The following is a 115,343-nucleotide window of genomic DNA, read 5'->3' on the forward strand; positions in this document are numbered from 1 at the left end:
CTGCAAAACTTGGGGATGAATCCGGTAATGCGGGATCAAAATGCGGCACTTACAACCGGTCTGCAGCGCTTCCTTGCTCTCACTTCGCTAAAGTCTCTATTTATGCCATTTGTTCAGAGGTTCCTTAAGAGTATCGCCCTGTAAGATTTTAATTAAATTCTCATATTTCCTATTTTATGTTCGCAAAAAGAACCATGCGTTAGAATCCTGTCAGAATCCTTTGGTATAATTTAACATGAAGATAAAAGTCAATCTGCAGCTTGATTCTACGGAGGGAATTGAATATGTATCATGTGCGAAAAAAGATGATTGCGTTGGCGCTGACCATAGCAATGATTTTCCAGGCGGTCATCCCGGCGAATGCGGACATCGCGTCAACTTTACATAATACACCTGGGCAGAACCAAACGATTCTGAGCCGGCTCCAATCCATGTACGGCGGCAACCTGACGCAGGAGGATGTGGAGAAAGAACTGAAAAACATGGGCCTTCTCGATGCCGACGGAACTCTGTCCGTCAGTCAGAATATCATGGTGGACGGTACGCCGATGACGCTGGAGCAGGTGAAGGCGCTCATGAAAAAGCCCGGAACAGACCTGACCAAGACCGTCAGTGTAGACGGCACAAAAGTCACGCTGGAAAATCTTAATACCATGATTCAGATTGAAGACGAGCTGAAAAGGCTGAAAAAGACCTACCTTTCGGACGCGGTTCCGTTCGACGCGCAGCGCGAGCAATCCTATGCTTCCCTGCAGGCGCAGCTGCAAAGCACGGGGTTAAACCTGAAGGCGCTGTCCGCCGAGTCCGCTTTGAATCAGAACATCCGGATTAAGGTCATATGGGACGGAGCGAATCTGAGTGCCCAACTGGCGGATCAAAACGGCAACCCTGTATACACACCGCTTTCCTATGACGTATCTTTTACCTACCGCTGCCTTGCGGGTTCTCTGCGTTCGGCAGGCGGCACGCCTCAGACCATGACGATTTCTGCGGGGCAAACAAAATGTAACAGCGTACATATTGTTTATAACGATACGGAAACCCACTGCAACGGCGACCAGACCTGGTTCCTGCAGGTTTATTCCCCGGTCCACTCTCTTTTTTACCAGGATGCGGACCATCCGGATTCGTACGCCGAGACGTTCAAAATTACCTCGAAATACAATTACAGCTGGACGATGCAGAGCGACAAGTATACGTTAACCTATGCCAGTTCCCCGACTTGCATCGGTACTAAAAGTGAACCCGCGGTAAGTATAAATTCAGTCGTAGCAAACACAGCACAGCTTAAAAATTCGGCGCTAGAAATTTTCGGGGACCTGTCAAAGGCATGGTTCACTCTGGAAACGACCCAGACGCTGAATTCCTCTGACACTCTCACCTCCACGGTTATGACCGCAAAGCCCTTGCTGAAAACGAAGGTAAACGGCGTTGAAACCAAAATCGACAACGCTCAATATCAGGATACGGATAACTCCTTTCAGGATTACGACAACCTTCCCCCGCAAAAGTATCCGGTTGGGGTTTACAGCAGCACGCCGGGGCAAAGCTTTACTTTGACCGCCCGCGTTCCCGGCGCGATTCCGGATCTGCTGGTTTTTACCCCGCCTTCCGGTCAGACTTCCGTGACCTACAGCAACAACCTCGGGGACAATATTCCCGGCAGTACCAGCCAGACGACGCAGTTTTTCATTTATGATAAGCAGCCGCCGGCCGTTGCGGGTGTAACTGCCCCGGACGGCACCTATACTTCCGGCATGCAGATCCCGATTACCGTGGAATTTTCGGAACCGGTCACCGGTTCGCCCACACTGAAGATGAAAGACGGCACCGTTTTGAGCCCGCAGGAAGGCTCCGGCACAACCTGTAAATACCGTTCGTACCTGTATCCGGTACCGGCGAGTCCGAACGCGGAACTTCAGCTCCGCGGCGTGTACAGCATTACGGATCTGTCAGGGAATACTACCGCCGCCTGCGAGCCGACGGGCGGTTTCAGCATTGACAATGTTAGCATGAAGCAAAACCGTCTTTTGGCGTTTCAAAGCCTTTCGGTGGCCAATGCGCCGAGCGGCGGCGTTTTTCCGTACGACGGAACCATTCAGATTCGTCTGACGCCCGACACCGCCTACTCCAAATGGATGGACGATGAGGCGGGGCTGAACAACAAAACACTGAAAAGCGTCTGCGTCATGGCGAACGGAAAAGCCTATCCGCTCAGCACCGCTGACGAAGGCAAGACCTACACCGCCGAAATCGATGCGAAAAACTACCTGTCGCAAAGCCAGACTTCCCTTTCCATTGCTTTATATGACGGAACGGCTTACAGCGGCGGCGTTTTTTCCGGCGGAACAGCTGTTTTCGGCATGCAGGCCGAAGCAAACATCGCGTCGATTGTGCCTGTGACGGAGATCAGTATTACCGAGCCGTCCGACCATGTGATTTATACGACCGGCAGCGAAGCGGTCCAGTTGAAAGCAGCCGTGTCGCCGGACAACACGACATTCCCCGCCGTCGCTTGGAGCAGCAGCGACTCAAGCATTGCCGACATCGACGCGAATACGGGGGTTGTTACGCCGCACAAGGCCGGAAAGGTCACTTTTACCGCTACCGCCCATAACAACGGCGTTGCGGCGGCGGTTTCCCAGCAGTCGTCGGAGTACACGATTTCCAATGACGGCATTCCCGCGGTTGTCTTCCCGAAAGGAAGCAATGCGTTCTATACCAGAAAAAACGAGAGCGTGAAGCTCTTTTGGGAACAAAACCTGATTGACCGGAAGGGCGCCGCCTCCCAGCCTGTTTTCCATGTGGGCGTTTATCAGGGACAATTCAGCGACCCCGGCGAACTGAAGGGCACGCCGGTTTATTCCAAAGACATCACAAACCAAAGCGAATGTACGGTCCCGGAAAATATTTTGAGCAAAGTTTCCTCTGCGGATGCCGACAAAAATTTAACCCCCGCTTACACGGTTCTGGTCAGCGCCGCAAATCCCGACAAACCGGCGGAGACCCTGAAGGCAATCGGCAGTATTCTTGTTTACCCGCAGCCTGTGAAAGCCGTTTTCAACAAACTTGCGAGTTACAACATTACGGACGACAAAAAGAGCCTTGCAATCGGATGGAATATTACAAATCTGGAAGACAGCGGGGATATCAGCCTGAGCATTCAGAAAAACGGGAAATCCGTGGATGCGTCCGCAGGAATCAAGTCTGCAAAAGGCTCCTATTCTCTCAACATCCAGCCGGTGGCCGACGGGCAGCTGAAGGATGTTTACACGGTTCTGCTGCAAGCCAAAAGTCCGACGGATTCCTCATGGAGCATGGATTCCTTTGTTCTGAACGTCTACAAGCACGATTCCATGAAGCTGATGTTGGACGGAAACGCGGCCGAGGACGGAAGCTCCGTTACAATGGACAACGAGCCGGACATCAAGAGTATTTACCAAAAGGACGGCAGTCAGGGGATTTTGGCCCTGAACCGGAACATCGGCCTGAAAAAGACGCTCAGCATCAATTTTAATCAGTTTCCGTGGGGGAATGTGACGGACCGCATTCTGTGGAAATCGGCCGACAGCAAAACCGCTTCCGTCAATTTCCGGCAGGGCTCGCTGTATCAGAATGTGGAAAAGTTTGATTACATCAGTTACAGTCCGAAGGAACAGTTTATGCTGGTGGGCAACGCGGACGGCACGACCCGGATTACCGCGACGCACGCGCCGACCGGAATGAAGCGGACGCTGAATGTAACGGTGAAAACTCTGAAAGACAAACTCTACCTTCTCAACTGCTACCCAAAGCAGGAAACAACCGTCAGCTATGTAAACGGAAAAGGAGTATCCCGGACCCTGAAAACCGACAGCGACGGCAGGATCGCGATTTATGAGCCGGATGGAATCAAAGGGAATGTTTCCCTCAAATCCGTTTCCGCTCAGGACACCTACCTGGGGACGCTGTTTCACGACGATTTGCTTTCCGCGGAAGGCGACGCGGGCGCATACGACCCTTATCCGGTAAATATCTTTCAGCTCCGCCCGGTCACCACACTGGATCTTTACCTGAAAGGGGACGACGGGAATCCTTACTCCGGTACGGTTACCTACGGCGGGGCCGTGTACAGGAACAACCGGGAATGCACAAGCACGGAGGTAAAAAATCAGAGCATGGCGGTGGGGAGCGACGGGCATTTTCAACTGCACTTCGATTCCACGGCATTTTCAACCGGCAGCGGCAGCCAGCCGCTGACCGGCGCCGACAAAATCAGCTTTATTTATGAAATCCGGTTTGCAAACGACGACTATTACCCGCAGCTTGTAACGGTCGACGGAAGCGTCAGCCCGGAGGAAACCGTAAAATTCGGCGACAGCGTGATTAGCCTGAAGCGCGTTCCCTCCGATTCTGAAAAGAACAAACCGTTTCTCGTGTCCCAAAAGATCGATTACCATCTGCAGAGCGGCCGGCTTCTGGACGTGTCGGATTACACCGGCTCCATCGGCCCGGGCAACCAATACCCCAATGCCGACCTGATCAGCACCGCCGCATGGTGGGGAGAATCCGACCCCGCGGACCCCAAAGATTACGGGATGAAAATTGAGGATGAATACGGCGCTGAAATTGCGGAACAGAAATCCGAAACGCTGAATTACCCATTCGCTTCCATGGCCTATACACGCAATGTCACAACGATGACTCCGATAACGCTGAACCTTGCAGCCGGTCAAAGCAAAGGCGCCGCCGCGGCTCTGTACCGTCCGGACGGTTCGCTTTACAGCAGGTCGCAAAGCCCGTTCAGTTTTTCAAACATGGTGGGCGCGCCGGACGCGGACGATAAGGACAGCGGCATCAATACGGCGTTTTCCGATATGAAAAAGTCCGGCGACATGAGCATGGATCTTAACAGCATTACCGGAAATGCGATGGGGCAGATGTCCGGCTCCGACAAAACACTTGGGAAAGTCATGCAGTTTATGAACGGCGCTTCCGTCGGTTCCGACACCATGAATCTGTTGATTACCGCGACGCAGGACCCGATGGTTTACCGCGGGCTGATTACGGTATCCTCCGGAATTGGAGAAGACACCTCCATTGAGATCGGCGGCGCCGATGAAGAAATGGAGCTGCCCGGCGTTTCCGACGCGCTTACAAGCAAGGAAGACAAAGAGGATATGAAGAAACAGCTGACCGGTGAAAAGGAGCGAGCCGTGAAAGGCGGCTTTGAATACGGCCTGAGCATTACCGGTTACTTTGAGGTGGAAGCCCGGTACGATGCGGACGCGGGCAAATGGAAAATGACTGTGACCGGCGGCGGGGTGGACCTCGGCGCAATGGCCGGCTATTCCAAGGTTTACAATGCGAGTATAGAAGGAATCCCCGTTACGGCGGAATTCGGTCTGGGCGCGCAGATTAATCTGGCGTATCGTGCCGTCAAGCCGTCCGATACGGTTCCGGCGGGCGTCAAAGCGTCGCAGATCAACGATATTTTCTCCCTTCTGCAAATCAACCTTTATGTAAAAGCCTTTGGCGGCTTTGGCTGGGATTATGAAATTATGGCTCTTAAAATCGGAATCTTCGGCCAGATTGATTTCGGCCTGAACAACGAAACCCTGCTGCGCGGGTACAAAACGGACGACCGGGAATTGTCGGATATCAGTGCCAGCTTATACGGTACGGCCGGAATTAAATTTGTCGCGAAGTTTTTGTTCGTGTCCTATTCCACCGTACTGGCGTCGTTCCGATACGGCGGAACCCTGTTTACCAAGGACTTAAAAGGGTCGGGTGCACACAATAAGATTTCGGACTGGAAATCAGACCAGACCATTCCGATGCCGGATGATCCGGAGGAAGGCTTCAGCTACGGCTTCCTGGGCGGGCGCTTCGGCGGATCGGTCTCAGCCTCCGCTCCTTCCGGGATGCGCGGCCTGCTGAAATCTTCCTCCGGGCTTGAGACCGTCAGCCATTCCGTTTCGCTGGAAAGCCGGGATTATCTCGGCAATTACGTCAGAAACTGGGGCGGCGGAAATCTTCTGCGCGCTTCGGTGTCGAACGCACCTTCCAAGATACAGACAAACGCTTACCCTTATGCCAACCCGGTGACGACCCGCGACGGGGCGCTTCTGGGGTACCTGACCGACGGCGGAAGTACCGACGTGAACAAAACCCGTGCGTCATGGGCGTTGAAAAGCGGCTCTTCCTATACGGATCAAGGCGTTTTGCGGGATGACGATACCGCGGGGCCGGACAGTTCACTGACTCTGGACGGGAACGCCTCCTTTGCCGTTGCGGCCTGGACACGGCAGCAGACGAAAGTGAGTGAAAAGCCCGGAGAAACGCTGAGTCAATCGGATGTTTCTTCGATGACAAACAGCACGAAGGTTATGGCTTCCGTTTATAACGGTTCCGATTGGTCCACGGCTGCGCTGACCGACTCGAACGGCGATAATCTGACGGCCGATATGGCCCCCGTGGCCGCGGCAAATTCCGGCCGCGCGATTGTGGCCTGGCGGAGCGTTTCCGGCAGCAGCATGGACCCGAATGCCCTTGATTACTCCGGGGTCAGCGACCGGATTCTTTATAAGACTTACAGCGGCGGGCATTGGAGCGATGCCCGGGTGCTTTACAACGGCTCCGCGGGAGGCGTCAAAGGGCTGCAGGCAGCGATGCTGGACGACGGCACGGCGGGCCTGACCTACACGGTGGACTGCGGCGGTAATGCCGCCGACACCGCCGGATGGGAAACCTTCTGCTCAGTTGTCGATTCGAACGGGTCTTTCAAAAACAGCATTCGGCTGACAAACGACGGCAATACGGATGAAAACCCGCAGATTGCGGCGGTGGATTTCGGAACCGGCGGCAAGAAAGACCAGAAATTTGTCCTCGGCTGGCACACCTCCATTACAGGGAAAGAAGCCGACGGCGGCGAAACGACCTCGTCGGATATCCTTTTGGCCGCCGTGGACGGCGACGGAACACCATATCAGGATTTTCCGGATTCCCTCAGCAGTATCGGGGACAGCACCCGGATTTCCTCCGCCGGAAGTTTCCGGTTTGCCAAAGGAGAGAATCTGAAGCTGGATGATTTATCTCTTGTCTGGGTGGAGCCCGCTGTGTCCGAAGCGCAGAACAACGGGGGGCTGGACGCGCAGGGCAGCAATAAAGACAGCTTGAAAGCCGTCAAGTTCTGCCGGGACGGGAGCGGCTCCGTTTATCTTTCCGGAACGCTCGACCTGGCCGAAATGCAGGACGACACGGTCATCGACCATTTTGACGCTGCCTACAATCCTTCTTCCAAGCAAATTCATACGGTTATGCTGGCAACTTCCTACACCGGCGCGACAGAACAGGTCTATACTACGGATGGGCGGCAAGTCGACACAAAAGCGGCGGTATGCTCCATGCAGCAGGCCGGTTCGTCGTATGTCAATGCGATCGACCTGCAGGATGTCCGAGTCAACTACTCGGAGCTGAAATGCGGATTTACAACCAATATTCCGTTCGTCATTCAAAATACCGGGGCTTTCCCCGTCAATTCCGTCGCCATTACGGTGGACGGAAAAGCCCAGACGTTTGATCATCTGAATCTGCTGCCAAACCAAAAGCAGGCGCTTTCCTTTGTCTATGATGTTCCGGACAAAAACACCGGAATTCACGATGTCGATTACACGGTGACAGCGGAATTCGGCGACAGTACGAGCAGCTCGAAAACCGGAACTTTAAAGCTGAATCTTCCGGACACGGGAATCTCAAAAGTGGAGCTTGTCGGTGACGAACAGGGAAAACGGGTGATTCAGGCCACGCTTCAAAACCTGAGCGATGTTCCTGTCGTCAGCGGCGGCGGCCGACGGGTCTACGTTGCTTTCTACACATCCCCGGACTGCAGCGAAAACGATGAAAACGGCAATCCCAACGGCACTCTGGTGGAAAAACGTGAAATCACGGGCGATGATTTGAACTTGCTGAATCAGAGCGCGCTGACGATGCGTTTTACCTACGACGTACCGGCGGACGGGATTCCAAGCGGAGGACTGCGGCTGTACGGGCGCGTTTGGGTCGAAGAAAAACAGGCCGACGGCTCTTACGGCGAACTGGTAGAGAACGACACCTCCAACAATACGAAAAACATTCTGATCGCAAATCCTGTGGAAGCCAACAACGGCAGTGCGTTCCGCGTAACGGTGCGGCAGGATAACTCCGGCAGCGCGACGGTCGCCAACCTGACCGTAAAGAATCTTTCCATGACTCCGTCCTCCAACGGCAACGTTGCCGCGCAGCTTCTGGATGAGCACGGCAATGTCATGGAAACCCGCCTGCTGGCTGTTACCGACTCCGAACTGCTGAATCTGGACGGAGAAGAAAGCGTGCAGGCACAGATCAAATTCTCCAAATCCGGGCAAAAGGTCGCGGCGGCTTATTTCACAGCCGGGGACGCTTCCGGCGGAATCGCGAATATTACCGCTCAGGGAGTCAATCTTCCCTTTGACAAAAATCAGCACACTTATTCTCTCAGCACGTTCAACCTGTCCTCCACTTCGATTATGGCTGCCGCGGCAAATCCGGAAACTTATGTGACCATTACGGACGCGGCGGGTCAGACCGTGCTTGCGCAGGGAACGGGAGCGGTATCGTATACGCTGCCGCTGGACGGCAGGTCGGCCAAGACGGTTAAGATTTATTCCTCGGCGGGAGCTCCTGCAAAGACGGCAGACTCGTCCTCCGGCTCCGCTTCCTCTGCTCCGTCTGAAAAAACACCTTCGTCGTCCGCGTCGGCGGTATCTTCCGACGCTTCTTCCCGGCCCGGCGCCGGAAGCTCGCAGGCGGCCCTGAAAACATCTGAAACTGTGCTTGCGGCCGCCCCTCCCGCGAATCAGCCGGATGCGGCGCCGGTAAAAGACTCCGGTGCAGGCTTGCTCCCGACCGACGGATACATGCTGACTTTTTCCTCCGGCGGTATCCTGAAAAGCATTATTTCTCCCAAAGATATTACCGGGCTGGCAAACGGCACGGCAAAAACGGCGCAGGCGCTGCGTCTTCCGGAAACTGTGCGGATCAATACTTACTCCGGGACGCAAAGCGTGCCCGTCACCTGGGACGTTCAGGGGTGCAAATACGATCCCGCGGAAAAATCCGGTCAAACCTTTTCCGTAGACGGAACGGTCGCGCTTCCGGCTGCGGTTAAAAATCCGCATTCCGTCTCACTGGGGGTCAGCGTTCAGGTCACGGTCAAAGCAAAAAGAGGCGGCTCCGGAACGCCGTCCGGTGACGACGGCGGTCACCGCGGCAAAGAGACAACGCCCGTCAATCAAACAGGACCGAACTACACCGTCAATGCGTCCGGCGACATGAATCTCAATGATTCCTACGTGTTCCAAGTCACCAGCACGGACGACAGCGTTCCGTCGTTTGTGCTCGGCACGCCCGGTGTATTCAGCGTACGGCTTTTAAGCGTTTCCGGAAACGAATACAGCTACCGGGTGACTCCGATCGGAAATCCCGGCAGCCAAACCGGCGTGTATATCAACGGCGGCGGCAATCTGCTGATTCTGACGGTCGGGCCGGACGTTTACGGCGGCGCTTCCTGCGATACGCACGGAGTGTTTGATGTGCAGGAAGGAAAACAATATCAGTTTAAGATTGTCTCCGACCGAAAGCCGGTTCTTGTTCCGGGCAGCAGCAATTTTCAATGCGTCAGGATCCGGCAAATTGGGGGAGACTGGTACATCAGCTTTGTTGCGGCGGGTAAGACGGGAGAAGGCTGCGGATTCTATCTGAACGGCAGCAGCGCCCCGGTGGCGATTGCAAATATCCGCTGAAGCGGGCAATACGGGAATTAAAAATTCAGGGCGTCCCGCGGCAAAGCCGCCGGGGCGCCCTGAATCGTGATTTGAATCAGACTGTTCCGCCGCTGTCTTAAATAAACCTCTTGACCGGACCCGGGGCATCCGGCAACGGCGCACATGCCAAAAATGGACCTCGGCGCAGCGCAACGGAAGCGATTCAAGCGCGGTTTTCCGTGGGAGGAACCCATTCCGGGGATCACCTCATGGATTCATTTCTGTTCACAAAGCCCTTAAAAACGGTCAAAAGCAGGATTTTGACGTCCAGCAGGAAAGTCCAGTTTTCTATGTAATACATGTCGCATTTAATCCGTTCCTCAATGGAAGTGTCTCCGCGCCACCCGTTTACCTGCGCCCAGCCGGTGATTCCGGGCCTCATGAGGTGCTTTAACATATAGAGCGGGATTTCTTCCTTGAACTTGTCCACAAAGTACGGGCGTTCAGGCCGCGGCCCAACCAGGCTCATGTCCCCTTTTAGAACATTGATCAGCTGAGGCAATTCATCAATACTCAATTTGCGGATCAGAGCGCCGAATTTGGTTCGGCGGCGGTCGTCCCCGGTTCCCCAGGTATTCATGTCGGAATTGTCGTTTTCCACTTTCATGGAACGGAATTTGTACATTTGAAAGGGCCGTTTCTGCCGGCCGATCCTTTCCTGCCTGTAGATTACCGGCCCGGGTGAAGTGAGCTTGATTCCGAGTGCGGTCACGGCCATCAAAGGGGAAAACAGCACCAGAGCGAAAAGGGAAACGACAATGTCGAAAAGGCGCTTGCTGAAGCTGTTCAGGATGTTGTCGATCGGAACCTTGCGGATGTTGATCAGCGGCATGCCTTCCACTTCGTCAATGTATGGCCGGGTCGGCAGGTATTTTGTGTAAAAGGGAAGCAAATTCGATTTCACTCCCGCTTTTTCACAAGCTTCGATCAACCCGCCCAATTCGGAAAAATCATTGTAATCGAGGGAAATAATGACCTGGTCGATTCCTTTGCGGTCCAACAGAGACGGCAAAGAGGAAAATCCGCCCGCATAGGCGATTTTTCTCCCGGCCGTGAAGGCCTTTGTGTGTTCAAGGTACCCGACAAAATCATAGCCCAGGCTGTGATTGGCCAGGACTCTGTCGTAAAATTCCGCCGAAACGTCGTTCCAGCCCACCAGAAGCAAATGCTTTAAATTGTACCCCTTGGCCCGCATGCGCCGGAGCAATTTGCGCAGGGAAAGACGAAACAGAGAGGAAAATACCACATCGAGGATGCCGAACATCAAAATAACAAATCTGGAAACATGGACTTCCTTTAGAAAGAACACCAGAACGAAAATAAGAATGATGCCAATGGTATTGGCCTGCACCACGCTTCCGATTTCCGAAACGAGAGACTTGTGCCGAAAGGAGTCGTGAAGGTCAAAATAATGATACAGAAAAAAGTAAATCGGGATAATATAGAGCTGCAGCTTCACGTAATAGGCGATTTCAATATGGACGCCCTGATAGTTCCAAAAGTGCAGCGCGTACGCAAGCATCATCGACGCAAAACAGATTCCCGCATCGGCCAGAGCTAAAATCGTATTTAATATTTTTTGATTATCCTTAATCATATGCATTCCTCATATAAAAAATATCTGCATCAATTGTAGTGGCTTTTCCGGATGAATACAAGGGAGTTTCCAAAATAAAGAGAACAATCCTTCCATTCTGTTGTATCTTTGGTGTTCCAATGATATAATTTAGCTATTCATCCCGGCTTGACTTGCGGACCGGAAAAGCGGTTTGAGTTTCAAAAGAAGCGGATTCGAGATTCATTTGAATATAGAAGGTGCATATTAAAATGTCTTCAAAGAAAAAAGTAACGGCAGCGAAAAAAAGCACAAAAGGGGCGGAAGCAACGTCAACTCTTGTTTCGCCGGAGCGGAACCGATTATTTTTACCTGTGCTTTTGGCCCTTGCGGTCATCCCTTTGGCTGTACATATGACGATCGTCTCCGTGGACCCGAACGAAGCGAAAATAATCGGTACGGATACTTACGGCGATCTCTTTTCCCAATGCAAGGCGTGGCTTCTTTTTTTGACCGGAATTATTTTGCTGGCCGTAAGCGCTTTCAATTATAAAAAAATATTGAAAAAGCAAAGCCGCATTTATACCGCGTACCTTGCCGCGGGCGGAGTCTTTCTTCTGTTTACGCTCCTTTCCGCCTGTTTTTCGCAGTACTCTTCCATCGCTTTCTGGGGAGCCCACGACCGTGCCGAGGGCGCGCTGATTCTTTGCTGCTATATTTTGCTGCTTTTCTACACCATGTACGTCTATCGCACGGAAAGGGACGGCCGCAATCTTTTGATTGCTTTGGGAATCGTTGTGACCGTGTCTTCTTTTCTGGGCGCCTTTCAATATTTCGGACACGACCTTTTTCCCACGGATTTCGGCAAATTGCTGACGGTTTTCCCCTGGGATTTCGACAGGGTTAAGAAAATAAGTTTGCAGTCCAGTTCCGGAAGACTGTACGGCACATTCTATCACTGGGATTATGCGGGCAGCTTTGCCGCCATTGCCGCGCCCGTATTTCTCGTGCCTGCGCTGTTCGCAAAGAATCTGCGCGCGAGGCTTGCGCTTTGGAGCATGGCGCTGCTTTCCGTCTGGCTCCTGCTGGGCAGCACCTCGCGCGCCGGGATCGTCGGCGTGGTTTTCGCCCTGCTTTTTGGAATCGTCTTTTTCTGGAAGATCCTGACGGAGCATTGGAAAGTTTCGCTGTCCGCTTTCGCTCTTGTCATGATTGCGCTGATCGGGGTGAACACCGTCAGCCACGGAAAAATATTCTCCAGGATTCCCAGCCTGCTCAGCGACGTTTCCGCCGTCTTTCAAAACAGCAGCGGCGACGACTATCTTTCCCAACTCCCAATCAGAGATATTTCTGTGAAAAACGGCGGCACGATTGAAATAGTGACACAGAATCAGGATGTGCTGAATGCCGCGCTGAAGCAGAATTCACTGGATTTAAAGGACGGAAGCGGCCGCAGCGTTTCGATTCAGATGCAGAACGGGCTCAGCGTGATAACGGACCCGCGTTTCCAGCGGATTGGATTTGGCCTGACTTTAATGGGATTTGACCAAGATGAGCATGGAATCGTAGTCGACATTGACGGGCAGCCGCAGTTTTTTTTCCGGATTGACGGCGGAGATAAACTACAGATGACCAATTCCTCCGGCACAGTCGAGATCGATTCCCTGAAAACTCCGCCGACGTTCGGGTTTAAAGGCAAGGAGAAGCTTGGCTCCGCGCGCGGCTACATCTGGTCCCGCGCTTTGCCGATGGTTTCCGGACACCTGCTGCTTGGCGCCGGGCCCGATACTTTTGAGCTGCATTTTCCGCAGAACGATCTGCTGGGCAAATATTGGGCGTACGGCACCGCGAATATGCTGGTTGACAAGCCGCATGACTTATATCTGCAAATTCTTTTCGGTGAAGGAGGCATTGCGCTGGCAGCTTTTCTGGCCATGATGCTTCTCTATTTGATTGACAGTTTCCGTCTGTATGCCATGAAGAGGAAATATCAAAAAAATCAAATTTTGGGAATCGCGCTCTGCCTGGGAATCGTCGGGTATTTGTTCGCCGGCCTGTTCAACGACTCGGTGGTCAGCGTCGCTCCCGTTTTCTGGATTCTTCTGGGGAGCGGGATCGCGGTAAACTTCCAGAACCGCAGGGAGCTTTCCAACGGTCCTGCGGCGGCTGCCGGGAAAGAGACGGTTGAAGCTTGAAGATAGAGAGATTGACCGGTCCATGCTCCGGCAGCAAAAACTGGGGATTGCACGTTTGCAGCTATCGGGTGGCTATTTGGTGAAATATGACAAATTTTCGCTCCGGTCTGATCTGCAGTTCGTTTTTTAAGATTTTTTCATAAATCCCGTACTGTATTTCAAACTTTTCCCGATTTTCCTGCCGCATATAAAACTCCAGCAGAGAACGGTTGCCCGCTTCAGACAATGGGTTGTAATGGATCAGTGTATTCAGCAGCCGTTCAATAGCATCAAATTCGCCTGTGCCGTAATAAAACTCCACCATTTTCAGGATAAGCGTTTCGTATTTCAGCTCCATTTCCGTCCGGATTTCCTCAGCCCAAATATAATTCTCGCTTTGCAGATAGGCACCGGAATACAGATTCGCCATTGCGTTTGCCTGCTGGATATTAGACGCGTCAATATAAGGATTTCTTTTGATAAATTTGCAAAAGTCAATATAATCGCAGACGCCGTCGGCCGCTTCCAGCCTGTAGCTTCCTGAAATTTGAATGGTGTCCCTGCTGATTTGGGCTTCTGCGATTGAACGGCGCAGACGATAGATCGTCACATGAAGAAGGTTTATGGTTTTTTTATCCGTCTTACCGTCAAAAATATTGTGCATCAGCTCATTCCGCGTAACATCCGTTTCAAAATGGCAAATCAGGTAAGCAAACAGTTCTTTCGCATATCTTGTTGAAAATTTGATCGGTATTTTTTGGGTGTTGTCGCTGAAGGTTTCAAAATGATTGAAGCACCGGATTACGGTATGGTATGCTTCCTCTGCAACGAGCGGCCCTTCCTTTTGCCTGAGAATTTGTTCCATGGTTTTGCGCAGGCGTTTTTCATCGGCCGGCTTTAAAATGTAATCCAGAGGATATGCCTGAAACGCCTGAAGCGCGTATTCCGAATACGCCGTGATAAAAACGATAATAATCCCGTAACACAAGTCCTGAATTTTAAGCGCAAGTTCCAGACCGTTCGTCCCCGGCAAATCGATATCGAGGAAAATCAAGTCCGGCCTGATTTCTTCCACTCTTTCCAGCACGGCGCGGGAATCCTGAATCTTTGCCGCAATCGTAACCGTCTTGTATTTTTCCAACTGGTACTCCAGCTCTTCCAGCGCGGGCAGTTCGTCGTCAACCAGGATTGCTTTCAGCATTGTATCGACCTCCATTTAGCGGCAGCTCCATCGATACATCCAAACCGCCGGTATCCCTGTTTTGGATGCAGAGCGAGATATGATAGATCTTTTTGAGCCTTCGCGTAATATTGTAAATACCGACGCCTCTTCCGGATTCTTCCCCGGCGATCAGTTCTTCGATCCGCCCGGGTGGAATGCCGTCCCCGTCGTCCATTACCCCTATTTTCACGCCGTCGCCGGCTCGTTTGACATAAACCAGGATGTTTCCTCCATCCGGTTTAGGCCGTATGCCGTGAATCACCGCATTTTCAACCAGCGGCTGCAAGATAAGCGGCGGTATCCTGACGGATCGGTCGTCAATATCATACCGGACCTGAAGCCGGTCCCCGAAGCGTGCCTGCTCGATCGAAAGATAGGACCGAATAAACTCCAGCTCTTTTTCAATCGGGATCAAATCCTCCGGATTTTTAAAATCGAAGCATCCGCGCAGATAACTGCTGAATTCCACCAGAAGCTCCTGGGAACGCGGAACGTCTTTTCGCGAAATCGACAGGATTGTATTTAACGCGTTGTGAATAAAATGAGGCCGGATTTGGGATTTTAGAAATTTTAATTCCGATTTTTTCTCCCGTTCCAACGAAGCTTGGAGCTTTAGCAGAGTCTCCTCTTTCTTGCGGATGTTCTCGGCAAAGCTCTCAGCCAAGACATGCGCCTGCCCCAGCAGCATGAGGAAAAACCCGACCGGAGTAAGCTCCAGCAAGCCTGCATTCACAATATTATTCTGATACAGGATGTCAAAGACGCAGCACTCCAGAACAATGAGGCCGCCGGTCATAATCAGCGCGGCATGGATTCTGTCATGAGAAACCGCGGCGCACATTCGGGCGAAAAGATAGCCGGAGATGATAAAAATCATTGTTTCTATCCCGTAAATCAGACTGGTAAAAAAAGAAACGGGCGTCAATAGAGTCAAAGCCGTCATAAAAACAGCATAACCCGTGAATATTTTTAAAGCCTTTTGATGGATTTCATCGGGGAACAGTTTCTGAAACAACAGCCCCAATAGGATCGGAATCCAGTACAGCGTCATGTAATCCGTCCGAATAATCGCTGAAAAGCCGAGGAAAGGGAAAAAGGTCTTAAAAAGATAGCTGCCGTGCAATAAGGTCCGCACCGCGACCATGCCGCAAAGAGCCGAGAAAAAGATATGGCTTTTCTCCCGCCTGCGAAAAAAGAAAAGGGAGCCGTATATAAACGCCATTACAAAAAAGCTGCCTAATAAAAACGAATCCCGGAAAAGAAGAAGGCCGCGGCTCGATTCAATGCGCTTCGGAGTACCCAGGTACAGCGTTCCCCACATACCGCCGCGCGCATAGGTATAATTCGAGACTTGAATGATGATGTCAAAGCTGTTGCCGGAGGGGGTAAAGCAAACCTGATTCAGCCGGTATTCCGGTTCCCCATCCTTTTCGTCCGCGGAAACAACGCCGTTGGCCGCCAGCAGTTTCCCATCTATGTAAATTCGGTACGCAGTCGAAAAGGTCGGAATCCAAAGGGCCAGCGGTTCCCCTTCCCGAATGCCGGTAACATGGAGCCGATAGGTTCCAAAGCCGGTTCCGCCCAATTCCTTTCCATTGATCCGATACCGGTTCCAGACTTTAGGCGCCGTCACAAGCAAATCCGGCTTTACGCCCTCCCGCAGCTCCTTGTCGGTCACCAGCCGCTTCCAGTAAAACTCCCATTCGCCCGTCAGGGCTACCGGATTCCGATCTGGCTGCCGTTCCCAATCGGACAAATCAATTCGTCCCCTCTGAACCGAAAGCTTCCCGTCCGTTTCCCAATGAACATAAAAAAGAAGGGCTGTCAATGAAATTCCGATGATAAGCGCAATCAGGCCAAAGGAAATAACTTGTTTTTTGTGTTTCATGATTCTTGTTTTCCCAATAAAATTGACTCTTAATATTTCCATTTTTATTATATTTTTTAACATTTCTTTTCAAATTTTTTAAAAAAGAAACCCACATGATCCTGCGACCATGTGGGCTTTCCTTAAAAACAGAGCAGAACGGGCACGATCATCAATCAAAAAATGCCGTACTGCCTCGCGGAATTGCCGTTCGGCTTCACACCGTTTTGAACCGTCAACTGAACGGAGGCGTGAGTCAGGCGTTTGTTTTTGCTGTCAGAGACGTCGATCATCACATAGGTGAGTCCCGGTTTTACGCCGGTGTCTTTTACGTTTCCGTTTGCCAGAACCGTTACGTTCGCGATTCCCTTTGCGGAGGAATATGCCTTTATCACAGTTCCCGGAGCATTTGTCAGCGTGACAGAAATACAGAGTGTCCCCGGGTTTAAACCCCTACTCCTGTACGGAAATCTGTATGTTTGCCGTGGCCGGAAGAGCCCCGCTGTGGTCAAACGCCAGTAAGACTGCTCCCAACATTGACTGTTTTACTGGCGTTCCCGCTGAGAGTCCCGCGGGTTGCGCCCTGTGTCAGCGGCCTTCAGTGCGTGAATGATGCCACGAGCCTCCTCTGAATCAAAACGCTTGGAATTACGATGTTTTTGACCGGCGTACCCGGATCGTCAATCCGTTGCAGAATCTGAGACCCCGCCCAGCGCCCGAGTTCCTCGCAAGGCTGCTTGATCAGATCCATCCGTTTGTGCTTATAATCAAATGCCGCCTGACTGTATCCCAGCAGGTCGATATCCAGGCCATGTTCATCACAGTATGAAAAAATATCGTCCGTCATAACATGGTTGGAAATGAGAAGCGCCGTGCAGCCTGCCTGAACCGCGACCGGCACCAACTCCGCCGCACTTCGGAAGACATCCTCAACATACTGGACAAAGCCGGTTTCAATCGGGAAATCATGCTCTCGCATGACCTCTTTATAAATCTTCATACGGCTTTTGATTGGGGACAGTCTGGCAAGGCCGGCAATATGGCCGATTTTTTTATGTCCCTTCTGAATCAGCCGTTCCATCCCCTGGTAAATCGCATCATAGTCAGAAGTGACGATCGTATCGCAGGGACAGCTGTTCAAAATCCGGTCGATAAACACCATGGGGAATCCCTTTGGAACCAACTTTTTAATTTGGGAAAAATCCGTTTGCGTGGAGGCAATGATCAGCCCGTCCACAACGCCGGAGGCGACCATCCGGATCCCTTCCTGTTCCCGGTTTTCGGTTTCTTTCGTACTGATGATAATCAGCTTATAACCCTTTGCGGCAATGGTGATTTCAACCGATTCAATTACGGAGGCCCAGTAAAGATTGGCAATATCCGGCACAACGATTCCAATCAGGTTGCGCCGTCCCGTCTTAAAAACCCGCGCCATCTGGTCGGGGAAATAGCCTAATTCCTTAATACTGTCAAGTACCCTTTTTCGCGTATCTTCCGACACAAAACGGGTATTGTTAATTACATGAGATACTGTAGCCGCCGAAACCCCGGCGTGTTTGGCGACGTCGCGAATCCCTATTTTCATGAAAATTTCATTCCTTTTATAGTAACCGTTTTCTTTATTATAATTTTAAACAAAAATACTGTCAAGGTTGAAACCAATCAATTTTAATAATTGTGCATAATTAACAATTTATATCGCTATTTAATATTTATATATGCCAGTTTACAACAGAACATCTCTGTGATATTATAAAGTCACAGTCTGAGTTAACCGGTTACGCAACCGTTTAACTGCCGACGAAATAATGGGAGGAATTTTGTATGAAAAAGCTCATCGCACTGGCCTTAGCCACCGCCATGGCGCTTACAATGGGCGCCTGCGGAAAATCCGCCGCATCTTCCAACAGCAATTCTTCAAGCACAGCGCCGACCGCCAGCACCGGAGGCAACTCCGAAAACAGCTCCAGTTCCGTCATTTACGGCTACACCTGCATGGATATGACCAATCAGTTTCATATCGCTATGCGCGACGCAATCAAAGCCAAAGTACAGGCAAACGGAGGAATGCTGATCGATTTCGACGGAGCCAACGACCAGACCAAACAGAATAACGGAATTGAAGACATGATTACCAAGGGAATTAAAATCCTGTTCTTAAACCCCGTGGACTCCAAGGGCGTCAAACCGGCGCTGGAAGCATGCCAGAAAGCGGGAGTAAAAGTGATTGTGGTCGACTCGGGTGTTGCCGATACCAACCTGACCGAGACCTACATTTCCTCAAACAACTATCAGGCCGGACAGCTTTGCGGAGAAGAAATCAAAAAGCTCTATCCGGAAGGCGCCAAAATCTGCCTGATTGACAACCCGCTTGCGCAGTCCGTCGTTCAGCGTGTGTCCGGTTTGGAGGACGCATTGAAGGGCAGCAAGTCCACCATCGTCGGCCGTAAATCCTATACCTCTATGAACGCGGCGCTGGGCGATATGGAAGATCTTCTGCAAGCACACCCGGACACCAACGTCTTCTGGGGCCTGAACGACGACTTCGGGCTGATGGCGGTGGGAGTTGTGAAATCCGCCAACCTGCAGGATCAGGTCAAGGTCCTCTGTGTCGACGGTTCTCCCGCGGGCAAAAAATCCGTAGCGGCCGGCGATCTGTTCGGCTCCGCTGCCCAGAGCCCGGTCAGCATCGGCAATAAGGCCGTGGAATGTGCCCTTACGCTGTTGGACGGCGGCAAGCTGGAAAAGAGCTACGCAATCGACACGCAACTTGTGACAAAGGACAACGTCGAGCAGGCCGGCACCGATTCCTGGAAATAACCGTTGCCGGTAAAAGACCCGGAGGAGATGTTTTTGTGAGCGATTCGCTATTACTTGAAATGAAGAATATCCATAAAAAATTCCCGGGCGTATATGCGCTCAAAGGCGTAAACCTTGAGCTTCGCTACGGCGAAGTACACGCCCTCCTTGGAGAAAACGGGGCCGGAAAGTCGACGCTGATCAAAGTACTGGGAGGTATTTACAAAAAGGATGGGGGCGAAATCCGGATTGAAGGAAAGCCGGTTGAAATCAGGGGCGTCACCGAGGCGCGCGCAAACGGCATCAGCATCATCCATCAGGAGCTGGTGCTGGTCCCATCCCTCTCCGTCGCAGAAAACATTTTTCTCGGCAGAGAGCCGGTTTTGGCAAACGGGCTGGTGGATTTCGATCGGATGGAAAACGAGACCCAGAGAGTTCTGGACGATTTCGGCCTTTCCCTGCACGCCGCCGACATGATCAACGACCTGACGATTGCTCAGCAGCAAATGGTTGAAATTGTGAAGGCGGTTTCCTTCAACTCAAAAATCATCGTAATGGACGAGCCGACCTCCTCGATTTCAGACAAAGACGTGGATGCACTGTTCAAGTGCATCCGCAGTCTGAAAGAGCAGAAAATCGGAATTATCTACATTTCCCACCGCATGAGCGAGCTGTCCCAGATTGCCGACCGCGTCACCGTCATGCGGGACGGCGAATACGTGGAAACCAAGGTTGTGGCGGAAACCACAAACGATGAACTGATTGCGCTGATGGTCGGCCGATCCATGACGAATTATTACTCAAGGACTTACAGCACGTCGGAGGAAGCGATCCTAAAGGTGGAAAGGCTGTGCAGTGCAAAAGTGCACGATATCAGCTTCGAGTTGAAAAAAGGCGAAATTCTCGGTTTCGCGGGATTGATCGGAGCGGGGAGAAGCGAAGCCATGCAGGCTTTGTTCGGCCTTGATAAAATCACTGCGGGCTCCATTCAATATTGCGGGAAAGAGCTGAAGGTGAAAACGCCGGAGCAAATGATTCAGGCGGGCTTTGCGCTCGTTCCGGAAAACCGGAGGGACGAAGGAATCTTTGCGGCGCACAGCCTGAAATTCAATCTGACCTTAAAGGCTCTGCGGCAGTTCATCCGGGGAGCGTATGTGGATACCAAACGGGAAAACGAAATCACGGACGAATACATGAAAGCGCTTTCCATAAAAGCGGCAAGCGACCAGGTAACGATCGGTTCCCTCTCAGGAGGCAACCAGCAGAAGGTCGTGATTTCCAGCTGGCTTGCAACGCATCCCAGAGTTCTGATTCTGGATGAACCGACCCGCGGAATCGACGTAGGCGCGAAAAGCGAGATTTATACCATTATGAACGAACTTGCGAAGCAGGGCGTTTCCATCATCATGATCTCTTCCGAACTGCCGGAGGTTCTGAATATGAGCGACCGTGTTGTGGTCATGAGCGAAGGTACGATCACGGCGGTTTTCGATCACATGGAAGCAACGCAGGAAAAAATCATGCAGCGCGCCGTGAACAATTAACTTTCAGAGGTGAATAAAACGATATGAAGGAAACTGCCAAAAACAAAACCCTGCCGCAGAAAATGCTGAACGGCTCTCTTACTTATATGAAGCGCAACGCCGGTATTCTCATCGGCTTCGCAATTCTCTGCGTTATCACATCGGTGGCTTCGCCGATTTTTCTCTCCGGACGAAATCTGATGAACGTTCTGCGGCAGACCACCACGAATCTCTACCTTGCCTGCGGAATGACGATGATTCTGATTGCAGGTGGCATCGACCTTTCGGTCGGCTCCGTCATCGCCGTGATTGGCGTACTCGGCGGTACGCTGATTAACTTGAGTCTACCGCTGCCCGTTGTCGTGATCGCCTGTCTTCTAATAGGCGCGCTGTTCGGCCTGATCAACGGGGGAATCATCGCGAACACCACGCTGCCACCCTTCATTGTGACCTTTGCCATGATGAGCATTCTGCGCGGCCTGGCCTATGTGTATACCAACGGCGTGACCGTTCGGATCAACGACCCCGGTTATATCGCGATGGGCACCGGATATCTTGGTATCGTTCCGCTCCCTGTTATTTACCTGCTCATGATCCTGATCATCGTCTATATAATCATGAGTAAAACCAGGCTTGGGCGCCATATGTACGCAACCGGCGGAAATGAAAAGGCCGCCCAGTTCAGCGGGATCAATATAAAAAGGGTCCGTCTGTTTGTCTACATATTCAGCGGAGTGATGGCTGCGGTTGCCGGTCTGATGCTTTCCTCCCGCAGTTACTCGGGGAACCCGATCGAGGGGCAGGGCGCCGAAATGGACGCGATTACGGCCTGCGTGCTCGGCGGCGTCAGTTTCTCCGGAGGCAGCGGCTATATCGGCGGCACCATCATCGGTGCGCTGATCATCGGTTTTTTGAACAACAGCCTGAACCTGATCGGAATCAGCTCGTTCTGGCAGACTACCCTGAAAGGCGTCATCATTCTTGCGGCGGTTTATATCGATTACCTGAAGAACCTGAAAAAGAGTTCCAACGCGTGACCCCGCACCCTGCGGGTTTCGCTGTCGTGGTTCGCCGCCGGAATCAGAGAATTAGGAAAGGAAACAGAAAGAGTTATGGCATTCATTCACACCAATTTTTTTTCAGCCGTTCTCGGGTTTAATACGGACCTCAATGTATTTGTACCGACCCCGAACTCGGACGAAATTTTAAATCATAAGGCATTGGGTTACTTTCATAAAGGATCCCGATTTCAGGTTTTATATCTGCTTCACGGCGCTTACGGGGATTATACGGACTGGATGCGGCTGACCAGTATTGAAAAATACGCGCAAAATCATAAACTTGCAGTCATCATGCCTTCGGCCTCCAACAGCTTTTATCAGGATATGTGTTTTGGAAGCAACTATCTCACCTACCTGACGGAGGAGTTAACAACGTTCGTTAAAGCGACGTTCCCGGTCAGCCGCAAGCGGGAAAATACTTTTACCGCGGGTTTGTCGATGGGCGGATACGGCGCGTTGAAGCTTGCGCTGACAAAGCCGGAGCAGTACTCTTGCTCCGCCAGCCTCTCCGGCGCTCTGGATATTGCCGCGCTTTTTGCGGACGATGCTCCGGCCGGCCGAGAAAGACCGTTTTTGCCGGAAAGCCTGTTTAAGCACCCGGAGCAAATCGAAGGTTCCGACGCAGACCTATTTGCATTGATCCGGAAGCTCCAGTCCAGGAAGGAGGCTCTTCCGCGCATCTTCCAAAGCTGCGGCACAGAGGATTTCATTTATCCAATCAATCAGTCTGCCAAACGAAAGCTGGAGGCGCTCGGTGTCGACCTGACCTACGAGGAACACAGAGGGATTCATGACTGGGACTACTGGGACACAAATATCCAGCGTGTGCTTGACTGGCTTCCGCTTGTTAACGATGCGGTAAATGAATAAGGGGGCGTTTGATTTATGGCACATCTGGACTGCAGCTTTTATTCGCAGACTTTGAAAAAAAACACTCGCGTGATCGTTTTTTTGCCTTCCCTGAGCGCAGATGACTTTCTCTCGGGCCATCATGTGGATTACACCCGGAAGGGGGCAAAATTTCAGACGCTCTATCTGCTTCACGGGAGTTACGGCGACTGTACCGACTGGTCGCACCTGTCCAATATTGAGCGTTATGCACAGGAAAAATGCCTTGCGGTCGTGATGCCTTCGGGCGAGAACAGCAGCTATGTGAATATGGCGCGCGGTGAACATTATCTGGATTACATTGCCTGGGAGCTTCCGGATTTTCTCTCAAAGCTTTTTCCGCTCAGCCGAAAAAAAGAAAACACTTTTATCGCGGGGCTCTCCATGGGCGGATACGGCGCTTTCCGGCTTGCGCTGGAATATCCGGATGCCTATGCTTTCGCTGCCAGTCTGTCGGGTGCTCTGGACCGGGCCGCCCTGCAGGAAAGCAAAGACGCGCATATTGCAAAAATGCCGCTGAATTACAGAAAGGCTGTTTTTGCGGATCTCGGCCGCGTCCACGGCAGCGAAAACGATCTTCATGTGATCTTGGATCGCCGGGTTTCGGAAAAAGCCGCTTTGCCGAAATTCTACATGACCTGCGGAACGGAGGACTTTATCTATCCCTGCAATGTGGAATTTTACGAAGCCCTTGCAAAACATTCGGTCGATGTGACACTCCAAAAGCACCATGGGACCCACTGCTGGGATTTCTGGGATTTACATATTCAAGATGTATTGAACTGGCTGCCTCTGATGCACGACGTTGTGGATTAACGTACTTTATTCATTATGAAACCAGGCCTTTTGTGTGATAAAGGGCCTATGCTTTAAAGCAGAAGAAGGGATGATTTTTGAACCTGAACGGATTTGTTACGGGAATTCAGCATGTTGGGATTTCTGCAAAAGACATTGAAGCAACCATTGCCTTTTATACCGGACTTGGCTTCAAATTAAAGTTGCGTACACAGAATGACCGCTCAAAAGAGAAAGTTGCTTTTCTGCAGCTGAAAAACCTTACCATAGAGGCCTATGAGTGCAGTTCCCCAAAAAGCAATGCCGGCGCGGTCGACCATTTTGCCCTGGACACCGCCGATATAGAAACGGTCTATCAACAGTTGCAGAAGGCCGGTTACCGTTTTGAAAGTCCCGGAATTCTTTCTCTTCCCTTCTGGGAAAAGGGAATCCGTTATTTTATAATCATTGGGCCAAATCAAGAAAAGATCGAATTTTGCCAGATGTTGTAAGGGGGATTCCGAATGTTTGACGTGACCTCTGTTGGGGAACTGCTCGTTGATTTTACACCGGCCGGCTTCAGCCCGGAAGGAGACCTGCTTTTCGCCCGCAAGGCGGGCGGCGCCCCTGCCAACGTACTTTCCGCCAACAGCAAGCTGGGTGGAAAAACCGCTTTCATCGGAAAAGTCGGGGACGATCTGTTCGGAAGATTTTTGAAACAGATACTAAAGAGACAGGGAATCGACACTTCCGGCCTTGCCGTCGATCCGGAGATCCCCACCACGCTTGCTTTTGTTCAGCTGGACCCGAACGGCGACCGCTCGTTCAGCTTTTACCGCAAACCGGGCGCAGACATGCTACTGCGTCCCGGCGATTTCAGTGAAAACCTGATCCGGGAAAGTCATATATTTCATTTTGGATCCGTTTCTCTCACGGAAGAACCCGCACGGAGCACCACGTTCGGCGCAGTCGCGGTTGCCAAAAAGGCCGGTTGTATCATCAGTTTCGACCCCAACTACCGCGCACCCCTGTGGAAAAGCCCGGATGACGCGACACAGCAGATAAAAGCCGGGCTGCGGTTCGCGGATATTGTAAAAGTTTCAGAAGAGGAGATGACTCTGATTACAGGCCGGACCGAGCCGGAGGAAGGCGCCCGCATCCTGGCTAAATACGGTGCCGCGCTGATCTTAGTTTCACTCGGACCGAAAGGCGCGTTTTACTATACCCGGAAACATTCCGGCACCATTCCGACTTACGATGTGCGGACGGTCGACACCAACGGAGCGGGAGATGCCTTTTTCGGCGCGATCCATTATTGTCTGCGCGGGAAAACGCTCCCTCAGATATCAAATCTGAGCCGAGAGGAATTGAACAGCCTTATTTCGTTCGGAAATGCCGCCGGAGCGCTGACAACCACGCGGCCCGGTTCGATGCCCGCCATGCCGACTCTGGCGGAAATAGAAATCTGCCGGAGCAGTTACACTTTTGTGAAAAGAAAGATTGAATTATAAAGCCGCCGTTCATCGGAGGCGGCAAAACAGCAAAAGAAGTGGGTTGTTGCAAAACGAATTTGCAATATCAAATTGTTCAAATAAACCGTCCCAAAATGCAGGAAAATGCGCTTTAAATGGACTTTTCAGCCCATTTAAAGCGCATTTTTAGTGCAACATTTTTTGGAGAAGCTATCTTGCAATAACCCCTTTTACTTTTGAATTTAGTTGCGAAAACAAAATAGAAAGCTTATGAAATGTGCCTGTGGTGAGTTATACCTGTCGATCTGCAGTTTGCTGGGTACTAAAATACCATTCCCCCGCATACCTATTAGCAATCGGATTCGTTTGGAGGGTGGAGCAGTGAAAGGTATTGTGGAGGAACGTGCCGTGGAGCTTGGCGAATATATCATCCAGAACAGGGCCACTGTGCGCAGTACAGCGAAAAAATTCGGCGTAAGTAAAAGCACGGTACATAAAGATGTGGCGCAGCGCCTGAAAACAATCGATCCGCAGCTGTATAAAAAAGTGAAGATCATTCTGGAGTTCAACAAGTCTCAGCGACATATCCGCGGAGGAATTGCCACGCGTCTGAAATATAAAAAATCCGTTTGACCGGTGGAAAGGCCGATTCGTTCAACTGATGGGGATTTTGATCAATAAAAGCTCCTTTTCTGCCGAAACGGCTTTGCAGCGGTCTGTCCGCGGCGATTCTGGAGGCAGTAGGGGAGCTTTTTTATGGGTATCGTTCGGACATGCCGCCCGAAACCGGACGATTTTCGTGAAACATTCGGCCTCCTTGGCAGAACAGTCTCCATGCTGAAACCAAGCAGGGTGCGGTGAAGCGGTTTTTGCCGTGCTTCCGGCAATCGCTGCCGACAACGGCGGCCGAGAAAGCGGACATGCTTCGGGCGGAAGACTGCGGCGTTGGCTGCACCTGTAAATTCCGGTCATAGGCAGAGAGAAGGCTCCTTTTGCAAACTTGCCGCCTTGCCTCGAACGATTTTCGACAAGCTTAAGGCCGGCCCGAATTCCGGGCCGGCCTTGCCGCTGTCTTGCCGTTTTTAAAGGGAATCGCTCTCCAGTACCGTGACGCCCCGGGCCTCCACCGGGGTGGAAAAAACGATCTGCGTTTCCGTCGGACCGTATTTTTGCAGTTGGCCGATGAACTCATCCAGCTCCATGGTGCTGTGATAGATCACTTTGATCAGCATGGAGTAATTGCCGGTGACACAGTTGCACTCCACCACGTTGGGGCAGGAACGGATAAACGGATAAAACTCCGGTTTTTGGTTCGGCGACATCTGCAGGTTAATAAACGCCTTGATATGATATCCGAGCTTATACTGGTTCACCGACGCGTGATAGCCGCTGATCAGGCCCTGTTTCTCAAGCTTTTCGATACGGGCCGAGATTGCGGGGGATGATAAAAAAACTTTTTTCGTCAGCGTTTTAATTGGAATCCGCGCGTTTTCCTGCAGTGCGGAAATCAATGTGGCGTCGATTTTATCCATGATTCATCACCTCATAAAAGATTTACTTTTTTAATGGCTTATGGCGGAAATATTTAAATAAAAAAGGAGCCAGCCAGAAATTAAGCCTGACATGCCCCTTTGCATTTTATTTTATTATAAATCGTTTTCACGTCTTTGCAAGATGAAAATGTAAAAAGATTCATTTTTTGTTGTGCTTTCAATTCGTTATCTTTTTTTGCTGAGGTTTGCAAAAATAAAGAATGCAAAGGAGATAAGCCGCCTTTTCTGACGACCTGCCCCTTTGCAATTAATTTTATTATAATCACTTTCAATTATTTTTCAATACGAAAAAGAAAATTTAAGAGGAAAAATTTTAAAGAGCAGCACTTTCGAGATTGAAAAACAGGGGTGAAATTTTAAAAGATACGTTCTATCCATGTAAAGCATTTTACTTACCTGATTCAGAAGTTATGATTTTTCGTCAGAAGAAAAGCCGCCCTCCATTCATAAAAAAGGACGGAAGCAGAATGAAAATGATCCGAAGCCTAAAAAAGTAAAGTTAAAAACCGGCTGACTTACTTACATAAAGCTAAAACACATAAAAATAAAAATATCACGGAATGGCGGAAAAACTGTTTACGGGACTTCGGGAACGTGTTAAAGTACTTCCGTTCAGAGAAATGAGAGATGGCTGTTGATTCCGGAAATGGGGCGGCATTCGCATGAAAACGAGAACGGAAACAGATTCTATCGGGAGCCTGCATGTTCCTGCGGGAGCATATTATGGGGTTCAGTCGCTGCGGGCCAGAAGTAATTTTCACATTACGGGCAGGCGCATGGACGCAGATTTTATTGTCTCGCTGGCGCAGATTAAAAAGGCCGCGGCGATTACAAACCGCAACGCGGGGGACCTGAAAGCCTCGGTCGCAAACGCGGTGATTGCGGCCTGCGACGAGATCATATCGGGCCGTCTGCACAGCCAGTTTATTGTAGACCCGATTCAGGGCGGCGCCGGAACAAGCGCCAATATGAATGCGAACGAAGTGATTGCCAACCGGGCGATCGAGCTTCTCGGGGGAGAAAAAGGGGACTATTCCATTGTTCACCCCAACGACCATGTCAATATGTCGCAGTCCACAAACGATGTTTTTCCCACAGCCGGAAAGCTGACCATGCTGAAACTGATTCCGGAGGCCGTGCGCCAGCTGGAGCGCCTTGCCGGCGCGCTTGAGAAAAAGGCCGTGGAATTCGACGATGTGATTAAAATGGGGCGCACCCAGCTTCAGGACGCCGTTCCAATTCGCCTGGGGCAGGAATTCGGCGCGTGGTCGGCCGCGGTCAGACGGGATATCGTCCGGCTGCAAAGGGTGCAGGATGAGATGCGTGTCGTTAATATGGGCGCTACCGCGATCGGGACTTCGGTCAACGCGGTGCCCGCTTATCTGTACAACATCACGGCGAATCTTCAAAAAGTCTGCGGATGCAAGCTGGTTCAGGCGGAAGACCTGATCGACGGGACGCAGAATCCGGACGGATTCGTGGCGGTATCCGGAGCAATGAAGACTTGCGCGGTCAATCTTTCCAAAATGGCGAACGATTTCAGACTGCTTTCCAGCGGGCCGAGGACCGGCATCATGGAGATTGCTCTGCCCGCGAAACAGAATGGGTCCTCCATTATGCCGGGAAAGGTCAATCCCGTGATTCCGGAGGTGGTGTCGCAGGTGGCGTTTCAAATCATCGGCAACGACTGCACCGCGACTCTTGCGGCGGAAGCCGGCCAGCTGGAATTGAACGCGTTTGAGCCGGTTCTGTTCTATAATCTGATTGAGTCTGCCAGAGGCCTTACCGGAGCGGTCAGAACTTTGGTTGACAACTGCGTGACCGGGATTACGGCGAACCGCGAGGTCTGCCGCAGACATCTTGAGGAAAGCGTCGGAATCATTACCGCGCTTTGCCCTTATATCGGGTATGCCAAGTCGGCGGAGCTTGCAAAAGAGTCGCTGAAAACGGGAGTCCCGATTCTGGAATTGGTGGAAAGCCGCAAGGTCCTGAGCGGCGACAGGCTGAAAGCGATTCTCGACCCCGCGGCGATGACGGGGAACGCTCACATGAGGAACGTCGGACGGATTTCCGTTTAAGGAGGCAGCTATGAACTATCTTGGAAACGAACTTGTTTATTTGGAAGAGGACCGGGTCAACCACTGGCCGGACCGCCGGGACCGCGCGACAAGACGCCCGAGAAACCCGGATGAAAAGGTCTGCAGGCCGGATCGGTTTGTTCCGGAGCGCGCTGTCGAATTTGACGGCCGGGGAAACCTCTGATTCATATACGGTCTGTTGTCTCAACAAGCCGACGGCGCGGAATTTTCCGCGCCGTTTTTTTCATTGGATAAAAATAATCAGGGCGATAGAATCTGCCCGGAATTGTGATATAATAAGAAAAAAGAAAAGACGCGTCTGCGGAATGGGGGTGGTTTTACGCGTCTGTTTATTGCCGTTTCGCTGTCCCCTGAAATCAGGGATACGCTGAAGGAAGTGATGCAAAGGCTGCGGCCCTGCTGTGAAAGCGGAAGATTTGTGCAGGCCGAAAACCTGCATTTGACCCTTGCCTTTCTGGGGGAGGTTCCGACTGAAAAACTCGGCGAGGTCAGGGAGGCGATGGATTCCGTCAGCGCGGAACCGTTTTTACTGCATGTAGGCGGATTCGGCTATTTTCGCAGAGAAGGCGGAGATATTTTCTGGGCCGGCGTGGAACGGTCGGAGCATCTGACGGGCCTTTACCGTCAGTTATACACACAGCTGCAGAGCCGTGGGTTTCACCTGGAAAAGCGTGCGTTTCGCCCGCATCTGACGCTTGCGCGACAAGCTGTTTTAAAAAAGGAGTACGACCATGGGGCCTTTGTGGCACCTACGAAAAAAATGCGGGTCGAAAAAATTACGCTGTATCAATCCGAACGCCCGGGGGGAATACTGAAATATACTCCCGTTTATGAAAAAATACTGCGAGAGGAGGAGATAAAATGAAAGCGCTGATTACCGGCGCAAGCTCCGGCATCGGCAGGGATTTTGCGCGCGAGCTCAGCAAAAGGGGATACGACCTCGTCCTCGCGGCCCGGCGGGTTCCCCGGATGGAAGAGCTCGCGCGGCAGTTACAGACGCATGTCAGCGTGGTGGGGGCGGATCTTTCCCTCAAAGACCAGTGTTACGACCTTTACCGTCAGGTGCGCGGGGAAGAAATCGAGGTTCTGATCAACTGTGCGGGCTTCGGTGTATTCGGCCCGTTTGATGAAACCGATCTTGAACGCGAACTGAATCTGATCAACGTCAATATCCGGGCCGTCCATATCCTGACAAAGCTCTTCTACCGCGATTTTAAGCAGCGTGATTCGGGCCATATTCTGAATGTATCGTCCTCCGCCGCGTTTCAGCCGGGTCCGCTTCTTTCCAGCTACTATGCCTCCAAGGCCTATGTCCTGCGCCTGACGCAGGCTCTTGCGGAGGAACTGCGGCGCGACGGCAGCCGGGTTTATATCGGTGCGCTCTGCCCCGGACCCGTGCATACGGAATTTGATTCTGTCGCGGACGTCCGTTTCAGCGTCAAGGGGCTTTCGAGCGAATACGTCGCGCGTTATGCGGTCCAAAAAATGTTTGCGCGCAAAACCTTGATTGTTCCCGGTTTTACCATGAAAGCAGCCCTGTTTGGAGAGCGCTTTCTGCCGGAATCGGCCGTGGTGCGGATCGCCTACCAAATGCAGAAACGAAAGACAAGGCCGGGGCCGTAACTGCGACAAAATAAAACTTGACAAACAATTCCTACAACTGTAGTATAAGATATATCTTACAGTTGTAGGAGTTGCTTTTATTATGCGAAAAATTGCAAAGCTGCCCGGGGCCGAACTGAAAGTGATGCAGGCTGTCTGGAACTGCGGAGAATACCCGGTCACCACCGCGCGTGTCCGCGAAATTCTTGGGCGTGAAAAACCATGGAGCGTTTCGGCGCTTCAGACGCTTCTGAATCGGCTGATTGCGCGCGGCTTTCTCAGCAGCGGAAGGCAGGGCAGGAACCGATGTTACACACCCCTGATCGGCGAGAAAGAATATCTTGCGGATGAGAACAGGAGCATTCTTGAAAAGCTGAACGGCAATTCCGTCACCCGACTGGTCGCGTCGCTGTATGACAGCCATTCCATCACGCCCGAAGACCTTGAGGAGCTGCGCGCCTTTTTGGACGAAAGGACGGGAAGAACATGAACCTGCTGATTCGTTTCGCGGAGAATACCGCTGAAATTTCCGCGGGGGCTTCCGTACTGATTTTGCTCTTGCTTTCGGCGGGAAAACTGACCCGAAGGGTTTACGCCGCGCAATGGAGGAATTGGGTCTGGCTGGCGCTCGCGGTGCGCCTGCTGATTCCGATCCATTTCGAACCTCCGCGGACGGCCGTCACGCTTCCGGCGCCTTCACCGGAACAGGGCATAACGGTCGTTGCTCCCGGGACCCGGGGCACCGGCTCTTTTTCCATCCCGGATACGGTTTCCGGACAGGAGCGGAACGCGTATGAAAAGAAAGCGGAACTGATCCGAGAGGATGCGGAAAAGCGCACGGTTCCCTTGAACACGCTTCTGGCGGTGACGTGGGCGGCCGGGGCGGCGGGATGCCTATTGTGGACATTGGGTTCCAGCCTGCTGTTTCGGCGGCGGCTTCTGCGCTGGAGCTCGGAGGAAACGGATGACGGGGTTCTCCGTTTGTTCCGGGAAGAACGCGCGGCGGCCGGGGGAGGCGGCCGGGTTCACCTGATGCGCGGCAAAAAGGATGCGGGACCGATGCTAATCGGATTGCTTCGCCCGGTATTGCTTTTGCCGCCCGGTTCGTTTGAGGACGGGGAGCTGCGGGTGATCTTTCGGCACGAGCTGACGCATTTCCGGCGGCGCGATTTATGGTATCGCCTGCTTTTGGCCGCCGCCTGCGCGGTCCACTGGTTCAACCCGCTTGTCTGGCTGATGGCGCGGGCGGCGAACCGGGATTTGGAGCTTTCCTGCGACGAGGCGGCGCTTAAAAACGCCGACCCCGTGTTCCGTGCGGAATACGGACGCGCGATTCTTTCGATCGCGCAGAAGGCGACCCAGCGCCGTGCATTCCTTTCCACCGGGTTTTACGGCGGAAAAAAAGAGTTGAAACGCCGACTCGAAACGATTCTGGATACAAAGAAAAGACGCCGCGGCGCGGCGGCGCTGTGCGTCGCCCTGGTTCTGACGATTTCCTGCGGGGCATTTGTCGCCTATGGCGGAACCTCCGTACCGGATGGTCAGAAAAACCGGGAAAAACAAGATGTTCTGGCGCATAGGCTGCTTTCAGTCCGCACGGAATATATCGGGGACAACAGCGCGGTCGGAAGAATGCTGGGAGCTTTGTCGCTGCCCGACGGCATGGTGCAGGAGGGAATGGCGCTTCAGACAAACAGCGAACCATATTCGCTGACGGTCCGCTATACCGCGCAAAGCGATGAACTTCTCACCAAGACGGAGCTTGCGTGGGCGTACCGCAACGCGACCTTGATACTCAGTCTGATCCAGAATGCCGGCCGCGTCGCGTTTTACGTCGATGCGCCGGACTGCGCCATGACTTTCGTTTACACGCGGGAGCAGTCGATGAAGCAGGAACAGACCGATGTGAGGATGCTATCGCAGGGCGAGAGCGAAATGAAAAAATTCCTCGCGGATTTAAACAGCCGCACCGCGGAGGATTACCAGATGACCCATTCTGCCGAAGCGAAAGAGCGGGACGATCTGCTGACCGTCGGTCAGGCAGAAACAGCGATGGAGCAGCATGCGCCGATCATTCTCTCCGAAAAGCTCGTTTCCCGGGGAAGACTGGTTCTCGCCGGCGCGGATTGCTACGGTTTTACCTCGGTGTTGGCAGGGAGAAGCCCGCAGCCGGAACAGTGGTACGCGATTTCCAGAGACGGGAGCGCCTTTTTTGTAATTTCGGATTCCTGCCCTGTGGTTCGGAATCTGGAATCGACGGAAACAGCCGTAAAAAGCGGCTCGGAAGCGAGCCTGACGGCGCTTCGGGAGCAAATCACACAGGCGCAGGAAACTTTAAAGCAGGCGCAGGCGGAGCTCGTGAACCGGCGGAAAAGCCGGGCTACGGATTATTTCGAACAGCAGCAAAAAGTCCGTGAAGCCGAAGAAGCCCTGGCGAAGGCGCAAGAGGAGTTTCAAAGCCGGCATACGGCGCTGCCGCCTTATGCTCACCGTACGGACGATGCGGTGGAAAGCGCCGTTTATGAGGCGCTGGGGCAGTTTTACTCGGAGCCTTATACCGACGGCAACGTGGTGATCAATGCTCCGGTGATTTACGGCAGCTTTGAAGAAGACGGCGTGCTGCGGGTCTTTGCGACGGTGGACGAGGCGGAGTATGAGCTGGACGGGGAAGTCCTGAATTCGGTCGGCGGAAGCAGAATTCCAATGGAGCTCCGCTTTTCGAAGGACGGAAATTCGTGGAAGCTGATCGGCCGCACGACGGCGAAGGACGGCTCCTATTTTGGGGATTCTATCCGGGATTTCTGCGCGCCGCACGGCGACGCTGCGAAAAAGATGCTTGCGGAGTACGGAAAATCCGATAACTTTTTGTCCGGAATGAAGAAAAATATTCGGGAATACGTCTCTCAGACCGGAATTGGCGCAAAGAGCTTTCATTCCGGCGGGGAAGACTATTTGATCGTCTGAACAACCGTGACAATGCTAGAAAACCGGAGCCGTAATCGGCTCCGGTTTTCTAGCATTTGCCGCGGAATTCCACTACTTTACCGAGTATTTTCACGGGCAGCTCTGCAATTTCCTTATTTGTGTAGAAGAAGGCCTTGTATTTTGGGTTATAGGGCAGCAGCGTCATTCCGTCCTCGCAATTGATTATGCGGAGGACCAAGGCGTTTTCACGCCCAACCTGCACGACGGCGACGCTGCTGTCTTTCGCGGTGTCCTGACGGCGCACGATGGCGACGTCTCCTTCAAACATACGGGGCTCCATGCGATCGCCGCAAATCTGAATCCCAAAATATTCTCCTTCCTCTTTCCAGTAGGGATCGAAATCAAGAAAATAGAGTACCGAACCGCAGGGGCCGGTCAGCGGGTTCGTTTGCAGTACAGAATAAACGGGAATTTGTTCAGACATTTTTTTTTCGTAAAATCGGGCGTTGTCGATTCCAAGAAGGTAGTCGATTGAAACGCCGAAATAGGAGGCAAGGCGCAGCAAAGTCTTTTTGTCGGGCTCATATTTTTCGTTTTCGTAGCCGGACAAAGAGGACTGGCTGACATGAATAACCCTTGCAAGTTCCTCCTGCTTCATCGCTTTCTGCATACGCAAAAAACGGATTCTATTCATTCATATCAGCCCTTTCAATTCAATTCTACAAATTATATTAGAAAAGTAAATGAAAAATCAACTAACTTCATACATGCTGTTGACATATTGACTTTATAAATATATAATGAAAAAAGTTTGAAAAACGGATATAAAATAGTTTTTTGTCATTTGTTTAGAAATCTATGACTGAAATAAATATGGCTGAATTTTTAAGTCTGTAAAAGAAGGCATTATCATTGAAACGGATTTTTCAGAATGTCAGGATTTCAAAAATACTGACTATACTTCAATTTACGTTTTCAGCATTCGGTATCTTTTCCTCTGCGGTGGGAATCTATTCGCTTTCAAAGGTGCTGTCGGGGGAAGATCTGAGCCAGTTGAAACACTTGGCGGCAGGAATCATTGTGCTTTTGGCGCTGTCCTGCCTGGTTTTTCTTGTTTCAGCCGTGTTTTCCGTTGTCTGGATTTCGAGATCGATTTCAAAACCGATTGAAGAAATCGCGGTTGCGACAAAGAGATTCGCCGGGGGAGAGCTGGGGCTGAAGCTCAACTGTGAGCTTAAAAATGAGGTCGGTACCATATCCTCATCCCTTAACACCGCTTTTGCCCTTTTAAAACAGGACGTGGAAGAGATTTCAGGAACTCTTGACCGGATTGCGGAGGGCGACCTGTCAGTGGAGATTCCACGCGACTATGTGGGGGATTTTGCCCCGATTACCAGGGCTTTCCGGGAAATTCTGCAAAAGCTGAACCATACGTTTGAAATTATTCAGGAAACGTCGGGCCAGGTTGACGGCGGCGCCCAGCAAGTATCCGCGGCGGCACAGCAGCTTGCACAGGGAGCGACCGAACAGGCTGCGTCCGTAGAGGAGCTTGCGTCTTCCACACAGGAGATTTCTTCGAGCATCCAGGAGACGTCGGAGCATATTGGGCAAGTCACATCTTATCTGGAGGAAACGACGCAGGATATTCAGATGAGCAACGATCAGATGAAGCAGATGCTTAACGCCATGGATGGAATTAACGCGTCTTCCGATGAAATCCGCAAAATCATCAAAGTGATAGACGGTATTGCATTCCAGACGAATATTCTTGCGCTTAATGCCGCCGTGGAAGCGGCACGGGCCGGGGAAGCGGGCAAAGGATTTGCCGTCGTCGCGGATGAAGTCCGGTCGCTTGCCAGCAGATCCGCCGACGCCGCCAGCCAGACGACCGCTCTGATCGAGGGTTCCATCGCCAAGGTGAGGGATGGAACCGAAATCGCTGGCAGGACGGCAAAAGCGCTGGAGGAAGTATCCGTCAGAATCGGCAGAGTGAACGAAGCGGTTGAAAAAATAAACAGCGCGTCAACCACACAGGCAAGCGCCGCGGAACAGATCACGCAGGGGATTGAGCAGATTTCAAGCGTGATTCAGACGAATTCCGCGTCGGCGGAAGAAAGCGCGGCGGCAAGCGAAGAACTCTCCGAACAGGCAAGCTTGCTGAAAGAGGAACTGAAACGGTTTCACTTGAAGAAAAAATCAGCCGCCTCCTGACGGCTCAGAATAGAATGATCCGGCAAAGCGGCCGCCCCGTTCTTTGGGGCGGCCGCTTTTTTTGACTTGGGAGCTGAGACACATTTGTAACCTCTGGTTGCATGGAATCGAACATATCCCGTCATTATTTTAGAAATAATTTGCGGTTTTGTCGAATTTAAGATGAAAAATGAAAAATTGCGGTTAGAGAAGTGCAAATTCATGCTTCGGTTACAGAATTATTTAAGTTTCCTTTCCGGAGGAATCGACATGACTTGTCGAAAAACATATACTGGGACTCATAAAATTCCAATAAAATATTCCTATAAGAGGCGGAAAGATCATGAAAGGAAACATCCACCGGATTCATTTTAACATTGCAGCGAAAATAAAAGCGGATAAATTCAAAAATAAAAAAATTTCCGCCCAGCTGACCGGGTCGTTTCTGGCGGTATCTGCCGTAACGGCGATCGTAATGGGCATGGGCATCTACGGAATGACGGTTTTAAAAAGCAAAATGAACGATCTTTCCCAGAACCGAATGGAAAATTTGATTACCGTTTTTCAGGTGATGAACAGTGTTTCAAACATCCAGTCGTCGGCGCGTAACGCGATCATCAATTATCAGAACCCTGAACTGCTGAACGCCGACCTGGATACCTTTGCGGAAAACAACCAGACTTTTCAGGAAAATCAGAACGCGGTTTTGGCCCGCTCTGCGCAATGGCTCGGGAAACTTCAAAAGTCGCAAAAGGATTACAAAACGTTTGAAAGCCAGAACAAGCTGCTGTTTGATCCCCGTAGTGCAGACAAATTCCGCCACCACACAGCAAAGCGCTGCCGCAAGCGAGGAGCTTTCCGGTCAGGCCGAATTGCTGGAAAAGCAGCTGAGCAGGTTCAGGATACGGAACGCCGTTTCTGAGCAAGTTTAATTGCACCATATAAGGGATGATAAAAAGCCTGATTCAGCATCAGGCATTTTTTATTAATCTGTGACAGCATTCGACCAAACATCCAATGATTAACAGAAAAATTCTTGACAAGTCCACCGTTGCATCCTATACTTGATTTATCCGGTTAGAAAAGTGATTTAAAATAGAATTTAATAAACAATTACTAAAAAATCTATTTTATTTTATAAAAAGGAATGGAGAAAGGGACATGAAAAAAATCAGCCTGAGAATCAAGAACATGAAAATCTCTCACAAATTAATAGGCGGCTTTTCCATTGTGAATCTTATCATGGCGATCATTTCATTCTGCGCACTCTATGGACTGGACCATATGAAAGACGCGAAGACCTGTTTCGTTATCGTCCTCATACTGGAATTAGTTGGATTGTGCCTTTCTGCGTATCTGTGTTATAAACTTTCGGACGGTCTTGCAAAGCCGATTGGAGAACTGGAGAACTGCGCAAGGCAGTTTGCGGAGGGTGACCTGAAAGTCGCCGTCGATTATGACGCAAATAATGAAATCGGCAGGTTGGCAGAGTCACTGAAACTCGCGTTCAACCGGCTGGACCATGTTGTATCAGAAATTTCCACCGTCCTGCTTGGGATGGCTGACGGAAAATGCGATTTTGAGCCGGTCAGGCATTTCCGAGGGGATTTTAAGCCGATTTCAGATTCGATGAATATTATCCTGGATAATATGAACCGGATTTTCGGAAATGTCAAAATCTCTGCGGAGCAGGTCAACAACGGGGCAAAACAGATCGCGGACGGTTCCCAGTCGCTTGCGCAGGGTGCGACCGAACAGGCCAGCTCCATTGAGGAGCTCTCGGCGTCAATTACGGATGTTTCCGACAAAATCCGCCAGAATACTTCTCAGATCAGCAGTATGGCGGGCTCAATGAACCAAACCGCACAGGAAGTGAAGGAAAGCAACGGCAGAATGAAGCAGATGCTGTCGGCAATGAACGAAATCAGCAATTCTTCCAATGAGATCGGAAAAATCATCAAAGTGATCGATAATATTGCATTCCAGACCAATATCCTCGCGCTGAACGCGGCGGTCGAGGCCGCAAGGGCTGGCGAAGCGGGCAAGGGCTTTGCCGTTGTCGCGGACGAGGTGCGTTCGCTGGCCGGAAAATCCGCGGACGCGGCAAAACAGACCAGCGAACTGATCGGCGATTCCATAGAAAAGGTAAAGGAGGGCCGTTCGCTGGCCGACGGTACCGCGCATGCGCTTTCCGGCATTGCTGAAAAAGTTCAGGATATCAATGGGATGATTCAAAACATCGAACAGGCCTCCAACGCTCAGGCAACCTCGATCGGCCAGATTACCCAGGGCGTTTCACAGGTTTCCGCCGTGATTCAGACAAATTCCGCGACGGCGGAGGAAAGCGCGGCCGCCAGCGAAGAGCTTTCCGCGCAGTCCAAATCGCTGATGGGTGAGGTCGACTGGATCAAACTCAGAGCAAAATAAAAATGAAAACAAACAGGAATAAGGAGCCCTCACGGGCTCCTTTCATTTATTTTCGGATGTCGGTTTTAAAAACAGTTCATGCCGGGGTAGACGGCTCCGACGCCCAGCTGGGACTCAATTCTCAAAAGCCGGTTGTACTTTGCCACGCGCTCGCTGCGGCTCGGGGCTCCCGTCTTAATCTGACCCGCGTTCATCGCAACGGCCAGGTCGGCGATGGTGGTATCCTCCGTTTCGCCGGATCGATGGGAGACGACTGCCGTATAGCCTGCGCCGTGAGCCATTTTGATCGCCCGGATCGTCTCGGTCAGGGAACCGATCTGATTGAGTTTAATCAGAATCGAATTGCCGCAGTTCATGGTAATTCCTTTTTCCAGGCGCTTTGTGTTGGTTACGAACAGATCGTCGCCGATCAGCTGGATGCCGGAACCAAGCGCCTCCGTAATCTTTGCCCAGCCCTGCCAATCCTCTTCGCCCAGTGGATCCTCAATGGAACGGATCGGATATTTACCGGCGAGGTTTTTCCAGTAAGCGATCAGCTGATCCGTTGTGTACCGCGTTCCCTGTTTCGGAAGTTTGTAGCCTTCTGTGGAAGCCCACTCGCTGGCGGCGGCGTCCACGGCCAAAACAAAATCCTTTCCGGGCTTGTATCCGGCCTTTTCAACCGCCTGCAGAATCAGTTCGATCGCTTCCTCGTCGGTTTCCAGGTTCGGCGCGTAGCCTCCTTCATCGCCGACCGAGGTGGACAGCCCTTTTGATTTTAAAATTCCCGCGAGCGTATGGAATACCTCCGCGCACCAGCGCAGGCCTTCGCGGAAAGACTGCGCGCCGGCCGGCATAATCAGAAATTCCTGAATGTCCACGTTGTTTGCGGCGTGCGCGCCGCCGTTTAAAATGTTCATCATCGGTACGGGCAGGGTGTTCGCGCTGATTCCGCCCAGAAAGCGGTACAGAGGCAGCCCGAGTGCATTTGCCCCCGCTCTTGCGGCCGCAAGGGATACAGCCAGGATCGCGTTTGCCCCGAGGTTTGACTTGTCCTCTGAACCGTCTGCCTTGAGAAGCGTACCGTCTATGGCCGCCGTATCGGTGGCATTCAATCCCTGAATGGCGTTGCAAATCGGCCCGTTGATGTTTCCAACTGCTTTCAAAACGCCTTTTCCGCCGAAACGGGATTTATCCCCGTCACGAAGCTCCAGCGCCTCATAGGTCCCGGTGGAGGCGCCGCTGGGCACGGCGCCCCGTCCGGTAACGCCGTTTTCCAGTTCAACCGTGGCTTCCACGGTCGGGTTGCCCCGCGAATCAATTATCTCCAGACCCTGAACAGATTTAATTCTATCATCAGACATGCTTGAACCTTCTTTCCATTGCCAAAAGTTAGCAGAAACTTACTCTATCCATAACATAGCATACCTAGTATGTGAAGTCAAGCATAGTTCTATGAAATTATTTTGAATAAATGCGGATGCTTCGCAAACCAAAAGGAATCGGCCCGTTATTCTTTCCTTTTGTCATCGCATTTTTAACGGTCTGTTTTATGAAATATGATAAGACTTTGCCGGATGGTGCCGATATATATTAGAACGGCACTTTTTTGATTGATCGGAGGAATCCATTTATGAAAGCAAATATAAAAAGAAACCAATCCTCAAATGCCTTAAAAACTACTTTGTCTGCGGGAGGCGGCCCATACCACGGGCACCCGATCCGGCTGAGCATCGGGATGATCGTAAAAAATGAGGAGAAAACGCTGGACCGCTGCCTGAGCTCTTTAAAGCCGCTGATGGAGGCGGTCGAAAGCGAACTGATCATCACCGACACCGGCAGCACGGACTCAACGGTGGAAATCGCGAAAAAATACACCGACCACATCATCCATTTCGAGTGGTGCGACGACTTTTCCGCCGCCCGCAACACTGGCTTGAAAGAGGCGCGCGGGGAATGGTTCATGTTCCTCGACGGCGACGAGTGGTTTGAAAACACGGATGAGCTGATTGAATTTTTTACAAGCGGGGAATGCGACAAATACGGGTCGGTGTCGTATATTATTAGGAATTACTTCAATCTGTCAGGTAATAGTTATCGAGACTTTAACGCAATGCGCGTACTGCGAGACTATCCTGGCGTGTGTTTTTCTGGAATTGTACACGAAACGATACCATTCATGCAGCCGATAAAATTTGTTCAGGATTATGCTCACCATTACGGGTACGCTTTTCAAAACATAAAAGAAAAAATGAAAAAATCAAAACGAAACATGGATTTGCTTTTAAAAACTGTAAACGATAATCCAGATGATTACCGGGCTTACAGAGAATTAGCCAACGAGTATTTTGGTACCGGTGAAATGGATTTGGTAGAAGAATGCTGCAAATTTGGACTTGAAGCGGAAAAAAAGAATCCCAATCGAGCATCAAAAATTTTCCTGAATCGTAGTTTAGTGAGAGCCAAATATTTTGAGAAGAGATATGGAGACGTTTTGGAAGTGGTAGATGCCTTTTTTTGCCACGAATCCCATCATATAGAAATTCCATGGCTGGATTTTTATTATATGGCGCAAGCTTCGGCATATGTAAAAACAGATTATGAACATGCCGTGTTTTACGGAAATGCTTATCTGGACGTTTGGGAAAAATATCAGTCGGGTCAGCTTGACAAAACAATGCTTTTATACGAAGAGCTCTTTTTTGTCAGTCCGATTTATAAGGCCAATGTACTTCATTTGTTGGCACAGACGTATCTTTTTATGAATGATGTAAAGTCGGCGGAGTCGGTCATTGACCAGCTGGATTTTCAGCTTCAAGAGTCTTTCAGTCCCATGCTGCGTTTAGTATCTCAGCTATGTGAGAAGATCAACGATTGGGGGAAATTAGTTGATATCTATCAAAAAATAGCTGCTTCACAAATTCCTAACAGAACAGCTCTGCTCACAAATATCGAATCAGTTCTGCTGCTGGATGAGACCGATTCGGCTGCAGCGGCAGCGGCTCTCGCTTCCATTCCGTGGGATAGGGACGCGTATGTTCGCCTTTGCCGGCTGCGGTCAGCGGAACAAAGAGATGACAGAACAGCAGTCCTGATAGAATTGAATTGGTTCTTTCAGTGGGATGGAGAATGGAACACGATATTTTCCGATGTAATTTATTATGCGATGAAGGAAACTGTTAATCTGATGCCGCTGATTTCAAAAATTGACATGGATGATTTGAAATTTTATGCCGCAAAAATGAATCAAGTGCATTCCGATTTTCTTGAAATCATTCATAAATATTTCAACTCCTACTCCTTTGACAGTACACAGGGCGTTTACTGGGAAATTGTGTTCAGGGAAAAAATATTGCTGTCAAAAGACAATCCTTTTGAAACAGAGAGCGAAGAAATCGAAGTTTTTAAAGAATACGCCAGGCAGAGCGCAAAGTATGTACGGGCTTTGTACCGTCCGGAATTGCTTTTGTCGGACCGTATCGCCGTGCTGCCGCGAGCGCACCGTTTCGGTTATTACATGGGACTAGCGCTTTCCGCACGGGATAAAGATGACGATCAGACCTATCTTGCCAATCTGCGATTGGCGTTGGACTGCTATCCGGTCATGAAATGGCAGATTTCTCTTTTGCTGGAACAATTTGAAAAAGAAGAAAAGCTTCGCATGGAAAAGGCAGAAGAATTCAATGTTCTGGCGGCACAGGTTAAGAAAAACATTCAAGACTTGATTTCGCAGGGAAATCTTAAGGAGGCGGGCCGTTACACAGTTCAGTTGGCCGCGCTTTTGCCGAACGACCCCGATGTCGTCAAGTTCCGGACCATCACTCACACGGAACCGGATATGAACGAACTGGCCGCGCGTTTGCCGCAGTAACAGTCTGAGCCTGCGTGTGTTCATTGGTGTCATACTAGGAAAATTTAAGGTTTTCGGCGGGACGGCTGTTGGCGGCTCCCGCCAATTTTCTTATTATTGCGCCGGGCAGGAAAGAGGATGCCGAGTAGAGGGAAAAGCCACAGATAAAAAAACAGGGCTTCCGGGTTTTCCGGAAGCCCTATTCACTATTCTTTGTGGGTCAAAAACCGAAATTAGCCTTTCAGCAGGGACAGAACGCTCTGCGGCTGGCCATTGGCCTGTGCCAGCATGGAGGTAGCGGCCTGCTCCAGAATCTGGTTCTTGGTCAGGTCGACCATCTCGGAGGACATGTCCACGTCGCGGATCGTGCTTTCCGCGCTGGTCAGGTTCTCGCTCATGGTGGAGAGGTTGTTGGTGGTGTGTTCCAGACGGTTCTGCAGAGCGCCGAGTTTGGAGCGTGAAGCGGAAACCGTGTTAATCGCGTTCTTAATGGTGTCAATCGCAGCTTTTGCATCGTCCTGAGTGGCAATGGAAACGTTTTGAATGGCAAGGCCTTTGGAACTCATATCGCCGAGCGTAAGCGAAACGCGCTGATCTGTCTTGTTGTCGGAACCGATCTGCAGGGACAGGACATTACTGGCAGAAACTTTAGCATTGCCGGTAGCTGATGCGGTAGCATAGTCCGTATTGGTATTCACCGTAATGGTCAAACCGTCGTATTTAGCTTTCGTTGCAGCCGTAGCGGTGTCGTCGTCAATCTTCGCCTTAATGGTGTAGGAACCCGCTACATTATCGGTTGTCGCCACAGTTGTAAACGAGAGGCCGGTGATGGGATTTCCTCCCTCGGCGGCTGTTACAGTCATAACGTGCGAACCGTCATCAGAAACGGTCAATATATCATCTTTAGCCAGATTACCTCCCTCGAATGCGACAGAGGCAAGGCCGGCAATGTTAGTTTTGGCGTCGCTGTCATCCAAGGTGTAGCCGAGCGAACCATCCAGCAGGTTGATGCCGTTGAAGTTTGTGGAGGTGGAAATTCGGTCGATTTCGGACTTCAGGGCATCCACTTCCATGTTCAGGTTGGCGCGGTCCGTTTCGTTTTTATAGGTGCCGTTCGAGGACTCAACCGCCAGCGTGTTCATCCTCTGCAGGATGGATTCGGTTTCGTTCAGGCCGCCTTCGGCAGTCTGTACCAGCGAAATGCCGTTCTGCGCGTTGTCTTCCGCCTGGTTCAGGCCGTTGATCTGGGCGCGCATTTTTTCGGAAACCGCAAGGCCCGCGGCGTCGTCGGCGGCGCTGTTGATGCGGTAGCCGGAAGACAGCTTCTGCAGGTTTTTGCTGATGGCGTTATCGTTTGCCTTCAAGCGGTTGGAAGCGTTTAAAGCGGAAATGTTGTGATTAATACGCATAATTATATTCCTCCTGAATTTGTTTCCGCGCGGCGCAGCCGCCGTTCGCGGGGAAAGAGAATCCTTTCTCTTTCCGTTTTGTCCTTGGGAAACATCCCCGTTGGTTTCGCCTCACGGGCCCTTGTGAAGGCGAATACCAATCGGAAAATCCTTCCTTCGGATTCTATCCCATATATCGACCGATAGGCGGATAATTTTAGGCTGTTTTCTATTTTTTTTCGTTTTTTTCACCGTTTGGCGCTACCAGCTTGTCAGGGTGCAGCAGCCGCAGCAGCTTTTCCATCTGCAAATCTCCGGAGGACGCGCTGGCCTCGCGGTTCAGCTCGCGGGTTTCCAGAAGTTCCCTGCGCATAATCGGAACGCCCTTCGGGGCGCTGATTCCGATTTTGACCCGTTCCGCGCCGATTTCCGTGATTACGATCTCAATATCGTCGCCGATCAGGATGGATTCGGAGGTTTTCCTTGTGATCACCAGCATGTCATTCCCTCCCCGCGGCGGCGCCGCAGAACAGCCTGCAGCGAACCGGGTAGCTGCTTTCTTCCAGAATGACCTGCGCCCCGGTTTTTTGCGGCGCATTGATGACAATGGGGCTTTTCAGGTTTACCACGGAGTTTTTGAGTTCCCGCTTGATCACTGCAACCGCCAGAAAACAGAGGTCCTCCGGCTTTGGGTTCCCCAGCCGTTTCAAGTCCTCCGGAGAAAGAGAGGGCGCATAGTCTTTAAAAACAAAAAAAGGATTGACGACGATCAGGGAAGGATACGCGTCATGAGCCGCCTGCAGCGACCAGATGATCTGCGATTCATCCCGCTGCAGCAGGATGAATTCCTTCACCGACTCGAATCCGTAAATCCCGTTTTCAAACCGAATGATATTCCGGGAGCCCGTCCGGGTCCCGGGGTATTCCTGTTTCATGGAGGCTCCTTTCCCGGCGGCGTAACGCCGCGTCCCGGCCGAGTTTCGGTCAGGCAAGTTCGTTAAAAACCACGTCTTCCCGCGTATCAGGGGCGGATTCGTACAGCCGCGCGGTTTCGCGGTAAGACCGGATTGCGTACGTCGTCGCGGACTGCGAATCCCTGTAGTTCTCGCGGCTCAGTTCATAACGCAGCCGTCCGGATTCCGCCTGAAGCCGAAGCTCGCGCGGCTCCAGCTGGAAGCGCAGCGGTACGGCGGGCATAAACGCGACGCCAACGCCGGGATGATTCCGGCTGATTGTGTCGCAGACTGGAATATCCCGGCGTTCAATGGCAATCAGCATATGGATTTCCTTCCGTTGGACCGTCTGTGTTCTGCGCGGGCGTTATTTCATGAAATCAAGCAGAGTAGGCTGAAGAATGCTGCTGCTTACCTGCAGCGCCGCCTGATAGCTGAATTTTTCCCAGGCCAGATTGGAAAAGGCGGTTGCGGGGTCGACGCTTTCCACGCTTTCGTCCCTGGTCTGCAGATTCAGGTTGACATTGGTAATGTAATTGCTTGTGCTTTTCAGGAGAGTCTCCTTGTTGCCAAGCTCCGAATTGGCTTTAAACAGGGTGTCCTGCGTATCGGTGAAGCTGTCCATATAAGGCTTCATTGTGTCCATCAGCTGTTCACCCGTTAAGCTTGAATCCTTGAGGGTTGCGGCCATTTTGGTCATCAGGGAATAGGCGTTTTTCGGAACGCTTGTCCCGTCTTTCGTGACCATGCCGTAACCGAGGTAGCTGATTCCCGGCAGCGCGGCGTTGAAGGCGCTCTGATCGACTACGTTTCCGTTCGCGTCCGTTTTGATTCCAAGACCGATATCCACATAGGAGGTTTCTCCCGCAAGCTCGTCAAGGTCCACCATATTGGTGATTTTAGTGGAGGACGTGCTGGTCTGTACGGCGTCTCCACCGGTTTCGTCAAGGTTGCCGATCGAAATCTTTGACAGGTCGTCGGAAGTGATGCCCGTGACGCCCGCCGCGCTCAGTGCGGAGGAGAAGGTTGTGTCTCCGCCGGCTCCCTGCAAAAGGTCCTGAAGGTCTTGCTTGGTGGCGCCTGTCTGCGTGGTGATCGAAATCGTTTTTGCACCGGCGTCGACCGAAACGGCGTTTGAGCCGCCGCCAGAGGTAATGGATACGGTGTAGCCGTTCAGCTTGTCGTAGATTCCTGTCCCAAAATCGATCTGCATTGATTTCTGTGTTGTCTTTCCGCCCCCGTCGGTATAATTGTAACTGACGGTGGTCGAGGCTCCGTTGGTGTTTTCGCCGGTATCCACATTGATTCCGCGGTATAAAAGATTGCCGCTGCCGTCGAGCGTAAACGGAGCCTCGCCTTCCCCGCCTGCGCCGGAAAAGAGGTAGCGGTTGCTGTACTGGGCGTTCATGGTGGAAACCAGAGAGTCCCGCATGCTGATGAGATTGTCCGCAAGCGTATTTCTTGCGGATTGCGGCGTGGCCCCGTTGATCCCTTCCAGAGCGCTTTGGTTGTTTGCGTTGGAAAAGACGTTCACAATTTTTTGAACCGCCGTGTCCGCAGATGAAATCATGCCGTTCAGATTTTCGATATTGGAGGAATAATTCTCGTTCAGGTCCAGTTGGCGGCGGACCTGAAAAGCCTGGCCCGCGAGAAAAGGATTGTCTGAGGGCTTTTCAAACTGCCGGAAATCCGTAGATGCGATCCCTGCCTTGTTCAGGCGGTCAAAGGCAAGGTTCAGGCTTTTATTGTACTGGCTGGAGATCATTCCGGTTGTAATTCTCATAAACTGTTATCCCCTTCCTACGATTCCCATGTTGTTGATCAGTGTGTTCAGGCATTCATCCACCGTTGTCATAAACCGCGCGGATGCCGAGAGAGACTGATTAAAAACGATCAGGTTAATGGCTTCTTCATTGATATCCACGGAAGATCGCGACTGGCGGCGGGAGGCGATTTTTCCAAGCATGTTGGAATTGGTCGCGTCCTGAGAATTGATAGAGTCGATATCCTGACCAAGATTCAGTGAGAGATTGGAAACCGCTTCCTGCAGGGTACCCGAGAACAATGCGATCCCGTTCGGGGTTTTTACGTCGTATTTGGTCGTGGTCAGGTCGGAGATGATTTTCGTGATATTGGTGTTGGAACCGCTCGCGTTGTCTCCTGGATTGGATGGGTCTTTGGACAGGGTCAGGTATCCGTCGCTCCACTTCGGGTCGCCCCATTTCGGGGCAATCCGGATGTTAGCGGCGGTGATGTCCGCTGTGTTGCCGTCGGAATCTGTAAACAGGGGCTTGTTGTCCCCGGCGTCGTTGGTGCTGTTGTCGGCGTTCATTACGCTGGCCAGCTTCTGCGCAAGGGTGTTCAACATGTTTTCGTAATATCCGATCCCCCGGCTGGTTTTTGTTGCTTCTCCAGAGGGGGTATCGTACTCTCCGTTTTCATTGAGAAGTTTTAGGTAACTGTCCAAGCTCCCTCCCTGAATATCCTTGTTCGCCAAGCCCGAGTCTTCGGAAGAAGCATTGGAAAGATTCAGAACATTGTTTACGGACGCAAAGTTTAGGGAGCTGGAAAGGCTGCCGCCGTCGGTCGACGTAAAGGTGAGCTGCTTTCCGTCGCCGGACAGTCCCACGGTGACTTTTCCGGACAGCGAAGAAGCGTCAATGGCATTTTGGGCTTTGGAGACCAAATCGGACATACTGTCGCCGGCGGAAGCCACGATCGAGACGGAGACGGGAGAGCCGCCTCCCAAAGAAAAGTCGTAGGTCGAATTTGTGTCGGACTTCAGCAGACCTTTGGAGTCAACCGAAACCATTCCGGATATTGCGGAAAAATTACTGCCGTCCGAGGTCAGACCGGACATGTGAATTTTCACGTCCGTATGATCGCTGTTGGATGAAATATTCAGCTTTGCGTACTGTTTTCCGCTTACCAGGGTAAACGGACCCCCGTTGCTGTCCGTCAGTGCATTTCCATTGTTGTCTGCCAGATAAATCGACATCGTATCGACCGATTTACCGGCACCGACATCGGTTGGCGTCTCTGTGACCTTTACATTGACATACTGCGACAGCTCGTCGATCATCTGGTTTCGCTGATCCAACAGCTCCAGAGCGGGCGAGCCGGCAATATCGGCGTCTTTGATCTGGTCGCTCAGGCTTGAGATGTTTTTCAAAAGCGTGTTGACCTTGTTCACCCCGTACTGATCCAGATAGTCGTACTGCTGATTCCGAATGGTCTGGAGCTGCTGTGCTGCCGTGTTGAACTTTGTCGCAAGAAGGGAAGCCGATTCTTTCACCGTGCTTTCCGTTGCGGAGGAACTGCCAGTGGAGGTCAACCCCTGCAACTGCTTAATCAGGTTGCTGTATGCCGCATTGATTCCGTCTGTTGAAGTTTCATTTAATGCTTCTTCAATATTCTGAAGTGCGCTGAGCTGCGTGGAGGTCAGGCCGCACTGGGCGTTTTGCATGCGGTATTGCCCGTCCAGAAAAGGATTTCGGAGCTGGCTGATCCCGGTTGTCGTTACGCCCTCGCCCACGATAGCCCCGATGCCCGCGTAAAGCATATTGACGCTGGTCGGAGCAACGCTGCTCTGATCCACGCGCTGCCGAGTATAACCGGGGGTGTTGGCGTTGCTGATATTCTGACCTGTGGTATTCAAATTGGTTCGTGCCGCCTGCACTCCGCCTTTTGCAATATATAATCCGTCAAATGTTGTACTCAAGGCACACACCGCCTATTCATATTTTTGTGGAAAGAAATGCGGGAGGCTGACTGCCGTCCCTGATCTTCTCGTCATAGGTTTTCCGCAGCTCCGACCGGTTTTTGAGTTTATCGATTACAGCGGACGCCGCATGGAGCTTTTGCTCAAGCAGAACGGTGTTCTGCTGGTTTGTCTCTTTCATCTCCTCCAGTACGGAAGAGAGCCGACGGAACAAAGCCTGGGCCTGCTCCCGGTATTCGCCGGGAAACTGCGGGATGAGCGCGCGAAACTGGGCGTCGGGCTGAGGCGTCAGGTCCATCAGCTTTGCGCGCTCCTGCTCCAGCCCGCGAGCCTCCAGCACAAAAGCCTGCTCCCGTTTCAGGCATTCGTCCAGCAGGTCCAGCCTGCCGTTTTGCAGATCATCCAGCTTTTCCTTTTCAAGTCCCAGAAATTTCTGGTAGAAATCCAGCAGTTTATTGAAATAAGAAATCAGGCTGCCGGACGTTTTTTCATCCATCATAGCCCGGATTTTCCCCCTTCCGCATAAACAAATTTATTCGTCGAACAGTAGCAGACCGGCCAGCAGGCCGGAGTCCACTTTGTAGCTTCCGTTCCCGACGGATTCTTTCAGATAATTGAGCTTTGCCGCGCCGGAGTCCCTGGCGATATCTTCCCGGATGCTGTCTTTCAGACCGCCGAGAAATGCGTCCTGCCGCTCCGCGCGGGAGGACAGTTCAATCTTGTCGGTTTTGGAAACCTGCCCCAAAGAGCCGGCAAACGATGAGGTCGATGGTTGAACCGTCCCTGTTTTGCCCGTATTCCTTTTTGTGTTAATTTGTGCAAATGGGGTAATGGAAAACCCAGAATCTTTGATCAGCATCCAAACGTTCACCTCTTATAGCGTTTATCGGTCGGTCATTTCAAAAATTTAGCTTACTGCCGCAGAAATAGATGGAATATTCACCGTATGAGTTGTTTGCGGGCCGGATCAATTCATAGTTACTAGAAAGCAAATGCGTTTTTTGTCGAAGACAGAAACAAAAGCATTAAAAAGTAACAATAGCTTACTAAGCGTTTACTTGGTTTTTTATCTAAATTTTACAGAGAAATAAATTTTTTTTGCACCGAAATCTGTTGACTTTTGTCGTATTATATATGATAATATATCCTGTTACTAACAATATATTTTCCTCAAAATCTTCAATATTTGGAGTTGTTTCCAGAAGAACAAGAAAATCTGCTACAATAGGTATAAAAAAGCAATGTAAATAAATATTCATTTTTAATGTTTTTTTATTCTTTTCTGAAAGAAGGTGACGAGCTTGAACTGGATCGACAGTGTAACAACATCGCTGCTCAATAAAGATTTGGACGGACTTTGGGCCAGGCAGCAGGTGGTTTCAGACAACATCGCAAATTTTGAGACGCCCGGTTACAAGACAAAGAGTGTGTCGTTTGAAGATCAGCTGCAGAATGAAATCGAGGCCGGAGGAACTTCCGGTAATATGGTCAGCGGGATCGATCAGGTTCACCCGGAAACGACCGTCGCGCAGGACGAGATGTTCCGCGCGGACGGAAACGGAGTGGACCTGGAACAGCAGAATATTGAGCTTGCCAGGACGCAGCTGAATTACTACTATTCTTTGGCGGAACTGTCGGACTCTTTCTCAAGGCTGAAAACCGCGATCGGCGGGGGTTCGTAACGTAAAATTGGCAGGAGGTTTTATTGATGGCTTTTCTCAGCTCGCTGGATATCAGCGGCTCGGCATTGAAAGCAAGCCGGCTCAGAATGGACGTTATTTCCGAGAATATCGCGAACGCTTCCACCACGCGCACCGACGCGGGCGGACCCTACCGGAGGAAAATGGTGGTTTACCATGCGGAGGATTCCGAAGGGGACAGCTTCGGCTCCCTCCTGAACAATGAACTGAGCGCTTCCTCAAAAGCGCCGGGAGGAGTCAGGGTCGACGAAATCGTCGAGGACCAGACCCCGTTTACCACGGTCTACGACCCATCCAGCCCGGACGCGGACGCTCAGGGCTATGTACAGAAGCCGAATGTAGACGTGACAAAGGAAACGCTGGACATGATGTCGGTGACAAGAGCGTATTCGGCGAACATTAACGCGTTCAACGCGGTGAAAAGCATGGCCAGCAAAGCGCTGGAGATGGGGAAGTGATAAATCATGAATCAAATTGTGCCTATTCAGAAAATTAATCCCTTGGAAGACATGGGCGCGTCCGGCGGCAGCGCCGCACAGCCCGCGGGCCTTCCGTTCCAGTCCCTGTTTGAAGACGCCGTCAACAATGTGAAGCAAACGGATGCCACTCTTAATACCGAAGTCTACAAAATGACCACGGGACAGTCGGACAATCTGCATGATGTCGTCATTGCGTCCCAGAAAGCCAGCCTTTCCGTTGACTTGCTGGTGCAGATGCGCAACAAGGTGCTTGATTCCTATAACGAAATCATGAGAATGAGCGTTTGATGAATTTTCGTAAAGGGCGGTTCAAATCCGGATGAATGAATTAAAGAAATACATACAACCAATCAAAAATTTTTGGGTAAAACTGTCCGCTAAAACGAAAAAAATCATTTTCATCTCCCTGGGAGGGGTCGTCCTGCTTTCCGTCGTTCTGGGACTGCTCTTGAACCGCACGCAATATGTGGTTCTCTACTCGGGGCTGGATCATGACGAGGCCATGGCGGTTATGGCGCAGCTGAAGGACAGCGGAGTAGACTATAAGGAATCCGACAACTCAATCTACGTTCCGTCGGACAAAGAAGATTCGATGCGGATGCAGCTTGCCAATGAAGGATATCCGAAATCTGCGCCGAATTACAATTTCTTTACCAGTAATGTCGGGGTCATGACGACGGATTACGAAAAAAAGGTCATTGAAAAATATCAGATGAACCAAAGGCTGGAAGCCGTAATCAAAACGCTGGACCCGATTGAAAACGCCTATGTTACCATCAGCATTCCGGACGAAGGGGACTATGCGTGGGACGATAAGAAGAACGCGCCCACCGCTTCCGTTACGGTCAAAATGAAATCCGGGCAGAGTCTGAACGCGAAACAGGTCAACGGCATCAAGCAGCTGGTTGCGAAGAGTGTTCCGAACCTGAAAACGGAAAACGTCTCCGTCATCGACAATTCGACCGGGGAGGAACTGAATTCCGCGGATTCCGACAATTCCAACAGCGTCCAGATGGACATGACGGAATTCAAGTTGAAGGTTGAACAGCAGTATGAAGACAGCCTGCAAAAAAAGATTATGAATCATTTGGCGGAAATCTACGGGCAGAACAATATCAGCATAAGCGTAAAAAGCCAGATGGATCTTGACAAAAAGATTCAGAACATCGTCACATATCAGCCGACCACCAGCGACGGAAAGGGAGTTGTCAGCGAAAGTACGGAACAGCATGAGGAGACAAGAGACGGCTCCTCGGGCGGCGGGACCGCCGGAACAGAATCCAATACGGAGACAACAACGTATCCGGGCGTTACGGTAAACGGAAATATCATAACGACAAAAGACAACAAATCCTATAAATATCTGGTCAGTCAGGTTCAGGAGCAGATTCAGAGCGACGCCGCGGCGCTGCAGGACGTAACGGTTTCCATTATTGTCAACGACCCCGGGATGACGGACGCGGAAGTGACAAGCCTGAAAAACGCGGTGGCTTTTGCTTCCGGTGTCAGCGCCGATAAAGTGGACGTTATGAGCAAGAGCTTTTACAGCTCCGCGCAGCCCGCCAACGCGCAGCCGGCCGGCTACGCTCTGCCGTTTGACTGGCGCCTTCTGGCCGCGGGGGCCGGCGGATTCCTGTTAATTGTGATTCTTACGGTCGTTCTTCTTGCAAGGCGCAGGAAAAAGCGGGCGAAAGAACTGGAAGAGAAGCTGATGCAGGGAGAGGAAGTCAATCTGGACGGCCTTTCGCGCGCGGGAATTTCGGACGCTCCTACGGAATCCATCGAGCAGATTCGTCAGTCGACCGGCGGAAAAGAGGAGAAGGTTCGGAAAGACCTTCAGGAGTTTTCGGCCCAGAATCCGGAAATTGCTGCCCAGCTGATTCGCAGCTGGCTGAAGGGGGAGGACGACAATGCCTGAACATAAAATTTCAGGAGCACAGAAAGCAGCCTCCGTCATCATCGCTCTGGGGTCCGACGCGGCTTCCAAAATCTATAAATATCTCCATGAAGAAGAAGTGGAGCAGCTTACGCTCGAAATCGCGAGGACGACCAATCTTCCGCCCGATGCGATGGAAGGAATTCTCGGCGACTTCTACAACCTTTGCCTGACGCAAAAGGTCATTACGGACGGCGGGGTGGAATATGCCCGCAACGTGCTGGAAAAGGCCTACGGCGCACAGATGGCGGTCTCGCTGCTGGACCGCGTCACCAAGTCGCTGCGGTCAAAGGCGTTTGAATTTCTGCGCAAGGCGGATTACAAAAACCTGTTGACCGCCATCCAGAACGAACACCCGCAGACGATTGCTTTGATTCTTTCGTATGCGCGCGCGGATCAGGCCGCGACGGTCATCGCGGACCTTCCCTCGGACAAGCAGTCGGACGTCGTCCAGCGGATCGCGACAATGGACCGGATTATTCCGGACGTTGTAAAAATTATAGAAAACAATCTTTCCGATAAATTCTCCAATGTCATGAGCGTCGATATGACTCAGTTCGGCGGGGTCGACTATGTGGCCGACATCATGAACAATATGGACCGCACCAATGAAAAATCCATTTTCGACGACCTCAACCGCAAGAACGCGGAGCTGTCCGAAGAAATCAGGCAGAAGATGTTTGTTTTCGAGGATATTGTTATTCTGGACAGCATGTCTATTCAGCGCTTTTTGCGGGAAGTGGACCCGAAGGATATTGTTTATGCGCTGAAAGGAGCCAATAAAGAGGTCGCAGATACCATCTTCAGCAATATGTCCTCTCGCTCTGCCGAAACGGTCAAATCCGACCTGGAATATACACATAATGTCCGCTTGAGGGATGTGGAAGAAGCGCAGCAGCGTATTGTCGGCGTAATCCGCCGTCTGGAAAGCGAGGGCGAACTGGTAATTTCTAAGGGCGGGAAGGATGAAATTATTGAGTAAGGTCATTAAAGCCTCCCAGTACGGTCTGTTTATGGAAGAACCGGTATTTCAGTCAGCGGACGGCGGCCATGCGTCGGCGGAAGAACAAAGCAAGTTGATTCTGGAGGAGGCGTTCCAGAAAGCCAAACAAATTATTGAATCGGCGCAAAGTTACGGCTCGGCCCAGCTGCGCGACTGCGCTCAGCGGGTGGAAGAAGAACTTCAGGAAGCAAAAAAGCAGGGATACCAGGACGGCTTTGCCCGCGGCCGCGAAGAGGGAGAGAAAACGGGGCTGCAGTCCGGAATGCGCCAGGGGATTTCCGAAGGAGAGAAAAGGGCCGACGAGGAGAATCAGACCCGCCTGAACGAGCTTTCCGAAATGATCCGCTCCGTTGAAAAATCCAAGACGGAGATTCTTACAAAATTCGAATCGGATCTGACGGATCTTGCGGTGACCATCGCGAAGACAATTATCAAAAGAGAAATGGAAGCCGACCCCGGCGTTCTGCACGCCATTGTTCAAAACGCAGTCGATTCCTACCGGAATCAGGCGTGGGTTCGCATTTATGTCTCCGGAAACACGGCAAAGCTGCTGACCAAAGCCGACGTTTCCATCGCAAAAGAGCTTGAATCTGTCTCGGATCATGTCAAAGTGGTCGTAACGCCGGGGATTGGGGACGAAGCCTGTGTGATCGAAATGCCGGATCAGGTGATCGACGCGGGAGTCGATACGCAGCTGAACAAAATACAGTCGGCGATGCATGAATCCGAACGTTCGGAACAGTAAAAACGTTTGAAAGGAAAGGCCGTATGGTTGATTTGCGGGCTGCCTGCGAGATCGTCACGAAGATTGATCCGCTCTGCTACAAGGGAAAAGTGAAAAACATCGTCGGGATGATGATAGAGACCACCGGCCTTGACGCCAAAATCGGGGATATCTGCACCATCGGCGGCCAGACGGGCGGGCCCGTGGTCGAAGCGGAGGCGGTCGGTTTCCGCGACGGGAACGTGCTGCTGATGTCGTACGGGGATATCCGCGGCGTGGGCCCGGGCAGCATCGTGGAATCGACCGGCCACAAGCTGCGGGTTCCGGTCGGCGAATGCCTGAAAGGCAGGACCGTCGATGCCGCGGGTAATCCGATCGACAGCCTGGGGGATTTTGAACCGGAAATGTACTACGATGTGGAATCCCCCTGTGTCAATCCTCTGGACCGGCCCCGCATCAGTGAAACCATGACGTTCGGCATCAAGGCGATCGACGGGACTCTGACCATCGGCAAGGGACAGAGGGTCGGGATTTTCGCCGGCAGCGGCGTCGGGAAAAGCACCCTGATGGGGATGATCGCGAAAAATGTCAAATCGGACATCAATGTCATCGCGCTGGTCGGCGAGCGCGGCAGAGAAGTAAAGGAATTTATTGAAAAGGACCTGGGAGAGGAAGGGCTGGCCCGCTCCGTGCTGGTCGTGGCGACCTCCGACCAGCCGGCCATGTTCCGCGCGAAATGCGCCTTTGTCGCGACGGCCATCGCGGAGTATTTTCGCGACAGGGGGGAGGATGTTCTGCTGATGATGGATTCCCTGACGCGTTTTGCCATGGCCCAAAGGGAAATCGGGCTCGCGACGGGTGAGCCTCCTATCGCAAGGGGTTACACGCCGTCAATTTATTCGCAGCTGCCCAGGCTTTTGGAACGGAGCGGAAACTTTATGACGGGCTCCATCACCGGGATTTACACGGTCCTGGTGGAAGGCGACGACACCAACGAGCCGATTTCGGACACCGTGCGCGGCATTCTGGATGGGCATATCGTGCTTTCGAGAACGCTTGCCGCGAAAAACCATTACCCCGCCATCGACGTGGGATCCAGTATTTCCCGCCTGATGACGGATATTACCTCAGAGGAACATCAGGCGTCCGCCTCACGGCTGAGAAATCTTCTCTCCGTGTACAATCAGAATTACGACCTGATTTCCATCGGAGCCTATAAACCCGGCATGAATAAAAGGCTTGACGAGGCAGTCGGTAAAATCGACGGGATCAACCGGTTCCTGATGCAGAGGGTTGACGAGTCGTTTTCCTATGAAGAAACCGAAAACCAGATGAAAGGGATTTAAAACATGAAAAAGTTTGTCTTTTCCCTTGAAAACGTCCTTCGGTATAAAAAGGAATCACTGGATATGCTGAAGAATGAAATGGCGCAGCTTCAAATGAAAATCCGGGAACTGGAAGAGGAAATTACCAGAGTAAAACAGGAGTATTCCGATTTGAACCGGACCCTGACTCTTCAAATGAAGACTGGTGTGGAACCCTGCGGCATTGCGGTGTACAAGCGCTATTTTGTCGAGCTGGACCGCCGCAGCAGAATGCTGGAATCGCAGAGGACGGCCGCGCAAAGGGCCGCCGCCGCGAAGCAGGAGGAGATCGTCCATATGAAAAGCGATATCTCCGGCCTGGAAAAGCTTAAGGATTCACAACTGAAGGACTATGAGGCCCAGGGCCGCAAGGAGCAGGAACTGATTGTGGAAGAATTTGTCTCTCGGAAAAAGGACGCCTCGGAATGCCGGACGGCCTGAACAGTTTCGCTGTCTAATTACATTTTAGATAGATCAATTTCAGTGAAAGGAGGTGAGTGAACATGATACAGCAGATCAGTGCGCAAAGCATGAATGTGCCCCAGACAAAACCGGCGGGCGAAAGTCAGCCGCGTGAAACGGACGAATTTCGTTCCATGCTGAAATCCGCCGTTCAGAAGTCGGACTCCAAAGCATCAAAAAAGGCGGAAGACGGTAAAACAAAGAAACAGGCTCAAAAAACGGACGAATCGGACCGAGGGCAGTCGAAGCAGGGTGTAACAGCTGCGTCCCCCTCGCCGCAGGAATCCGCTCTTTTTATTGCGCCGGGAAAGATTCAGACAGTTGATTCTCCGGCGGATGGGAAAGACGGAGGCACGCAAAAGGGGCAGATCGCCGGAATTCAGGCGGCTGCTCAGGAAGCCTCTAAAACGGCGGGCGCAGCCCTTGTTTCCGGTGCGGAGCAGCCGGCGGAAACGGCTGCACAGGGAAACCTGCCCTCCGTACCCGATGGAAAACAGCCCCCTGCGAAATCCGTGCGGACTTCCGGCACTCAGGCGGCGGTCCCCGTAAATGGAAAGGCTGCTTCCCAACAGGGAACGAAACCAAACGGCACGGCGGACGCACGGGCGAAAACCTCGGCGGAATCCGGTCAATCGGGCGGAGTCCCGACAAAGGCATCGTCCTCCGGCCAACCTCCTAAGACCGAAAGTAAGGGAATTTCAGCCGGAACGGTTCCGGACGGAGCGGCGCAGGCCGCGAACACCGCGGACTCAGCCGATCAATCTTCGGCCGTTTTGAATCCCGTCGCAACGGCAGATCCGACAATTCAGGACGTCAAAACGCAGGTGCGCGGCGCGGGTTTGGGCCAATCGGGCGGAGACGGCAAAACCGGCCGATCCGGGGAAGACGGCAAAGGAAACGCCACGGCGGCGACCGACAGTCTTTCCAACCTTTACGGCACCGGCAACATTGTCATCAAGGTTTCCGGCGAAGCGGCCCAGGCTCCGTCCCCGGTTCATCAGGTGGCGAATACGGCTGCCTATCAGCTGCAAAACGGGAAAAACGAGTTCCAAATGGATCTTTACCCGCAGTCGCTTGGAAAGGTTTCGCTGAAGATGACCTCGCAGAACGGCCTGCTTACCGTTGAAATCTTGGCGGCCGACCCAAAGACCCAAAGCCTGCTTCTCTCAGGCTCCGCAGAAATCCGTACGATTTTACAGGCTTCCACCGGACAGAACGTGCAGACAGTGATTCCGAACCAGCAGGCGGCGCAGTGGTACGGGCAGCCTCAGGACGGCGGCGGAGGAAATTCCGGGAATCAGGGCCGCGAACGCGAGAAACCCCGTAAAGGCAGGCCGGAGGGAATCGGCTCCGTTTCCTCGGAGCTGAGCACAGGCGATTTTCTTACCATGATTCAGCAGATCGGCGCGTTTGCGCGGTAACAAAAGGAGGGAAAATACTTGGATAACCTTGGAATTACAGGATATGGGACTCTGGGGCGAACCTACTCTTCCGGCACCTCCGGGCTGGAATCGTCGGCAAACAACTCAACCTCAACGCAGTCATCCGGTTCTTCGTTGGACATGAACGATTTCCTGCAGCTTCTGGCGGCTCAGTTCGAAAATCAGGATGTGATGAACCCCACGGACAATACCGAATTCATTTCCGAACTGGCGCAGTTTTCGTCCCTGCAGGCGATGAGCCAGCTGACCACCTACTCTGAACGGCAGTACGCGGCGTCTCTGGTCGGCAAGACCGTGGAAATGGGGACATACGATAAGACCGGGCAGTACGTGATGAAAAAGGGCGTTGTCGAAAGCACGGCCTTCGGTTCCGACGGCTGCGGCATACTGCTGGAGGGCGACAACACGTCTTACAAGCTGACCGACGTGGTCATGGTTTTGAACGAAACCGGGTCGAACGGCGGCTCTGAGGGCGGCACCTGAAACTGCCGGAACCTTCGTAATTCAATCAATCCAAAGGCGGCGAAATCATGAACGACATCCAGTTTCGGAAAAACTATTCCGCCTGGATCGGCCCAACGTATCCGGTTCAGCCGGAAATCCAGAATCCGAAAACCCGGCAAACCGACTCCGCAGGAAAAGGCAGTTTTTCAGAAATCCTGCAAACCGTACGGCAGGGCGGCCTGACTTTTTCCAAACATGCTCTGCAGCGTATGGACGAACGGCAGATTGAAGTTTCCCCCGAACTGATGGCGCGGATGAGCGGCGCGGCGGAAAAAGCAAAAACCAAGGGCGTCCGCGACGCGCTGATGATGAGCGGAGACACCGCGTTTATCGTCAATATTCCCAGCTCGACGGTCGTCACGATGATGAACGGCGGGGAAATGAAAGAAAACATTTTTACAAACATCGATGGAGCCGTGATTTTATAACCGGACCTTTGTAAGGGGGTTATCGGGCTTTGAATGACGGAGAAGCCCGGCGGTTCCGAAAAAAGGAGAGAAAATACAATGGCTTTGATGAGAGCAATGTCCTCCGGCGTGGCAGGACTGAAGGCCCACCAGACGGCGCTGGATGTAATCGGCAACAATATCGCGAACGTCAACACCTACGGGTTCAAGGCGTCGCGTACCCTGTTCAGCGATGTGCTGTACCAGACCCTGACCAGCGCGACGGCGCCGGGGCTTACAAAAGATGGCCAAGGCAATGTTACTGATAATGGTACGGGCGGCATCAACCCGAGCCAGGTCGGCTACGGTTCCACCGCTTCCTCGGTTACGGTCGATACCGGACGCGCCGGCATGGCAACCACAGGGTTCGGCGGCGACTGCTATATCAACGGCGAGGGATATTTTATCATCGGCGATGGTAAACCGACAGGTCTTGTCCCACCCAGTCATCAATACACTCGTGTTGGCGCTCTTTCATTTGATAGTGAGGGCTACTTGGTAGATGGACATGGAAATCGAGTTTGTGGGGCTGGTAATAGTGTTGTTCAGTCTGCTGAAGCGGCACTCAGTGGTGATACACTTGACGATATTTCGACAAGCGGACCGGAATATATTCATTATTGTCCAAGTAAAGACACACTCAGTGCTGTTGCTATTGCTGCTGATGGGACCATAACGGCGACAAACGGTGACGGTAAAGTGGTAACGGTTGGCCAAATTTCACTGGCCCATTTCTCTAATCCGGGCGGTCTTGAGCAGGAGGGCGGAAACTACTATAAAGACACAAGCAACTCCGGCGATGCCACCTATGCCACTCCGGGCAGCGGTGCTACCGGAAAGCTGGTGACCGGCGCGCTGGAATCCTCCAACGTGGACCTCGCGAATGAATTTTCCAACATGATCTCCACCCAACGCGGCTATCAGGCGAACTCCAAGATCATTACGGTTTCGGATACGATGCTTGAAACCCTTGTAAATATGGTCCGTTAAGGAAACGCACCGCCCCTTCCCGGGTAAAACCGGGAAGGAACCGCGGTGATCATCCGACTGGGGGGAAGGAAAATGATCGAACTCACGCAGCTCAACGGCGCGCCGTTTCTGCTCAACTGCAATTTGATCGAGACGATCGAGAACATACCGGAAACCAAAATTTCGCTCACGACGGGAAAATATTACCTGGTTCAGGAAGAGCGAAAGGAAATCATTCAAAAAATCATCTCCTATCAGCGCATGATTTACAAAAATATGATCTGTATTGAAGGGCTCAGGCCTCAGGATTAAATCTAAGGTTCAGGGAAGTGTTTGTTCATGGATTTTACAGGAATTATCGGTCTTATTGCCGGCTTGGGCCTGATTTTCTACGGAATTACGGGCCTGACCGACATGGGCGCGATGAAAAGCTTCATTGAGTATCAGAGCATGGCGATTACCATCGGCGGAACCATTGCCTCCACCCTGATTGCTTTCCCGATTTCCTATTTCAAGAAAATCCCCGCCCAGCTGAAAATAGCCGTTCAGAGGAACCGCTACGACCCCAAAAAATACATCGACATGATCGTGGACTTTGCACAGGAAGCGCGGAAAAAGGGACTGCTTTCTCTGGAGGAAAAGGCAAACGGGCTGAACGACTCCGATTCCTTTCTTAAGAACAGCATTCTGCTGATTGTGGACGCGATCGATCCGGAAAAAGTGAAAGAGATGCTGGACAATGAACTGGATTCCCTGGACGAACGGCATTCCCAAGGCTGGCAGTTTTTTGAAAAAGCCTCAACGTTTGCGCCGGCGTTCGGCATGATCGGTACGCTGATCGGTCTGATTAACATGCTGGGGAACCTGAATATGGATTCCACCAGCGGCGCGAACGCTTTGGGGCAGGGAATGTCCGTCGCGCTGATCACCACCTTCTACGGGTCCCTGCTTGCGAACCTGATTCTGGTTCCGGTCGGTCACAAGCTGCATATGCGGCACAACGAGGAACGACTCTGCAAAGAAATCGTTGTGGAGGGGGTCGTCGCCATTCAAGCGGGCGACAATCCGAAGCATATTGAGCAGCGGCTGAAAGCGTTCCTCTGCGAACGGGAAAGGGGAGAGGAAACGGAGCCCGGCAAGAAGGGTAAAAAGGAAAAAAAGAGCAAAAAATAGCGCTCATGAACATATAATGGGGGATTGAGGTGGTAAAATGAGAAAAAAGAAACAGGATGATTCTTCCGGCGGCCCCAGCTGGCTGGATACCTATGCCGATATGGTGACGCTGCTGCTTACCTTTTTTGTTCTTCTGTTCTCCATGTCGACTTTAAACTCCAGTAAATGGCAGAAGCTGGTTGTCGCGCTGTCGGCCAACATCGCAAAAACCCAGGTCAACAGCGAACAGCAGGTGGTTATTGACCCGTCGTCCAACGTCGTCTCGAAAGCGCCGAGTGCGGCCGCGCCGGACGAAGGGCTGGGCGAGGAATCCAAGCCGGTCGACAAGGTAACGGATTTTGACCAGCTTTACGCTTATCTGAAAAAATACATAGAAGACAACCATCTCGACAGCAGCGTGAAGATTTACAAGGGGGACGGGTACACGTTTCTTTCCTTTCGAAACAGCATCTTTTTCGACGGCGACAGCTCCACTCTGCGCCCGCAGGGAAAGGTGATCCTCGATTTCCTCTGCGACGCGATGTCCAACATTCCGGACCAGATCGGCGAAATCCGTTTCTATGGGCATACGGCCAAGGTTTCGGCGACGAACACGCCGGAACGGCAGGCGTTTGACCGCGGCCTTTCCGACGACAGGGCGAAAAACGTGCTGCTGTATGTACAGGCAAAGGGGATTATCAGCGGAGCAAAGATGGTCAGCGAGGGTTACGGCGAATACCGCCCGATTGTACCGGACGACGGGACCGAGGCGACCAGAGCCAAAAACCGGAGGGTGGAAATTTATCTTTCCAAAACCGGCAAGACGGTCGATGTTCTGGACAAGGTATATGAGGAAATCAAGGCCTCGAATCAGGCTTCGTCGGCAGGCGGGTAAAAATTTCCCGGCGCCGCGGCGCCGGGCCGTACAGACAGTTTCAGAATCCTAGCTAAAGAATGGTGGTACATATGGCGGAAGTATTGTCGCAGCAGCAGATAGACGATCTGCTTGGAAGTCTGCAAAGCGGCAGCATGGATTTTCAGGAGATTGAAGAGCAGACCTCCGGACCGAAAGTCAAGGATTATGATTTTCTGTCACCTAAAAAGTTTACACGAGAGCAGATCAGGCTCCTGCAGAATATATTTGAAAGCTTTTCACGCCTTTTCAGCCTTCATTTGTCTGGAATTCTGCGCATGAACTGCCAGGCGGAGGTGCTGCAGGTTGAGGAAGAGGAATATAAGGAATTCGGAAACGCTTTGAGCGATTCCGTCCTGATTGGAGTCATGGGTCTCCACAGCGCCGAATACGGCATTGAAGACAAGCAGATTCTGGTCGAAATGTCCAGACCCATTTCTTTCAGTATTCTGGACCGGATGCTCGGCGGAAGCGGGAGCGGTTATAAAATCGACCGTGATTACACGGAGATTGAGCTCTCCCTTCTGGATTATCTGTTCCGGGAGATCGCACCCATTTTAAAGGACGCGTGGGCCAACTATTTCGATGTGGAGCACACGATGGACGGAATCGAGACCAATTCGCAGCTGATCCAGTTTATTCAGCCGGATGAGTCCGCCGCCATTGTCGTGGTTGAGGTCACACTCAACGAGCTGAAGGGGAATTTGAACATCTGTCTTCCCGCCAGTTCTTTGGAAGAGATTTTTAAGATCTTTGATTCAAAGTATGTAAAGATTAACAGAAAACTCGACCCGCAGCAGGAGGAACGCCGAAGAGAGCACATTCTCGACAGCTTGAAGGACACGCCTCTGACGGTTTCCGCCGTGCTTGGGAAGACGGAAATCACCCTGAGGGATCTGATCGATTTGCACAGGGGCGACGTCATTCCGCTGGATGCTCCGGCGGGGGACGAGTCCGTTACTGTTCAGGTTGAAAAGCTGAAATGGTTTACCGGTCAGATCGGAGTAAAAAAGAAAAAGTACGCCGTAAAAATAGGGAAAGTCCTCTATTAATATTTTATTTGAAAAAAGGTGATTGTTTTGGAGCCAAAGCAAGAAAAGCTTCTGTCCGATATGGAGATCGACGCCATCGGCGAAATCCTGAATATCAGTTTGGGTTCTTCCGCCACCTCCGTTTCGGAATTGCTTGGGCAGCCGGTCAACATTACGACGCCGGAAGTCAGGCTAATGAAGACCAGCGAATTCGACATTAAAACCTACGAGCCCGCTATCGCTGTTGAAATTAATTATGTTCAGGGACTTTCCGGAAAAAACATACTGATCTTAAAGGAAACGGATGTAAAGGTCATTGTCGGCCTTTTGCTTCAGACGGATTTTTCGGAACAGGAATTCGTCATGGACGAGATGAATGTCGGCGCGATCTGCGAAGTGATGAATCAGATGATGGGCGCGGCGGCCACGGCGCTCTCTCAGTTTTTGAACAGAAGCATCAATATTTCGCCGCCGAATTCGTTCCTGATTGACAATTCGGAACAGTTCAAAGCGAAGTATTTCGAAGACAGCGAGGACATTTGCGCGGTCTATTTCAATCTGATGATCGGTGATGTCGTCAACAGCGAGTTTATCAATGTCATGCCGATTCCGCTTGCAAAAGAGTTGATTTCAAATTTTGGGCTGAGTTCCCCCCCGGAGAATGCGGCTGCCGCTCAGACGGCGCAGACGGAAACTCCGGCCGCAGTGGAAGCGCCGGCGCCCGCCCCGCAGGCCGCCCCGCAGGCCGCCCAGGCACCCGCCCCGGCGCCGGCTGCTCAGACAGCGCAGCCCGCTCCGGCCGAGGCTCAGTTTCAACAGCCGCAGCAGCCTCCGCAGACGGCGCCGCCCGTACAGCAGATGCCCCAGCAGCCGGACAATCTCAATATCAAAAGCGCGGTCTACCCCAGCTTTGACGAGCCGGAGCCAACCCTGACAAAGGGTGAGACCAACAACCTTAATATGATCATGTCCGTTCCGCTTCAGGTTACGGTCGAAATCGGGCGAACTTCCAAAAAGATCAAAGATATTCTTGATTTTTCAACAGGAACCATTGTAGAACTGGACAAACAGGCCGGGTCCCAGGTTGATGTTTATGTCAACGGGCAGGCGATCGCGAAAGGCAACGTTGTGGTTGTTGATGATTTCTATGGCGTTCGGATTACGGAAGTAATTAACAGCGACGAAATCATGAAACTGGTATAAAATAATTCATTCATTCCAAGGAGGATACACGATGGAAAAGAAAATCATGCTGGTGGATGATGCCGCTTTTATGCGCATGATGATTAAGGACACGCTGTCAAAGAACGGTTTTACCAACATTATTGAGGCGAACAACGGTCAGGTGGCGGTTACGAGCTACGCCGCGGAAAAACCGGACCTTGTCATCATGGACATTACCATGCCCGTCATGGACGGCCTGCAGGCGCTGAAGGAAATCAAAGCTCAGGATCCGGACGCCAATATCATCATGTGCTCCGCCATGGGGCAGGAGGCGATGGTGGTCGACGCCCTTAAGCAGGGCGCGAAGGACTTTATTGTAAAACCCTTTAAGGCAGACCGCATTATGAAAACGGTCAACAGCATTCTGGGGTAAAAAGATCACGGAGGAATACACATGAAGCTGAGCACGGGCTTTGCATCGGACGTTCTGCCGCTGATTTTTTCCATTGTTGCGATCGCGGCCGTTCTGTACCTTTGCTATCTTCTCAGCCGATACCTGGCGAAAAAGGCCAACAGCATCGCGAACACCGCCAACATCCGAATTCTGGAGCGTGTGGCGCTTGCACAGGATAAGGGGCTTGCGATCGCGAAGATCTGCGGGCACTGTTATCTGATTGGATTTTCATCCGACAGGATTGAGTTATTGAAGGAAATCGACGAAGCGGAAATTCGCTCCCCCGAATCGGGGGCGGGGCGGAATTTTGTGGACGCCCTGAACTCCGCGCTCAAGGGCAGATTGGATTTGACAGGCAATGATAGAAAACACAAAAACGACGGACACGAAAAATAAAAGAGCGACAAGACGCAGGATCGTAAAAAAAGCGCTGCTATTTTCAGGCGTTTTTTTCATGATTGCCCTGTTTCTGCCCATGAGGGCCTCCGCGGCCGCGGTGGATGTGAACATCAACGGGAACGGCACGAGCTCGCTTCAGATTATCGAGATGCTCACCCTTCTCGCTCTGCTTCCGTCCATTCTGATTATGACGACCTGTTTTACGCGCATCGTCATCGTTCTGTCTTTCCTGCGAAACGCGATGGGGCTGCAGCAAACCCCGCCGAATCAGGTCTTGATCGGCATATCCCTCTTCCTGACTCTGTTCATCATGTCTCCTGTTGTGTCGAAAATCAACACGGATGCCTACCAGCCCTTTAAGGAAGAAAAAATCACGCAGGAAGAATTCTTGCAGAAGGCGAGCGAGCCGCTCAAGGAATTCATGCTGAAAAACACCAGAAAGGAAGATTTGAACCTGTTTGTCAACCTTTCGAAGCAGGACAGCTCCACCCCGGTGGAAAAAATGCCGATTACCCTTGTGATTCCCGCGTTTATGACAAGCGAGCTGAAACGCGCTTTCATCATTGGATTCCTTCTCTACATCCCGTTCCTTATCATTGACATGATCGTGTCCAGCACGCTGATGTCGATGGGAATGATCATGCTGCCGCCGGCAACGGTGTCCCTGCCGTTTAAGCTGCTGCTCTTTGTTCTGGTGGACGGATGGGATCTGCTGTTCAAAACACTGGCCTCGGGCTTTCACCTGTAGGCGGCTTAAGGAGGTTCGGAGATGACCGTTTCAAAAGTAATGGAAGTGATACAGGCCGCCATGCTTGTCACGCTGAAAATCGCGGGGCCTATTCTGATCTCAAGCATGCTGGTGGGGCTTGTCATTTCCGTTCTGCAGGCGGCCACCCAGATTCACGAGCAGACCGTGGCGTTTGTGCCGAAGTTGTTTACCATTGCCGCCGTTATGGTTTTGCTGGGGCCGTGGATCATGCAGGTCATGAATGACTTTATGCAGTACATCTTCCGGCTGATGGTTTCCCTGAATTGAAGACGGGGCGGAGAACATGAAACTGGATTACAATTACACGCTGCTCATGCTGATTTTTCTGCGGATGTCGGGCTGCATCTTTTTCAATCCGATCATCGGCCGGCGAAATCTGCCGAATGTTGTCAAAATCGGTCTGACGATGATGCTGACCCTGTTTGCTTACCGCCTGACGACGGACCGCTCGATTGAAATCAATTCGTTTCTCGTCCTTTTTTTCTCCGGTCTGAAAGAACTGCTGGTCGGCTTCATTATCGGCTATATCATCCAGCTGTTCCTCTCCGTCATTGTGATGGGCGGTGAAATGTCCGACCTGCAGGTCGGCATCTCCATGTCGAAGGTATACGATCCGCAGAGCGACGTTTCCATGCCGCTTTCCGCGTCGATGCTGAACGCGATGTACTTTCTGATGTTTTTCTGCACCAATGCGCACCTGACCCTGATCGAGGTTTTTGTCAAGCTGGGCGCCGTCGTTCCCTACGGTGACGGGCTTCAGCTCAGCGCGGGGCTGTTCGGCGGCCTTGCCGCCCTTTTGGGGCAGATGCTGATCTATGCGGTCAAACTCTCCCTGCCGATGGTGGCGGTGCAGATGATCGGCGAAATCGGCACCGGCCTGATGATGCGCGCGGTGCCGCAAATCGATATCTTCACAGTGGAAATTCAGCTGAAGATTCTGATCGGCTTTCTGGTGATGCTCATCCTTGTTCCGTCGTACGCTTCGTTTCTGGAGCGGATGATGACCCTGATGTTCGACCGAATCAGCGCCGTGTACGCCATACTGGCCTAACGCCGAGGGGGGATTGCAGTGCCGGACGGTTCGTCGGAAAACAAAACGGAAAAAGCAACCCCGAAAAAGAGGGAGGACGAGCGAAAAAAAGGGAATATCTTTCAAAGTGCCGACGTTGTCAGTTCTCTTTCGATTCTTGCGGTTTTTGTCATGCTCCGCATTGCGTTTCCGTATCTTTACCTCTATTTATCCAATTTTATTCAGAGGTATATCTCCTATACCGCAACCAAGAGCGCCATCACACAGACGGTTGCCGTGGATATTCTGCGCGACGCATGGATTGCCATCCTCCTTCTTTGCTCCCCGGTGCTGCTTGCGGCGCTGCTTGCGGCGATTCTCGCGACCGGCGCGCAGACAAGATTCAAATTTTCAGGAGAAAAAATTAAATTTAAACTCACGAACGTAAGCCCGCTGCAGGGGTTCAAAAAACTGTTTTCCCTCCGGTCGGTCTCGGAGCTGATCAAATCGATCATTAAAACCATTGCGATCGGGTACGTGATGTACCTGCAGATGAAAAAGATCTGCGCGGACTGCATCGCGATGATGAGCGGAGATGTGATGCAGTCCGCCGTCCAAATGCTGAATGCCGTGATGGATATGGTAATTCAGATGACGCTGGTTTTCATCGCGATTGCGGCGGCGGACTATTTCTACCAGTGGTGGGATTATGAACGAAACATCCGGATGACGAAGCAGGAGATGAAGGAGGAGTACAAACAGCTGGAAGGCAATCCTGAAATCAAGGGACGAATCCGGCAGGTACAGCGAAGCATTTCCGGACGCCGGATGATGCAGCAGGTGCCGCAGGCCGACGTGGTCATCCGCAACCCGACCCATTTTGCCGTCGCGCTGCGCTACCACGCGCAGGAGGACACGGCGCCGGTTGTGGTTGCGAAAGGGCAGGATTATCTGGCCCTGAAAATTATCGAAATCGCGGAGCAGCATCAGATCCCGATGAAGGAGGACAGGCCCCTGGCCCGCGCGCTCTATGCGTCGGTTGAGGTGAACAGCCAGATTCCGCAGGAATTTTACCAGGCGCTGGCCGAGGTTATGGCGTGGGTCTACCGCCTGAAACAGGAAGGAGAGGAAAGATGAAACTACTCAATCACGTCGTGTCGCTGTTTGTCATTTTGATTATCGCGCTGATCATCATTCCTCTTCCGGCATTTATGCTGGATATGATGTTCATCATCAATATTTCCCTGTCGCTGATCATTTTGATGCTGACCATGTACATCAAAACGGCGCTTGAATTTTCGGTCTTTCCGTCCATTCTTCTGATTACGACCCTGTTCCGGCTTGCGCTGAACATCTCTTCCACAAGGCTGATTCTTTCCCACTCCGGCTCGGCCGGGCAGGTCATCAAGACGTTCGGCACATTCGTTCTTCAGGGGAACATCGTCGTGGGATTTGTCGTGTTCCTGATTATCGTGCTGGTTCAGTTCCTGGTCATCACAAAGGGTGCGGAGCGTGTTTCGGAGGTGGCGGCCAGGTTCCGTTTGGACGCGATGCCCGGCAAGCAGATGGCCATTGACGCCGACCTGAATTCCGGTCTGATCGACGAGCAGACGGCCCGCAGGCGCCGCGAAGACATCCAGCGCGAAGCGGAATTCTACGGCTCCATGGACGGCGCGAGCAAGTTTGTCAAGGGCGACGCGATCATGTCGATCGTCATCACGTTCATCAACTTTATCGGCGGACTGATCGTCGGCATGGTGCAGGGCGGTCAGTCGTTCGGCGACGTGCTGAACCTCTATTCCATCGCGACGGTCGGCGACGGTCTGGTTTCCCAGGTGCCGGCGCTTCTGATCTCCACTGCGACGGGCATGATCGTGACGCGCGCGGCATCCAGTTCCACGCTGGGCGAGGATGTTTCCCGCCAGTTTTCTTCTCAGCCGATGGTGCTTCTGCTGGCCGGGTGCGGCATTTTCGCGCTGAATCTGATTCCCGGCATGCCTCATGTGCAGCTTCTTCTGCTTTCCGCGTTCCTGATCGGTTCCGGTCTGATGTTCCGCAGAAAACTGGAACAGTCCGCCGCCGCGCCGGCGGAGCAGGCGGCCGGTTCGTCCGCTGTTCCGCAGCAGAGCGACGAGACCGCCTATTATAAGAATATCGATCATATTTACGGGCTTCTTCCGCTGGACGCGATTGAAATGGATTTCGGTTACAGCCTGATTCCTCTGGTGGATGAAGCGAGCGGAAGCAGCTTTATCGAGCGTCTGGTGACGTTCCGCAAACAGTTCGCGGTCGAGATGGGAATGGTGGTCCCCACCGTCCGTCTGCGCGACAACGGCCTGCTCAACCCGAACCAGTATGTCATCAAGATCAAAGGCGAGGAAGTCGCCCGCGGTGAAATCCTGATGGACTACTACCTTGCGCTTGACCCGGGCAACCGGACCGGAGAAATCGACGGAATCAATACGATTGAGCCTGCTTATGGGATTCCGAGCAAGTGGATTACCCCCGACAAGAAGGACATGGCGGAGATATACGGATATACGGTCATCGATCCTCTTTCCGTCGTTGTGACGCATCTTTCCGAAACCGTGCGCCGCCACGCGGACGAACTGCTCTCCAGACAGGAGATCGGCCAGCTTCTGGAAAGCGTCAAAACCTACGACGCATCCCTTGTTTCCGACGTTGTGCCGAACGTGATCACGCAAAGCAACCTGCAGAAGGTTTTGTGCTCCCTGCTGAAGGAAGGCATTCCCATCCGAGACATGGAAACGATTCTGGAAACGGTCTCCAACAATGCCGTCGCGGCACGGGACCCGGACATGATGACGGAATATGTGCGGCAGGCGCTGCACCGCACCATTACCCGAAAATGGGCGGACGGCGGTCAGATCCGGGTGATCACGCTGGACAACGAGGTGGAAAAATCCATTGTCGGCTCCATCAGCAAAAACGAACACGGGACCTATTTATCGCTTGACCCGCAAACGACCCAGAAGATCATCACAAAACTGACGGACTGCATCGCAAAGGTGCACGACGTGGTGAATACCCCGGTGATTCTGACCTCCCCGGTGGTGCGAATCTATTTCAGCAAACTGCTGCAGCAGTTTTATCCGCGGGCCGTCGTGCTTTCCTTTAATGAGCTTGACAACAACATACAGATTCAGGCGGTCGCCAACGTAACGCTGGAATAGTTAAATCAACGCGGAAAGGAGAGGGCTGTATGACGAAAAACTATGAGGTACAAGAAATACCGCTGCAGGAGCTTTGGACCCGGTACAGCAAAACCGGGGATATTGAAACGCGCAACGAGCTGATTCGTCAGTACAGCTATCTGGTCCGCTGTATTGCAATAAAAATTGTCGGACGCTATCAGTATTTTAATTATCTGGACGATATAATAAATGAAGGTTTAATTGCTCTGATGGATGCGATTGCAAAGTTTGACATGATGAAGAATGTAAAGTTCGAGACCTTTGCATCCATTAAGGTAAGGGGCGCGATGATCGATTACATCAGGCGGCAGGATTGTTTTCCCCGCAGGCTGAAAAAAATGGCGAAGGCGATCAACGAGGCGGACGAAACGCTGAATCAGCGGCTGGGACGCAGCCCGACGGAACAGGAAATTGCAGATTACATGAGAATCAGCCTGCCGGAATATGAAAAAATGCTGGCGGAGACCAGTTCGATGAACATCCTGTCCTTTGAAGAACTGGTTTATGAAAAGGGAGTCGAAAGCATTGCCCTGCACAGCGCCAATTCAACCGGCGGCCCCGAACAGGTAATGGCCGAAAAGGAACTGAGCAGCATGCTTCAGCTTGATATTGAGAATTTGGAAGAAAAAGAGAAGATCGTAATTTCACTGTATTACAAGGAACAGCTGAAAATCAAGGAAATTTCGGGCGTAATGGGAATCAGCGAATCAAGGGTTTCGCAAATCCATTCCAGTGCGCTGAGAAAGCTGAGAAGAAGTTTGGAAAGTTACCTCAAACAATAGGAAGGACGGATCGCAATGGTCAGGGGTTTTTATATGCTGGGTTCCGGGATTCTGACGCAGAGCCGGGTGCTGAACACAATCAGCAACAATGTCGCAAATGTCGATACCAACGGGTTCAAAAAGACCCGCGTGATGGAAAAAACCTTCGGGAGCATGGTCGTTGAGCGGGTTGACCGGAACAGAACGCCGGTTGGCTCGGCGTCGATGATGAATACCGCGGATGAAGCCGTGACGGACTACTCGCAGGGGACGGTAAACCAGACGGGCAGAAAATTGGATTTCGCCATTAAGGGCGACGGCTTTTTCGCCGTACAGGGGGATAACGGGACCGTCTACACCAGAAACGGCAGTTTCAATATTGACAGCGACGGGTATCTGGTTCTAAAAGGACAGGGCAGGGTGCTGGGCAGCGACGGGAATCCCATCCGGCCCGGAACGGACGAAATTTCGTCGGACGGACAGGGCCGCCTGACCGCGAACGGCGCGCCTGTCGGTCAGCTTGCCGTATACCGGTTTCCTGACAATGCCGCGCTGAAAACAGTGGGGGAAGGGATGTTCCAGGGTGCGAACGCCGGCCTGGTCACAACGCCGGCCGTCCTGTGGAAGTCGCTGGAGGGCTCCAATGTTGATATGACGGAGGAGATGACCAGCGCCCTGTCGTCCCAGCGCGAGCTTCAGTCCTGCTCTCAGGCGCTGAAGATGTATGATACCGTTCTGGATCAGGCTGTGGATATTGCAAAGCTTTAATATCGGGGAGGGGAAAACGCTATGATGACTTCTTTTTATACGGCGACGGCCGGCGCGATTGCACAGGAGCAGAAAATGGACGTGACTTCAAACAATATCGCAAACGCTTCTACCCAGGGGTTTAAACCGGACAAGGTTTCGTTTGCGGATCTACTCTACACGGGCGTGCACGGCAAGGAAACGGCAAACAGCCTGAAAGTTGGCCACGGGGACCGTCTGGACAATACGGACACGGTTTTTACACAGGGAAGCGTCCAGAAAACCAATCGTTCGCTTGACTACGCGCTCCCCTCGGAAAACGCGTTTTTTGCGGTGAGATGTACGGACGGCACGGTGCGCTTCACACGGAACGGCGGTTTTCAGCTTTCGGAAAATGCCGACGGCGGCTTTTTTCTGGCGGATTCCCAAGGAGGAGTTGTTCTGGACAGCGATGGAAACGCGATAACGGTAAAAAATGAAGACGATCCGCAGAACGTGGGGGTCTATTCTTTTAAAAACTGTGACGGGCTGAAAAAGACGGGCGGGAATTATCTGGAAGAGACCACGGCTTCCGGGCTGGCGTCTGTTTCAAACGTGAAGCCTATTCAGGGCAGTATAGAGGAATCTACGGTGGATTTAGCGGACGAAATGACGGCGATGATCAGCGCGCAGAAGGCGTTCGCATTTAACGCGAAAATTCTCAGCATTTCAGACAATACCATGCAGACAGTCAATAATTTACGCTGATTGACCATTTTGAAGCCGTCAGCTTGAGGGAGTGAATAGTATGAATGAACAGAATGGCGAATTGAACCAGGGGCAGGAAGAGAAAAAGGAAGAAGAGCAAAAAAAGCCGGAAATACGGCTAAGCGTTTCCTCAGACGGGCTTGAGGCTACGCTTGAGGTCAAGACCGCGTTTCAGGGGCAGACGGTTTCCTATGACGAGATCATTGCTTTCCTGAAGGAAAACGGGGTCGTCTACGGAATCATGGAGAGTATGATCCGCGATTTCTGCGAGAACCGGAAATTTTTCCTTGACCTGGTCTGCGCGAGAGGTCTGCACCCGGTGGACGAGGAGAACGGAAAACTGGAATACCTGTTTCAGCGGGAACAGAATACCATGCCAACGGAGCGGGAAGACGGCACGGTGGATTACAAGAATCTTGGCATTGTTCAGAATGTAAAAAAAGGCGATGTGCTTTGCAGAATTATCCCGCCGCAGCCCGGCAAGGACGGCATTGACGTGTACGGCAATGCCGTGGCTTACCGCCGCGGCAAACTGCCGAGTTTTCCTCAGGGAAAGAACACGGCTGTTTCGGAAGACGGGCTGACCCTGACCGCGGACGCGGACGGGTGCGTCGAGTATAAAAACGCAAGTCTCAGCGTGAGCGAAGTATTCATTGTGCGCGGGGATGTCGACGGTTCGTCGGGCAATATCGATTTCATCGGGACGGTCATCGTGCAGGGTGATGTTCTGGAGGGCTTTTCCGTGAAAGCCGGCGGCGATATTAATGTCCGCGGCATGGTGGAAGGCGCTCTGCTCGAAGCCGGTGGCAGCATCGCCATCGCCTGCGGCATGAACGGCATGAGCCGCGGAAAACTGATTGCAAAGGGAAGCATTTCCGCACAGTACATAGAAAACACAACGGTGGAATGCGCCGGGGATCTAAGGTCGGACGTCATCTTTAACAGTATTGTCAAGGTGGGCAATTCCGTGCTGGTCCGCGGCAGGAAAGGACTGCTTGCGGGGGGCAGATGTCAGGCGGGGCGTTCGATCACGGCCAATACAATCGGCAGCGGCGGCGCCCGCACGGAAGTCTCGATTGTGTCGGGTGTGCTGGACGGTCTCCTTTCCGGTAAGGAAGGAGAGAGCTTGGAGTCGGTGACGGCGGAGCTGGAGCAGGAAGAGAAAAACTTGCAAACGCTGAACGAACAGATTGGAACAATATGCCGGTTTTTAACAAAAGACCCGCGTTCCCTGCAAGCCAGAAAACTTCAGAAAAACGCCAATTCCCAAAAGGAACTGGCCGAGACCAGGATCGAATATCTGAAGACGAAAATTGCCGCAATGGGCAAGGCGGACCAGAACGGCCTGTCTGCTTTGGACTTTAAAATTACGGCGCTGAAAGTGATTTATACTGGAACGAAAATGACAATCGGCAGCTTTGTGGAAAATTTATCGTCCGACTATAACGCGACCAAATTTTATGCGGATCACGAGCATATTGTCAGTTCCCCGGTCCAGCCTGTCGACCGTATCTAAATTGATTGCGAGGTGCGCCTATGGCGATTGAAAACTTAAGTCAGCTGAATGAAATGCATATTGACGTATTAAAGGAAATCGGAAACATCGGCGCGGGAAATGCCGCTACGTCTCTTTCCCAAATGCTGAACCGTGAAGTAGACATGGTTACGCCGGTTGTGCGAATTTTAGATATCAGCGAGGCGGACAGGGCGCTGGGCGGCCCGGAGACTCCCGTCGTGGCGATTCTGGTGGAGCTTGGCGGCGACATCGGCGGCATTATGATGTTTGTCATTGAGCAGGATTTCACGCAGTCTCTGCTCGAAGCGCTGTTGGGGGAGAGCAAAGCGAACTGCACGGAACTGACCGAAATGGAGTATTCCGCGCTTTCGGAAATCGGAAACATCATGATCGGTTCTTATGCGGCCTCCATCGCGGCGCTTTCCAATCTTGAGATTAAAATATCAGTTCCGGCTGTTACGGTCGATATGGCTGGGGCTCTGCTGACGGTTCCCGCGGCGGAGATGGGCGCCGTTTCCGATAAAATCATTTTTATCGAGGACGACTTTCTCAGCGCCAGCAAGACGATTTCAGCCAATATGATGCTGATCCCGGATATTGCGTCACTGAATAAGCTAATGAATAGTCTGGGGATTCAGTTATGAATGATTTGATCACGGTTGGCATTTCAGATGTGAAGATTACAAAAAACCCCGGCGCGCTGGTGACTTACGCGCTGGGGTCCTGTATCGGGATCTGTCTTTATGATTCCGCATTAAAGATCGGCGGCCTTGCCCATATCATGCTTCCCTACCGCCCGGAAAACAATAACGGAGAACAGATCAGCCGGTATGCCGACTCGTGTCTGCCGGTCATGGTTCGAGAAATGGAGGCGATGGGTTGCCAGCGCGCGAGAATGCAGGCGAAAATTGCCGGCGGCGCAAAGATGTTCGAGGTCGCGGACGACAGCGCGTTCGGCAATATCGGGGCTCGGAATGTCGCCGCGGTGAAAGAGACGCTGGGTAACCTCAGAATTCGGATTTACGCGGAGGACACGGGGCTGAACTATGGAAGAACCGTCTATTTTTACACGGAAACCGGAATTATGCTGGTAAAATCTTTCGCCAAGGGGGAAAAGAGCTTTTAGACTGTAACATTGGAAAACGGAGAGGTTTCTCTTCCTTTGCCGCGGGAGTCGTTGACCAGCTTTCGAAGCCGGTCGCGCTCCTTTTTCATTTGCCTTCCGCTTTCCGCGTCGCTGGCCAGGGTTCCCCGAAGAAGGGAACGGCACCGCGTTTCCCCGTCCCGAAGCAGCTGCTCCTGCGCGGAGCACTCCTGCTTGGAAACCCGCCCGGCAAGAACGCCTGAAACGCGCTCCCGCTCCGGGGCCGGCATTTTTCCGACCAAAAGGGCGATACGGTCCGCGCATTTTTTCAGCCGCTCCAGAAAGACCTGCCTTTGCTGAATCAGTGCCGTGGGCACAGGGTGCTCCGGCTCGCGGCAAACGACTTCGATCTGCCGCGCCAGGTTAAAAATCCGGGTCAGCAGCACCTCTTTCTGGTCGACACAGGCCAGAAGCTCTTCCATTGCTGTCAAAACAATCCGCTCCTTTTAAAATGGGCCGCCCTTTTACAGGGCAGCCCTTTTTGATCCGTTCCGCATCCGCGTTGCTTTTTCCGCCTGAGCCCAGGCATCCCGAAGCTCCTGCACGGTCGGGATGACCCCGTCCAGAAAAGCCGGGTCCCCCGAAACATTCGCTTTAATGATTTGCCCGAGCAGATGCGAGTAAATCTGTTTCAAATTTGTCGAAATTCCGTATTTATCATCCAGAGTCGCGTAAAGATAATTTATGATATCCTTCGCCTTGGAGGTGTACTTCTGGGCGGGTTCAGACTGCTTCTGGCCGAGCAGGACAGATGCATATTTTAAATTTTTAAGCAATTCGTCATACAGCTTAATCAAAAGCTCCCCGCGCGACATGGTGAGAATCGATTGTTCCTGATACTGCATAATCAGGTTATTGTTGTCCGCCATTTTTTGCCTCCTGTAATTCAATGATCGCAGGGATCAGGAACTGCTGCTGTTGTTGCTGAGCATGGAGGTCAGGTAATTGCTCTGAGAAGTAAGCGTGCTGAGCGACTGCTCCATCGCGGTAAATTTGCTCCAGTACCGATCCTCTTCTGTCTGCAGCTGGTCTTTCAACTTGGATATTGTATCCTCATACTGGTTAATCTGTGTCGTCAATTGGCTGGTGTCGTTTGCGTCCGTTTCTTTTCCCGCACGCAGAAGGAGAACGCCGTCCCCGCCGAATGTGCCGACGTATTTATCCAAAGCAGCCTTTACACGGGATGATACGCCGTCTTCATCCGTAAACAGGCTTGTCACGGCGTCCGGATTGCTTTGAAGCTTTTCCTTGAGTGCCGCGGTATCCACGACTAGCTGCCCGCCGGAGGTAACGTCGTATGCCTTGGTGGAAATGCCGAGGTCGCTCAGCGACAGCCCGGCCGACTTAACGGCGTCGGTCATTGCCGAGCGCAGATCGTTTAAAATCCCATTAAGAGCGGAATCGTTCTGCAGCAATCCTTTTTTGGCTTGCGTATTCCATTTGTCGATTTCATCATCCGTCATGTCTTTCTTTTGGTCGTCCGTCAGAGGCTCATACTTGACTTTATGATTGCTCTTTCTTTCCTGAGCTTCCGTAGTCAGGGTGTTGACCTTATCGATAATCTTGTTATAAGCGTTCACATAATCGACGATTTTGGAAACGAGATCGTCGACGTTGTTTTCCGATGAGAAAGACACGGCCTTGTCGGTCGTACCGGAAACGGTAAGCGTTACGTCGTCCAGTGTGGTGGTGTTGGAGGAACGGACGACGTCGGCCGTGGTGCCGTTGATCGTGACGTTCATTTTCAGGTCCTGCCCGGCCGTATATCCCGCAAGGTTGGACGCGGACGAAATCTGCAGCGGATCATTCGTGGATTGGGAAGTAATGGAAAGCTGGGTCTTTCCGTCGGCCGCGTTAAAGGAGAGCGTCCCGTTCGTGGTATCGGCGGATACGGTAACCGAGCCAGTCCCGAACGCCGAATCAATCTGGGCCTGAACGGCGGACTGAAAGTCCGAAAGAGAGTAGGAACCGGAGGCGAGCGTAATCGTCTTCTGGGTGTCTCCCAGCGTCAGGGAGTAAACGGCGTCGCCGCTGACGGCGACATTCCCGTTATCCGCTGTTAATTTGCCGGACTGAATGCTGCTGAAGGTACCGGCCGACATGGAACCGAACAGCGTATCAGCAAGATTTCCGCTCACATCGCTGTAATAGATCTTTCCCTGGGAACCGCTGTCGTCCGCTGTGATGCGGAAGGAGTCGGTCGTCTGGGAGTATGCGACCGTCACGCCCATATCCGGGTCGCTGTTAATCTGTGAAATCACGCTGGAAAGTGTGGTGTCCCCGTCAAAGGAGAGCTCTTTTCCATTAATGGAGATGGTGTATTTCCCGGCCGTCAGCGTCTGTTTGAATTCGCCGGCAAGGTCATTAAGCGTTTTACCGGTTTCCACGCGGTTGGTTTCCCCGGAGGCGACACGCAGCGCGCCGTACTTGCCTAATACGTTGGAGCTGCTGGAGGACGACAGGGTCAGCACGGAAGTTGAATCACCCGTTTGAAACTGGAGAGTGCCGTTTGCCGATTCTGTTGAAACCAGAACCTTCCCGGTTCCGAACGAACTGTCCAGTTTTTTCTGCAAATAAGTTGAAATGCCGTCCGCGGAAGAATAATCCGCCTCGTCGAGGGCGTCGAAGGTGACGGTTTTCGAAATGCCATCGAGACGGAAGGTTACGGTGCTGCCGGCGAGCGTGTCGCCGAGATAAGACTTGAACAGGGCGTCTTTCGTCACGCCGGAGCTTTCCACGCTGGTTCCGCTCGGCGTGTTGGAGGTCGTGATTCCGAGTCCCTTCAGAAGATTCTGTGAACCGCCGCTGATGGAAAGATTGCTGCCGTCCAGAGAGGAAAATGTGATTTTACCCGTGGATGCATCGGAGGAAATGCTGATCTTATCCTTTAAATCGTCATTCGCGCTGATTTGTTTTTGAAGCCGGGTTGCGATGGCGACGGCATAAGCGCTGTCCGTACCGCCGGATAAGGTCATATCGACGCCCGTCGACACGGTGTATTCCTCGCCGCCCACGTTGAATTTCAAATAGGAAGACGATGGAATCGTCTGGTTGAAAAGCCCGCTTGTGCTCACGTTGGTATCGATGGCCGTACCGTTTATCGTTAGGCCGGTTGACTTCGTGAGGCCGAGCGCGTCCAGAAATTTCTGGCCGGTGGTGGTGTCCTTGCTGGTGGTATAGGCTTTGACGCCGACATCGTAGGAAGTTTTTGAAGCGAGAGAGATGCTGTTGTCGGCGTTCAGGGTAAACTCCATTTTACCGTTCAGCGTGCTGTTATTCTTGACCTGGTCGTTCAGGCCGTCGACAATTTTCTGCAATTCAACATTATGACCTTCCGCGTCCGTCGCGGACATGTTTTCAGAGTCCAGCTTGACCGAATTGCTCAGCGTCAACGTATAATCGGTCCCGTTGTAGCTGACCACGAGAGATTTCCCGCCGACGGCTGACGGGGTCCAGCTGTCGTAGAGCTTGCCGGAGGTAATCTCCTGGTCGGAGACCTGCTGGGTGGAATTGTAGGACGCCTGGGCTGCCATTTGTGAAATGCTGTTAATGATCAGGTTTTTTGCATTGTCCGTGTTACCGGTCGCGCTCACGGCGTTGGATGAGCTGGTAATATCCGCCGTCTTGAAAAAGGTTGGACTCAACAGATTGGTATCGCTTGTATACGAAAAATAAGTGTTTTCAAAATTCTGCATATCGGAAGTTACATCGCGGTATAAATCCCGCTTCCACTCCGCAATCTGCTCCAACTGCTGCTGCTTGTCGATTTTGCTCTGTGTGTTTGAAACCAAAGCCTTGATAATCTTGTCCGTGTCCAGCCCGGAATAGAGATTGGTACCGGAAAGACGGTAAATCGAAGAGGTGTCAAGGCTTGCCGAAGAAGATGTAGAATTGGATGAACTCATAAGGATTCCTCCTTTTGTCGGCTTGATTTGTCATAATAATCCGATCTGTAGCATATATCGGCACGTAAGCCGAAATATTTATGAAAATATGCTTCAATTTTCTCAATTTCCGGTTTTTCCGGATAAAAGGGAGGACGTCCCTTTTAAGGACGTCCTCAAAACTTCACGGCTTTTGATTATAGGTATTTGTCATCGCCGCCGGCAGGGGTATAGGCCGGAACGGCAGCCGGATGCCGAGGGTGATTTGGTTTCTTTTCTTCCGCTTGTTTTTCTTCGGGCTTTTTCGCATCGGGGTGGGGGTTGTCCCCGACGGGGGCAATTTCCTGTTTCTTTTCCGCGCTTTTCTTCGGTGAAGGCTGCGCGGCGGCGCGCAGTTTCAGACCGGAAATGGAGCGCTTGAGCTCTTTCGCCTGGGCGGCGAGTTCTTCGCTTGCTGCGGCGCTTTCTTCCGCAGTTGCAGAATTCGTCTGAACGACGGCGGAAATCTGCTGGATGCCTTGGGTAATCTGGGTAATGGAAGTTGCCTGCTGGTTGGAGGCGGTCGCAATTTCGTTAACCAGTTCGTTGGTCCGGTTTGCGGAGTCAATCACTTCCTGAAGCGTTTTTTCCGTGGTATCTGCGACCTTGGCGCCGTTGCTGACCGCTTTAATGGAATTTTCAATCAGGGTGGTTGTGTCTTTTGCCGCTTCCGCACTCTTGCTGGCAAGGTTGCGGACTTCATCCGCGACGACTGCGAAGCCCTTGCCTGCGGCGCCGGCACGTGCCGCTTCAACAGCGGCGTTCAGCGCGAGAATATTGGTCTGGAACGCAATGTCGTCTATGGTCTTAATAATATTTCCAATCTGCTTGGAAGTATCGCTGATTTCCGTCATGGCTTTCAGCATTTCATCCATCTTGGTGCTTGCATCCTGCAGCTTCTGTTCTTCCTCGCTGGAAGAACGGTTCGCCTCCGAGGCGTTTGAAGCATTTTTCTTCACATGGTCGGAAACTTCAAGAATAGTCGCGGAAAGCTCTTCAATGGCGCTCGCCTGTTCCGTTGCCCCCTGAGCCAGAGCCTGTGAACCGCTCGCAACCTGCTCGGAACCGCTGGCGGTCTGATCCGAAGCATTTGAAACTTTCGTAAAGGTCCCGTTCAAGGTATCAAGAATATCCTTCATGGCCACATTGATCTGCACCCAGTCACCGGGCCAGTCGACGCGGGACTGCACTGTAAAATCGCCTTTTGACAGAGCGTTCAGAAGAAAAATAATCTCTTTAATGGCAACCGTAAGATCCTGCGAAAATTTGTTGGTGGATTTGGCAAGCAGGCCAAGCTCCGCGTCCGACTCGTAATCAATCTTCACGTCGAGCTTGCCTTCGCCCATCGCCTTGACGGCGTCGATGATTTTATCAATTCGGGAAACCAGCTGTTTGGCGAATCTGGCGATGATGAAAATGCTGACCAGCCAGATGGCGATTAAGGCGGCGATCATCAGCGGGGCCATAGTGCCCACGGCGTTCTGCAGAGCGTCGGCGTTTCCCTTGCTTGCGGAAACGACAATAAGAAAGACCACGTAAGGAATGACGAACAGCAGAGAAATTAGAGAGATGTTTAAAATCAGTTTTCCACGGATTTTCATATTTAAATATGGATGCATGTCCGATTACTCTCCTTCTTTTTTTTCAGTAGACGCAGAGTGCAAACTTATGACGGGATTTTCCGGCGACTTGTCCGTCTGGTCGGGGTCTTTGACCTGACCTGAAGTATCGTGTATTTCTGAAAGCTCGTTTTCTGAAAGAATCTTTGCAGCGTCCAGAAGAAGGACAACCTTTTCACCGATCTGGCCGATTCCGGTGAGATAACGGTTGGTAATATCCCTGGAAACTTTCGGCGCGGGAGAAATGTTGTCTTCATCAATGTCCGTGACCTCATCGACGGCGTCCACGATAAATCCCATGAAGGAGTCCTCGATGCTTGTGACGATGATGCAGGTGTTTTCGTTGTATTCCGCTTCCGGTTTGCCGAAACGAACGCGGATATCGATGACGGGGATGATGTTCCCACGCAGGTTAATGACGCCCTTGGCATAATCGGGAAAATCCGGGAGCGGCGTGATTCCCTGCATGCTGATAATTTGTACCACATCCGAAATCGGAACGCCGAAAAGCTCGTCGTCCGTCCAAAAAGTTAGATACTTGTTTTCTGAAGCGGTCTGTTCGCCATCCCGCACAGTCCCGTCTTCCGCCAAATTGTTTTGCATGTGATTCACCTCGTAGAGTAAATTATTGCTTTCAGAAACGCCGGCAAACCGAACGATAAAACGCAGCCTCCTACAGCTGGTTTTCCTTCATCATTCGGATTTGCTCTCGCTGGCATTCAAACAGATATTTGCACAAAAGATCAAAAGTCGGCCCGGAATTTTGCAGGAACTCACATCCGTAGCCGTCTTCCTGTGCCCGTTCCACCACAAGTTTCCGGACAATTTTGCAGCTGATGGAAACAACCGAATCATACAGCTTCAGCCGAACCGACAGCCGGTTGCCCGTCTCCAACTTGATCGTGCTTTTAAAATACAGGCCGCTCAGACTCAAATCCCTGATTTTAACCGGAACGGGAGGTTCTTCCCTGTGGACATTGCCGTTATCGTCCTCGGGCAGCACTTCCGCCGTTAGATCAACCCTGACGCGAAAAAAATTCCGCTTTTCATAATCGGCTTCGCTCTGTACGTCGGAGATTCGAATAAATTCCGGCGTAGAAAGGTATACTTTTCCGACCAGCACGCGGAATCCCAACGTGCTGTTGAAGATGCTGATTCTGACGGTGGTGTTGCAGTGTACGACGGGCAGCGGGTCCGATTTGTTCACAATCTGGATTTCGTTGTCCGCTGTGCTGTCAAGATATCCGGTTAGAATCGGCTTGTTGTCCATCGCCTTGACTTCGCAGGGCGACCGGAGGTAAGTTTCAGGAAGTGGCAGCATCTGATAAGCCCCCTAAACGTTTTCCTTTCGGGATTGAATTTTTCGCTTTTATTCCACGGCGGTTTTTAAAAGCTGGTCCGCCGTCGTATGGCCGGGCTGCGATTCGGCGCCGCGGTCCGACAAGATCCGGTTGATGTCCAGAACCATTGCGGACACATTTTCAAGCGATGCGATAGCGCAGACGTAACGGTCTCCGACGCTTCTTTTGTACTTGGGCGCGTCAAAAATCTGGCTCTTTGCAATATCCCTGACATCTTTGACCGAGTCTACGATCAGTCCCGCGGTCATATCGCCGTTTTCAACGATTATGATGCTTGTCAGGTTGTCATACGGAATCGGATCCTTTAAAAATTTCAGTCTGATATCGATCAGCGGGACGATTTTTCCCCTCAGGTTGATGACTCCCTTTACATAATCGGGAAGATTCGGCATCAGGGTAATCGGCTGCAGACGGATGATCTCAACAACCTGAGAAGTCGGAAGGGCATAAGTCTGCCGGTCGATAAAAAAAGTCAGATATTTTTCCGAGGGCACGTTCTCCATCACGGAAATTGTGTTCTTTGCGCTCTTTTTTGTTCTTTTCATTCCACTCACCTTTTAGATTCGTTTCTATTCAGACGCGCTTAAAATTTCCCTATATCTATATCGTCACTTTAGACTGAAAAATTAGAAAAAGTAAAAAAACTTCTTGAAATTTTACGTGGCACGTTTTATTCCTGTTCTTTTGTGGGTTCCCGCGTCGCGTTTCCGGAGGAATCAACGTGAAAGCCAAGAAAATACACATAGATGTCTACGATCGCCCGGTACAGCTCCGGCGGAATCTGCACGCCCGCGTCCATTTTGGATAGAAGGGTCGCGAGGGAGTCGTCGCGGAAAACCGGCACGCCGTTTTTTTCGGCGATTCCGACAATCTCCCGCGCTGCGCTGCCCATTCCGGAGGCCACGACGACGGGTGCACCGTCGGAGGAATCGTCGTACTTGAGCGCGGCCGCTTTCTGAAGTTTTTCAAATTGTGACATCGACCGAACGCTTCCTTTCCATTGTTTTCTGAAGAATCAGCTCCGGAATCTGCGGCTTTTCAAAGCGCGACAGCCGGATATCGCCGAACGAAAAGCCGTTTCTGTCCAGAATCCTGGCAAGAGAGGAGGTAATCGCCCCGGTTTGCCCAAGCAGCTTTTCCGGGCAGGCAAGGGAAAGGTCGATCTTTTTGCCCGTCAGCTCAACCTTCGCTTCGAAGGAACCCAGATCCTGAATCTCAAAGCTCAGATACAGCCGCTTCGGCGGCGCCGCCGCGCCGGGAACGGCATGCCCCTCGTCGTTTCTGTCCTTTTTCTCGACCCAGATCTGCGAAAAAAGGAATCTTCCCTGAAGGACCGCGGGAAGGAACAGATGCGTAAACGGCATGTAGACGCTGTTGTCCAGAAGAAGGGCCTTGCCGATGTCGCCGACCGCCGCCTGATCCGCCCCGGAGGAACCCTGGCCGCCGTGGGACAGCAGGGCGACGAGCGAATGGAGAAAGCGGCTTTCCGGTTTTTCTTTTCCGGCCCCGGCCTCAACCGTGTCCGCGAAAAAGGAACGCATCAGGCGGAGGGTCGGCTCCGCGGTGTGGCGGCCGCAGTAGGCGGCGAGCTGCTGGAACTGCGACTGCAGGTTTTCACGCGAGCTCACGTTCAGAATGGACAGATTCTGCAGCAGCAGGGAGAGGGTTTCCCGCATCTTTCCGTAATCGCTGCTTTTTGAGACATAATCGGAGAGAAACGGAAGAATCTCCTTTTTCAGCAGATTCAGGTTCTCGTTCACAGCGCCTTCGGGGTCGGAGGTGTTCAGCTTTTCGGAAAGCAGAGCCAGCTGCTTTGCGTAATTCGTCGGAATCCGGCGCCCGATGGCGCTCAGGTTCGAGAGAATGGCATCCGTTGTTTCCTTCGCGGAGGAAAATCCGTCAAACGCTTTCAGAAACCCGGCAATTCTCAGGTCCAGCTGGGGGTCCTCGGCCTGCTGTGAAATGCGGCTCAGCAGCTGAAACAGCGGGCCGGAAAAAAGGGTGCTGTTTTTCTGCTGAAACACCAGGTCGTTGATCAGGCCGTCCTGCTCCGCTGCGAGAGACGACACCAGTTCCCTCAGCGCGGAGTTTTCGGGCAGAAAACCGGGGTTTGTCTCCATCCGGCGGACCGTATTGAGAAGCAGTTTTCCCAGCGTTTCGGAGAGCGCGGGCGTCTGCCTGAGCTGTTGAATGAATTTTCCGAATACGGAATCCCTGCTCAGCAGCAGATTCAGGGATGCCGAATCCGTGTTCTGATCCTGCGTGTTGGGTCTGTTTACCCTGGCCGGGTCCATGGGCTCAATCTGAGAGGATTGAGCGGAAGGATTCGGCTTCAGAATTCCGTCGCTGTTTGGAACAGGGGCGGTTATTCGCAGGTTTTCCGGCATAAAAGCACCTCTTTCATAAAATAGGGGAGAAATTTGTTAATTTTATTTGAAACCGGTCGATATAGATAATAAGAAATAGGGGAAATCTGTAACCGATTACCGGTATTTTTCAGGTTTTGCCTAACAGGATGGGAGAGAAACATAATATGGAAAGCGGAAACGAATCCATGCTGGACGTCTATTTGTTTGAAACCAATGATCTGCTGGAGCATCTGGACGATATTTTGATTGAAAGTGAAAAAAACAAAGAACTGGGCCAGGAAAATATCAACGAAATTTTCAGGATCATGCACACCATCAAGGGCTCTTCCGCGATGATGCAGTTTAACAGTTTGGCGACCATCTCCCACAAGATGGAAGACCTCTTCGCTTTCGTCAGAGAAAAAGGAATCGGCCAGAAGGATCTGGAGGACCTGTTTGACCTGATGTTCCGTTCGGGAGACTTCCTGAAGGAGGAAGTAAAAAAGGTTCAGGAAGGACAGCCCCTTACAACCAATATCGGCACTTTGGAGCAGGAAATTAACGATTTCCTCAAAAAGATTTCCGACAATGCCACGGTGGTTCCCGAGGCATCGGTACAGAACGAAGCCCCGAAAGAAGCTCCGGCCGTTTCCGGCTATGAAGAGAAAATCGTTAAAGAGGAATCGGAGCGAGGATTCCCTTTTGCAATCCGCGTTTCTTTTGACGAGGAAGCCCAGATGGAAAATCTGCGCGCGTTTATGCTGGTCCACAGCCTGCAGGATTCCAGCCTGGAGTTTGAATACCGCCCGCACGAGATTGAAACCGACAAAGCGACCGCCTCCGAGATTCAGAAAAACGGTTTTTACCTTTTTTTCAGCAAGGAACAGGCGCGCGACCGCGCGGTCTCTGCAGTAGAGGCGTTTACATACACGAAGACCTATTCCGTTCTGGGGGAGGCCCCGTCGGAACAGATACCCGCCGTTTCCGGATCGGCCGCCGCAGGGAAAGCCGGTGCCGGTTCGCAGCCGCAGAATGCCGCCCAGCAGCCCCATGTCCCCGTTAAGCAGAGTCTGATCAACGTCAACCTTTCCAAGCTGGACAATTTGATGGACCTGATGGGCGAAATCGTCATTACGGAATCGATGGTGACCTCTACCCCCGCTCTTCAGCAGGCCGGACTGGACAACAACTTTACAAAAGCGTCGCGCCAGCTTCGCAAGCTGACCGACGAGCTTCAGGAAATCGTCATGTCCATCCGCATGGTCCCCGTTTCCACCGTGTTCCAGAAGATGAACCGGATTGTCAGGGATATGAGCAAAAAGCTTGACAAAGAGGTTCAGTTGGTATTGGTCGGGGAAGAAACCGAAGTGGACAAGACGATTGTGGATAGCATCTCTGATCCTATTATGCACCTTGTCCGCAACGGGATGGACCACGGAATCGAAACAAAAGAGGCCAGGGCGAAAACATCCAAGCCGGAGGTCGGCACGATTACGCTTTCCGCGCAGAATACCGGCGGCGAAATTCTGATCACCGTTTCCGACGACGGCACAGGCATAGACCGGCAGGCCGTTCTCAGCAAGGCGCAGAAAAAGGGCCTGCTGAATAAACCTGCCGACGAATATACGGATCATGAAGTGAATCAGTTTATCCTGATGCCCGGATTTTCCACAAACGAAGTGGTCACGGAGTTTTCCGGCCGCGGAGTCGGAATGGACGTGGTAAAGGAAAACGTGGAGAAAATCGGCGGCGACGTCACGGTCGAGAGCACGCCGGGCCAGGGGACGAAAGTGATCTTTAAGATTCCTTTGACCCTCGCCATTGTCAACGGCATGAAAATTTCCGTGGGAGATACGATGTTTACCATCCCCATTAAAAATATTCTTCAGTCCTTCAAGGCGAAGGATGAAAACATCATGTATGATACGGACATGCACGAGATTATTATGGTGCGCGACCGTTATTATCCGGTCGTCCGCCTGCACAAGTCGTACCATCTTGACACTGAGGTGCAAAGTGTCGGCGACGGAATCATGATTCTGGTCGGGACTCACGACAATTCGTTCTGCCTGTTTGCGGACGCGCTGCTTGGGGAGCAGCAGGTGGTGGTTAAGCCGCTCCCCGCTTATCTGACGCAGTTCAAGGTGAAGAAAAGCGGAATCGATGGCTGCGCGATCCTCGGGGACGGCAGCATCAGCCTGATTCTGAATGTTCAGAATCTTTACAATGCCAGCTGAGGCGCCGGACAGGAGGCAGCATGATTCATTTAACCGACCGGGAGTTTCAGGAGCTTGTCGATTTTATCCGCGGAAATTTCGGCATTAATCTCAGTAAAAAGCGTTTATTGATCGAGGCCCGGCTTTTTTCCGTGCTCGCTGAGAAAAACATCTCAAGCTTTACGGAGTATTTCAGCCTGATTCGCAGCAACCAGGAAGAGCTGCACACAATGATGAACCGGCTGACCACGAATCATACCTACTTCATGCGGGAGCCGCGCCACTTTGAATTTATGAAAGAAGTGATTCTGCCAAAGCTAACGGAGAACCGGGCGGACAAATGCCTGCGGATCTGGAGCGCGGGCTGTTCCACGGGGGAAGAGGCCTACACGGCGATCATGGTGATGAAGGAATGGTTCGGGCCGTGTTCCGGGTGGGACTACCGAATTCTTGCGACGGATATCTCCACCAGGGTCCTTGACGCGGCCCGGACGGGAGTCTATTCCGCGGATTCCCTGCGGAATCTTCCCCCGGGCTGGGAGAAACGGTATTTCCGCAAACAGGAAGACCAGGTCTATCTTCTGAGCGAAGAGGTCAAAAAAGAGGTCATTTTTCGCAGCCTGAACCTGATGGACCCGTTTCCGTTCCGGCAGCCGTTTGATCTGATCTTTTGCAGAAATGTAATGATCTACTTTGAGCAGGAAACCAAGAACAAACTGATTCAAAAATTTTATGACAGTTTAAAGCCCGGCGGGTATCTGCTGATCGGTCATTCCGAGACCGTTCAGCGGGATACCGTGCCGTTTCGATATATTGAACCCTCCATTTATCAGAAAGGATAAGCGCTATGCCCTTTCGACCGATCAAAGTTCTGATAGCCCACGATTCGCTGATTTTCAGGTCCGTTCTGAGCGACGCAATGTCTCGAGACCCCGCGTTTGACGAAATCAGAACGGTGAGCAGCTTTTCAGAAGCCGCCTCGCTGCTGAGAACATACGAACCTGATGTGATGATAGCCGGTGCCGAACTTCGGGGCGGCGGCGCCGGGACCCTGATCAAAGAGCTGAAGATTCCCGTGGTTGCCGTTTTTCCGCCGGAAACCGATCCGGCGGAGTACCACAGGCTCGGGGCCGCAGATGTGATTCTGCTTTCAAAGAATCCGGAGAAAAAAAGCTGGGAGGCATTTTGCAGCGAGGCCTGCGTAAAAGCGAAGATCGCTTCTGCACCGGGAAAAAGCCGCGTTCTCAAAACGGCGGCGGCGCCCCCGAAAACAGCGGCTTCCCGCGTCATCGTGATCGGCGCTTCCACCGGGGGGACCGACGCAACGGCCGAAATCATCAAGCGCCTGCCCAATAATCTTCCCGGAATCGTGATTGTTCAGCACATGCCCTCTGGCTTTACGAAAATGTATGCCCAAAGGCTTAACGGGCTGTCGGGCATCAGCGTTGCAGAGGCAAGGGACGGCGACCGCGTGGAGCGCGGGAGCGCACTGATTGCGCCGGGCGGCCTCCATCTTCAGCTGAAAAAGGACGCCGGCGGGTACTATGTCAAATGCGTTCAGGGGGCGCGCGTCAACGGGCACTGCCCATCGGTGGGAGTCCTGTTCGACTCGGCCGCCAAAACAGCCGGGCGTGAAGCAATTGGGGTGCTCCTGACCGGAATGGGGAAGGATGGAGCCGAGGGCCTCCTGCATATGAGGCAGGCGGGCGCGTACACCATCGGGCAGGATGAGGCTACCTGTGTCGTTTACGGAATGCCGATGGCGGCCTATGAGATCGGTGCCGTGGTAAAGCAGGCGCCCTTGCAGCAAATCGCGGATCTTATTGTTCAGCACTTGAAATAAATCTTTACCGGGAGTTGTAGAAATTGATGAGTGTGAATTTGAAATCATCCATTCAGTCGCTTTTTCAGAGCAGAAAATCATTTCGGGCAAAATCCCGTCCGGCAGCATCGGCTGCGAAGCGGACAAAACACAAACAGGAAGGGCTGAAACGAAAGCTGCTGTTCCGGTTTATGCTGATCACGGTTTCCATCTGCGTGATTTTCGGCGGAACCACGCTGTACCTGATTTACGAAAATTCCATGAGTTTTATGAAGAGCGAAGTCGATTCGAATGCGCTGGCCTACAGTCAGGTTGTCAAAAATTCACTGGATAAATTTCAGACGTCGATCACCGACATTTCACAGGACAGCGCGCTGTTTAACAAGAGCCTGTCGAACGAGGATGTCGAGCGCGAGCTGCAGGTGCAGAGCAGGGCGCACGGCTTTTTTGCGGTCGACCTTGCCGACAGTACGGGCAAAACGCTCAGCGGCGACGACATCAGCGGAATGACCTATTTTAAAGAAGCCATGATGGGGCATTCCGCGGTTTCCAGTACTTACATATCGAAGAAAAACAGCGGTATGATGGTGACGATGGCCATGCCGATCAGCGATCCGGAGGACAACTCCATCAAAATCCTTGCGTGCTCCCTCTCCGTCGGTACGCTTAACAGCCTGATCAACGATGTGACCGTCGGAAAGACCGGCTACGGCTTTATTGTCGACGGGGACGGGAAGATCGTGGCGGACAAGAATCTGAACAACATTCTCGATTCCGTCAACTACATTGAGCTTGCCAAAAAGGATTCGTCCTATTCCGGAATGGCGGAGGTCGACAAGCATATGGCCGCCGGGAAGACAGGCGGCGAGATGACGACCCTTGAAGGAAAGCAGGTCTATGTATCCTATCTGCCGATTTCCGGCACAAGCGGGTGGTCCATCGGCGTCGTTGCCGTCAAATCCGAAATGATGGGCGGCATGTACACGGCAATTTACATCGCGCTCGCACTGATTGCCGTGTTTATTCTATTATCCATCCTGATCTCCAGCAGGATTGCCCTGCCGATCGTGAGGCCGGTGATTTCGCTCGCGGGTAGGATTGAAACGCTGGCGGACGGGGATTTGCACTCCGAAGTTCCGATTGTCCGAACGAAGGATGAAATCGAGTCCCTTTCCAAAACCTTCGGGACGACCGTGGAGTCGCTCAACGGATATATTGAAGAGATTTCCGCTGTGCTGGGGGGCATGGCTGAGGGCGACTTCACGATGACTACAAAGCGGGAATACCGCGGTGATTTCATAGCCATCAGAGATGCGCTGAATTCCATTCTCAATTCGATGAATTCCATGTTCGGCGACATCAGCGAAATGGCCGATCAGGTGGCGGGGGGCTCACAGCAGGTGGCGGAAGGCTCGCAGGCGCTTGCCCAGGGCGCGACCGAGCAGGCGGGAACCGTCGAGCAGCTTGCGGTTTCCATGAGAGAAATTACCCGAAAGGTGGACGAGAGCTCTCAGTATGTGAAAAAGGCCGATGAGATTGCTGAGAACGCGATGGAACAGGTTACACGCGGCAGCGAACAGATGAAAGATATGATTACCGCGATGACAAAAATAGAGGAATCTTCATCTAAAATAGAAAAAATCATTAAAACGATTGAAGACATTGCGTTCCAGACCAATATACTGGCCCTGAATGCAGCGGTTGAAGCCGCGCGAGCCGGCGAAGCGGGCAAGGGCTTTTCGGTTGTCGCGGATGAAGTCCGCAATCTGGCCGGAAAGAGCTCGCAGGCCGCGAAAAACACTTCCGTACTGATTCAGGATTCCATCGGCGCGGTGGCGGAAGGAAGAAAGATCGCCGACGAGACGGCTGCTTCCCTGAACGAGATTGTCGGTGGCGTTGAATCGATGGCGACCCTGTTTGGATCCATATCTCAGTCCTCGCAGGAACAGGCAAAGGCCATCAGCCAGATGAATCTGGGCGCGGAACAGATTTCCACCGTGGTGCAGTCGAATTCGGCGACCGCCGAACAGAGCGCCGCGACCAGCCAGGAGCTCAACCGCCTTGCGCAGCAGCTGAAAGCCGCGCTGAATCAGCTGAAGCTGAAAGACTGAAGACTGTTATTTTCGCGAAAAAGAGGCCCCGCCGAACGGCGGGGCCTCTAATCTGTTATTCCATAAGATCCATCGACTGACTGTACCTGCAATTTTCGGTTAAAGACTTTTTCTGCGGCCTGTCCATTTTTCTGAGGGAGGGTTTCTGCGTTAATCAATCGTCAGAATTTCGCCGCGGCTGCGGTAGAACAGAATGCTGTTCAGCCAGGGCTTCAGCGCTGGGTCGGTTTTCAGGGAGTCGTAAAATTCCGTTTCGCCGAACGAGTGCATGGGAACAACGGCCCGGGCGCCGACGGTTTTCATAAAATAGGTCAGACCGAGCAGTGCGTTTTCTTTCTGCCGCGGGTCGACGGGAAGAAACGCAACATCGATTTTCTCACCGCGCAGCGTATCGATTTGCTCCCGGTAGCGCCGCCCCATTTCTTCGTTGTCTTCCTCGGGTTCCCCATCCCAGTGCCACCAGTTCAGGTCGCCCGCGTGGTAGAGATTCAGCCCGTCAACCCGAACCAGAAACGCGACGCCCAGGTCCGTCGATTCCAGCGCGTGAACGGTCAGGTCGCCCAGGTCGACGGTTTGGCCGGGGGCGATTTTCACGGCGTCTTCCGGCGGGCGAATCTCATCCGCGACGACGTAGCGAATCTGTTTGACTGTTTTGCGCCAGCTGAAAACCCTGGGGCTGTAATGGTCCGGGTGGCTGTGGGAGGAAAACACGACGACGTTTTTCTCACGGATTTCTTCCGGGTCAATCACACCTTTGGCCAGCCCGCAGCCTTTGGGAGTATCAAGATAATAGTCAAAGATCAAAAAATGGCGGGCGGTTTCCAGAGAGAAGCCGCTGTGGTATAAATATCGGATTTCTATGCTCATCGATCGTTCCTCCGTTTTTTCCCTATTATACCACAACCCGAAAGCAGGGAATAGCTTTCAGCGGCTCATGCGGCGCTGGACCGCTTTGACCGCTTCCACAACCGGCAGAATCAGCAGGGCGATTCCGATGGAAATCAGATATTGGCGCGGAGTCAGGGATATGAGCGAAAAGGTCAGGGAGAGAAACGGCAGCTCCACCATCGCAAAGGTCAGCAGCAGCGACAGGAGCATGGTCCCAAGCAGAATCAGGTTCTGTCCGTGCAGAAGGAAAACGGAGCCCCTGCGGGAACGCAGATTAAAGGAATGGAAAATTTCGCACATCGACAGCGTCACGAAAGCCATGGTCGTTCCGGTGTCCGGCCCGCTCCCGCTGCCGGCCCAGTAAGATGCAAGGGTCAAAACGGCGACCGCGGCGCCCTGATAGAGCACGTCGGCTCCAAGCCCGTTTGCGAACAGGCTTTCACTTTTTCCTCGCGGCGGGCGGTTCATAATCCCGTGCTCCGCGCGTTCCGTCCCCAGGGCGACGGCGGGCAGGCTGTCTGTGATCAGGTTGATCCACAGAATGTGAATGGGCCGGAACAGCGAGAAGCCGAGCAGTGTTGCGGCAAAAATGGAGACGACCTCGCTGAGGTTCGAAGACAGCAGAAACTGGACGGTTTTCAGAATGTTGTCGTAGATTCTGCGGCCCTCCCGCACGGCGTAAACGATCGTGGCAAAGTTGTCGTCCGCCAGAACCATATCCGCCGCGTTCTTGGTCACATCCGTTCCCGTAATTCCCATTCCCACGCCGATGTCCGCGGTTTTCAGGGCTGGCGCGTCATTTACGCCGTCCCCGGTCATGGCGGTGACCAGCCCGAGGTCTTTCAGGGCGCGTACAATTCGTACTTTATGCTCCGGCTGAACTCTTGCGTAGGCTCCGCAGCGGAGGACAGCTTCCTTTAATTCCTCGTCTGTCAAACGGTCCAGCTCGCTTCCGGTCATCACGGGATCGCCGGGTTCCGCAATGCCGATCTGGGCAGCGATCGCCGCTGCGGTGTCGCGGTGGTCCCCGGTGATCATGACCGGGCGGATTCCGGCCCGCCGGCACTCGCGCACGGCTTCGGCCGCCTCTTCCCGCACGGGGTCGATCATGCCGGCAAGGCCCAGGAACGTCAGGCCGGATTCCAGCTTTTCGGGGGAAAGATCATCCGGCAGGGCGGGGAGCTCTTTTTGGGCGGCGGCGAGGACGCGAAGCGCCCGGTTTGCCATCTCCCGGTTGGAGCCGATGATCTTCCGCCGCAGCTCTTCCGACATCGGAACGACGGCGCCGTCCGACAACACGCTGCCGCAGCGTTTCAGAATTTCATCCGGAGCGCCCTTGGTATATTGAATCACGCCGCCGTCGGGCAGGCCGTGCAGGGTGGTCATCATCTTCCGCGCTGAGTCGAACGGGGCCTCGCCGAGGCGCGGAAATTCGGAGTCCAGAGCGTTCTTGTCGAGCCCTTCCTTCCGCGCGAATGCAACCAGCGCGTTTTCCGTCGGTTCGCCCACGATTTCTCCGGTCTGCGAATTTAGCCGAGAATCGCTGCAAAGGGCGAAAGCCCTGACTAGAAGCGGAAGGTTCCCGAACGAGTCCACAACCGTCATCCGGTTCTGCGTCAGCGTGCCGGTTTTGTCCGTGCAGATCACCTGTGTGCAGCCAAGGGTTTCCACAGCGGTTAATTTGCGGATAATGGCGCTGCGGGCCGACATTTTGGAAACGCCGATGGAGAGCACGATGGTCACAACGGCGGCCAGACCCTCCGGAACGGCGGCGACGGCAAGGCTGACCGCAAGCAGGAAAGAGTTGAGAACGGATTGGGTGCTGTAATCGTGACTGGTGAACAGGCTGAAAGCGAAAATGAACGCGCAGATTCCCAGCACGCCCAGGCTCAGCAGGCGGCTCAGCTGATTCAGCCTCTGCTGAAGCGGGGTTTCCTCATCCTTTGCTTTCGCGAGGGTATCCGCGATCTTTCCCATTTCCGTTTCCATACCGGTTGCGGTGACGACGCCGATGCCGCGTCCGTATACGGCGCTGCCGCCCAGATAAGCCATGTTTCTGCGGTCGCCGAGCGGGACGCCGCCCTCCGGCGCGGCAAGCGCGTCCGGGCTTTTGTCCACGGGGACGGATTCCCCGGTCAGCGCGGCTTCCTCGATTTTCAGGGAAGCCGATTCCAGGATACGCAGGTCAGCCGGCACGGCGTCGCCCGCCTCCAGCAGTACGATATCTCCCGTTACCAGTTTGGCGGAGGGGACCGAAAGAACCTCTCCGCCGCGCCTGACCTTGGCGCGGGAAGCGGTCATGCTTTGCAGTGCCTCAATCGCCTTTTCTGATTTGCTTTCCTGCACAATCCCGAGAACCGAGTTAAGCACAACCACAAATAAAATGACGGAGGCATCCGCGGCTTCCCCCATCAGACCTGAGATGAGCGCGGCGGCAATCAGAATCAGAATCATCGGGTTCAGAAGCTGCTCCTTCAGACGGATCAGCATGGATTTTTTTTCAGCGTCTTTCAGACGGTTTGGTCCCCACTCTTCCAGACGGCGTTCCGCCTCTTCCGGTGTAAGGCCGTCGGGGCGGCTGCCAAGCTCGTTCATCACGGCGCCGGAATCCTTCAGATAATCGTTTATGGGCGATTCCCCCCTTCGCACGGATTCTGTTCTTATCGTGTCCTGTTTTTGAAACAATTTCCGCTGTCTCCTTTCAATTTTTCAAGTTCCGGCATAGAAAAAGACCTCTGCCGGAAATCGAAATTTCCGGTAAAGGTCTTGCTTTCCAAATTAATTTGGATCGGAGGCCAGAAGCTTTCGCAACGGTTGTTGACCTTCCGAAATTCAGCTACTCCCCTTTATCGTGGGTGAATCATTTTACTATTTTCCATATCATAGCAGATCCATTTCTTGATTTAATTCTGATACGAAATAATGATGAGAAATTTGCAGCAGCCGATCTCTTGACATGCACGAAAAGGCGCTTTATACTTACTTAGAACCTTATCAAAACAGGTAATCCGGCTATTTTCGACCCTTGCTGGAACACATCCTGAAAACAGCAGGGAGATTGAAAATGTTATCGTTATTTCTCAGTGTTTTGCTGAAAGTGGCCGTCCTTTTTTTCATGGTGGCCGCAGGTTATTTCTGTGGAAAACTGAATCTGATTTCTGACGGCGGAGCAAAGGAGATGACCGCCGTCCTTTTTTGGATTGTCACCCCGTGCCTGGTGATTGCCTCCCTGCAGAGCATGATCGGGAAAGTCGGCGTCGGCAGCATCTTTCTTTCCGGCGCGCTGTCCGTCGTCAGTATTGCGGTCGGCATCGGAGTCAGTTTTCTGCTGTATCGAAAGCATCCGTCGGAACGCCGAAGAATTCTTCGTTTCGCGGTCTCCTATTCCAACTGCGGTTTTATGGGGCTCCCGCTGGTGAGCGCGGTCCTCGGCGAGCAGGGGGTCGCATACGCCTCCATGTTTATCGCCGCGTTTAATCTGTTCGTCTGGACGCACGGCGTATCGTGCATGAAGAAGGAACCGGGCATCGATTATAAAAAGGCGATTCTGAATCCGGGAATCATTGGACTTGCAATTGGCCTTGCTCTTTTTGTGCTCTCGGCCCGCCTGCCGGAAGTGATTCTGTCCCCGATGGAATATTTTTCAGACCTGAATACGCCGCTTGCCATGCTGGTGGTCGGGGTTTATATTTCAGAGATTCCGCTGAAAGAACTTTTCGCCGATACCGATCTGTACCATCTTTCGCTGATCCGGCTGCTGGTGGTTCCCGTTCTCTGCTTTTTCATTTTGCTGCCTCTGCATGTTGACCGGACGATTTTTACCACGCTGCTGATTCTTTCCTCCGCGCCGTCCGCCGCCAATTCGGTGATGTTCGCGGCGCAGTTCGGCGGCGACACAAGGCTGGGCTCCAAAGCGGTGGCGCTGACAACGCTCTTTTCCGCACTGACGATGCCGCTTTTTCCGATCCTCGTGGATTGCTTTTACTGATTCTTGCCCCAAAAAAGAGGTCCGGTTCCGATCTGCTCGGGACCAGGGCCTTTTTTCATTTTCGCGGTGTTTTGCATGAGCTTTGCAACAACTCACTTACGGTATATTTAACATAAAAAATACAGTTTGTATTATAATTCGACCGGTTATGTTGAAAATCAGGACGAAACGTCAGAATTGTATTGGATGCGTTGTCCTTCCCCAGAATCCTTTTGCAATCGGCAGGATTATTTAACAATCCGTATTTTACTTCCGTTTACTCCTTTTTGTATAACAATTTGACGGTCGATTTGTTCCCGGAGTTCAGCGACATGAGAGATAATGCCGACCAGCCGGTTTCCTTCCGCGAGACCGGCCAGAGTCGCGATTGCCTGTTGGCGGGATTCCTCGTCCAGAGAACCGAACCCTTCGTCAATAAACATGGTTTCAATCCGGACGCCTCCCGCGAAGCTTTGGACGACGTCGGACAGTCCGAGCGCGAGCGAAAGCGACGCCTTGAAGGATTCCCCGCCGGACAAAGAGCGGACGTCCCTCGTTTTGCCGTTGTAATTGTCCAGAACGTCGATTTCCAGCCCGGAGCGGGAGCGCAGGTCGGAGGAATTTTGGCGGCGGAGCAGAACGTACCTGCCGTTCGTCATTCCGGATAGCCGTTGATTTGCCTGCTCCAGAACACGGGTAAAATACGCCGCCTGAACATACTGCTCAAAGTCGAGTTTCTGTTTTCCGCTCTGTTCTCCGTTGGCGGTTCTGGAAAGGCCGCGCACGCAGGCGTACTGCTCTTCCAGCTCCATTCGGCTTTTCAGTGCTTCCGCAATTCGCTCTTCAACTCCGCGGTTCTGCTGCAGCCGGGCGGAAAACGTGTGGAAAGTATTTTCCCTTGACAGCTGATGTTCCTGCTCTTCGGCGAGTTCCCGTTCCAGCGCGGTTAAGTCGGCGGGCGTTTTTCCGGCGGTTTCTTCCGTGAGACGGCGGACGGCGTCCTCCGTCCGGATCCAGTCGTCCCGATAGTCCGACTGATGCTGGCGCAGCGCCTCCATCCGCTCGGCGGGAAAAACGCAGCCAAGGTATTCTTCTTCCGTGTGGAATCCGGATTCGGTCAGACGGAGCCGGTATTCCTGTTCCAGCTCCTCCGCCTGCCCGCGGGCGGTTTCCAGCTTTCTGCGGTTGTCGGAAAGGACCGCTGCCGCTCCGTCCCGGTCACTGAGGCAGGAACGGTAGGCGCTTTCCGATTTTTGAAGCGCCTGCTTCATTTCGTCGAGCCTGCCGCTCAGTTCCTTCAGGCTTCGCCGTGCCTCCTCCTCCGTCGGGAAAGGGAGAGAGGCTTGTACGGAAGAGGCCTCGGCCCGCTTCGCTTCCAGCGATGCCGTCAGGGTGTTTTTTGCTTCGCGCCGTGTTTCCAGTTCGAGGCCGGCAGCTTCCAGACCTTCCTCGGCCCGGCGCAGTTGCGCGGAGCATTCCGCTTTTCTTTTGCACCGCTGTTCCTGGACTTTCAGGTTTTCCAGCGCGCGCCTCCGAGTCTGTTCGGCCTGCGAACCGGCCTCGCGCGCCCGGCGTTCCAGAGCCTGCACGTTTTCGTCGCCCGTGACGCTGCCAAGAAGGTCGTCGACGGACTTCCGAAGGTTTTCCCGGTCGGACAGAATCCGTGTTTCCGCGGCTTTCAGCCTGAGACCGGAGCTTTCCAGAACGCTGTGCAGACGGTCCCGCTCCGCTTTCAGTTTTCGCAGCTCGTCTTCCGACACGGCCGAAGCGTCGGTTGCCGCGGGGCGCGGGTGGCTGAGCGAGCCGCAGACGGGGCAGGGATCGCCCTCTTTCAAGGCGGACGCAAGAATTCCGGCCTGCTGCCGCAGAAAAGCCTGTTCCGCCAGATCGTAGGCGGCGTTTGCCTCCCGATAGCCGGATTCCTCTTTCAGATACCCGGAACGCATCGACCGGTACCCGTCAATCAGCGTCCGGATTTTTCCGACGGAGTCCAGAATGCCGGAAAGAACTTCGCAGGTTTTGCGGGATGCTTTTTCCTCCGTTTTGGCGGCGAGGCGTTCTGTTTCGGCGTCCGCGAGCGTTTCGAGTTCCGCCCGTAGCCGGTCGCGCTGCGACGCGAGAGTTTTCTTCTTTTGCTCCAGATGATCCAGCAGTTTGTCCTGCTCCTCACGGGAACGTTCCAGCTCCGCGGCCTGCCGTTCCAGAGCGTTCGCTTTTTGGTAGCCCGGCAGCGCGGCGGTAAGGGTTGCGATCCTGCCCGCGAGCCGTTCGCGTTCGGGCTCTTTTGCCCGTTCCGCTTCCGCAGCCGCGTTCAGCCCGGCAAGAGCGCCGTCCGCCTCGGCGACCTTTTTGGTTAACGCGGCGATCTCTTCTTCCAGAATATGCACGGCGTTCTTTTCCCGAAAAAAGGACAGCCGCGCGGGGGTGACGCGGGATTCGGCCAGCTCGGCGGCGCGGAGAAGCTTTGCCTGCCGCTCCGTTTCCTCACGCTGCTCCAGCAATTCCGCCCGGTGCTTTTGTGCCGATCCCAGCGCGGTAAACGTCTGCGCGGTCTGCCGCGCGGCGGCGAGGGCGGCAATCAAGCCGGAGGTTTTCTCCCTTGCCGCCGCGAGGTCGCTTTCGGCGGCTTTTCGCTTCAGGCTGTTCTCCCGGTTTTCTGCGCGGAGAAGCTCCAGCACCCGGGGAATCAAGTTGACGTCTTTGTCGCCAAGGCAGGAGGAGAGGGCCTCGCGAAGCGGGCCGTCTTCTTCGGGGCGGATTAGTGCGGCGTCCTGCAGAATGCCGCGCGTCCCGTCTTCCCAGCCGTGTCTCAGCTCCAGCTCCCGCTGTTTCAGCAGTTCTTCCATGCGGCGGAACAGATCAGTGGAAAACACGCGGCGGAAGATTTCCGCCCGCTCGCTGCTTTCGGCGAGGAGCAGGTCCAGAAATTCCCCCTGCGCGATCATGGCCAGCTGCTTGAACTGCCGGTGGTCGATGCCGAGCAGGCGGATCACTTCCCGCGTGACATGGGAGCTGCCCGTCCGGACGGAGCCGTCCGGCAGGGTGAGAACGGCGTCCGCGTTTTCCGCCGTTTCCCCGGCACCGTTCTTTTTGGGACGGAGGTAACGGGGATTTCTGAAAATTTTGTATTCCTTCCCCGCATGGGAAAAGGTCAGTTCCACAAAGGTTTTGGTTTCCGGCGAGGCAAAATTGCTGCGAAGCGTGTCCACGGTGCGGGTGGAACCGCTCACGTCGCCGAACAGGGCGAATGAAATCGCGTCGAAAATCGTGGTCTTGCCCGCGCCGGTATCCCCGCAGATCAGAAATAATCCGCCGGAGCCAAACTCCCGCAGAGGAACTTCCACACGCCCGGCATAGGGACCGAACGCGCTGACGACAAGATCCAGCGGCTTCATACGGTTTCCTCCCCGGCTTTTTCTATGATTTTGCCGATGATTTCACGCTCCCGTTTGGACATCGGCGATCCGCTGCGGTCCCGGTAAAATTCCTCGAACAGCTGCATCGGCGTTCTGCGGGAAGGGTCCCCCGCCGCAGCTGTTCCGGAGTTTTCGGCGTTCATCCTCCTGTTTTCAAAATCAATTCGCATCAGGTTGGGGTAGACGGCGCGAAGTTTTCCGGCCGGGTCCGCGATTTCGTCTTCATCGGTCAGAACCGCGCGGATATAATCCTCCGGGTTTGCGCCCGCGACGGTCTCCGGGGCGGTCAGCTCGGCGATCGGGCCCCGGATTTCCCGCATGTCGCGCAGCGGCTTTAAGGGGATTTGGGTCAGCTCCAGCTTTCCTTTTTCCCCCAGCTCGATCACGGTCACGCTCTTTTTCTGCCGTGCCTCCGAAAACGAATATTTCAGCGGCGAACCCCCGTAGCGCACGGAATCCCGTCCAATCTTCTGGGGACCGTGCAGGTGGCCGAGCGCGACGTAATCGAATCCGTCAAAGGCGGAAGCGTCCACGCTGTCGAGGCCTCCGACGGAAACCGTCTCGCTGTCGCAGCGGAGCGGCTCGCTGGAACCGCTGATGACAAACTGATGGGCGACGAGAATGTTCCGTTCGTCGGGACAAAGAGCCGCCGTTTCAATCGCCGCGCGAACCGCGCCGTCGTAGCTGCCCGTTTTTTCCGCGCCGAAGAAAGGCTGCGCGGCGGCCGGGCGCAGGAACGGCAGAAGATAAATATGTACGGCGCCGAAGGAATCGGAAAGATCGGCGCGGGGGACGGTCCCCTGAAACGTTCCCGCGATGGTGACGCGGTGCTCGCGCATAATGCGGCTGCCGAAATCAAGCCGCTCCGGAGAATCGTGGTTTCCGCTGATGGCGAAGACCGGGATTCCGCGCCCGGCCAGCTCGGTCAGGAAGTCGTCCAGCAGCGTGACGGCCTCCCCGACCGGAATGCTCCGGTCGTAGAGGTCTCCCGCAATGAGGACGGCGTCCGGCTTTACGTCCCCCGCAATTCCCACAATCTGTTCCAGAATAAAACGCTGGTCGTCCAGCATGCTGAACTCGCAGACGCGTTTGCCGATGTGAAGGTCGGAAAGATGAAGCAGCTTCATCGGATCAGTCCAGAATCTCGATCCAGTATCCGTCCGGGTCGGCGATAAAATAAAGGTCCATGTCGTGGTTTTCGTAGCAGATGCAGCCCATTTCCTGATGGAGGGCATAAGCGGCTTTTTTATCCGGAACCCTGACGGCAAGGTGGATTTCATTGTCGCCGAGGTTGTAGGGCTCCCTGCGGTCGCGGTACCAGGTCAGCTCCAGATTGTAGTCGGTCTGACCGTCGCCCAGAAAGACGATGATAAACGAACCGTCCGGGGCGTTTTTCCGGCTCACTTCTTTCAGGCCGAGCGCGCGGCTGTAAAAATCAAGGCTTTTCTCCAGATTCAGTACGGTGAAATTGGTGTGCAGAAATCTTGCGTTCATGAAATTACCTCCTATAATCCTTCCAAAGGGATTTAATTCAAATAGATTGACGGCGTCTAACCGCCTGACAGAGGAGTGGAACCAATCCCGGCGATGTCCTTGAGGACTTCCCCGGCGAGGATCATCCCGGCGACCGGGGGGACAAACGGAACGCTGCCCGGAATCGCCCGGCGCGCGGTGCAGCTTCTCTGCGTGCCCGGCGGGCAGACACAGTGATCCCGGCAGCTGATTTCGCCGTCGTCGATCGGCTGAAGCGGCGGCTCCTTCGAGTAGACGACTTTCAGGGATTTTACCCCGCGCGCTTTCAGCTCCCGGCGCATCACCCGCGCGAGCGGGCAGACGCTGGTTTCATAAATGTCCGCGACCTCGAAGCGGGTCGGGTCCAGCTTGTTGCCGGCGCCCATGCAGCTGATGACCGGAACGCCGGCCTGTTTCGCGCGCTGAATCAGTTCCAGCTTCGCGGTGACGGTATCCACCGCGTCGATGATATAATCGTATGCGGAAAGGTCGAAATCCCCGGCGTTTTCCGGGGTGTAAAAGCACTGGTGAAGCTCAACCCCGCAGGCGGGGTTGATTTCCAGAATGCGGTCGCGCATGGCCTCCACCTTCGGGATCCCGATGGTTTTGCGGGTGGCGTGAATCTGCCGGTTCAGGTTTGTCAGGCAGACGCGGTCGTCGTCGAACAGCGCGAGGTTTCCGATTCCGGCCCGGGCAAGGGCCTCGACGGCATAGGAGCCGACCCCGCCGATGCCGAATACGGCAACCGCCGAATTGTTGATTTTTTTCATGGCTTCGCTCCCCAGCAGAAGCTGAGAGCGTGAGAATTGATCCAGCATGGGTTCCTCCGGTTCAGTCAAGATAAAACGGCGTGGAGAGATAGCGTTCCCCGGTGTCCGGCAGAAGAGCGACAATCTGCTTTCCCTGGTTTTCAGGGCGCCGGGCGAGCAGGTTTGCCGCCCAGACGGCGGCCCCGGACGAAATGCCGGTCAGAATCCCTTCCCAACGGGCGAGTTCCCGTCCGGTGCGGTAGGCGTCCTCGTCCTCCACCGGGATGATTTCATCCAGAAGGTTTGTGTCGAGCGTTTCCGGAACGAACCCGGCGCCAAGGCCCTGCAGCTTGTGCGGCCCCGGTTTTTTGCCGGAGAGAACCGCGGACTCGGCGGGCTCCACCGCCACAATCCGTACCTCCGGTTTTTTTTCCTTCAGGTACTGCGCGACTCCGGTAATCGTTCCGCCCGTTCCGACTCCGGCAATGAAGATGTCTACGCCGCCCTCCGTGTCCTTCCAGATTTCCGGCCCTGTTGTTTCACGGTGCGCGCGCGGGTTGGAGGGATTGGAGAACTGGCCGGGAAGGTACGAATCCGGCGTTTTTTCCCGGAGTTCAGCGGCTTTGTCGATGGCGCCCTGCATTCCCAGGCTTCCATCCGTCAGGACCACTTCGGCGCCGTAGGCTCCCAGCAGCTTCCTGCGCTCGATGCTCATGGTTTCCGGCATGGTCAGAATGACGCGGTATCCTTTGGAGGCCGCGACCGACGCAAGCCCGATTCCGGCGTTGCCGCTGGTCGGTTCGATGATGATCGAACCGGGCTTTAACAGGCCGGCCCGCTCCGCGTCCTCGATCATGTATTTCGCAATGCGGTCCTTTACGCTGCCCGCCGGATTCAGGTAGTCCAGCTTTGCGAGGACGGTCGCTTTCAGCCCGTGCCGGCACTCATAATTTGAAAGTTCCATCATCGGGGTATTCCCGATCAGGTCTGTAACGCTTTTCGCGATCAAATGTACCACCCCTGTTATTCTCATATTTTCAGGCTTTTATTTCACTTATTATAGATTTCTTTTCCGTTCCCTGTCAATGCCGGATGCAATTAAAAAATAGAAAAATACTATGTTTTCGACGGGGAATACTTGACTTAAAAGAAAAGTTTCGATATGATTGATTTGAATTATAATGAAAGTTTGCAAAAGGAGCGCGCTCGAATGAGAATCTCGTCAAAGGGAAGGTACGGCCTGGCCGCAATGGTCTGCATGGCTCAGGGCTACGGGAGCGACGCCTGTATTACAATTATCAGCCTGTCGGAACGGCTGGGGATTTCCAAAATATACCTGGAACAGGTTTTTTCCCTTCTGAAACGCGGGGGGCTGGTGCTCGCCATTAAAGGGGCGCAGGGCGGGTACAAGCTGTCAAGGCCGCCGCAGGAAATTCCCGTTTATGAAATACTCCTGGCGCTGGAACAGTCTCTGTTTGAAAAAACGGCGGAGTCCGTGACACAGAAGGCGGAAAACATCGAAAAGGCAATGCAGGCGTCCGTCTTTTCCGTGCTGGACAGCACCGTCGAAAAGGCCCTCGGCAAAATAACGCTGCTCGATCTTCAGACCGAAGCGGAAAGGCAGAAGCAGGATACCAGCTACATGTTTTATATTTGAGCATTTGTTCTTGTATGGAAAGATGAGTCCCCCGCCGCGTGGATTTTTGGGCCGCGCGGCGGGGGATTTTTATTTTCTTACAAAAATATCCGGGCCGTTTTACGGCGAACCGTGAGCCTGCGCGGAAAGCGATTCCAGCTTTTTTCTGTCCAGAATCCGAATTTCTCCCCGGGAGAGCGCCACCAGCCCTTCGGACTGGAAATAGCGGAGCATCCGTGTGACGACTTCACGCGCGGTTCCCATGTTCTTGGCGATCTCCTCATGCGTCGTCGGCAGGCGGTCCCCGCCGCTGATCGCGGATTCCTCCAGCAGGAACAGGGCCAGCCGCCGGTCGAAGCTCATAAACAGAATCTGCTCCAGCAGCCAGACCACGTCTGAAAAACGCGAGGAAAGCAGCTGATTTGTGTAATCCGACACGGCAAGGGAGTTCTGGTTCAGGTCGTTGTAAACGGCGGTGGGAATCAGAATGGTTTCGCTGTTCTCGACGGCTTCGATGAAGACGTCGAACCGGATGTTTTTGAGCATGCAGGAGGCGGAAAAAATGCAGATGTCGCGCTCGAACAGGCGGAATAAAGTAATTTCCCGTCCCGTATCCGAGAGAATGAAAGTTCGCACCTGGCCGCTTTTCACGACGAACAGGCCGGTGCAGTCGGCTGCGCCGTTGTGCAGGCTGCTGCCGCTCGGGTGGGCGCGCATCGCCGCGGAGGACTCGACCAGCTTTCTTTCCCGTTCCGACAGACGGCCCCAGAACGGAAGCGAGCGGCGAAGAAACAGCAAATCGGATTGATTCAGAGACACGGCGATCCCTCCTTCATTTTCCGTCATACCCCGGCTGACGGAGCCTTATGGTTCTTCCCGGTCCGTATTTGCCGATTCCAAGGGTTCCGGGACGAAATCCGCATCCGATTCACGGCTTTCACCGTTTCGGATAAATCCGTTCAATTTGCGCAGGAACGGAAGCGTGATGAACAGCGCGATGAGAAAGGTGAAGCAGTCCGCGATGGGCTGGCTGATCTGAACGCCTAGAAGCCCGAGGAACTGGGGCAAAATCAGAATTGCCGGCAGAAAACAGAGCCCCTGCCGCAGAACGGCCAGCCAGGTTGCCTGTTTCGGTTTCCCAATGGACTGAAAGAGCATATTCGAAACTATCACAAAGGTTTGCAGCGGCATAATGGCGCACTGTGCCCGGAACGCGAGCGTGCCGATCGCGATGACCTGCGGGTCGTCCCGGCGGAAGAGCATCATGATCTGTGGGGCGAAGACGAAGGAGAGCGAGCACAGAATCAGCAAACCGAAGAATCCGACCTTCACACAGAACCAGAACGCCTGTTTCAGGCGGGAGTAGCATTTGGCACCGTAGTTATATCCCGCCACAGGCTGAAAGCCCTGACCGAAGCCGAGCAGAGCGGCAAGCAGGAAGAAAAAGGCGCGTCCGACAATCGACATGGCCGCGACGGCGGCGTCGCCGTATATCGCGGCGGAAACATTCAGCGCGATGGTCGCGATACTGGCGAGCCCCTGACGGAAAAAGGAGGGCATGCCGGTTTTCAGGATTTCGGAATGCATACTCCATTTGTATGAAAAATGCTTGAAGCTGATTCCGACAATTGTTTTGCGGCGGATGTAGTTGAAAATCAGGATGACAAAGCTGACGGATTGGCCGATCACGGTTGCAATCGCGGCGCCCGCGATTCCGAGATGGAACGTAAAAATCATCAGCGGGTCCAGAATCACGTTCAGGATGCATCCGACGGAAATCCCGACCATGGAGAAAAACGCTTTGCCCTCCGCGCGCAGGTCGTTGTTCATGACAAAGGTCGCGCCCATAATCGGGGCGCCGTAAAGAATATACTGGGCGTAGCTTTGGGCATAGGGGAGGATGGTATCCGTAGCGCCGAGAAAGCGCATCAGCTGGTCGCTGAAAATCAGCCCGGAGATCGTGATGACAAAGCCGACCATGATGGAAGTAAAAAAAGCGGTGGAAGCGGCCTGGGTTGCCTCGGAGTTCCGCTTTTCTCCCAGATAGCGGGAAATCACCCCGCCGGAGCCCATGCCCAGCATAAACCCGACCGCCTGAATGATCGCCATCAGCGAAAAGACGACGCCGACGGCGCCGGTCGCGCTGGTGCCGAGCTGACTGACAAAGTACGTGTCTGCAAGGTTGTAAGCGGCGGAAATCAGCATGCTGACAATCGTCGGGCCTGCGAGGGAGCAGATCAGACGAGGAACCGGTGTTTGTGTCATTTTTTCAAATTGTTTGCGTGCGTCTGTTGTCAAAGGCATAAAATAACTTCACTCCGTCCTGTGGAAAGATGATTTGGATGCAAAGGGGACGGCCTGTGTATGGGTCAGTCCGCATAAAGGGGAGTCACTCCCGCATTTGCCATGAGCGTGTCACGGTCCTGCTGGGTGGCGCCGTAATAATAGTTATGGTCGGTCCCGGTCGCGAAATACAGGTAATCCGTGTCCGAGGGGTGGGCCGCGGCGTAAAGGGCGCCCGCGCCCGGATTGGAGATCGGCCCGGCCGGAAGACCGGGGCTGCGGTTGGGGTATGTATTATAGTATTTGTTATATTTGTCTCCAAACTGCGGAACCAGATACAGGTTGCAGTAATCCCGCGTGGAATCCGCCTGGAGGATCATGCCGGTTTTCAGCCGGTTATGGAACACGGACGACACCTTTCTCATATTGTCCGGGTCGTCGGCTTCCCGTTCGATGATGGAGGCAAGCGTGACGAGCTGGTCGGTCGTCATGCCGGAATAGGAGTATTTGTCGCCGATCTGCTGCTCCGCGTTGCGCAGGAATTTTCCGACGGCGTCCTGCGGCTTCATTCCGACGTAAAACTCGTATGTGTCCGGGTACAGATAGCCCTCCAGCCGATAGCAGCGGTTCGGACTGCTCCCGATCTTGGCAACGAGGGAATAATAGCTGAAGTCATAGGCCTGTGCCGTGCTGATAAAGTCCTTGCTGCTGCAGACCCCGTTTGCTTCCAGCCGCGCCGCAACCTGGGGAAGGGTAAACCCTTCCGGAATCGTGACCTTGACGGTCTTCGGCTTCTCCTCCGATGAAGGAGTTTTTGAGCCGGAAGCCGGAGAAGACGTTTTCGAGGAATCGGAGGAGGATATGGCTTGCGATGATGCGGCGGAGGAACCCGAGCCGGTGGAGGCCGCCGAATCCGCGCTGCCGGAGGCCGGGGAGGAATCGAAAGAAGATTCCGCGGCTCCGGTGGACGTCGTCGGGGAAGAGGGCGCCGCGCCGTTCCCGGAGGAACAGGCGGCCGTCAGACTGAAAACGAGGACAAAAAGAAACGCGAGGATTTTTTTACTCATAAAATGGTTTCTCCCAGAGGGGCCCGGACGGTCGCGGGCCGGATCGGCGGTTTGCGAACAGGTTGATTTCATTATTATAAAGCACCGTGTTGAATTTTACAACGGTAGCGAAATGGAAGAAACCCCGCCCGAGCCGGTTACACAACCTGAAAGAGATAAAATTTCAAATAAGATGTTTCCGGAACATTCCAGAGAATCGGGTGGTCCGGCGCCTGCTGGCGGGCCTCGATCTGGCGCAGCGAAACCTGCGCGTCCGCCGCGGCGCGGCGGATCACGTCGCGGAACAGCTCGTCCGTCATGAAGTGGGAACAGGAGCAGGTCGCAAGGTATCCCCCACGCGGCAGGAGCTTCATCGCGCGGTAATTGATTTCCCGGTATCCGCGGGAGGCGTTTGCGACCGTTTTTCTGGATTTGGTAAAGGCGGGCGGGTCGAGTATGACGAAATCATAGCTTCCTTTTCCGTTCTCGGCCAGGGAGGGCAGCAGATCGAACACATTGACGGCTTCAAAGGACATCCGGTCCGAAAGGCCGTTGCGCCGCGCGTTTTCCTTTGCCATGGCGATCGCGCTTTCCGAAATATCCACCGCGTGTACCTGCTCCGCTCCGGCGCGGGCGGCGTTCAGCGCGAACGAGCCGGTGTCGGTAAAGCAGTCCAGCACCCGTTTTCCGCGGCTGATTGAGGCGGCCGCCCTGCGGTTGTATTTTTGGTCGAGAAAAAATCCCGTTTTCTGTCCGTTCGCGAAATCGACAGCATATTCAATCCCGTTTTCGCGGATGACGGTTGTCCCGGAATCCGGCGCGGGCAGTCCGTTCAGCGGAAAAAACCCGCGCCCCTGCTCCATTCCCTCGAGGTTGCGCAGGCCGGAATCATTGCGCTCGTAGATTCCGTCGATTTTCTGGCCGTCCTCCGTCAGAATCCGGTGCAGCAGCCGGAACAGCATCGGCTTGATCTGCTCGATTCCGCGCGACAGGGTCTGAGTCACCAGAATGTTTTCAAACCGGTCCACGGTCAGTCCCGGAAAGAAATCCGCCTCTCCGAAAATAATACGGCAGCAGGCCAGGTCCTCTTTTCCCAACACGGCTTTGCGGTATTCCCACGCATAGCGCAGCCTGCGTTCGTAGAACGCCTCGTCGAACCGGTCGTTCGAGTTGCGGGAAATCAGCCGCACGCGGATTTTGGAATGCGAATTGAAAAAGCCGGTGCCCAGGTAGGTGCCGCGCCTGCCGACCACGTCCGCAAGTTCGCCGTCCCCGCAGGGGTCTCCGCCGGTGATTTCGGTGTCATAGATCCACGGATGCCCCGAAAGGATGCCGCGCTCCGCTTTCTGTGTAACAGTCAGTTTCGGATAGCTTCGTTCCTGATTCATTTAGAAATAACCCCCGCATTGGAAAGACGGGCGCAGCACCCCGCCGCGCCCGCCTTTGTTCTTATGCTGAACAATATATTATTTGAATTTCACAGCGGTCCCGTAAGCCATGACCTCCGCCGCGCCCTGCATGACGGAAGAAGACGCGTAGCGAATGTTGACAACGGCGTCCGCACCCATGGATTCCGCTTCTTCGGCCATGCGTTTGGTGGCCAAAGCGCGGGCATTGTTCATCATATCGGTGTAGGATTTCAGTTCTCCGCCGACGATGGATTTGAATCCCTGCGTAATGTCCCGCCCAAGGTTTTTGGACTGGATGGTGCTCCCCCTGACAAGGCCGAGCATTTCAAACTCCTTGCCCGTAATGTAGTCAGTATTTACCAAGATCATCTTCTTCGCCGCTCCTTATTTCCTTAATTCTTTCTGCCAGAACAAATACGGCAACGCCGATCAGCGCGGCCGGGATCAGTCCCGCGATGATTTTATACAGTACCGGAAGGCCCGGCACCATGGCAAACCCGAGAAGCCATAAAAGGAAAACGGCTACCGCGGCCACGGTAATCACAATCGGCGCGATCATTTTTTTCCAGTGCATGAAAGCTCCCTCTTTTTCGGCAACTTTTAAGTTTCCGAATCTATTGTATTCCACTTTCGTTTTTATTATAACACGGATTAAAAACTTTGCAACGATTCTGTTTCGATGTTTGAAGCGATTCTTTACAGTTTTGTCTTATCTGTTGAATTCGGTCGGAAAATAAGTTATAGTGAAAAGGCAGAACATTTCGGAAATATTTAACAGGAGGCAACATCAATGAAAAAGACAGGCTGGATTCTATTAATTGTTTTAGTCGTAGCCATTTGCGGAGGCGTCCTTCTGTTTAACGGATATCATCCGGCGCAGAGCCCGTCGGCGTCATCGGACGCCGGTTCAGCATCCGCTCCGTCGTCCTCTGTCTCTTCGGAAACTCCTTCCTCCGCGTCGGAACCGGAAAGCGTTTCAAGCCTGACGGACGACCAGATTACGGAAAAGATCAAATCGGAGATTCCGCTGGACTGGAAGAAATACACGCTCAAAGAGCAGACGGACAAGCCGGTTTCGGTCGGCGGCGTCACCTACCGCACCTATGCCGCCTGGGATGATGATTACACGGAAGGCCCTTTGATTCTTTACAGCCCGAAGGATGGAAAGCTGTACACTTATACTTATAAAGACACGGCGCCGATTCTTGCCGCCCAGGACCCGGCGTTCGACAAGACGGAGCATACCGTTACGGGCGTTGTAAAGGACGGTGCCATGATGAGCGTGCAGATTCACACGACGGATGGCAGCGACCTGACGATCCGCAGGCTCGGCGTGGATCTGGTCAATCTGGACGATGGCTTCAAGGTCGGCCAGAATGTGAAAGTGACCTATACCGGCGTTTACAAGGGGAATGATTCCCAGCGAATGTTTGTCAAGAAAATTGAAGGAATTCAGTAACCGGCTGAAAGGCCGACGCGCCCGGATCGGCAATGTCGTTCCGGGCGCGTGTTTTACACGTTTCCTTCGTAGACATATTTCAGATTTCGGCGGGCGACTTCCGCGAGGGAGCCGACGGTGCCGACCGGCGTCGGGAATTTGTCGGCCAGCTTGTACCGCGGGAAGAACCGCGTGACGTGCAGCGGAATTTCAGGGTTCACTTCCGAAAGCCATCCCGAGAGGAGGTCCATTTCTTCCGCGGTATCGTTTTCACCGGGAATAATCAGCGTGGTTACCTCCACGTGGCAGACCTCCGACGCGATAGAGATGGCTTGCTTGACTTCGTCCAGACCCCCGGAAATCCTTCGGTAAAATTCCGGGGAGAAACTCTTTAAATCGATGTTCACCGCATCCAGCATGGGCAGCAGGCGACGGAGGGTCCGGGGGTTGACGTACCCGTTGGTGACCGCTACGTTTTTCAGGCCGTTTTTCCGGTTGAGCCGCGAGCAGTCCAGAACGTATTCCGGGCAGATGAGCGGTTCGTTATAGGTAAATGCAATGCCGATATTTCCGGCTGCTTTCAGTTCCAGCGACTGGTCGGAAAGAACCTTCGGGGAAAGGTACTCCGCCCCGGAATCCTCCCCCGGCCTGACCATGGAAATGGCGTGGTTCTGGCACCCGGGGCACCGCAGGTTGCACCCGTAGCTGCCGACGGAAAGAATACGGTTGCCCGGAAAAAAACGGCGAAGCGGCTTTTTTTCCACCGGATCCAGAGCGATGGCCGTGACGCGGCCGTAGCTGTCGGCGGATATTTTGCCGCCCTGATTGGAACGCGCGCCGCAGAATCCGGTCTGCTCCTCTTCCAGAGCGCAGAGATGGGGGCATACATCGCAGACAATTCGACTCATGTGTGACGCACCACCTCAAATCTCTCCATGGAATAGGGCTCGTCTTCCCGGATCCCGGCCTTGCCGAGCGCGATTTTCACCTGTTCCCGCGGCGTTGTTACGCCGGGCAGGTTCGGCAGCAGCAGGCCGCACCGTTCGCCGCTTTGGACGATGACCCCGTACCGTTCGGCGTCGAGATCGCCGAAGGAGCCGGCGGGCTCCGGTTCGCCCAGAACATCGACGCTGTAAACCAGCGCCGGCAGTTCCTCCTCGCCGACCGGGTCAAACCTCGGGTCCCGCAGGCCGGCGCTGATTGCGTTTTGAATGATTTCCTCCGCAACGCAGCTTTCCGTCGCCTGAATCGTGCCGATGCAGCCGCGCAGCCGTCCGCCCTTTTTCAGGGAGACAAACACGCCCGCCCGCCTCTGCGTCAGCTCAGGGGGGAGCCCCTCCGGCAGCGGGACGCGGCGGCCTTCAATCACGCGGGTTCCCAGCGAAAGCCGCGCGAGCCGGACGTATTCGTCCTCGCGTTCTTTTCTCTGGGAAAGGGCTTCTTTCTCCCGCTGTTCGAACTGATCCCCGAACCGGCGGAGGTTGTCCGGCCCGAGGGGAGTGTAACCGCAGACCGCGTAGCCGACGCCGAACGGCCCTTCATAAGAGAGAAACTCCGGCGCCACGGCAAGCCCGTCGAACGCTCCGGCCAGAACCTGAAACGAGGGCAGACCGCACTGCGCGGCAGCTTCGCAGAATTCCGGGTCAAACGCCAGAAAGCGCAGGAAGTCCCCTTCTTTCATTGCCTGAGTCAGCTCGCGGTCAAACCGGGGACCCTCCGGAGCGAAGCCGTAGGGCCCGTCTTCCCTGAGGCGGTGGGAAAGGTCGCCGCTCGCGACCAGTACGACCCTGCGCCCCAGCGTTTCCGCCGCGCGCGCGATGCATTGGCCGAACCGGTAGTGGGCGAGCGCGCCCAAGCCGGAAACGGAGCACCGGACCAGTTTAAAATCGCGGTAAGCGCGCGTGATGAAGGAGAGGGGAACCAGAGCCCCGTGGTCGACCGGACGAAGTTTCTCCCCGAAGGTTCCCGCGGGGAGGCTGCTTCGGGCAGCCTCGTCGGACAAAACGGATACAAATTCGGTGTCGCAGGAAAATTCCAGCGGCGCGTCCGCGGAGCCGAATTCGGAAAAGTCGCCTTTTGCCTTTGCCCCGGGAGCGATGTGCAGGTAGTCGGCGTAGGCGACGGCATGCGGCGAAAGAACCACAAGCGTTTCGGGCCTGAGACGCGCGATTTCCTCCGCGGCGCGGGCGCAGGATTCGGCGGTCTTCCGAATTCTGCGTTCTTCGCCTTTTCCGACGGAAGGAATGATGACCGGGGGATGAGGCAGGATGAAAGCTCCCGCAACAGCCATGAGATACACGTCCTTTCTTTTAGACCTATTCGAACTATTATGGTAGCGCGGGCGGAAAAGTGAAACCGTTCGGGCATATATCGATACCTATATTATATCTGTTCTTCGGGAGAAATTTCATTTCGTTCACAATTTCTGTCGCTCTGCATAAAAAACAGCGGAAAAAGATTGATTATTTTTTCACTTAGAGGTAAAATAAAGAAAATATGAACGGCAAAAATTGCCGGCCGGTTCGAGGTGAAAAAATGGCAACGGAAATCATTCATGCGATTAAAAAGGCGGAATCCGACGCGCAGAACGCGGAAGAACAGGCAGCGGCCGAATGCGACCGGATTCTGAAAGACGCGCGCGAACAAGCCGCGCAGAACGCCCAGGCGCAGCTGGCAAAAGCAAAACAGGAGGCGCAGGCGCTTCTTGACGATGCGAAGCGCGCGGGCGAAGAGACTGAAAACGGCGCGCAGTCCGGAATTGCTTCCCAGATAGAATCAATGCGCCGAACGGCACTGACCCGGCAGGACGAGGCGGTTCGGTTGATCCTGTCCGAACTGGTCTGACGCCTGCCGATACCGGCCGCAAGGAGGGAAAATCCAATTGGCAGTGATACAAATGAAACGCGTGACGCTCTGCGCGCTCAGAAAGAACCGCAAGCAGGTTCTGGAAGACCTTCAGCGCCGCGGCGTTGTTGAAATCAGCGACATCGACATCAAAGACGGAGTATTTCAGAAAACCGACCTCTCGGATTCCCGAGCCGTGTTTGCAAAGAACGTCTCTGCGGCGCGGCGCGCACTTGAAATTTTGAACCGTGTCGTTCCGCAGAACCAGTCCATGCTGGCGGCGCTGGAAGGGAAAAAGCAGCTTTCCGCGCGGCAGTACGAGGAATTTGCGCAGCGGCACGACGAGACGGTCCGCGCTGCGGAACGCCTTGAGGCGCTGGACAGGTCGATCGCGGAAAGCCAGTCGGAAATTGTCCGCACGGAACTGGAGCGCGAGGCACTGTCCCCCTGGATGGAGACGGAGGTTCCGCTGAATTTCGCGGGGACAAAGACGACCGCCGCTTTCATCGGGTCTTTGCCGGGCGCTATGACGCGGGAGGAGCTTTCCGTCCGGGTGGCGCAGGCCGCCCCGCAGGCCGGGCCTTTTACCGCGGAGGTTGTTGGCGCTGCGCAGGATCAGACCTGCTTTTTTCTTCTCTGCGAAAAGAAGGACAGGGAAACGTACGCCGCCGCGCTGAACGCGCTGGGTTTTGCGCGCCCCGCGGCCCAGTCGGACAGGCCGCCCAAACAGCAGGCCGAGGCTTTACAGGCTGCGGCGGAGGAACACAGGCAGGCGATTGAACGCGGCGAAGCGGAGATTAAAAGTCTGGCCGACCGAAGAAACGACCTGGAGCTGCTGGCGGATTACGATACCATTCGTTCCGACAAGTACGAGGTGATCGGGCGTCTCGCCCAGTCAAAACGCACGTTTCTGCTGACCGGCTTTGTCCCGGCGAAAAAGGCCGCGGGTTTGGAAGCCGCTCTGACCGGCAGATATGACCTCGCGATCGATTTTTCCGATCCGGATGAGAAAGAGGACGTGCCCGTTCTTCTGAAGAACAACGCGTTTACAACTCCGGTTGAGGACGTTGTGGAGTCCTTCAGCCTTCCGGGAAAGGGAGAAATCGACCCGACCGCAATCATGGCGCCGTTTTACTATTTTCTTTACGGCATGATGCTGGGCGACGCGGCATATGGAATCATCATGACGCTGGTCACCTTTCTCCTGATGAAGAAATTTCCGCGCATGAGTCCCACCATGCATAAGATGCTGAATATGTTCTTTTACTGCGGAATTTCCACGACCTTCTGGGGCGTGATGTTCGGCAGCTATTTCGGGGACGTGGTCGACGTCGTCGGCAGCAAGTTCTTTCATACAAGCGTTTCGATACCGGCGCTGTGGTTTGCTCCGCTGAATCAGCCGATGCGCCTTCTGGTTTTCTGCCTGCTGGTCGGCGTGATCCACCTGTTCACTGGGCTTGGCGCCGGATTGTACGAGGCCGTTCACGCGGGGCGCTATCGGGATGCCCTGTACGACGTTGTCTTCTGGTATCTTCTGGTCGGCGGACTGATTATCATGCTGCTTTCCAGCAGCATGATCCGCAGCATGTTCGGTCTTTCGTTTGTCATCCCATCGCCCGTGGCGACAGGTGCCGGGATTGTTGCCGCGCTTGCCGCGGCCGGAATCATCCTGACGGGCGGACGGGAGTCGAAAAATCCCGTCAAAAGGATTATGAAAGGGCTTTACGCCCTGTATAACGTCACAGGGTATTTGAGCGATATGCTTTCTTATTCCCGTCTGCTTGCCCTCGGCCTTGCGACGGGAGTCATCGCCAGCGTGGTCAACAAGATGGCCGCCATGGCGGGCAGCGGCGCGGTCGGCGCGATTGTCTTTATCCTTATTTTCATCGTCGGGCATACGCTCAACATCGCCATCAACATGCTGGGCGCCTATGTACACACCAATCGTCTTCAGTATGTGGAATTCTTCGGCAAGTTTTATTCGGGCGGCGGGCGGAAGTTCAACCCATTTTCCGCAAGCGCTCATACTCAATATTATCAATTCAAGGAGGAAAATGAATCATGAACTTCTTTAACAGTCTTGGGCTTCCCCTCGCGCTTCTGGGCGCCGCGCTCGCGGCGCTTCTCCCCGGCATCGGCTCGGCAATCGGCGTTGGCAAAACAGGTCAGGCGGCAGCGGGTGTCGTGGCGGAGGACCCGTCCCAGTTCGGTAAGGTCCTGGTCCTTCAGCTTCTGCCCGGCACACAGGGAATTTACGGCTTGCTGATCGCGTTCATCGCTCTTTCCCAGATGGGCATTCTCGGCGGCGGCGCCGCAGCCATTTCCGGCGCGAAGGGGCTTTTGTACCTTGCGGCCTGCCTGCCGATGGCGATTGTGGGTTACTACTCCGCCGTCAATCAAGGCAACGCGGCCGTCGCAAGCATCGGGCTGGAGGCAAAACGTCCCGACCAGTTCGGCAAGGCCATGATTTTCCCGGCGATGGTGGAAACCTATGCGATTCTGGCGCTCCTGGTCTCCATTCTGGCCATTTCCGGCGTCGGCGGACTGAATGTTTAACAGTTAGGAGAACTTGTCAATGACAGGGTTAGATAAAATCATACAGGATATCGTGTCCGAATCCGATTCGGCCGTGAACGCGCAGTTGGAAAAGGCGCGCGCGCAGGCGGAGGAACTCCGCTCAAAAGCCGAACGGGAAGCGGTCGAACAGTGCGCCGCCGTCGGCAGGCGCGCCGAACAGGAAGCAGCCATGATCCGGGAGCGGGCCGAGTCCGCGGCCGCCCTGCGGACTCGCAAGGCGGTTCTGGGCGCAAAGCAGCAGCTGATTGCGGAAATCATCGACAAGGCGAAGCAGTCTCTGTATGCCCTGCCCGAAGACGAATATTTTAAGCTCATCCTGAAAATGGCGGTGAAATACGCGCCCGCGCGCACGGGGGAAATCCTCTTTTCCCCCGCGGACCTGAAAAGACTTCCCGCGGGCTTTGAAAAGGCCCTGAACGAGGCGGTCGGCGGAAAAGGCGCGTCGCTCACAGTCTCCGGGCAGACGAGAAACATCGACGGCGGATTTGTGCTGTCCTACGGCGGAATCGAGGAAAACTGCTCGTTTTCCGCCCTGTTTGACGCCCGCCGTGACGAGCTGCAGGACAAAGTGAACCGGCTCGTGTTTGCGGGGGGTTGAAAATGGCCGAAAAACAGGATTATGTATATGCGGTCGCCCGCATCCGTTCCAGAGAGCTTTCCCTTTTCAGCCAGCAGACGCTGGAACAGCTGATGGCCTGCAAAACCTATGAAGACTGCCTGCGCGTCCTTTCCGACAAGGGCTGGGACGTTTCTTCCGGCAGCGCCGAGGAAATTCTTGCGGCGGAGCGGGAAAAGACGTGGAGCCTGATGCGCGAGCTGGTCGGCGACCTTTCCGTCTTTGACGTTTTCCTTTACGCGAACGACTACCACAACCTGAAAGCTGCGGTCAAGGAAGTCTGCATGGATGCGAAGACGCCGAAAATTTATTTTGAGAACGGCACCCTGAATCCCGAGTCGATTTTAAAAGCGATCAAGGATCAGGATTTTACGCTGCTGCCCGAGCGGATGCGCGCCGCCGCCGAGGAAGCCTGTAAAGCGCTTCTTCAGAATCACGACGGCCAGCTGTGCGACGTGATCATCGACCGCGCCGCGTTGGAGGCGGTGCTGGATGCGGGGTGCGTTTCCGACAACGAGGTGCTGCAGAAATACGCCGAGCTGACCGTTGCGTCCGCCGATATCCGGATCGCGGTCCGTTCGGTCCGCACAGGCAAAACACTCGAGTTTTTGGAACGCGCCCTCGCGCCCTGCTCCACTCTGGATGTGAAAAAGCTGGCGCGGGCGGCGGCGTCCGGTCTGGACGCCGCTCTGGAATATTTGGCGCTGACCCCCTACGCCGGCGCCGTTTCCGCCGTGAGGGAATCGGTTTCGGCGTTTGAACGCTGGTGCGACAATCTGCTGATGGAGCAGATTCGCCCGCAGAAACACAATCCGTTTACCATCGCGCCGGTTGCCGCTTATCTTCTGGCGCGTGAAAATGAGATCAAAACGGTCAGGATCATATTGTCCGGCAAGCTGAACCGGCTTTCGGATGAGTCCGTCCGGGAAAGGCTGAGGGAGACGTATGTATAAAATCGCCGTACTTGGAGACCGCGACAGTATCTACGGATTCGCCTCGCTGGGATTGGAGGTCCGGCCGGTGCGCGACCTTTCCGAAGCCGCCGCGGAGCTCAGGCGCCTGGCGGAACAGGATTACGCCGTCATTTATGTGACGGAAGCCGTGTTTGAGGGGATTCCCTCGGAAATCGAACGGTATGAGTCACAGCAGTTGCCGGCCGTAATCCCGATTCCGGGCGTTTCCGGAAATACCGGAATCGGAATGCGCAATGTGAAAAAGACCGTGGAGCAGGCGGTCGGCTCCGATATTATCTTCAACAGCGAAAACGAAAGAAGCAGGTGAGAAGGAAAATGAGCAAAGGCACGATCAAAAAGGTTGCCGGGCCTCTGGTCATCGCGGACGGGATGCGCGACGCGAATATGTTCGACGTGGTGCGCGTCAGCGAACAGCGTCTGATCGGTGAGATTATAGAAATGCACGGGGAACAGGCGTCCGTTCAGGTCTATGAGGAAACCTCCGGCCTGAAACCGGGCGAACCGGTGGAATCCACCGGCGCTCCGCTGAGCGTGGAGCTTGGCCCGGGCCTGATCAGCAGTATCTACGACGGAATCCAGCGACCGCTGGAGGAAATCATGAAAATGACCGGAAACAGCCTCCACCGCGGCGTGGAAATTCCGGCGCTGAAACGCGACGTGAAATGGCATTTTGTCCCGAAGGTTGCCGCCGGCGC

The 115,343-nt window shown here is 53.3% G+C and carries 103 protein-coding genes and 2 pseudogenes (1 of these 105 running past the window's edge); 65 read left to right on the forward strand and 40 right to left on the reverse strand.

The annotated features are described in order from the left end of the window. Positions 1 to 284 precede the first annotated feature (284 nt). Positions 285 to 9,800: an Ig-like domain-containing protein gene (locus ACLQ3M_RS04150; RefSeq protein WP_411676444.1), complete on the forward strand. Its 9,516-nt coding sequence runs from the start codon at positions 285 to 287 to the stop codon at positions 9,798 to 9,800. 223 nt (positions 9,801 to 10,023) lie between these two features. On the opposite strand, the gene ACLQ3M_RS04155 is transcribed toward ACLQ3M_RS04150, so the two are convergent. After that, on the reverse strand, positions 10,024 to 11,418 hold the full coding sequence (locus ACLQ3M_RS04155; RefSeq protein WP_411676445.1) for an undecaprenyl-phosphate glucose phosphotransferase: 1,395 nt from the start codon (positions 11,416 to 11,418) through the stop codon (positions 10,024 to 10,026). A 230-nt stretch (positions 11,419 to 11,648) separates the two neighbouring features. Here ACLQ3M_RS04155 and ACLQ3M_RS04160 point away from each other — a divergent pair, with 230 nt between their 5' ends. After that, the gene (locus ACLQ3M_RS04160; protein ID WP_411676446.1) at positions 11,649 to 13,571 is read left to right on the forward strand and encodes an O-antigen ligase family protein; all 1,923 of its coding nucleotides are present in this window, start codon (positions 11,649 to 11,651) and stop codon (positions 13,569 to 13,571) included. Positions 13,572 to 13,632: 61 nt separating this feature from the next. Here ACLQ3M_RS04160 and ACLQ3M_RS04165 read toward each other — a convergent pair whose 3' ends face one another. The 4 genes from ACLQ3M_RS04165 to ACLQ3M_RS04180 all read right to left on the reverse strand — a co-directional run bounded on the left by ACLQ3M_RS04165 (position 13,633) and on the right by ACLQ3M_RS04180 (position 18,224). Then, entirely contained in the window at positions 13,633 to 14,751 is a 1,119-nt protein-coding gene (locus tag ACLQ3M_RS04165) for a response regulator (protein WP_411676447.1), read from the reverse strand. Beyond that, a complete protein-coding gene (locus ACLQ3M_RS04170; RefSeq protein ID WP_411676448.1) occupies positions 14,729 to 16,660 on the reverse strand; it encodes a sensor histidine kinase in 1,932 nt (643 codons plus the stop codon). Before ACLQ3M_RS04170 ends, ACLQ3M_RS04165 begins: the two co-directional genes overlap by 23 nt. A 155-nt stretch (positions 16,661 to 16,815) precedes the next feature. Further along, entirely contained in the window at positions 16,816 to 17,034 is a 219-nt protein-coding gene (locus tag ACLQ3M_RS04175; protein ID WP_411676449.1) for a hypothetical protein, read from the reverse strand. A gap of 203 nt (positions 17,035 to 17,237) precedes the next feature. Next, the gene (locus ACLQ3M_RS04180) at positions 17,238 to 18,224 is read right to left on the reverse strand and encodes a LacI family DNA-binding transcriptional regulator (protein WP_411676450.1); all 987 of its coding nucleotides are present in this window, start codon (positions 18,222 to 18,224) and stop codon (positions 17,238 to 17,240) included. A 239-nt stretch (positions 18,225 to 18,463) separates the two neighbouring features. On the opposite strand from ACLQ3M_RS04180, the gene ACLQ3M_RS04185 reads away from it, so the two are divergent. The 8 genes from ACLQ3M_RS04185 (at position 18,464) to spoIIID (ending at position 25,789) form a co-directional block, all read left to right on the forward strand. After that, positions 18,464 to 19,459 (forward strand): sugar ABC transporter substrate-binding protein, encoded by a 996-nt coding sequence (locus tag ACLQ3M_RS04185; RefSeq protein ID WP_411676451.1) that lies wholly within the window; start codon positions 18,464 to 18,466, stop codon positions 19,457 to 19,459. A gap of 35 nt (positions 19,460 to 19,494) precedes the next feature. Further along, positions 19,495 to 20,982, forward strand: coding sequence for a sugar ABC transporter ATP-binding protein (locus tag ACLQ3M_RS04190; RefSeq protein WP_411676452.1), 1,488 nt, complete (start codon positions 19,495 to 19,497; stop codon positions 20,980 to 20,982). 23 nt (positions 20,983 to 21,005) lie between these two features. After that, a complete protein-coding gene (locus ACLQ3M_RS04195) occupies positions 21,006 to 21,998 on the forward strand; it encodes an ABC transporter permease (RefSeq protein ID WP_411676453.1) in 993 nt (330 codons plus the stop codon). Positions 21,999 to 22,073: 75 nt separating this feature from the next. Continuing rightward, on the forward strand, positions 22,074 to 22,892 hold the full coding sequence (locus tag ACLQ3M_RS04200; RefSeq protein ID WP_411676454.1) for an alpha/beta hydrolase: 819 nt from the start codon (positions 22,074 to 22,076) through the stop codon (positions 22,890 to 22,892). A 15-nt stretch (positions 22,893 to 22,907) separates the two neighbouring features. Then, entirely contained in the window at positions 22,908 to 23,726 is an 819-nt protein-coding gene (locus ACLQ3M_RS04205; protein ID WP_411676455.1) for an alpha/beta hydrolase, read from the forward strand. A gap of 77 nt (positions 23,727 to 23,803) precedes the next feature. Beyond that, complete coding sequence (locus ACLQ3M_RS04210) at positions 23,804 to 24,196, forward strand: VOC family protein (protein ID WP_411676456.1); 393 nt, start codon at positions 23,804 to 23,806, stop codon at positions 24,194 to 24,196. Between the two features lie 12 nt (positions 24,197 to 24,208). Next, positions 24,209 to 25,195 carry a carbohydrate kinase family protein gene (locus tag ACLQ3M_RS04215; protein WP_411676457.1) on the forward strand — a complete coding sequence of 329 codons (987 nt, stop codon included), beginning with the start codon at positions 24,209 to 24,211 and terminating at the stop codon, positions 25,193 to 25,195. A gap of 342 nt (positions 25,196 to 25,537) precedes the next feature. Further along, positions 25,538 to 25,789 (forward strand): sporulation transcriptional regulator SpoIIID, encoded by a 252-nt coding sequence (gene spoIIID / locus ACLQ3M_RS04220; protein WP_411676458.1) that lies wholly within the window; start codon positions 25,538 to 25,540, stop codon positions 25,787 to 25,789. A gap of 449 nt (positions 25,790 to 26,238) precedes the next feature. On the opposite strand, the gene ACLQ3M_RS04225 is transcribed toward spoIIID, so the two are convergent. Continuing rightward, positions 26,239 to 26,688 (reverse strand): Lrp/AsnC family transcriptional regulator, encoded by a 450-nt coding sequence (locus tag ACLQ3M_RS04225; RefSeq protein ID WP_066642669.1) that lies wholly within the window; start codon positions 26,686 to 26,688, stop codon positions 26,239 to 26,241. A 683-nt stretch (positions 26,689 to 27,371) separates the two neighbouring features. Between ACLQ3M_RS04225 and ACLQ3M_RS04230 the strand changes: the two genes are divergently transcribed. The 6 genes from ACLQ3M_RS04230 (at position 27,372) to ACLQ3M_RS04255 (ending at position 33,374) form a co-directional block, all read left to right on the forward strand. Continuing rightward, positions 27,372 to 28,787, forward strand: a complete 1,416-nt coding sequence (locus ACLQ3M_RS04230; RefSeq protein WP_411676459.1) for an aspartate ammonia-lyase — start codon at positions 27,372 to 27,374, stop codon at positions 28,785 to 28,787. Positions 28,788 to 28,797: 10 nt separating this feature from the next. Further along, the gene (locus tag ACLQ3M_RS04235) at positions 28,798 to 28,971 is read left to right on the forward strand and encodes a hypothetical protein (RefSeq protein ID WP_156989653.1); all 174 of its coding nucleotides are present in this window, start codon (positions 28,798 to 28,800) and stop codon (positions 28,969 to 28,971) included. Positions 28,972 to 29,139: 168 nt separating this feature from the next. Next, the gene (thpR, locus tag ACLQ3M_RS04240; RefSeq protein WP_411676581.1) at positions 29,140 to 29,673 is read left to right on the forward strand and encodes an RNA 2',3'-cyclic phosphodiesterase; all 534 of its coding nucleotides are present in this window, start codon (positions 29,140 to 29,142) and stop codon (positions 29,671 to 29,673) included. Beyond that, positions 29,670 to 30,431: an SDR family NAD(P)-dependent oxidoreductase gene (locus ACLQ3M_RS04245; RefSeq protein WP_411676460.1), complete on the forward strand. Its 762-nt coding sequence runs from the start codon at positions 29,670 to 29,672 to the stop codon at positions 30,429 to 30,431. Before thpR ends, ACLQ3M_RS04245 begins: the two co-directional genes overlap by 4 nt. Before the next feature lie 82 nt (positions 30,432 to 30,513). Beyond that, positions 30,514 to 30,900 carry a BlaI/MecI/CopY family transcriptional regulator gene (locus ACLQ3M_RS04250; protein WP_411676461.1) on the forward strand — a complete coding sequence of 129 codons (387 nt, stop codon included), beginning with the start codon at positions 30,514 to 30,516 and terminating at the stop codon, positions 30,898 to 30,900. Continuing rightward, entirely contained in the window at positions 30,897 to 33,374 is a 2,478-nt protein-coding gene (locus tag ACLQ3M_RS04255) for a M56 family metallopeptidase (RefSeq protein ID WP_411676462.1), read from the forward strand. The genes ACLQ3M_RS04250 and ACLQ3M_RS04255 overlap by 4 nt, the downstream gene beginning before the upstream one ends. 49 nt (positions 33,375 to 33,423) lie before the next feature. On the opposite strand, the gene ACLQ3M_RS04260 is transcribed toward ACLQ3M_RS04255, so the two are convergent. Next, complete coding sequence (locus tag ACLQ3M_RS04260) at positions 33,424 to 34,029, reverse strand: helix-turn-helix domain-containing protein (protein WP_411676463.1); 606 nt, start codon at positions 34,027 to 34,029, stop codon at positions 33,424 to 33,426. 218 nt (positions 34,030 to 34,247) lie between these two features. Here ACLQ3M_RS04260 and ACLQ3M_RS04265 point away from each other — a divergent pair, with 218 nt between their 5' ends. From ACLQ3M_RS04265 to ACLQ3M_RS04280, 4 genes and pseudogenes are all read left to right on the forward strand, one after another. Beyond that, complete coding sequence (locus tag ACLQ3M_RS04265; RefSeq protein ID WP_411676464.1) at positions 34,248 to 35,546, forward strand: methyl-accepting chemotaxis protein; 1,299 nt, start codon at positions 34,248 to 34,250, stop codon at positions 35,544 to 35,546. A 322-nt stretch (positions 35,547 to 35,868) separates the two neighbouring features. Further along, positions 35,869 to 36,213, forward strand: a pseudogene (locus ACLQ3M_RS04270) (MCP four helix bundle domain-containing protein); the annotation flags it as partial. A gap of 112 nt (positions 36,214 to 36,325) precedes the next feature. After that, positions 36,326 to 36,457: pseudogene (locus ACLQ3M_RS04275) on the forward strand (chemotaxis protein); the annotation flags it as partial. Between the two features lie 229 nt (positions 36,458 to 36,686). Next, positions 36,687 to 37,952 (forward strand): methyl-accepting chemotaxis protein, encoded by a 1,266-nt coding sequence (locus tag ACLQ3M_RS04280; protein ID WP_411676465.1) that lies wholly within the window; start codon positions 36,687 to 36,689, stop codon positions 37,950 to 37,952. A 65-nt stretch (positions 37,953 to 38,017) separates the two neighbouring features. Here the strand turns inward: ACLQ3M_RS04280 and eno are convergent, their stop codons facing one another. Continuing rightward, positions 38,018 to 39,295 (reverse strand): phosphopyruvate hydratase, encoded by a 1,278-nt coding sequence (eno, locus tag ACLQ3M_RS04285; RefSeq protein ID WP_411676466.1) that lies wholly within the window; start codon positions 39,293 to 39,295, stop codon positions 38,018 to 38,020. A 374-nt stretch (positions 39,296 to 39,669) separates the two neighbouring features. On the opposite strand from eno, the gene ACLQ3M_RS04290 reads away from it, so the two are divergent. Continuing rightward, positions 39,670 to 41,802: a glycosyltransferase gene (locus tag ACLQ3M_RS04290; protein ID WP_411676582.1), complete on the forward strand. Its 2,133-nt coding sequence runs from the start codon at positions 39,670 to 39,672 to the stop codon at positions 41,800 to 41,802. Positions 41,803 to 42,014: 212 nt separating this feature from the next. Here ACLQ3M_RS04290 and ACLQ3M_RS04295 read toward each other — a convergent pair whose 3' ends face one another. The 8 genes from ACLQ3M_RS04295 to ACLQ3M_RS04330 form a co-directional block, all read right to left on the reverse strand. Next, positions 42,015 to 43,190, reverse strand: coding sequence for a flagellin (locus ACLQ3M_RS04295; protein ID WP_411676467.1), 1,176 nt, complete (start codon positions 43,188 to 43,190; stop codon positions 42,015 to 42,017). Positions 43,191 to 43,398: 208 nt separating this feature from the next. Continuing rightward, complete coding sequence (locus ACLQ3M_RS04300; protein ID WP_411676468.1) at positions 43,399 to 43,668, reverse strand: carbon storage regulator; 270 nt, start codon at positions 43,666 to 43,668, stop codon at positions 43,399 to 43,401. 1 nt (position 43,669) lies between these two features. Further along, entirely contained in the window at positions 43,670 to 44,104 is a 435-nt protein-coding gene (gene fliW, locus ACLQ3M_RS04305) for a flagellar assembly protein FliW (protein ID WP_411676469.1), read from the reverse strand. Between the two features lie 49 nt (positions 44,105 to 44,153). Beyond that, positions 44,154 to 44,447, reverse strand: a complete 294-nt coding sequence (locus ACLQ3M_RS04310) for a hypothetical protein (RefSeq protein WP_411676470.1) — start codon at positions 44,445 to 44,447, stop codon at positions 44,154 to 44,156. A 42-nt stretch (positions 44,448 to 44,489) separates the two neighbouring features. Beyond that, complete coding sequence (gene flgL / locus ACLQ3M_RS04315; protein ID WP_411676471.1) at positions 44,490 to 45,905, reverse strand: flagellar hook-associated protein FlgL; 1,416 nt, start codon at positions 45,903 to 45,905, stop codon at positions 44,490 to 44,492. Positions 45,906 to 45,911: 6 nt separating this feature from the next. Further along, a complete protein-coding gene (flgK, locus tag ACLQ3M_RS04320; protein WP_411676472.1) occupies positions 45,912 to 47,843 on the reverse strand; it encodes a flagellar hook-associated protein FlgK in 1,932 nt (643 codons plus the stop codon). Between the two features lie 16 nt (positions 47,844 to 47,859). Further along, a complete protein-coding gene (locus ACLQ3M_RS04325) occupies positions 47,860 to 48,342 on the reverse strand; it encodes a flagellar protein FlgN (protein ID WP_411676473.1) in 483 nt (160 codons plus the stop codon). A 33-nt stretch (positions 48,343 to 48,375) separates the two neighbouring features. After that, complete coding sequence (locus tag ACLQ3M_RS04330; RefSeq protein WP_411676474.1) at positions 48,376 to 48,702, reverse strand: hypothetical protein; 327 nt, start codon at positions 48,700 to 48,702, stop codon at positions 48,376 to 48,378. 442 nt (positions 48,703 to 49,144) lie between these two features. Here ACLQ3M_RS04330 and flgB point away from each other — a divergent pair, with 442 nt between their 5' ends. The 30 genes from flgB (at position 49,145) to ACLQ3M_RS04480 (ending at position 73,875) form a co-directional block, all read left to right on the forward strand. Further along, positions 49,145 to 49,525, forward strand: coding sequence for a flagellar basal body rod protein FlgB (gene flgB / locus ACLQ3M_RS04335; RefSeq protein ID WP_411676475.1), 381 nt, complete (start codon positions 49,145 to 49,147; stop codon positions 49,523 to 49,525). A gap of 26 nt (positions 49,526 to 49,551) precedes the next feature. Continuing rightward, positions 49,552 to 50,001, forward strand: coding sequence for a flagellar basal body rod protein FlgC (flgC, locus tag ACLQ3M_RS04340; protein WP_411676476.1), 450 nt, complete (start codon positions 49,552 to 49,554; stop codon positions 49,999 to 50,001). A gap of 6 nt (positions 50,002 to 50,007) precedes the next feature. Then, positions 50,008 to 50,310, forward strand: coding sequence for a flagellar hook-basal body complex protein FliE (gene fliE / locus ACLQ3M_RS04345; protein ID WP_411676477.1), 303 nt, complete (start codon positions 50,008 to 50,010; stop codon positions 50,308 to 50,310). 31 nt (positions 50,311 to 50,341) lie between these two features. Then, positions 50,342 to 51,940, forward strand: coding sequence for a flagellar basal-body MS-ring/collar protein FliF (fliF, locus tag ACLQ3M_RS04350; RefSeq protein WP_411676478.1), 1,599 nt, complete (start codon positions 50,342 to 50,344; stop codon positions 51,938 to 51,940). Then, the gene (fliG, locus tag ACLQ3M_RS04355; RefSeq protein WP_411676479.1) at positions 51,933 to 52,940 is read left to right on the forward strand and encodes a flagellar motor switch protein FliG; all 1,008 of its coding nucleotides are present in this window, start codon (positions 51,933 to 51,935) and stop codon (positions 52,938 to 52,940) included. The genes fliF and fliG overlap by 8 nt, the downstream gene beginning before the upstream one ends. Continuing rightward, positions 52,933 to 53,706: a FliH/SctL family protein gene (locus ACLQ3M_RS04360; RefSeq protein ID WP_411676480.1), complete on the forward strand. Its 774-nt coding sequence runs from the start codon at positions 52,933 to 52,935 to the stop codon at positions 53,704 to 53,706. Before fliG ends, ACLQ3M_RS04360 begins: the two co-directional genes overlap by 8 nt. Positions 53,707 to 53,729: 23 nt before the next feature. Next, entirely contained in the window at positions 53,730 to 55,031 is a 1,302-nt protein-coding gene (locus ACLQ3M_RS04365; RefSeq protein ID WP_411676481.1) for a FliI/YscN family ATPase, read from the forward strand. Positions 55,032 to 55,034: 3 nt separating this feature from the next. Next, positions 55,035 to 55,490, forward strand: coding sequence for a flagellar export protein FliJ (locus ACLQ3M_RS04370; protein WP_411676482.1), 456 nt, complete (start codon positions 55,035 to 55,037; stop codon positions 55,488 to 55,490). Positions 55,491 to 55,552: 62 nt separating this feature from the next. Next, on the forward strand, positions 55,553 to 56,932 hold the full coding sequence (locus ACLQ3M_RS04375) for a flagellar hook-length control protein FliK (RefSeq protein WP_411676483.1): 1,380 nt from the start codon (positions 55,553 to 55,555) through the stop codon (positions 56,930 to 56,932). A gap of 18 nt (positions 56,933 to 56,950) precedes the next feature. Further along, complete coding sequence (locus ACLQ3M_RS04380; RefSeq protein ID WP_411676484.1) at positions 56,951 to 57,436, forward strand: flagellar hook assembly protein FlgD; 486 nt, start codon at positions 56,951 to 56,953, stop codon at positions 57,434 to 57,436. Between the two features lie 47 nt (positions 57,437 to 57,483). After that, positions 57,484 to 57,885, forward strand: a complete 402-nt coding sequence (locus ACLQ3M_RS04385) for a TIGR02530 family flagellar biosynthesis protein (RefSeq protein ID WP_411676485.1) — start codon at positions 57,484 to 57,486, stop codon at positions 57,883 to 57,885. Between the two features lie 33 nt (positions 57,886 to 57,918). After that, entirely contained in the window at positions 57,919 to 58,893 is a 975-nt protein-coding gene (locus ACLQ3M_RS04390) for a flagellar hook-basal body complex protein (RefSeq protein ID WP_411676486.1), read from the forward strand. Between the two features lie 72 nt (positions 58,894 to 58,965). Beyond that, entirely contained in the window at positions 58,966 to 59,184 is a 219-nt protein-coding gene (locus tag ACLQ3M_RS04395; RefSeq protein WP_411676487.1) for a flagellar FlbD family protein, read from the forward strand. Between the two features lie 27 nt (positions 59,185 to 59,211). Then, entirely contained in the window at positions 59,212 to 60,045 is an 834-nt protein-coding gene (locus tag ACLQ3M_RS04400; protein WP_411676488.1) for a motility protein A, read from the forward strand. A 37-nt stretch (positions 60,046 to 60,082) separates the two neighbouring features. Continuing rightward, a complete protein-coding gene (locus tag ACLQ3M_RS04405) occupies positions 60,083 to 60,919 on the forward strand; it encodes a flagellar motor protein MotB (protein ID WP_411676489.1) in 837 nt (278 codons plus the stop codon). A gap of 71 nt (positions 60,920 to 60,990) precedes the next feature. Next, positions 60,991 to 61,989, forward strand: coding sequence for a flagellar motor switch protein FliM (gene fliM, locus ACLQ3M_RS04410; protein WP_411676490.1), 999 nt, complete (start codon positions 60,991 to 60,993; stop codon positions 61,987 to 61,989). 27 nt (positions 61,990 to 62,016) lie between these two features. Then, the gene (fliY, locus tag ACLQ3M_RS04415) at positions 62,017 to 63,171 is read left to right on the forward strand and encodes a flagellar motor switch phosphatase FliY (protein ID WP_411676491.1); all 1,155 of its coding nucleotides are present in this window, start codon (positions 62,017 to 62,019) and stop codon (positions 63,169 to 63,171) included. A gap of 31 nt (positions 63,172 to 63,202) precedes the next feature. After that, positions 63,203 to 63,565: a response regulator gene (locus tag ACLQ3M_RS04420; RefSeq protein WP_411676492.1), complete on the forward strand. Its 363-nt coding sequence runs from the start codon at positions 63,203 to 63,205 to the stop codon at positions 63,563 to 63,565. A 21-nt stretch (positions 63,566 to 63,586) separates the two neighbouring features. Then, positions 63,587 to 63,982, forward strand: a complete 396-nt coding sequence (locus tag ACLQ3M_RS04425) for a FliO/MopB family protein (RefSeq protein WP_411676493.1) — start codon at positions 63,587 to 63,589, stop codon at positions 63,980 to 63,982. Next, positions 63,945 to 64,733, forward strand: coding sequence for a flagellar type III secretion system pore protein FliP (gene fliP, locus ACLQ3M_RS04430; protein ID WP_411676494.1), 789 nt, complete (start codon positions 63,945 to 63,947; stop codon positions 64,731 to 64,733). The genes ACLQ3M_RS04425 and fliP overlap by 38 nt, the downstream gene beginning before the upstream one ends. A 21-nt stretch (positions 64,734 to 64,754) precedes the next feature. Continuing rightward, the gene (gene fliQ / locus ACLQ3M_RS04435; protein WP_411676495.1) at positions 64,755 to 65,021 is read left to right on the forward strand and encodes a flagellar biosynthesis protein FliQ; all 267 of its coding nucleotides are present in this window, start codon (positions 64,755 to 64,757) and stop codon (positions 65,019 to 65,021) included. Between the two features lie 16 nt (positions 65,022 to 65,037). Beyond that, a complete protein-coding gene (locus tag ACLQ3M_RS04440; RefSeq protein ID WP_411676496.1) occupies positions 65,038 to 65,805 on the forward strand; it encodes a flagellar biosynthetic protein FliR in 768 nt (255 codons plus the stop codon). Between the two features lie 18 nt (positions 65,806 to 65,823). Further along, positions 65,824 to 66,900, forward strand: a complete 1,077-nt coding sequence (flhB, locus tag ACLQ3M_RS04445; RefSeq protein WP_411676497.1) for a flagellar biosynthesis protein FlhB — start codon at positions 65,824 to 65,826, stop codon at positions 66,898 to 66,900. Further along, a complete protein-coding gene (flhA, locus tag ACLQ3M_RS04450) occupies positions 66,897 to 68,957 on the forward strand; it encodes a flagellar biosynthesis protein FlhA (protein WP_411676498.1) in 2,061 nt (686 codons plus the stop codon). The genes flhB and flhA overlap by 4 nt, the downstream gene beginning before the upstream one ends. A gap of 29 nt (positions 68,958 to 68,986) precedes the next feature. Continuing rightward, positions 68,987 to 69,760, forward strand: coding sequence for a sigma-70 family RNA polymerase sigma factor (locus tag ACLQ3M_RS04455; RefSeq protein WP_411676499.1), 774 nt, complete (start codon positions 68,987 to 68,989; stop codon positions 69,758 to 69,760). A 15-nt stretch (positions 69,761 to 69,775) separates the two neighbouring features. Next, on the forward strand, positions 69,776 to 70,507 hold the full coding sequence (locus ACLQ3M_RS04460) for a flagellar hook-basal body protein (RefSeq protein WP_411676500.1): 732 nt from the start codon (positions 69,776 to 69,778) through the stop codon (positions 70,505 to 70,507). A 21-nt stretch (positions 70,508 to 70,528) separates the two neighbouring features. Further along, positions 70,529 to 71,233, forward strand: coding sequence for a flagellar hook-basal body protein (locus ACLQ3M_RS04465; protein WP_411676501.1), 705 nt, complete (start codon positions 70,529 to 70,531; stop codon positions 71,231 to 71,233). A 40-nt stretch (positions 71,234 to 71,273) separates the two neighbouring features. Then, positions 71,274 to 72,749, forward strand: coding sequence for a DUF342 domain-containing protein (locus ACLQ3M_RS04470; RefSeq protein ID WP_411676502.1), 1,476 nt, complete (start codon positions 71,274 to 71,276; stop codon positions 72,747 to 72,749). A 20-nt stretch (positions 72,750 to 72,769) separates the two neighbouring features. Then, positions 72,770 to 73,393: a chemotaxis protein CheC gene (locus ACLQ3M_RS04475; RefSeq protein ID WP_411676503.1), complete on the forward strand. Its 624-nt coding sequence runs from the start codon at positions 72,770 to 72,772 to the stop codon at positions 73,391 to 73,393. Next, the gene (locus ACLQ3M_RS04480; RefSeq protein ID WP_411676504.1) at positions 73,390 to 73,875 is read left to right on the forward strand and encodes a chemotaxis protein CheD; all 486 of its coding nucleotides are present in this window, start codon (positions 73,390 to 73,392) and stop codon (positions 73,873 to 73,875) included. Before ACLQ3M_RS04475 ends, ACLQ3M_RS04480 begins: the two co-directional genes overlap by 4 nt. Here ACLQ3M_RS04480 and ACLQ3M_RS04485 read toward each other — a convergent pair. From ACLQ3M_RS04485 to ACLQ3M_RS04525, 9 genes are all read right to left on the reverse strand, one after another. After that, complete coding sequence (locus ACLQ3M_RS04485) at positions 73,872 to 74,324, reverse strand: hypothetical protein (RefSeq protein ID WP_411676505.1); 453 nt, start codon at positions 74,322 to 74,324, stop codon at positions 73,872 to 73,874. The genes ACLQ3M_RS04480 and ACLQ3M_RS04485 overlap by 4 nt on opposite strands. Positions 74,325 to 74,357: 33 nt before the next feature. Next, positions 74,358 to 74,762, reverse strand: a complete 405-nt coding sequence (gene fliS / locus ACLQ3M_RS04490; protein WP_411676506.1) for a flagellar export chaperone FliS — start codon at positions 74,760 to 74,762, stop codon at positions 74,358 to 74,360. Positions 74,763 to 74,795: 33 nt separating this feature from the next. Next, entirely contained in the window at positions 74,796 to 77,798 is a 3,003-nt protein-coding gene (gene fliD / locus ACLQ3M_RS04495) for a flagellar filament capping protein FliD (RefSeq protein ID WP_411676507.1), read from the reverse strand. Positions 77,799 to 77,974: 176 nt separating this feature from the next. After that, a complete protein-coding gene (locus ACLQ3M_RS04500; protein ID WP_411676508.1) occupies positions 77,975 to 79,435 on the reverse strand; it encodes a methyl-accepting chemotaxis protein in 1,461 nt (486 codons plus the stop codon). A gap of 6 nt (positions 79,436 to 79,441) precedes the next feature. Continuing rightward, positions 79,442 to 80,038, reverse strand: a complete 597-nt coding sequence (locus ACLQ3M_RS04505) for a chemotaxis protein CheW (RefSeq protein ID WP_411676509.1) — start codon at positions 80,036 to 80,038, stop codon at positions 79,442 to 79,444. Between the two features lie 70 nt (positions 80,039 to 80,108). Continuing rightward, positions 80,109 to 80,756, reverse strand: coding sequence for a PilZ domain-containing protein (locus ACLQ3M_RS04510; RefSeq protein WP_411676510.1), 648 nt, complete (start codon positions 80,754 to 80,756; stop codon positions 80,109 to 80,111). 48 nt (positions 80,757 to 80,804) lie between these two features. Next, positions 80,805 to 81,341, reverse strand: a complete 537-nt coding sequence (locus ACLQ3M_RS04515) for a chemotaxis protein CheW (protein WP_411676511.1) — start codon at positions 81,339 to 81,341, stop codon at positions 80,805 to 80,807. 125 nt (positions 81,342 to 81,466) lie between these two features. After that, positions 81,467 to 81,775, reverse strand: coding sequence for an EscU/YscU/HrcU family type III secretion system export apparatus switch protein (locus ACLQ3M_RS04520; protein ID WP_411676512.1), 309 nt, complete (start codon positions 81,773 to 81,775; stop codon positions 81,467 to 81,469). Next, positions 81,762 to 83,183 (reverse strand): hypothetical protein, encoded by a 1,422-nt coding sequence (locus ACLQ3M_RS04525; RefSeq protein WP_411676513.1) that lies wholly within the window; start codon positions 83,181 to 83,183, stop codon positions 81,762 to 81,764. The genes ACLQ3M_RS04520 and ACLQ3M_RS04525 overlap by 14 nt, the downstream gene beginning before the upstream one ends. A gap of 146 nt (positions 83,184 to 83,329) precedes the next feature. On the opposite strand from ACLQ3M_RS04525, the gene ACLQ3M_RS04530 reads away from it, so the two are divergent. The 4 genes from ACLQ3M_RS04530 to ACLQ3M_RS04545 are packed head-to-tail and all read left to right on the forward strand — an operon-like array spanning position 83,330 to position 89,293. Further along, entirely contained in the window at positions 83,330 to 85,381 is a 2,052-nt protein-coding gene (locus ACLQ3M_RS04530) for an ATP-binding protein (RefSeq protein ID WP_411676514.1), read from the forward strand. A gap of 20 nt (positions 85,382 to 85,401) precedes the next feature. Beyond that, on the forward strand, positions 85,402 to 86,202 hold the full coding sequence (locus ACLQ3M_RS04535) for a CheR family methyltransferase (RefSeq protein ID WP_411676515.1): 801 nt from the start codon (positions 85,402 to 85,404) through the stop codon (positions 86,200 to 86,202). A 5-nt stretch (positions 86,203 to 86,207) separates the two neighbouring features. Then, positions 86,208 to 87,203: a chemotaxis protein CheB gene (locus ACLQ3M_RS04540; RefSeq protein ID WP_411676516.1), complete on the forward strand. Its 996-nt coding sequence runs from the start codon at positions 86,208 to 86,210 to the stop codon at positions 87,201 to 87,203. 26 nt (positions 87,204 to 87,229) lie between these two features. After that, the gene (locus tag ACLQ3M_RS04545) at positions 87,230 to 89,293 is read left to right on the forward strand and encodes a methyl-accepting chemotaxis protein (RefSeq protein WP_411676517.1); all 2,064 of its coding nucleotides are present in this window, start codon (positions 87,230 to 87,232) and stop codon (positions 89,291 to 89,293) included. Between the two features lie 150 nt (positions 89,294 to 89,443). Here ACLQ3M_RS04545 and ACLQ3M_RS04550 read toward each other — a convergent pair whose 3' ends face one another. Further along, entirely contained in the window at positions 89,444 to 90,160 is a 717-nt protein-coding gene (locus ACLQ3M_RS04550; RefSeq protein WP_411676518.1) for an MBL fold metallo-hydrolase, read from the reverse strand. A gap of 57 nt (positions 90,161 to 90,217) precedes the next feature. Continuing rightward, the gene (locus ACLQ3M_RS04555; protein WP_411676583.1) at positions 90,218 to 92,809 is read right to left on the reverse strand and encodes a cation-translocating P-type ATPase; all 2,592 of its coding nucleotides are present in this window, start codon (positions 92,807 to 92,809) and stop codon (positions 90,218 to 90,220) included. A 436-nt stretch (positions 92,810 to 93,245) separates the two neighbouring features. Between ACLQ3M_RS04555 and ACLQ3M_RS04560 the strand changes: the two genes are divergently transcribed. Continuing rightward, complete coding sequence (locus ACLQ3M_RS04560) at positions 93,246 to 94,169, forward strand: AEC family transporter (protein ID WP_411676519.1); 924 nt, start codon at positions 93,246 to 93,248, stop codon at positions 94,167 to 94,169. Positions 94,170 to 94,396: 227 nt separating this feature from the next. On the opposite strand, the gene ACLQ3M_RS04565 is transcribed toward ACLQ3M_RS04560, so the two are convergent. From ACLQ3M_RS04565 to cysK, 5 genes are read right to left on the reverse strand one after another with little or no spacing between them, the layout of a single operon-like run. Then, positions 94,397 to 97,543, reverse strand: coding sequence for an AAA family ATPase (locus tag ACLQ3M_RS04565; protein ID WP_411676520.1), 3,147 nt, complete (start codon positions 97,541 to 97,543; stop codon positions 94,397 to 94,399). Continuing rightward, positions 97,540 to 98,691 carry an exonuclease SbcCD subunit D gene (locus ACLQ3M_RS04570; RefSeq protein WP_411676521.1) on the reverse strand — a complete coding sequence of 384 codons (1,152 nt, stop codon included), beginning with the start codon at positions 98,689 to 98,691 and terminating at the stop codon, positions 97,540 to 97,542. Before ACLQ3M_RS04570 ends, ACLQ3M_RS04565 begins: the two co-directional genes overlap by 4 nt. A 4-nt stretch (positions 98,692 to 98,695) precedes the next feature. Then, positions 98,696 to 99,058, reverse strand: a complete 363-nt coding sequence (locus ACLQ3M_RS04575) for a VOC family protein (protein WP_411676522.1) — start codon at positions 99,056 to 99,058, stop codon at positions 98,696 to 98,698. A 56-nt stretch (positions 99,059 to 99,114) separates the two neighbouring features. Next, positions 99,115 to 99,894, reverse strand: a complete 780-nt coding sequence (locus tag ACLQ3M_RS04580; protein WP_411676523.1) for a ThiF family adenylyltransferase — start codon at positions 99,892 to 99,894, stop codon at positions 99,115 to 99,117. A 13-nt stretch (positions 99,895 to 99,907) separates the two neighbouring features. Next, positions 99,908 to 100,843: a cysteine synthase A gene (gene cysK, locus ACLQ3M_RS04585; protein ID WP_411676524.1), complete on the reverse strand. Its 936-nt coding sequence runs from the start codon at positions 100,841 to 100,843 to the stop codon at positions 99,908 to 99,910. 192 nt (positions 100,844 to 101,035) lie between these two features. Between cysK and ACLQ3M_RS04590 the strand changes: the two genes are divergently transcribed. After that, complete coding sequence (locus tag ACLQ3M_RS04590) at positions 101,036 to 101,482, forward strand: RrF2 family transcriptional regulator (protein ID WP_411676525.1); 447 nt, start codon at positions 101,036 to 101,038, stop codon at positions 101,480 to 101,482. A 99-nt stretch (positions 101,483 to 101,581) separates the two neighbouring features. Here ACLQ3M_RS04590 and ACLQ3M_RS04595 read toward each other — a convergent pair whose 3' ends face one another. From ACLQ3M_RS04595 to ACLQ3M_RS04620, 6 genes are all read right to left on the reverse strand, one after another. Beyond that, on the reverse strand, positions 101,582 to 102,280 hold the full coding sequence (locus ACLQ3M_RS04595; RefSeq protein ID WP_411676526.1) for a Crp/Fnr family transcriptional regulator: 699 nt from the start codon (positions 102,278 to 102,280) through the stop codon (positions 101,582 to 101,584). A 45-nt stretch (positions 102,281 to 102,325) separates the two neighbouring features. Next, positions 102,326 to 103,765 carry an MATE family efflux transporter gene (locus ACLQ3M_RS04600; protein ID WP_411676527.1) on the reverse strand — a complete coding sequence of 480 codons (1,440 nt, stop codon included), beginning with the start codon at positions 103,763 to 103,765 and terminating at the stop codon, positions 102,326 to 102,328. 65 nt (positions 103,766 to 103,830) lie between these two features. After that, positions 103,831 to 104,811, reverse strand: a complete 981-nt coding sequence (mltG, locus tag ACLQ3M_RS04605; protein WP_411676528.1) for an endolytic transglycosylase MltG — start codon at positions 104,809 to 104,811, stop codon at positions 103,831 to 103,833. 137 nt (positions 104,812 to 104,948) lie between these two features. Beyond that, the gene (locus tag ACLQ3M_RS04610; RefSeq protein ID WP_411676529.1) at positions 104,949 to 106,178 is read right to left on the reverse strand and encodes a class I SAM-dependent rRNA methyltransferase; all 1,230 of its coding nucleotides are present in this window, start codon (positions 106,176 to 106,178) and stop codon (positions 104,949 to 104,951) included. 78 nt (positions 106,179 to 106,256) lie between these two features. After that, complete coding sequence (locus ACLQ3M_RS04615) at positions 106,257 to 106,568, reverse strand: YbjQ family protein (RefSeq protein WP_411676530.1); 312 nt, start codon at positions 106,566 to 106,568, stop codon at positions 106,257 to 106,259. Continuing rightward, entirely contained in the window at positions 106,549 to 106,773 is a 225-nt protein-coding gene (locus ACLQ3M_RS04620) for a hypothetical protein (protein WP_411676531.1), read from the reverse strand. The genes ACLQ3M_RS04615 and ACLQ3M_RS04620 overlap by 20 nt, the downstream gene beginning before the upstream one ends. Before the next feature lie 216 nt (positions 106,774 to 106,989). On the opposite strand from ACLQ3M_RS04620, the gene ACLQ3M_RS04625 reads away from it, so the two are divergent. Continuing rightward, complete coding sequence (locus tag ACLQ3M_RS04625) at positions 106,990 to 107,658, forward strand: hypothetical protein (RefSeq protein ID WP_411676532.1); 669 nt, start codon at positions 106,990 to 106,992, stop codon at positions 107,656 to 107,658. 53 nt (positions 107,659 to 107,711) lie between these two features. On the opposite strand, the gene amrS is transcribed toward ACLQ3M_RS04625, so the two are convergent. Together amrS and amrA are read right to left on the reverse strand one after the other, a co-directional pair. Further along, positions 107,712 to 108,545 carry an AmmeMemoRadiSam system radical SAM enzyme gene (amrS, locus tag ACLQ3M_RS04630; RefSeq protein WP_411676533.1) on the reverse strand — a complete coding sequence of 278 codons (834 nt, stop codon included), beginning with the start codon at positions 108,543 to 108,545 and terminating at the stop codon, positions 107,712 to 107,714. Then, on the reverse strand, positions 108,542 to 109,927 hold the full coding sequence (gene amrA, locus ACLQ3M_RS04635; protein WP_411676534.1) for an AmmeMemoRadiSam system protein A: 1,386 nt from the start codon (positions 109,925 to 109,927) through the stop codon (positions 108,542 to 108,544). The genes amrS and amrA overlap by 4 nt, the downstream gene beginning before the upstream one ends. A gap of 245 nt (positions 109,928 to 110,172) precedes the next feature. On the opposite strand from amrA, the gene ACLQ3M_RS04640 reads away from it, so the two are divergent. The 7 genes in view from ACLQ3M_RS04640 to ACLQ3M_RS04670 are tightly spaced (at most 43 nt apart) and all read left to right on the forward strand, a layout consistent with a single transcriptional unit that may run on beyond the window. Then, positions 110,173 to 110,481: a hypothetical protein gene (locus tag ACLQ3M_RS04640; RefSeq protein ID WP_411676535.1), complete on the forward strand. Its 309-nt coding sequence runs from the start codon at positions 110,173 to 110,175 to the stop codon at positions 110,479 to 110,481. A gap of 43 nt (positions 110,482 to 110,524) precedes the next feature. Further along, positions 110,525 to 112,546 carry a V-type ATP synthase subunit I gene (locus ACLQ3M_RS04645; protein WP_411676584.1) on the forward strand — a complete coding sequence of 674 codons (2,022 nt, stop codon included), beginning with the start codon at positions 110,525 to 110,527 and terminating at the stop codon, positions 112,544 to 112,546. Further along, on the forward strand, positions 112,543 to 113,037 hold the full coding sequence (locus ACLQ3M_RS04650; protein ID WP_411676536.1) for a V-type ATP synthase subunit K: 495 nt from the start codon (positions 112,543 to 112,545) through the stop codon (positions 113,035 to 113,037). The genes ACLQ3M_RS04645 and ACLQ3M_RS04650 overlap by 4 nt, the downstream gene beginning before the upstream one ends. A gap of 19 nt (positions 113,038 to 113,056) precedes the next feature. Beyond that, the gene (locus ACLQ3M_RS04655; protein WP_411676537.1) at positions 113,057 to 113,656 is read left to right on the forward strand and encodes a V-type ATP synthase subunit E; all 600 of its coding nucleotides are present in this window, start codon (positions 113,057 to 113,059) and stop codon (positions 113,654 to 113,656) included. A 2-nt stretch (positions 113,657 to 113,658) separates the two neighbouring features. Next, complete coding sequence (locus ACLQ3M_RS04660; RefSeq protein WP_411676538.1) at positions 113,659 to 114,627, forward strand: V-type ATPase subunit; 969 nt, start codon at positions 113,659 to 113,661, stop codon at positions 114,625 to 114,627. After that, on the forward strand, positions 114,620 to 114,955 hold the full coding sequence (locus ACLQ3M_RS04665; protein ID WP_066642965.1) for a V-type ATP synthase subunit F: 336 nt from the start codon (positions 114,620 to 114,622) through the stop codon (positions 114,953 to 114,955). Before ACLQ3M_RS04660 ends, ACLQ3M_RS04665 begins: the two co-directional genes overlap by 8 nt. An 8-nt stretch (positions 114,956 to 114,963) precedes the next feature. Continuing rightward, positions 114,964 to 115,343 carry the start of a V-type ATP synthase subunit A gene (locus ACLQ3M_RS04670; protein ID WP_411676539.1) on the forward strand. The gene runs 1,393 nt beyond the window's last position, so the window shows 380 of its 1,773 coding nt (coding positions 1-380); it begins with the start codon at positions 114,964 to 114,966; the stop codon falls past the right edge of the window.

The organism is Caproicibacter sp., assembly GCF_046707225.1.
Taxonomy (GTDB): domain Bacteria; phylum Bacillota; class Clostridia; order Oscillospirales; family Acutalibacteraceae; genus Caproicibacter.

Coding starts and splice junctions, on each gene's coding strand:
- ACLQ3M_RS04290 (WP_411676582.1), top strand. CDS start 39,670: ATGATCGTAAAAAATGAGGAGAAAACGCTGGACCGCTGCCTGAGCTCT.
- ACLQ3M_RS04550 (WP_411676518.1), bottom strand. CDS start 90,160: ATGAGCATAGAAATCCGATATTTATACCACAGCGGCTTCTCTCTGGAA.
- ACLQ3M_RS04650 (WP_411676536.1), top strand. CDS start 112,543: ATGAACTTCTTTAACAGTCTTGGGCTTCCCCTCGCGCTTCTGGGCGCC.
- ACLQ3M_RS04510 (WP_411676510.1), bottom strand. CDS start 80,756: ATGCTGCCACTTCCTGAAACTTACCTCCGGTCGCCCTGCGAAGTCAAG.
- ACLQ3M_RS04575 (WP_411676522.1), bottom strand. CDS start 99,058: ATGAACGCAAGATTTCTGCACACCAATTTCACCGTACTGAATCTGGAG.
- ACLQ3M_RS04610 (WP_411676529.1), bottom strand. CDS start 106,178: ATGAATCAGGAACGAAGCTATCCGAAACTGACTGTTACACAGAAAGCG.
- fliW (WP_411676469.1), bottom strand. CDS start 44,104: ATGAAACAGGAATACCCCGGGACCCGGACGGGCTCCCGGAATATCATT.
- ACLQ3M_RS04170 (WP_411676448.1), bottom strand. CDS start 16,660: ATGAAACACAAAAAACAAGTTATTTCCTTTGGCCTGATTGCGCTTATC.
- ACLQ3M_RS04365 (WP_411676481.1), top strand. CDS start 53,730: ATGGTTGATTTGCGGGCTGCCTGCGAGATCGTCACGAAGATTGATCCG.
- ACLQ3M_RS04515 (WP_411676511.1), bottom strand. CDS start 81,341: ATGAAAAGAACAAAAAAGAGCGCAAAGAACACAATTTCCGTGATGGAG.
- ACLQ3M_RS04400 (WP_411676488.1), top strand. CDS start 59,212: ATGGATTTTACAGGAATTATCGGTCTTATTGCCGGCTTGGGCCTGATT.
- fliM (WP_411676490.1), top strand. CDS start 60,991: ATGGCGGAAGTATTGTCGCAGCAGCAGATAGACGATCTGCTTGGAAGT.
- ACLQ3M_RS04520 (WP_411676512.1), bottom strand. CDS start 81,775: ATGTCACAATTTGAAAAACTTCAGAAAGCGGCCGCGCTCAAGTACGAC.
- ACLQ3M_RS04440 (WP_411676496.1), top strand. CDS start 65,038: ATGAAACTGGATTACAATTACACGCTGCTCATGCTGATTTTTCTGCGG.
- fliQ (WP_411676495.1), top strand. CDS start 64,755: ATGACCGTTTCAAAAGTAATGGAAGTGATACAGGCCGCCATGCTTGTC.
- ACLQ3M_RS04580 (WP_411676523.1), bottom strand. CDS start 99,894: ATGCTGGATCAATTCTCACGCTCTCAGCTTCTGCTGGGGAGCGAAGCC.
- ACLQ3M_RS04390 (WP_411676486.1), top strand. CDS start 57,919: ATGACGGAGAAGCCCGGCGGTTCCGAAAAAAGGAGAGAAAATACAATG.
- flgC (WP_411676476.1), top strand. CDS start 49,552: ATGGCTTTTCTCAGCTCGCTGGATATCAGCGGCTCGGCATTGAAAGCA.
- eno (WP_411676466.1), bottom strand. CDS start 39,295: ATGTCTGATGATAGAATTAAATCTGTTCAGGGTCTGGAGATAATTGAT.
- flhA (WP_411676498.1), top strand. CDS start 66,897: ATGAAACTACTCAATCACGTCGTGTCGCTGTTTGTCATTTTGATTATC.
- ACLQ3M_RS04295 (WP_411676467.1), bottom strand. CDS start 43,190: ATGCGTATTAATCACAACATTTCCGCTTTAAACGCTTCCAACCGCTTG.
- ACLQ3M_RS04160 (WP_411676446.1), top strand. CDS start 11,649: ATGTCTTCAAAGAAAAAAGTAACGGCAGCGAAAAAAAGCACAAAAGGG.
- ACLQ3M_RS04480 (WP_411676504.1), top strand. CDS start 73,390: ATGAATGATTTGATCACGGTTGGCATTTCAGATGTGAAGATTACAAAA.
- ACLQ3M_RS04405 (WP_411676489.1), top strand. CDS start 60,083: ATGAGAAAAAAGAAACAGGATGATTCTTCCGGCGGCCCCAGCTGGCTG.
- ACLQ3M_RS04540 (WP_411676516.1), top strand. CDS start 86,208: ATGCCCTTTCGACCGATCAAAGTTCTGATAGCCCACGATTCGCTGATT.
- ACLQ3M_RS04280 (WP_411676465.1), top strand. CDS start 36,687: ATGAAAAAAATCAGCCTGAGAATCAAGAACATGAAAATCTCTCACAAA.
- ACLQ3M_RS04660 (WP_411676538.1), top strand. CDS start 113,659: ATGGCCGAAAAACAGGATTATGTATATGCGGTCGCCCGCATCCGTTCC.
- ACLQ3M_RS04385 (WP_411676485.1), top strand. CDS start 57,484: ATGAACGACATCCAGTTTCGGAAAAACTATTCCGCCTGGATCGGCCCA.
- ACLQ3M_RS04525 (WP_411676513.1), bottom strand. CDS start 83,183: ATGCCGGAAAACCTGCGAATAACCGCCCCTGTTCCAAACAGCGACGGA.
- ACLQ3M_RS04215 (WP_411676457.1), top strand. CDS start 24,209: ATGTTTGACGTGACCTCTGTTGGGGAACTGCTCGTTGATTTTACACCG.
- ACLQ3M_RS04180 (WP_411676450.1), bottom strand. CDS start 18,224: ATGAAAATAGGGATTCGCGACGTCGCCAAACACGCCGGGGTTTCGGCG.
- ACLQ3M_RS04475 (WP_411676503.1), top strand. CDS start 72,770: ATGGCGATTGAAAACTTAAGTCAGCTGAATGAAATGCATATTGACGTA.
- ACLQ3M_RS04465 (WP_411676501.1), top strand. CDS start 70,529: ATGATGACTTCTTTTTATACGGCGACGGCCGGCGCGATTGCACAGGAG.
- ACLQ3M_RS04590 (WP_411676525.1), top strand. CDS start 101,036: ATGAGAATCTCGTCAAAGGGAAGGTACGGCCTGGCCGCAATGGTCTGC.
- ACLQ3M_RS04245 (WP_411676460.1), top strand. CDS start 29,670: ATGAAAGCGCTGATTACCGGCGCAAGCTCCGGCATCGGCAGGGATTTT.
- ACLQ3M_RS04255 (WP_411676462.1), top strand. CDS start 30,897: ATGAACCTGCTGATTCGTTTCGCGGAGAATACCGCTGAAATTTCCGCG.
- fliF (WP_411676478.1), top strand. CDS start 50,342: ATGAATGAATTAAAGAAATACATACAACCAATCAAAAATTTTTGGGTA.
- ACLQ3M_RS04455 (WP_411676499.1), top strand. CDS start 68,987: ATGACGAAAAACTATGAGGTACAAGAAATACCGCTGCAGGAGCTTTGG.
- ACLQ3M_RS04230 (WP_411676459.1), top strand. CDS start 27,372: ATGAAAACGAGAACGGAAACAGATTCTATCGGGAGCCTGCATGTTCCT.
- ACLQ3M_RS04620 (WP_411676531.1), bottom strand. CDS start 106,773: ATGCACTGGAAAAAAATGATCGCGCCGATTGTGATTACCGTGGCCGCG.
- fliS (WP_411676506.1), bottom strand. CDS start 74,762: ATGGCGGACAACAATAACCTGATTATGCAGTATCAGGAACAATCGATT.
- ACLQ3M_RS04600 (WP_411676527.1), bottom strand. CDS start 103,765: ATGCCTTTGACAACAGACGCACGCAAACAATTTGAAAAAATGACACAA.
- fliE (WP_411676477.1), top strand. CDS start 50,008: ATGAATCAAATTGTGCCTATTCAGAAAATTAATCCCTTGGAAGACATG.
- ACLQ3M_RS04165 (WP_411676447.1), bottom strand. CDS start 14,751: ATGCTGAAAGCAATCCTGGTTGACGACGAACTGCCCGCGCTGGAAGAG.
- ACLQ3M_RS04370 (WP_411676482.1), top strand. CDS start 55,035: ATGAAAAAGTTTGTCTTTTCCCTTGAAAACGTCCTTCGGTATAAAAAG.
- ACLQ3M_RS04150 (WP_411676444.1), top strand. CDS start 285: ATGTATCATGTGCGAAAAAAGATGATTGCGTTGGCGCTGACCATAGCA.
- ACLQ3M_RS04505 (WP_411676509.1), bottom strand. CDS start 80,038: ATGCAAAACAATTTGGCGGAAGACGGGACTGTGCGGGATGGCGAACAG.
- ACLQ3M_RS04665 (WP_066642965.1), top strand. CDS start 114,620: ATGTATAAAATCGCCGTACTTGGAGACCGCGACAGTATCTACGGATTC.
- ACLQ3M_RS04570 (WP_411676521.1), bottom strand. CDS start 98,691: ATGAAGCTGCTTCATCTTTCCGACCTTCACATCGGCAAACGCGTCTGC.
- ACLQ3M_RS04640 (WP_411676535.1), top strand. CDS start 110,173: ATGGCAACGGAAATCATTCATGCGATTAAAAAGGCGGAATCCGACGCG.
- ACLQ3M_RS04545 (WP_411676517.1), top strand. CDS start 87,230: ATGAGTGTGAATTTGAAATCATCCATTCAGTCGCTTTTTCAGAGCAGA.
- ACLQ3M_RS04310 (WP_411676470.1), bottom strand. CDS start 44,447: ATGCTGATTGCCATTGAACGCCGGGATATTCCAGTCTGCGACACAATC.
- ACLQ3M_RS04625 (WP_411676532.1), top strand. CDS start 106,990: ATGAAAAAGACAGGCTGGATTCTATTAATTGTTTTAGTCGTAGCCATT.
- ACLQ3M_RS04460 (WP_411676500.1), top strand. CDS start 69,776: ATGGTCAGGGGTTTTTATATGCTGGGTTCCGGGATTCTGACGCAGAGC.
- fliG (WP_411676479.1), top strand. CDS start 51,933: ATGCCTGAACATAAAATTTCAGGAGCACAGAAAGCAGCCTCCGTCATC.
- ACLQ3M_RS04200 (WP_411676454.1), top strand. CDS start 22,074: ATGGCATTCATTCACACCAATTTTTTTTCAGCCGTTCTCGGGTTTAAT.
- ACLQ3M_RS04535 (WP_411676515.1), top strand. CDS start 85,402: ATGATTCATTTAACCGACCGGGAGTTTCAGGAGCTTGTCGATTTTATC.
- fliD (WP_411676507.1), bottom strand. CDS start 77,798: ATGAGTTCATCCAATTCTACATCTTCTTCGGCAAGCCTTGACACCTCT.
- amrS (WP_411676533.1), bottom strand. CDS start 108,545: ATGAGTCGAATTGTCTGCGATGTATGCCCCCATCTCTGCGCTCTGGAA.
- ACLQ3M_RS04325 (WP_411676473.1), bottom strand. CDS start 48,342: ATGATGGATGAAAAAACGTCCGGCAGCCTGATTTCTTATTTCAATAAA.
- ACLQ3M_RS04330 (WP_411676474.1), bottom strand. CDS start 48,702: ATGCTGATCAAAGATTCTGGGTTTTCCATTACCCCATTTGCACAAATT.
- ACLQ3M_RS04375 (WP_411676483.1), top strand. CDS start 55,553: ATGATACAGCAGATCAGTGCGCAAAGCATGAATGTGCCCCAGACAAAA.
- ACLQ3M_RS04655 (WP_411676537.1), top strand. CDS start 113,057: ATGACAGGGTTAGATAAAATCATACAGGATATCGTGTCCGAATCCGAT.
- ACLQ3M_RS04500 (WP_411676508.1), bottom strand. CDS start 79,435: ATGCATCCATATTTAAATATGAAAATCCGTGGAAAACTGATTTTAAAC.
- ACLQ3M_RS04250 (WP_411676461.1), top strand. CDS start 30,514: ATGCGAAAAATTGCAAAGCTGCCCGGGGCCGAACTGAAAGTGATGCAG.
- ACLQ3M_RS04185 (WP_411676451.1), top strand. CDS start 18,464: ATGAAAAAGCTCATCGCACTGGCCTTAGCCACCGCCATGGCGCTTACA.
- ACLQ3M_RS04560 (WP_411676519.1), top strand. CDS start 93,246: ATGTTATCGTTATTTCTCAGTGTTTTGCTGAAAGTGGCCGTCCTTTTT.
- ACLQ3M_RS04420 (WP_411676492.1), top strand. CDS start 63,203: ATGGAAAAGAAAATCATGCTGGTGGATGATGCCGCTTTTATGCGCATG.
- ACLQ3M_RS04565 (WP_411676520.1), bottom strand. CDS start 97,543: ATGAAGCCGCTGGATCTTGTCGTCAGCGCGTTCGGTCCCTATGCCGGG.
- ACLQ3M_RS04260 (WP_411676463.1), bottom strand. CDS start 34,029: ATGAATAGAATCCGTTTTTTGCGTATGCAGAAAGCGATGAAGCAGGAG.
- ACLQ3M_RS04530 (WP_411676514.1), top strand. CDS start 83,330: ATGGAAAGCGGAAACGAATCCATGCTGGACGTCTATTTGTTTGAAACC.
- ACLQ3M_RS04615 (WP_411676530.1), bottom strand. CDS start 106,568: ATGATCTTGGTAAATACTGACTACATTACGGGCAAGGAGTTTGAAATG.
- ACLQ3M_RS04395 (WP_411676487.1), top strand. CDS start 58,966: ATGATCGAACTCACGCAGCTCAACGGCGCGCCGTTTCTGCTCAACTGC.
- ACLQ3M_RS04155 (WP_411676445.1), bottom strand. CDS start 11,418: ATGATTAAGGATAATCAAAAAATATTAAATACGATTTTAGCTCTGGCC.
- fliP (WP_411676494.1), top strand. CDS start 63,945: ATGATAGAAAACACAAAAACGACGGACACGAAAAATAAAAGAGCGACA.
- ACLQ3M_RS04300 (WP_411676468.1), bottom strand. CDS start 43,668: ATGCTGGTGATCACAAGGAAAACCTCCGAATCCATCCTGATCGGCGAC.
- ACLQ3M_RS04425 (WP_411676493.1), top strand. CDS start 63,587: ATGAAGCTGAGCACGGGCTTTGCATCGGACGTTCTGCCGCTGATTTTT.
- ACLQ3M_RS04205 (WP_411676455.1), top strand. CDS start 22,908: ATGGCACATCTGGACTGCAGCTTTTATTCGCAGACTTTGAAAAAAAAC.
- flgL (WP_411676471.1), bottom strand. CDS start 45,905: ATGAGAATTACAACCGGAATGATCTCCAGCCAGTACAATAAAAGCCTG.
- mltG (WP_411676528.1), bottom strand. CDS start 104,811: ATGAGTAAAAAAATCCTCGCGTTTCTTTTTGTCCTCGTTTTCAGTCTG.
- ACLQ3M_RS04225 (WP_066642669.1), bottom strand. CDS start 26,688: ATGGATAAAATCGACGCCACATTGATTTCCGCACTGCAGGAAAACGCG.
- ACLQ3M_RS04235 (WP_156989653.1), top strand. CDS start 28,798: ATGAACTATCTTGGAAACGAACTTGTTTATTTGGAAGAGGACCGGGTC.
- ACLQ3M_RS04470 (WP_411676502.1), top strand. CDS start 71,274: ATGAATGAACAGAATGGCGAATTGAACCAGGGGCAGGAAGAGAAAAAG.
- ACLQ3M_RS04195 (WP_411676453.1), top strand. CDS start 21,006: ATGAAGGAAACTGCCAAAAACAAAACCCTGCCGCAGAAAATGCTGAAC.
- amrA (WP_411676534.1), bottom strand. CDS start 109,927: ATGGCTGTTGCGGGAGCTTTCATCCTGCCTCATCCCCCGGTCATCATT.